The sequence below is a fragment of the Pedobacter sp. WC2501 genome, from assembly GCF_052682415.1.
The window spans coordinates 3861422-3976764 of sequence record NZ_JBQZFI010000001.1; the positions used below are offsets into that span (position 1 = coordinate 3861422).

Consider the following 115343-nt stretch of genomic DNA (forward strand, 5'->3'; position numbering starts at 1 on the left):
CTGCAGAATATAATTGATCTTATTCACCAGGTTTTTCAACTGCTCACGATTAGCAAATTCTACATCCTCTTCTGCAAAATCAAGTTCCAGTTCGATCATTGAAGCAAAATGGATTAATTGTTCGCGTAATCCTTTTAATTCGTTCGCGAAGCCACCGCGCATCTGTTGCATGGCCACATCATGCGAAGCTTTAGAATTAGAGGCAATTAAATCGGCAACAGCTTCTGCCTGACTCAGATCGAAAGCCCCGTTTAAAAAAGCACGTAAGGTAAATTCGCCGGGTTTGGCGGCGCGGGCACCTTTGCTGATTAACAGGTTAATAATTTGTTGAATAATGTAGTTAGAACCATGGCAGGAAATTTCTACCACGTTTTCTTTGGTGTAGGATTTAGGCGCAACAAATAAACCCGCAACCACTTCATCCACAATATGATCGCCATCTTTAACCAGACCGAAATGTAAAGTATGCGAAGCCTGTTTTTCTAAATCTTTTCCTGCAAATACGGCATTGGTAAGGGAGATGGCCTCCGGACCAGATAAACGGATCACGCCAATGGCGCCAGAACCTGAAGGGGTAGATAAAGCAATAATGGTATCTTGATTGTTCATGTGCGGTAATAAAGCTGCAAAAATAAGGCTAATCTGTGGGTATATGGTGTAAGGGAAGTAATTTTTTTGATCAATGGTTAATCGGTTAATGGTTTAAATTGGTTAATTGACGCCAAATACACAACTCAGAACGAACCACCAACGCTTCGACAGGCTACCATTGACAGCCCTAATAGAAAGTCGCCATTGCGAGGAGGAACGACGAAGCAATCTATCATGCTGGTGATCCTTGCTATAAAGATTGCTTCGTCGGCTGAAAAAGCCTTCTCGCAATGACGATAATCTGAGGGGATTTAATCTTTTAAATTCTCATGTCATTTATATTGATTTTTATACACTAAATTATCTCTCAGGATGACTTATTGAGGGGAATCAATTAATTGACTCCGAACGCCAAGCCTCCAACTGGTTAATCAGTTAATTGTTGAATCGGTTAATCGGCTCCCAGCGCCAAACGCCCAACTCTCAACCCCTCAACTAATTATTTAAAACATTTTAACACCGGCTGTGTTTAAATTTCAAATCAGAATAAGCTTTTATGATGAATAATTTACCCCTAACCGTAAAACGATCTATAGAATTATTGGGGCTAATGGCCATTGCAGCCGTGATGGTAATTGGTCGAGATATTATTATGCCGATATTGATGGCTTTTTTCATCAGCATCATGTTGCTTCCACTGTATCGCTTTTTAAAAAGAAAAAAGATACCAGAATCGCTAGCCATTATCTTACCAATTTTATTAGTAGCCCTATTCGTGGCTTTGATTATTTGGTTTTTTTCGAACCAGATTGGCATTTTAGTTAAAGATTTCCCACAGATCAAGGCAAATGTAACACAGCATATCAATTCATTAAGCGATTGGATCAGCCGTATTACCCATTATGATGATAAACAGCAAAAAGCCTTTATACAGACCAAAAGCGACGATTTAATGAATATGGGCACCTCGCTTGCAGGTGGTGCTGCTGTTACTTTAAGTGGCATTTTTGTATTTATCGGGTTGTTGCCTATTTATATTTACCTGATGCTTTTTTATAAAGACATTATATTGCGCTTTATTTTTATGTGGTTTAAAGCAGATGACCACCCGAAAGTGAAAGGAGCGATTTATGAAACCGAATCGATTATTAAAAGTTACCTGATCGGGCTATTAATTCAGATTACCTATATGACCATTTTATTGGGTGGTATATTGATGTTAATCGGTATAAAACATGCCTTATTAATTGGGGTAATTTTTGCCATATTAAACCTGATCCCTTACGTGGGTGCCTTAATTGGTAACTTAATAGGGGTATTGTTAACACTTACATCATCACAAGAGTTATGGCCGGTGCTTACGGTTTTAGGGGTAATTGCATTTGTTCAATTTTTAGATAACAACATCCTTATGCCGCGTATTGTGGGGTCTAAAGTAAAAATTAATGCTTTATTTTCCATCCTCGGGGTATTTATTGGCGGCAGCATAGCGGGTGTTTCGGGGATGTTTCTTGCCCTGCCTATTGTGGCTGTTCTCAAAATTATCTTCGATCGTACAGAATCATTCAAACAATGGGGCGTGTTACTTGGAGATGAACGCCCGGCTAAAAGTCCGATGACTTTCCCCGTTTTTAGAAAGAAAAAAGCAGTAGCAACCAAATCGGGAACAGAAAAGGGATAGGTTTGTGGGGATGGAAAATGGAAGACGGAAGATGTAATGAGTTCTGCGGTAATCAGTGTAATCTGCGGGAAATAGTTTTAGGTGATGGAAAATATAAAATATCATTAGTTCTGCGATAATCAGTGTAATCTGCGGGAAATAATTGGTGAATAGGTTTCCGCAGATCTTAAGAAGATAACAAATGATATTTAATCTTAACTACCAAATTTACGTACCCGGTAAATTAACGATAGCATAAAATACCTGCCCAACCGGTTAACTTGCCTGTCTACAATCACGTTATCGAATACATCTCTTGATATCCCTGAATTCTGATCAAAAAGATCGAATCCTTCCACGCGGATGGCAGCCATATCATTTTTCATAAACTTATATTCCATCGATAAACGAAGTAATGTTGGATTACGCACCGCACCATTGTCAAAACCTGAATTAACCTGTTTGGTGAAATCGTAGCCCAGGGTAAGATCCTTAAAGAAATAATTGCGGCCTTCTATGCCACACTCAAAGCGGTTGGATTGGCGGTCGGTAAAAGTATCATTTGAGTACCTGGTCAGGTTTTGAGAATAAGCGGTTTCTATTTCAAAGTTCACAATATCTTTTAAATCAACCCGAAACTCCAGTTCCTGGCGCCACGATAAATTTTGCGCTTCAATCCGGCTATCATCCGTAAAAGTAATGTTATTGTTTAACTGCCCCGAACCCGAATAGCCAATGGTGAATTTCCGCTCTGCAGAAAGTGGTTTGTTAATGTTATAATCGCCTTGAAGCGTATAATAACCATCTGCATTGAGGTAACTGGTAAGTTGGTTAACCGTTCCCGGCACACGCTGTTTGGTAGTTACAATCCTGTCGTTTGTACGCTCATACTTAAAATTTGCCTGGATCACTTTCCCTGCGTTCCAATCGGCTTGTTTATAATGTGCATTAACACTTTGTATAAATTCGGGCTTAAGGTTCGGGTTTCCTGTAACTACATTCTGCAGGTTCGAATTATCTGATATCGGCTGCAACTGCAAAAAGCCAGGTTGGTTGTTCCGCCCCCAATAATTGATATCGAATGATTCCTGGTTAGAAAATTTATAAGAAAAACGGCCCGAAGGAATGAAATTAAAGGTACGGTTAACCGTTTGGATGTTGTTGCTCAGGTTCTGTCCGCGTAATATGGCTGGTTGTACATTAAGTCCGAGGGTATAGTTGAGTTTCTCACCGATGTAACGGTAATTCAGCCCCACTTTATTAGTAATAAACTGATAGTCGTAGATATTGCTCAGGTTGGGATTAAGTACCTGATTGCCGTCCGCCACATCATAAGCATCACGCGAATTATTTGTCGATGAACGGTTCCAGTTATAGTTTACCTCCAGAAAAGTTTTTTTCCAGATCGGCTCCATGTACGATACACCAGCATTTAATCCGAAATTTCGGTTATCCTGGTTGTTCAACTGGTTCTGTAAAACAGAATCTGCCGTAGTGTTGTGTGTATTGATGTACTGATTAAACACATCCTTATAGTTTTCTCCGTTTGAATAGTTAAAGCTTCCCCATGAAGTAATGTTGCGGCCCTTTTTCTCAAATTTGTGGTTAAAAAAGAAATTGGTACGCGCATTGATATTTTTAGAAGTATTAAAGTTTGTACTCTGCCTGTTGGTCGCTAGCGTATCCAGGGTAATATCCGAGCCTCCCCCATTATTTCCGCTATTGTTGCTATAAGAGAAATTTGGCGAAATTTTCAGGTAGTTCATCGTATCAATTTTGTATTCGAGATTGCCCCCAAACCAGTGGTTGTTATTATTACTTCTGCTATTACTGTTCGCATTTTCGAGCTGGTTTATGGGATTTTGGCCTGCATCCTGTAAAACACTCTGTGTATAGGTAGTGCTAATGGTATTGTTCTTATTATTGTTAAAATTATAAGCCGCATCAGCAGAAAGTTTGGTGCTGAACTCGTTTTTATAATTAATACCCAGGACATTTCTGGTATTGATGCCGTCACCACCGCCACCACGCATATTGGCATTGGCGGATGTTCCGTCAAAAGAAATTTGTCTTTCACCCTTCATGCTGTTTCCCCTAATGTTGGTATTGTAACGGTCTGAATTGCCGACCCCTGCTGATGCACGTGCAAAATATCCCTTCTTTTTATCTTCTTCAATGGTCAGGTTCAGTACCTTTTCCGGTTCTCCGGTTTTAATACCTGTAAGTTTGGCCTGATCGCCATAATCATCAATGAACTGCAGGTTTTTGATAATATCGGCAGGCAGGTTCTTAATCGCTGTAGCTACATCGGTTCCAAAAAAATCTTTTCCGTTAACGCGAATTTTGGTTACAGGCGCTCCCTGACTGGTTACATTACCATCTTTATCTACCTTGATGCCGGGCAGTTTTTTCAGCACTTCATCTATCGCATCACCATCTCTTACTGGAAAAGCTTTCGCGTTAAAACTCACCGTATCTTCGGTTACTTTTACCGGTGGAACCCCCTGAGATTACCACACCATCAAGCGTATTCGAAGAAGGCTTAAGTTTAATGTCGGTAATATTCAGAAGCATGCCTTTTTCGATAAGGTATTGTTTAATAAAAGTATCGTAGCCGATAAAGGCAGCTGATAAAGTAAATTGCCTGGACTTGATTTTACTCAAAATAAATGTCCCATCGGGATTGGCTGAAGTACCAATGCTATCGTTGCCTGATTTAATCCGTACCACCGCACCAGGCAACGGCAGACCAGCTGTATCCAGAACAATTCCCTTTACAGTATAATTTTGTGCGTAAATGTTTGAGAAAATGCCTGCAAAAAACAGGAGTAATAAAAACGTTTTAGCAAAAGCCCTCATTGAATTTATTTGTGTTTGGCATAAAAATACGCCACAGCATGCCAACCCTGTTCAGCGTAATCAACATGTTACTGATTTTCGCTGTTTTAGCTTTCTTTTCCCGGGCTTTAGGCAGAACAGCAGATTTAAGCTTATTCGCAATGGTATTTAAGATGGAGTTTTACTGATTTTAAAGATCACCTTAAATTTAGGCAGATGTTAGGATGTAAAATGCTGGTTATCTTGTCTTATCTCGGCGCAAATTCTATTATCTTGTGAATCAGCTTGCTAATACTAATGCCAAATAGATCATGATCAAAAGATTAATACCATTATTGTTACTGTTGGTTTCTTCTGCCAGCTTTTCGCAGGAAACGACCAAAACCTATCTTTCAGGAAGAGATAAAGACCATACCGTCCAATGGGACTTTTATTGTACCGCTGGTCGTAAAAGTGGAATATGGACTAAAATACCTGTACCATCGAACTGGGAATTACAGGGCTTTGGAAGTTACAACTATGGGCACGATAAGGTTAAAGCCAACGAACAGGGCATGTACCGTTATGAATTTAAGACAGGTAAAATAACCGGGAAAAAAGTATTCCTGGTTTTTGAAGGCGCTATGACTGATACCAAAGTAAGTATTAATGGAAAGCTGGCAGGTGATGTGCACCAGGGCGGTTTTTATCGTTTTAAATATGATATTACAGCGCTGTTAAAACCTGAAACCAAAAATTTACTGGAAGTTATGGTTGATAAAGTATCAGCAAATGCATCGATTAACAAAGCTGAAAGAACGAGTGATTTCTGGATTTTTGGTGGTATTTTCAGACCAGTTTACCTGGAAACGGTTCCCAATAAATTTATAGAAAGAGTGGCCGTTAATGCCAGGGCCGACGGGAGCTTTCAGCTTGATGTTTACGCGCAGAATTTAGGTGCCGGCGATATGCTTGAGGCCCAGGTGAAAAAAACAAATGGCGAAAATGTGGGCAAAGCATTTGCCATAAAGGCGAATGCATCGAACGGTGCACAAACCTTGAAGGCTACATTCTCCAAGCCTTTATTGTGGAGCAGCGAATTCCCTAACTTATATCAAGTGGAGGTACGGATCAAAAACAGCCAGAAGATCGTGCATCAGATAAAACAAAAATTCGGTTTTCGTACCCTTGAAGTCCGTAATGGCGATGGTTTTTATGTTAATGGCTCGAAAATGATTTTAAAAGGTGTTAATCGCCACAGCTTTTGGCCCGAAAGCGGACGTACACTCAGTCGCGAGGTGCATTTAATGGATGTGAAGTTGATGAAAGATATGAACATGAACGCTGTCCGCATGTCGCATTATCCGCCAGACGCAGAATTTTTGGATATTTGCGACTCATTAGGACTGTATGTAATTAATGAATTAACGGGCTGGCAGGCAAAATATGATAATACCGTAGGGCACAGGCTCGTGAAAGAGCTTGTAATTAGGGATGTTAATCATCCATCTATTATTTTTTGGGCCAATGGCAACGAGGGCGGTTTTAATACCGATCTAGACAATGATTACGCTCTATATGATCCGCAGAAACGTACGGTGATACATCCCTGGGAGAAATTTAACGGAACCGATACCAAACATTACCCCGATTACAATTATATGGTGAAGGCTGCAGCTACCGGCCAGGAAGTTTTCTTTCCGACGGAGTTTATGCATGCCCTGTATGATGGTGGTGCCGGTGCAGCTTTAGACGATTTCTGGAACCAGATGCTGATTCACCCGCATGGTGCCGGTGGTTTTATTTGGGCACTGGTGGATGAAAACGTAATCCGGACAGATAAAAATGGCATTTACGATGGTGATGGTAACCATGCACCTGATGGGATTGTTGGTCCACATCGCGAAAAAGAAGGCAGTTTTTATGCCATAAAAGAGATCTGGTCTCCGGTTTTTATCGATCTGACCAAAATTGATGGTAATTTTAAAGGTAAAATCTCTGTAGAAAACCGCTTCAATTTTACCGATCTGGATAAATGTACATTTAAATGGAAACTGGTAAGTTTCCCATCGGCTAGTGCAAAAGGAACAAAAGCCATTATAAATGCCAGCGGCAAAACGGCTACCAAACTTAAGCCTGGTGCAAAAGGTACACTTGATCTGGATTTGCCAACATCGTGGACAAAAAGTGATGCCTTGTATTTAACTGCTTATGGGGCTGACCAGAAAGAAATATTCACCTGGAGCTGGCCGATAAAAACGCCCCGTTTAATGGTATCACAGTTGGATGCGACTGGCTCTGGTTCAGCAGTAAAAGCCGAAGAAAATGATCAGTCGCTCCTGATTAAACAGGACGATGTTACCTGCTATTTTAATAAAAAAACGGGTTATCTGGAAAAAGTGGTTAAAGGCAATACAGTTATTTCTCTATCCAACGGCCCGGTATTGGCTGGTGTAAATACTGAATTGATAAAATTTATCCATAAAGCAGAAGGAGCAAAGTATATCGTAGAATCTGATTACCAGGGAACTGGCAATTTGCATGCAAAGTGGACATTTGAAACCGGAAAGCTGGTTAAACTCGAATACCAATTTACGCAGCAGGGCGATGCTGATTTTATGGGCATTACATTTAATTTCCCAGAAGATAAAATTACCGGAATGAAATACCTTGGCCGCGGACCGTACCGGGTTTGGAAAAACAGGTTAAAAGGGCAACAGTTTGGGGTTTGGCATAAGGATTACAATAATTCAATCACAGGCGAAACCTGGGGTTACCCTGAGTTTAAAGGTTATCATGCGGAAGTGAACTGGGTTAGGCTAGAAAATAAGGAAGCGCCATTTACGGTTTACATACCCGATGAAGATACCTATCTGCAAATGTTAAGGCCAGCCCGTGAAGCTGCGGCGCTAAACAACAACAATGTAGAGCCTGCCTTTCCAGAAGGGAGTATCGGTTTTTTGAAAGGGATAAGTGCCATTGGTACCAAGTTTCAGTCTGCTTTATTAATGGGGCCACAAAGTCAAAAAAACAAAACTGACGGTAAAACTTTTAAAGGAACTTTATTATTTGATTTTGAAAAATAAGTGTTTTGACTCTTAAGTTAAAAGAGTAAGCAAAAAAGCTATTTAATCCGTATTTTTAACGATATGAAGATTGTGTTTTTTTCTGCGAAGCCTTACGACCGTGAATTTTTTGAAAGCTGTAATAAACAGTATGATTTTGAATTAGAATTTTGGGAAACCCATTTGGGTCCTCATATTGCCGACGCGATAAAATTAGGTACGGATGCTGTTTGTGTATTTGTGAACGATAAACTAACGGCTGATGTTATAGCCATACTGGCACAAAAAGGGTTGAGAATTATTGCTTTGCGTTGTGCAGGCTTTAACAATGTGGATCTGAATGCGGCCAAACAATACGGGATCCGTGTTTGTCGCGTGCCGGCTTATTCGCCACAGGCCGTTGCAGAACATGCAGCAGCCATGTTGCTTACCCTAAACCGTAAAACCCATAAGGCCTATAACCGCGTACGCGAACAGAATTTTTCGCTTTCAGGTTTAATGGGTTTCAATCTTTTTGGCAAAACAGTTGGCGTAATCGGCACAGGGAAAATTGGTGCTGCTTTCTGTAAAATTATGCTTGGTTTTGGCTGTACTGTACTGGCTTCTGATCCTTTTGTGAATGAATCTTTACAAAGTGTGGGAGTAAAGTATTTGCCTTTTCACGAAGTGATAAAAGAAGCCGATGTTATTTCGCTGCATTGCCCGCTTACACCCGAAAACCATTATTTGATTGGATCAAGTAGCTTATCGGCGATGAAAAAAGGTGTTACACTAATCAATACAAGCAGAGGCGGATTGATTAATACGCGTGAAGTGATTGAAGCATTAAAAACAGGTCAACTTGCAGCGCTGGGAATTGATGTATATGAGCAGGAAGAACAACTCTTTTTTAAAGACCTTTCCGGGAGTATTATTGGAGATGATGATATTCAGCGACTAATCAGCTTTCCGAATGTTTTGCTTACCGGACATCAGGCTTTTTTTACACAAGAGGCTTTAGCAGAAATTGCAGAGTCTACCCTAAAAACGGTTAAAATATTGTTAGACGATAATGCTGAAGAGATCGTTTCAGATGCAATATTGGTATAACAAGATAGATGGTTACATGGAGTTTTTGAGAAGCTGGTCTCTCCAAAATCTCCATGCATCCACTGTATTGCTATTTAGTAATAAGAAGTATTAAGGTTGCTGTTCTGCTTTTCTGCGGCTTCGATAGGTGCATAATCAGAAAGAATAAGTGCTTCTCCCTTTTTAACACATACATCATGTTCAAAATGAACAGATGGACTTCCATCTGCTGTTCTGATTGTCCAGCCGTCTTCATCCAAAAACACATCTTTTTTGCCCATATTAATCATCGGTTCTATGGCCAATACCAGGTTTTCTCTTAAAAGTAAACCGTTACCTTTTCTTCCATAATTCGGTACCTGTGGATCCTCGTGCATATCTTTACCTAAACCATGGCCTACTAGGTCTCTCACTACGCCGTAACCCTGCTTTTCGTTATGACTTTGGATGGCCGCGCCGATATCTCCGATGCGTTTGCCGACAACAGCTTCTTTAATCCCGAGAAAAAGCGATTCTTTAGTTGTTTTTACCAGGTTTAATACCGCTGGCGATACTTCACCTATTATAAAAGTATAAGCATGATCGCCATGAAAACCGTTTTTTATGGTACCTACATCTACCGAGATAATATCGCCATCTTTCAGTTCATCTTTAGTCGGAAAACCATGTACAACCACATCGTTTACCGAGGTAATAATGTGAAAAGGAAAACCATTATAGTTGTAAAAGGAGGGTACTGCGCCATTATCAAGTATAAATTCGTTGGCTAATTTATCAATTTCGAGGGTGGTAATGCCTGGCTTTAATATTTTAGCTACTTCTGCAAGGGTATTGCTCACCAGTAGGGCACTGATTTGCATCAGTTCTACTTCTTCATTGGTTTTATATAAAATCATTGCCGCAAATTTAGCAAAAGAAGCGGAAATGAAAAAAACGAAGAGTTGAATGATCAGGGAAATTGCTTTTAAAACATGCGCAAAAATTAATTAGCCACGGAAACACAGAAATCACGGAGGAGATTAAAGTTTTCCGTGTTTTTCGTACTTCCGTGGCAAACATAATGCTTAGGCATGCGCAGAAAGAGGAAGAATTATCAGAGAAAAGTTAAAAGCGATTTCCCTGGTTGAATGATAAAATGACTGAGTGTTGAAGGTTCATCGCTAAATTAAGAGCACAACTGGTAATCGGGTGTTAAAACTTTGTTTCTGATTCTACTCATGGTTTCTACACGCACACCCAGGTAACTGGCCAGATAACGCTGCGGTATCCTTTTTATATCCAAACCACTTTCCTGTAGTTTATGGTACCTGCCGGTTGCTTTAGGTATCCGGGCTAGAATAGATCTTTCTGATGCAGCATAATAACGAAGTGACAATAGCTTTCTGCCGATTAGGTTGGCCTCCGGATATTTTGTATACATCAAATCAATTAATGTATATGGAATGCAGATGAGTTTGCAATCTTCCAGGGCCTGAAGATATTCTATAGAAGGACTGGGGTACTGATCGGGGTGGCGTATGGCACCTATTAATTCATTTTCGAAGCCAAACCAGGTGCTGATATCTGTTTTACCATCACGTATAAAGCCACGTACCAGCCCGTTGACCAAAAAATACAGAGAAGCATTACTATCTATTGGAGAGAGAATGTGTTTATTTTTTTTTATACGGGTAAGTTTGCAAGACCTTTCAAGTTCGGCTTTAAAGGCACCAGATAAAGGATGGAATTGTTCAAGATAATCGTAAAGCGGACGTAAAAAATATGTTGTATGTGGCATAGTTAAGGCTTGTTTTGATTTCAAAAAAAGATTAAGCATACTCATTTAACGCAATATGCTTAAAATAATCTGGCCCCAAAGGTATCTGGTATTTTACTGTGCACTTAAAAATACTATAGTTGTAATCTCTAACGATACGATCGTTAGACTAAAAAATGGCTTTATAACAGGTTAATGGCTTAGTTCCTGTGCAAAATAGGCAGTTGGCATTAAGCCTGTTTCTTTTTTAAATGCATTATAAAAAGTAGCCACGCTTTTAAAGCCAGCTTCAGAAGCAATGGCCTCGATGGTGATTTTATCTGATTTTAGGGGATATTGTTTTAAGAAATGATCAACCCGGTAACTGTTTATCCAATCTCTGAAATTTTTGCCGATATGTTTGTTAATTACGAAAGAGCAGTGGTGGATCGGGATGTTGAGTTTTGCTGCCAGATCAATAATCTGAAAATCGTGAAGCAGATAAAGTTGTTCCCGCTCCATTATTTCTTGCATGGCAAGGGCATAGTCAGAGAGTTGTGCATCTACAAGATTAATTTTTTTTACTGCTGTTAGGTTAGGTTTTCGATCTTCTGATACTAGGGGAACTAAAATTACATCAGTTTCTGTTTTCAATACTGCAGGTTTTTTAGTCCAGTCTACCGCCACCAGCAAATAGCCATAAAAAATATAAGGCCTGTGGAGGGCGTATACTAAAATGAATAACAGGACTAAACAATTCGCCACAATGAACGAAGCGTTAACATATGGGATATGTAAGTTTCTTAAAATAATTGGTACCAGGCCAAACAACTGAAAGAAGGTAGCAATCCGAAGAAAAAAGATAATCCACTTTCTGCCTTCGGCTTCGAGCAGCTGTGTTGGTTTGTTTTTTAGGCGCAGTACAACAATCCATGTGGCGCATAAATAAGCAATTACCAGTATAGGCCTGAATAAGTAATGGAAATATGGCGGGAACAGGCCACTTCTTTCTTTTAGTGAAAAGTAACCATTTTCGGCTAGTTGGCTGCCTATCAAATCCCAATTGAGTGTGGGAGAGAAATGCCAGGGAATAACATGGATAATAGCCAGTAAAAAAGGTACGAGATGGAACCATTCTATTTTTTGTAAATTTTTACGATCCTGAAGAAACCCTGTTATGTAGAGATAAAAGCAGGCTGGGGCAGCATAATAGAATGGCGTAAAAGTCTGATGAAAAAATGCTAAGGCATTGGGTTGGCCTGATTTAAAAAATAAAGAAGTTAGTGCTTGCCCGAATCGTGCAAAAAATATAACCGAAAGGAAAATGTTTAATAGTTTATTCCCTTTTTTTGAAAAAAAAAGATGCATGGAGAACAAAAGCAAGAATAAACAACTGGTACTAATGAAGAGGTTAAAAGACTGCATATTTTCAGCCAAGATATAACATAATTGCTGAATTAATTTTCCTAATTGTAAAATTTTTCATGATTAAATGCGCCGTTCGTAAAAGGCTAAAAATGAGGTATGTTTTGTTAAAAAACAGGGTGTGCATTGCTGCCTTTACCCTAGTATTTAATGAATGTTTTATGCTGTTTGCAATAATGATTTGGCATAAACGTTTGTTTAATTTATAAAAAGCAATAGTTTTGCGGCCCGTTTATTGTTAGCGGAAAGGAATATTGTTTAATTAACGGATGTTCACCATCCTTATAAAAGAAAAATTATGGACAAATTTAAAAAAGTGCAAGATCTAATCTCTTCTGTAGAAGCAGACGTAACTAAATTTTATGATGGTGGTAATGCAGCAGCAGGTACACGTGTACGTAAAGCAATGCAAGACCTAAAAGTTTTAGCCCAAGAAATTAGAGCTGAAGTAACTGATAAAAAAAATAGCGCTAAATAATTTATTCGCTTAGAAAGAAAGCCCTTCTAGTTTTAGAAGGGCTTTCTTTTTAGCTGTTGCTTTTAGCTTTTGTGTCATTAAATGGTTATTTGTTCCGTTTACTGGTAATAAGTTTGTCGGTAAAAAAGTCACGGAAATCATTGTAATAAAGATCGCCAACTGTAAAGCTGGTATGATTAGAAAGTGTTATCCTCGTGCCTTCAACATGTAAAATATGATTGATGGAAATAATATAGCCCCTATGCAATTGGATAAAGCCTTTTTCTATATTAAGCTGTTCTTTAACATCCTTCAAACTTAAATAAGCAATAATCACTTTCTCTTTTGTATGGATTTTGATGTAGTTGTGAAAACTCTCAAAAGCTATTATATCTGCATATCGTACCAGAACAGCTTTGTGCTCTTCAGATTTATTTTTGACAAAAAAATAAGCTTCCTGCGCAATATCTTCTGTTTCATCTTCAAACATCCGGTTTACCGTTAAGGCAAATTTAGCATAACCATAAGGTTTAAGTAGATAAGCATCTGCTTCTGCCTCGAATGCTTCAAAGGCATACTCCTCATGGGAAGTAGTAAATATCAGTTTTTTGGTTTTGGAGCGGATTGCCTTAGAAAGTTCAATGCCTGAAATCTGTGGCATTTGAATGTCCATAAATATTACATCTACCTGGTCAATCTTTTTCAGTTCGTTCAAGGCTTTCATGGGATCGGTGTAACTAGCCAAGAGTTCCATATTCGGCGAATCCGCTATATATTTTTCAATACCCGAAATCGAGTTTTGTTGGTCATCAATGGCTATACACTTAATCATTTGTTAATCTTCTCTGTATACATAACGAAATTACACCTTTTTATACCGAAAATAGAACGTTTTACCCTGTTTCGCCTCACATTTTCTTTATAGTGGCTAATTTAATGTAAAAAAGGGGTTTTATAATGTACACTGGAGTAATTAAATGGTATAATCCGGTAAGAGGTTTCGGATTTATTGCACTTGACGGTGCAAAAGAGATGGTTTATGCAGATAATCAGAAATTAGTTGGAAATTACCGTCCTGCTTTACTGGTAGGAACCAAGGTTCGTTTCGATTTGGAACACGGACGGGTAGGATGTCAGGCAATTAATATTATAGTATTGGATACAGAATCTGACTAACATTTAGGCCTATCTGTAATGAAAACGCACCTATCTATGTAATTTGGTTCATAAAAGTTAAATCGAATGCGATCTTCGCTATCAATCAAAACAAAATTTAATTCTTGATAGCAATTTTTAGCTGAACTGCACATCAACAAACATTTACATCTACCTATTAAACATGTAATTTAACGCTTATCCTATCTAATTAGACACGGTCTTTTAGATAGGATTTATTTTTTGCCAGATTACGTTTTGCTTAGCTTCATAATATTACCTGGTATGCAATGCTGAAATGTTAAGCCGCGATACTCAGGGATTAAGGCCTGTTTAAAAATTAAATAAAATTTATTCCGTATGTCAGTTTGAGCGTAGCCGACGACCATTTCAACGCATTAATAAGGCACATCGACTGCGCTATATTGATGACAGACTCCAATAGAATGGTCGTCATCCCGACAGGAGCAACGCGAAGTGGAAAGATCTTTGGACTATTTATTGAAATCAAGTTTAAAGATTTTGCTTCGCAGAGCCTTCGGTTCTCTACTGCGGGCGAAATTACGCCCCCTTGTTTATCTGTCATCAACCCTCCGATGTATTGAAAAATTCTAACTCCTACCATTGACAGATCTTATAAGAAAGGTCGTCATTGCGAGGCACGAAGCAATCTTAAAGCGCACGCTATTAGCGATCGTTGTAAGATTGCTTCGTCGGCTGAAAAAGCCTTCTCGCAAAAACGATTCTTCACGGACTATTAATTCGTTAAAATCCCCGTCATTCATATTGACTTTTATACAATAAGTTATCCCTCAATTTGACAGCAAAGGCCATTTATATTTGTTGTAAAAATTTAAACAGGCTCCAGGTTAAAATGATTTTCTTACAAAACAGCCAGCATTTTCTTTGATCGGGCAAATGATATCGGCCAGGCATCAGTACTGCTGGCTGCAGCTATTGCATAATATTCTTTAGCCTGAGTCTGATTGCCCTGAATAAGTCTGACATAAGCACTTAACTCATAGATGAAATTCTTTAGTTTGAAATCTATTCCTTTTTCAGTGCCTAAATAATCGAATATTTCTGCAGCTGCATTTATACGTTCATCATTAAAATTTTCTATTTTAAAACCGCCGGGCATTGCGAACCAGTATTCCCAAATTCCACCCTGGGCATGCTTATTATATCCGTCTTTAACAAGTTGGATACCCACTTCTAATAACGTACCGTTGATTGTGCTATCCTTTGTCATCTTTTTACCCAGATCGAAATAACGGTTTATGGTACGGCGTAATCCTTTTTGCTTGATCTCATCCAACATCATTTCTTTCCTGTACATAGGTTTATCGCTCATCAAAAACTGTTCGTATGCAAAGCTTGCAGGAAAATGATCGCTTATTTTTTCTAGCCTGTAGCCTTTGGCCAGTTCTTTCTTTAAATCGATTACATAAGGGTGTTCGAAATCGTGAAAATGATATATCGTGATGATTCCGCGTTTAAGATCATAGATGTTGCTATAAATGGTAGATAGTTTTCCTTCTTGTCGGGTACGGTTTAAAATATCGCGAAAAAAGGGAACGTTTATAGTTTTTGCCTCTTTTAGTATCTCTTCTGAGATATCATATCTCCGGCAAGAATAGTTTTTAGTTTTTACCGCACTGATGTCAAAATTTGTATTGATCTGATAATACCCTGATTTGGGTAATTTAGTACCAGCATTAATGATGATTGAATTGCCAAGTGCATCTGCAATTAACACCTGCGAACTGATTGCGTAATCGTATTTTTCCAGATAAACCAAAGCTTCCTTTACGGTTTTACATTTGCCGAGAATTTCAAAAAAAAGATCTCCTTTGTAGATGTTTTTAGGATGGTATTTAGCAGGATCGATATTTTGTGCGGTAAAATCGTAAAACAGGCCATATTCATTCATGGCTGCCTGTGCTTGCAGATCAGGGAGTCCAAAACAAACCGAGCCATACCTTTCTGCAGTTTTAGGGTTAAACCACATCCTTGCAAAGCCCATGTAATCATCTTCATTGGCTGCAGCGAATACTTCGCCTTTTAATGCACATGAAATTACAGTACAGGCTTGACTGGATTTAAATAGTATGGAGATAGCGATAACCGCAAGCGTTATTATTTTCTTCATTTTCAAATTTCCTTTGATGGTGCCAAGTTTGTGCCAATAAGGAAATATTGCTCTTAACCCATTTCTGGCTCTCCTTTTAGAAAATCGAAACAAAACATGTCCGTAATTGAACGGTTTTCGTTCGAAAACGAACAGGACAGAATCAACATCTTCCTCATAAATAATGTAGATTAATTACTCTTATTTAGAATTGATATAAATAATATTGTTATATTTGTTTTTAACATTAACCCAGACCGGAAATGATTGTAAAGGCAAGAATAGAGCATCAGAAAGATTTTCTGTTCATGGAAGAAATTCCAGATAAGTATGTTCCCGATCACAGATTATCCGAAAAATCAATAACCATTAAAGATGCTCCGGTAGGCATTAAAAATTATCAGCTCTCTACCAATGGTCTCTTTTTAGTGCATTCTGAAATGAAATTTGATGGACCTGCCAGGATCCTTACCGAAGTAGAAGGAGAGGCCATTACCTGTCAGTTTATTTTTAGCAATAAAAATGGTTCTGGCGCTGCCGGTAAACAATCGGCTAAATATGGCCGGAGCAGGCATAATATCCGCTATATCCCATCGGCAAAAGAAGCTTATGATGTTAAGCCCGATGTAGAATTTGTATATTTCTTAATTGTACTCTCTAAAGATTACTATTTGCGTTTAGTCGATTTGTACTCTCCATTGCATGAGCAATTTGTGCAGGAGATTGAAAAAGGGATATCGACCTCTTTTGCCGAACACGATCTTTTTATGACACCAGAAATGCGCAGATCAATCGAAGCGATTGTTACCTGCAGGCAGGACGGGGAATTGAAGCGCCTGTTTACCGATGCCCGGATTACCGAACTGATTATGTATCAACTGGAACAATTTAGTCAGCATATACAAGGCGGTAGAGAGTTGCTACTGGATCGCGATATCCCAAAACTCGAAGAAGCCAGGGAGATTCTCGAACGCGATTATATCGATCCGCCAACCCATAAGCAGCTTTCTAAAATGATCTTGCTTAATGAATTTAAATTGAGAACAGGTTTTAAAAAATATTTTGGCAGTACCATTTACGATTTTGTAACCCGTTTAAGAATGGAAGAGGCCAAAAGATTGATTTTAGAAGAAGGCAAAAATATGTATGAGGTAGGCATAAACGTTGGTTTTAAACATCAGGCCAGCTTTACCAACGCTTTTAAAAAATACTACGGTATTTTGCCTAGTGATGTACGGCTCTGATCTTATACAGGATTAGTCTCGATCCTGCACTTTGCGCTTCGGCTATACCTGCTGCTTCCATTAGCTTTAAGTTGGTATATACACAACCGATGCTGATGGGTGTTTTATCTTCCTTAAGCATTAGCCAAAGCGATTCGGGATGAATAAAATCCCTAACCTCCATCAGTTTAAACGCAATCCATAATCTTTTTTCGGAAAAGGCCAGGCGTTTTAATCTACAGTAATCATTTATCGTCTTTAAAAGTGTTTCTTTAAATGCATTGGTACAGGCTGAATTTGGTAACTGGCCAATAGTTTGTGCCGTATTAAGTAGTTTTTGAATGTTTTCCATAGGTAGCTGAGATTTAAATCTTTACAGACTGGAGGTTGATTAATTTATCGGTTTCGATAGTTTTTAACTTATATATGGGTTGTTGTGTCGTTTTGAGATTGCTGTTAAATTTTCCTGCATCGAGTTTAACTTCCTTTGGCACAATAACCGTTTTTAGGCTGCTTTGGTCTGTATAGGCCTGTGCATGGATGCCAAATGCGGTATACAAATGCTGAGGGGTAAGTACCTGTACAGGCGTTCCATCCCACCATTTTCTACCATCTTTTAAAATAACAATGCGGCTAGCATACTGCGCGGCCAGATTAACTTCGTGCAGTACCACTACAATCATGTACCCCTTTTTTGCCATGGCAGCAGCTATAGCCAGGGTTTGGTGCTGAAACTGAAGATCCATATTATTGGTCGGTTCATCCAGGAGCAATACCGAATCTTTATTGTCCCACAATTGGGCCAGTACCCGTGCCAGGTGTACACGTTGCTGTTCACCTCCCGAAAGACTTAACATCGATCGGTCTGCAAGATCAGTTAATCCGCAGATTTCCATCGTTTCGGTAAGGGCTAGCTGATCATTTTTAGCCGATGATAAACTTTTAAAACCATAACGGCCCATCATCACGATTTCTTTCACGCTAAAGGCCATGGTAATAGGGTTGTGCTGTTGCAGATAAGCCCTTTTGGTGGCCAGTATTTTTCGGTTGTAATCTTTAATATCTGCTCCGTATAACATAATCCGCCCGCTATCGGGCTTTCGCTCACCAGAGAGCAAGCGCATTAAGGTAGATTTCCCGGCACCGTTCGACCCTAAAAGTGCAACCATTTCGCCTGGCCTGATACTGAACGAGATATCTTTTAAAATTTGCCGGCTACATTCATGGTGCCAACGCCACGTGCATAAATAAATAAAACCTTCGGGCTTTTGCTGCCCTTTTTTAGCTGACTTAAAGTGGTATTGATGTTACTTTCTGTTTTTTGTGCCAGTTGTTCTCCGCGTGCCTTATCGCCAATGGCAGCAGCAATTTGCCTGATAAATTTTGTTGCACCCTGAACAGAAAATTCCTGACGGATGGTAACCACACGGATACCCAATGATTTAAACTGGTAAAGGTTTTCTTTAGAAAAATCTCCTTCAGGTACCAAAATAAGATCTGGACGGTAAGCGGTAATACTTTCAACAGAAAAAGACCGGTTTCTGCTCACTTTAGGCAATCTGTTTATCTCTTCCGGCGATACACTGGTTACATCGGTAGCCAGAATATTCTTGCCATAACCCAATGCATTCACGGTTTCACTTATGGCGCTGCTTAAGGTAATGATGCGCTTCGCCTGTGCAACAACATATTGCGTAGCACTAAAAAAAGAAACGATAATCAATACAATATAATACTTTTTAATCCTCATGTAGGCGATGGTTATAGGAACAAAAAAAGTGTTTAATTAATCTAAATACAAGTAATTGAGCGAGCAAGATATTTAGCCCGGATGCAATTTTTAAAACCTATTTAGATTTTTTATTCTATTATTTAACTGTTTTTCAGTTGTTTATGATTCATTTTGAAGCAGGTAATCCATAAGACTTAGTTAAAACCGGTGATAAATAATACGCTTTGAACAAAAGAAAATACGGATTGAACAAATTAAAATACGGATTGAACAAACCATTTATGATGGCTAATATGGATGTTTGCAGTATTCTTATTTAGAATGATTAAAAATAATATTTACAATGAAGTATATAAAACATAGCCGACCAGTAAAGAGAAAATCAATTTTAGCTGTTGGTTTTTTATTATTGGTGCTCTCCCTAGGTTCTTGCAAAAAAGATGAGCCCGATCCAAACGAAGTTTTACAGGATGGTAAGAGCATTGTGGTAACCGATCTGGCTGGCGATACACAGGCAGCCATGGGAAATGGAACACCGGGCAAAGAAGTACGTGCATTTTACACTTTTCTTTTTCGCTTTAAAGATCAGAAACAGATCTGGATCCGTAATGCAGCTGATTCGGTACAATGGCTAAAAACAAAAGATTGGGACCTCGCCTTTACCGGTCCCTACAATAGCGAGGTTTATGTAAATGATAAAGATTATCAATTTAACCCTGGTTATGGCGGAACGGCTGAAAGCGCGGTTATAATGCTTGAGCAAAACTACGACACGCTTAATCAGGCCCCTTCTGATCAGGCTTTTAGTGCGAGCGAAGTAACTAAAATCGGCTGGGCATCCTCTGCAACTTCAAACGGATGGTTTTTCTATAGCCTTAGTTCGCACATTATGCAGGCTATACCAAACCGCACCTACGCCATTAGGTTACCTGATGGTAAATATGCCAAACTACAATTAATCAACGCTTATAAAGGCAATCCGCCCAGTGTTACCGATTTAAACTGGCCTGCGCCTTATTATACTTTTAAATATTACGTACAGCAGGATGGAAGTAAAAATTTACAGACCAAATAATTGAAAAATGAAGAATATTACAATAAAAAATAAAGCGCTGTTTAAATGGGCATCAACCTTTTTGGTACTGGTTCTGCTCTTTACGGGATGCAAAAAAGATGAGATTATTTCTCTGGAGCCTGGAAAAGAAATACCGACCAAAACCGAGGGCGGTACAGCATATTATAAATTACAGCGTATCGAAAACCTTGCTGTAGAAACGGATGATGCCAATCCAACCGTACCACCAACAGCTGTGCTGTTCAGCCTGGAAACAAAAGAAATAGTGCCCCTGCTGTATGCAAAAACAAATCGTTGGGATGTTGGCTTTAACGGCCTTTATAATAGTTTTTTAAGTCCTAACAACGGTCAGTCATCAACAAGTTTAGGATCGGGAAGCACAGGTTCAGGCGCTATTGCCATTTTGGAAAAACCATTTGACCAGGTAGTTGATGTGCCTGCAGATGCTGCATTAAGCATCAGCAAATTTATTGGAACCGATAATGAAGGCGATTTTGGGGAAGGCATTGGTTGGTACCTGTACGATTTTGGAGGCACCAAAAGGGGAGACGGCAGTTATGATAAACAACATGTGGCTTATGCCATGCCCGAGAAAAGAACGATTATCATCCGTACAGCCAAGGGCGATTATGCCAAGATTAAAATGATTAGTTGTTATAAAGATGCTTTTACTGCCGATAAATGGTTCAGGACAACACCGCACATGTATTTCACTTTTGAATACGTCATTGTGCCAAAAGGAAGCACCAAATTCGAAATCAAATAAACCTACAAATAAATCAATACAAGTATTAAAATGAAAAATAAATTAACGCAACTGCTTTGCCTTTTAATAACAGTTGCTACACTTGCCGCTTGCAAAAAAACAATTGGTCTGGATCCACTCCCTGCAAATAAAATCACCGAGTTTAAGGTTGCCGTATCGGATGGAAACATTTTCGGTGCCATTGATGAGACTGATAAAACCATTACACTTTACTTACCTTATTATTATGAACTGGATGTAATCGAACCTGCAATCAAACTTTCGGCAGGGGCTAAACTGAGCGAAACACTTGCACCGGTAGAAGTATTAAATACCCAAAAGACCTATACCGTTATAGCTGCTGATCAAAGTACTTCAACCTATAAACTCATTATTAAACTAAATCAGATCTCTCCTTTGCTGTTAAATGAGCTATCAACAGCAACTGCAGCCGCTACGATGGCCATTGGTACTTATGATGTAAGAGTTCAGGGTAATTTTAATATTTCTGACCTTAAAAAAATCAAAGCCTTTTTGGTTGATAAAAGCGATAAGGAATATGAGTTAATACCTAGCCTTTCGCTTGGAACGCCAGGTATATCGGTAGCCATGATCGGTGGTGTTAAGACCTATACTTATGGTTACTTGCAGGTTCCACAAACTTTAGATACGGGAACTTATAAAGTAAGAGTGAAAGTACAGGCCTTAACTTCTGAAATGAAGTATCCGGTAAAAGTAGTTTATGGCAGGCCGGGCATAAACTATGGTCCGGTAACTGTTAAACAGGGTGAAACCTTTAAAATCAATTCCTCGCAAATTATATTCCACGATTTTAAGGAATTCTATATTACGGTAAACGGACAAAAAACACTCTTGCCTATTGTTTCCTATACCCGTACAGAGGCTGTAATCCGCGTGCCTGATACCGTTCCACCAGGAGTATATACACCAACAGCATCTTTTGGTTCCTGGCCATTATCAACCCTAAACTGGTCTGTTACCGTAACTGCAGAATAACAGCCTGTTTACCATTCAATTATGAAAAACGATTCGGGAGATTATTCCCATTTATATAATGAAATCATAAATCTAAAAAAAAATGAAAATGAAATTTTTAAAACTTACGTTCGCAATTGCAACTTTAGCCATATTAGGAACCGCTTGTAAAAAAGAAGCCGTTCAACCAGATAACAAACTTGCTTTACAAAATACAACTGCGTTAATCGCCGTTGGCGCTACTGAAGCGGGTGTGGTAACCAATTCATCAACTTCGCCTACTTCCTGGACTGCCGTTGGTTACGACTTATTGAACAATGTTGTTGCAAGTTCTGGAAACCAGGTTAATTTCGACAGCAACTTTAACGGAAACATTACCATCGCTGGAACAAACAGCCTTGGTTATTACGATTCTGCTTCAGTAACCAATGTTACTGGTATTACTTTAACCGATGTTTCTTCGGTTACATTAGGTGCAATTAGCACTTTAGGTAGCAATAGTTCAACTGTAGTTGGATGGTATAATTACGACCGCGTTAACCGTACCATTGCTCCTGTGGCTCAAAGATATGCTGTTGTAGGTAACGGCTCAACAATTGCCGGTTCAACCAGACTTTATGTAGTTCAGCTTGATGGTGTAACTACATCAGGTACTTACAATACTACTGTAAACTTCCATATTAAGAGATTAAAATAAGGATTAATTCACCAGGGGATTTCCTGAATTAAATTGATTTTAAAAAGGGGCGAAAACACGACTAGCCGCCCCTAAAAATCATAAATAAAACCCAAATAAGGGAATAATCCCGAATCGTTTTAAAAATATTAGCCTTGGGTAAAGACCATATTTGCGGGCTCTAAAAATGCAAATCTAACAATAATTGATTATGAATACAACATATAAACGCTTCTCTGCCAGCTCATACTACCTTTTGCTTTTTTGTTTACTAAGCCTGTTTAGTGCCTGCAAAAAAGAATACGAAGATTTCCCGTATGCCGATATTGTAAGCTTTACAATAAAAGATGCCGACGGAAATCCATTGAAGGCTGTAATCGACGAAAAGAACCTAACCATATACTGGCCATCAGGTCAGGCTGTGCCAGATAATATTGTGCCTACCATCGTGGTATCAGAAAGGGCGAATGTTAGTCCTGCTTCGGGCCAAAGTGTGGCTTTTAAAGAAACAACCAGGTTTGTGGTAACCGCGCAAAATGGTACAACCAAAGAGTACCTGATCAAAAAAGTGATTAATCAGCCGCTGCTTAAGATTAATATCTCTTCGGGGATTTCGGTATATAACACTAAAAATTTTGTAAACAGAGGGAGCAATATTAATGTTACCGGCGATAATATTATTGCCAATAAAGAACAAACCAAAGCTTTTTTGGTAAATACGGCTAATAATACCGAAAAAGAAATTGCCATTGCAACAATAACACCAATTGCACTCAGCGTAACAGTTGATAATACCGTACCGGATGGCACCTATCAATTAAAAATCGTATCAGGACAGAGAAGCGTGGTTTTTGAACGGACATTCGGTGTAACTGATAGCCGCCCAGCCATTACCCCTATAGAATTGAGTGCGATAAAACTCACGTTAAAACCCGGCGAAGAGTTTGTACTTAATGGTACAAACAGGATTGAACTGGTTAATAAATTTTCTATCCGCAATGCTGCCACCAAAGAAACTTACGAACTGATTATCAAGGAAACCAAAACAGGTCAGTTAACATTAAAAGTACCCGATAATTTACCCACTGGTAATTATGATTTCTATAGCTATAACTATCCTGCAGGAGAATATTATGCAGCTGGTATAGCCTTAGGATATTTTGATGATATAATTACTGTTGTTAACTAGTATATCGTGCAACATTCTTTCAAGATATATATCACGCTTCTTACGCTGATTCTAACGGGAACCTCTGCCTGTAAAAAGACACAGGTTTCTGTTAATGATGCGGAAGAAATTGTTTCACCTACAACGGGTACGCGCAGCCAGTTTACGCTGGATTCTATTTTTCTATATGCCAAACAGGTATACTTATGGAACGATGCGCTGCCAAGTTATGCAGAATTTAACCCGAGGCAAAAATATGTAGGTGTCGGTTCTGATATTACCACTTTCAGGAAAGAGTTGTTCGATATTTCGCAGCTTAAAATAAATGTTGCTACCGGTAGTCCTTACGAATTACCTGTTTACTTTGAAAATCCAAAATATTCGAACCTCCAGTTGGGGAAGAGTTTACCGGGTACAAGTGCTGAGGTCTTAAACCCAGGCACAGCTGTATTAGCCAGTAAGCTCATTGCAACTGGTAGTGTGCAGGTTGCGTATATCGCTTTAGGTTCATTCCCTAAGTTAAGTACAACCAAAGCAGCCCTGGATGAAGCATTTGCAGATCTGGCAAGCGCGAATCCAAAAGCCATTGTAATCGATCTAAGAAGCAATGGTGGAGGTTATTTAGAAACTGCTGAATATATTGCCAATTTAATTGTTCCCGGTAGTTTGAACGGAAAGGTGATGTACAGTGAAGTATTTAATTCTGCCATGCAGAATGGTGCCGTACCGATATTAAAACACCAGCCGTATTTAGATGCTAATGGGAAAACTACCATTTATAATGGCCGGAATGCGACCATGGCAGATGTAGATTATTCAGTTGCTGGCAATACCTATAAATTCAGTAAAAAAGGGAATTTGCAAAGTATCCAATCCGTTTATTTTATCGTTTCGGGCAATACCGCCTCGGCCAGTGAAATGCTGATTAGCGCTCTGAAACCTTATTTTGATGTTAAACTCATCGGAGAGAAAACCTATGGCAAACCTGTAGGCTTTTTCGGGATCAATATCGATCAGTATAGTGTTTACCTCAGTAGTTTCTTGATTAAAAATGCCAATGGCTGGTCTGATTATTTTACAGGTATGCAGCCAGACGTAATGATTAAAGGAGTAGATAATCCAGTTTTAGGTGATCCGGATGAGCTGTGCTTAAATGCCGCAATTTCGCTGATTAACGGAACCAGGACACTAACCGCAAGTAAGCTGGCCACAACAGGTAGAATTGCCAACATTAAAGCTGACCTTTTGCAGGTAAATAATGTAGAAAGTGTAATGCTTGAAAACAGGTTACGATTAAGAAAATAAACAGGAAGGGATAAAACCTGGTACTACAACAATAAAAATAAAACATGTTTAAACTATCCGCCATCATATTCTTCCTTGTGTTTTTCCATTTAACGGTTACTGCACAAGATTATGGAAATTTAAAAGGCAAGGTTACTGATAAGCTTGATAAACCTTTACGTGGTGCAACTGTACGGTTGGAGCCTGATGGGCATAGCGCCGAAACCGACGCCAAAGGAAATTTTAGTTTCAACAAGATATTTACCGGTAATTACAACATTACCGTAAGTATGGTCGGCAAAATCAATCATCAAGCCAATATTAAAATCGGTTCTGTGCCTACAGATAACTTAATAATTAAACTATCAGACGATGCACGAGAACTTAGCGAGGTTGCCGTATCCGAAAACCGTGCTGCTCCAGATCACTTGTTAAAGTTAGAACGCAGTGCAATGCCTGTGACGGTAATTAGCCGACGAACCATCGAATTAATGGGCAGTAGGAGGTTAGATGAGGTATTGAAAGAACAGACCGGAATTGCCATAGTAAACAACATTGGTGGTGGCGCAAGGTCGGTTGGTGTACAGATGCAAGGTTTTAGCAGTGAATACATTATGATATTGATCGATGGTCAGCCAATGGTTGGCCGCAACAGTGGAAATTTTGATCTGTCCAGGATCAGTGTTTCCAATATCGAAAGGATTGAAATTATTAAAGGTGCATCCTCCTGTCTCTTTGGAAGCGAAGCGCTCGGCGGGGCGATTAATATCGTAACCCGCTATGGCGCTTTACAGCCACAGGCATCGGTTGCCGCAAATTACGGAAGTTTGAATATTGCTGATATTACCCTTGAAGGAGAAACGCCATTTGCCTCACAAAGAGGATCGGCCAATGTATCTGCAAATTATTACCGGACAGATGGTTTTAATACCAATCCTAAATACATTCAACAGGGTACCACTGCACCGCCTTATGATAATTATGCTTTGCAGGGGAGAGTCCGTTACCGCCTAACGCCAAAAAGTACGATTGGTTTTAGTGGTCGCTACGGACTACGGAAATCATTTATGTCGAAAGATTTTGGTTTGGGCATTATTTCAGGCGACAGTCAGGATGAGCAGGATTTAAACCTTTCTGCAACATTTGACCATAACTTTAGTTCGGGTTTGCGTAGCATGAGCCGTTATTATTATACTAATTTCCGGTCAGACCAAAGTGTAGATTGGCAACAGACCAATAGCTCCATTACAAAAGATATTTTCGCACAGAACTTACACCGTTTCGAACAGCAGTTTGCCTATGGTGTAAATGATGAACTTAAATTCACCGGCGGTTTAGGCGGTAGTATCGAAAGTATGAATGATGTTTCGCTAACCAATCCAGCTTCAGTAAGTTCAGGTTTTGCTTTTCTTCAAGGCGATTGGCAGCTCACTAAACAATTGGGGATGGTTGCAGGGCTGCGTTACGATTTAACCAATACCTACGGGAGTAAACTTAACCCCAGTTTAGGCCTGCAGTATAAAATTATCCCAACTTTAACCTTTAAGGCCGGTGCAGGTACAGGATTTAAAGCACCTGACTTTAAATCGAGGTACCTTGTTTTTTATAATCCGGCAGCAAATTACCTGGTTATTGGAAATGAAGTGCTGAGGCAAACGCTAAATCAGCTGCAGGCTCAGGGACAGATTAGTGAAATCAGGCAATATCTGTTAAACCAAATGGATCAAAATTTACAGGCAGAAAGAAGCACTTCGTTAAATTTAAGTCTGGAGTGGAAACCGAAAGAAAACATAAAAGTAGAGGCAGGAATTTTTCACCACGCCTTACGCAACCAGATCAACAGCATCCAGGTAGCTACGGGCAGCGGAAACCGGAATATTTATACCTATCAAAACCTTCCTGAGGCCGTAAATAAAGGCATAGATCTCTCTTTTTCCATTAGTCCGGTTAAAAATTTAGAATTGAGCGCAGGTTATCAATACCTCATTGCGAAAGATTTAAGCGTAATTGATAGCATTAAAACCGGGCATTATCCTTATAACCAGAATATCCATGATCCCGCAACCGGAAACTCCTACGCACCAAAACCTTCTGATTATTGGGGGATAGAGAACCGATCGCGTCACATGGCCAATTTTAAAGCATTTTATAATTACCGTCCCTGGGATGCCAGCCTAAACATACGCGTAAATTACAGGGGTAAATATCCTTTTGGCGACCGTAATGGAAACCAGTTTATCGATCGTTACGACACCTTTGTTGATGGCTTTTTTATGTTTAATGCCGCTTTTGAAAAGAAATTAATGAAACAGCATTTGAGTATCAGACTTACGGCAGATAATATTTTGAACTATACCGACCGGTTAATGCCAGGACAGCCGGGGCGCGTACTGCTGGCTGGTTTAACCTACCGATTATATAAAGATTAAATTTCAAATACTATAAATTACAAAACATGTTAAGTACAAATATTAAAGAGGCTACAAAAGCCGAGCACCAGAATTTAGAGAAACAGGTTGTTTTAAAGCTGAAAGCAATCAGAAGCAATGAGGACTATGCAGATTTATTGAAACATTTTTTTGCGTACTTCAGCCATATTGAAGAAACGATTAAGCCTTTTATCACGGCATCGGTTCTGCCGGATTATGCCCAGCGTAGAAATTCGGCCTATATTAAAGCTGATATTTTAGAACTCGGTGCAGATATCTCTGAACTTCCATTTACAACTGTACCAAAAATTGAAAATGCCGTACAGGCTTTAGGTGCATTATACGTATTGGAAGGTTCGATTATGGGTGGAAGCATTATTGTTAAAATGCTCGAAAAAGGAGGGGTAACGAAGGGTGTTTCTTTCTTTTCGGGTTATGGAGAAGCTACTGGCATGATGTGGGGCAATTTTATAGCTGTTTTAAATGCACAGGCAAAAACTGAGCAGGAAGAACAGGAGGCCATTGTTGCAGCAAACGATACCTTTAAACATTTTGCTTATGTTTTCGAAAAAGAACGGGTAGGTACGGTTTAATACAACGTGATTAAGTTAAGTCCTTCAGGCACGAGTAGAAATAATTTAACCACAGATAAAAAAGATGGACACAGCTATCAAATCCGTGTTGATCTGTGTGCATCTGTGGTTAAAAACTTTTAATCCATCGGCCGAAACCCAATATTCGACTTCATCTATTGGTTTTTGAGTTGAAAGATAAGCCTGGATTGCACATGCTGTTTTTTGCAGCGGGCATCAGGTTTATCTGTTTTATGTTTAACCACAGATAAAAAGGATGGACAGCTATCAAATCTGTGTTGATCTGTGTGCATCTGTGGTTAAAAACTTTTATTCCATCTTTCGATATCTCACAAACCGGACCTCAATATTCACCTTCATCTATCTATTTTATGGCTGTTTTTGTTTACGAAACCTTCCAAAATTGCTAAATTCCTTTTTTTGCAGTTAAAAACCGCTATTTCCATGCAAAAAGTTACAACTTTCAAGAGATAAGTAAGATATACGCTTATACAAGCCAATGAAACCGATTGTATTTGTATTATCTTTGTTTATCTCTATGCGTGTTTACCGTTCATATTCTGATAGCGAACTGGCATACCTGTTAACTCAGGGTGATGAGCTTGCCTTTACTGAAATTTACAACCGCTTTTATGGCCTGCTCTTCATTCACGCCAGCAAACGCTTAAATGATGATGAAGAAGCAAAGGATGTATTACACCAGTTGTTCGAATCACTTTGGGTTAAACGTTTACAGATAGCACCTGACGGTAATTTATCCGCATATTTATATACAGCAGTGCGCAACCGTGTACTGGATGTGTTTGCGCATCAAAAAGTAGAAAGTAAATACGTTGATTCTTTGCAGGATTATATAGATCAGGATCATGTGGCTACTGATTATATGGTGCGTGAAAAGCAAATGGCATTACTAATCGAGCAAGAAATTGATGCTTTGCCGTCAAAAATGCGCGAAATATTTATTTTAAGTCGCAAAGAAAACAAATCACATAAAGAAATTGCGCTCGAATTAGGGCTTTCTGAGTTAACAGTCAAAACACAGGTTAAAAGAGCACTACGAATTCTTAAATCGAGGTTAGGAGTAGTTATTTATGTTGCTTTCCTTTTAAAAAGCTATAGGTAATCTGCCATAAAAGGCCTAAATGCAGACTTTTCTCTTTAAATTAAGCTGTATTGAAAATATTTTTGAAAAAAAAATAATTTTCGATACCCCCAAGGCTATAGCTTCGCCGTATATATATTAACCAACCAAACTAGATTTCTTTGTAATGGAGAAAAATGCAAAAAAGCTTTTAGATAAATACCGTTCAGGCCATTGTACGCCAGAAGAAATCGCTGTTGTAGAAGCATGGTACCTTCAGTTACCTTTCGAAAAAGAGGCTCCTGATCATTTACTGATCGAAACCAGTAAAGAAGAAGTATGGAATCGGTTAAAACCAGGAAGACAATCTGTAAAATTGGTTACGGTTAAGCGCATTGCGATAGCGGCCAGTATTATTTTATGCTTTAGCATAGGGCTCTATTTTATAACAGGTCATAATACTTTGCCAGTAACAGCTAAAACAGAATTAAAAGATATTCTTCCGGGTGGAAATAAAGCGATGTTAACACTGGCAGATGGAACTGTGGTAAATCTGGATGATGCTAAAAACGGTCAGATTGCGCGCCAGAGTGGTATCATCATCCACAAGACTAAAAACGGACAACTCGAATACATCATTAAAGAAATTCCGAATGCCCCGGTTACAGGCTCAAACACCATTAGCACGCCCCGTGGCGGACAATACCAGGTAAGCCTGCCCGATGGAACAAAAGTTTGGCTTAATGCGGCCACAACCTTAAAGTATCCTTATGCCTTTGCAAAAAACGAAAGGGTAGTCGAACTTAATGGCGAAGCTTATTTTGAGGTGTCAAAAGACCATACCCGTCCTTTTAAGGTAAAAACAGATGCACAAACCGTTGAAGTTTTAGGTACGCATTTCAATATTAACGCCTACAGGGATGAAGCTCTTGTTAAAACCACGCTTTTGGAAGGTGCAGTAAAAGTGAGCAATGCCTCTGCTACTATAAACCTTCACCCGGGCGAACAATCGAAGCTAAATATAAACACAGCTAAATTAACGCTTGATCATGAGGTTGATATTGACAAAGAAATGGCCTGGAAGAATAATATTTTTTCATTTGATGATGATGATCTGCAAAGTATTATGCGGCAGATTTCGCGTTGGTATGATGTAGATGTAGTTTATCAGGGCAAAATTTCAACAGAAAAATATATAGGCGAAATTCCTAGAAGTAGTAACTTGGCAGAGGTATTTAAAATATTAGAATTTAACCACGTTCATATTGATATAAAAGGCAAAGTGCTTACCGTAACAGGAAATTAAACAAGAATGGCTTTCTTTAAACAGCCGGAAAAATCAACCAACCAATTCACAAACTAACTAAACTTTATGATGAAAAAACTACCTGAAATTTAGCATCCTACCTTAAAAAAAAACCGAAAGCGCGACAACGCTTCCGGTAGAAATTTGGACAAGCAGCTTGCTTCGAAACCCAGCTGCTATTTTTTAACCTCATTCATTACAAAGGTATGAAATTAACTACCCTTTACAACCCCGTGTGCGACATGCGGAGGGTAAAGATTAAATTTTTATTGGTCATGAAATTGACTACGATTTTACTACTGGTTGGCGCCTTACATGTTTCGGCAGCCACCTTCTCGCAAACCGTAACGCTCTCTCGAAGAAAAACCTCACTTAAACAAGTTTTTAAGGAGATTAAAAAGCAGACAGGCTATTTTTTCTTTTACAAAGGACAATTGCTACAGGATAAGCCAGACGTAATGGTCGAGTTCAATAACACATCATTGGTAGATGCTTTGAAGGCTTCTTTAAAAGATCAAAACCTGAGCTATAACATTGTTAACAAAACCATCGTGATCAGCCGCAAAGAGAATTTGCCAGTTGTTACAGCAAGTTTAGCGGTAAAAATTGAGGTTAAAGGTGTTGTTGCTGATAAAGCTACGGGTGAAACCCTTCCGGGGGTTAACGTTTCCGTTAAAAATGGTGCAAGCGTAGGTATCACCAATGATAAGGGCGAATTCAAAGTCAATGTTGACGAAGGAAGCATTTTGGTTTTTAGTTATGTAGGCTACGACTTGTTTGAAACCAAGGTTACAGGCACTAAAACGTTAAACGTTAAGCTCACTTCGAAGATGACCCAGATGAACGATGTGGTGGTAACGGGTTATCAAACGATTAAAAAAGATAACTATACCGGTAACGCAGTTACGATATCCGGAGATCAGCTGAGAAGGGTAAATCCACAAAATTTGCTTCAAAGTATCGGAACTTTTGATCCTTCATTTAAACTGATCGATAATAACCTGGCAGGCTCCAACCCTAACAGGATTCCTTCTATCAATGTTAGGGGAGCTTCTGCGCTGCCAAGCGGCGATGGGCAGGTGTTAAGAAGGGATGATATTCAAGGTAACGCAAACAGACCTGTTTTTATGCTGGACGGGTATGAAGTGAGCGTTGAGAAAGTATTTGATTTGGATGTGAACAGAATTGCATCGGTTACCTCATTAAAAGATGCGGCTGCAACGGCAATATACGGTTCGCGTGCGGCCAATGGTGTAATTGTGATTACCACTAAAATGCCTTTAGAAGGGAAATTACGCGTGGAATACAACTACGAGTTAAACCTTACCGCTGCAGATTTAAGTGATTATCAGGTTTTAGATGCTGCTGAAAAACTGGATTATGAAGTTTTGGCAGGATTATATAGTTCTTCTAAACAGCAAGTTTCTCAAGATCAGCTCGATGAAATCTATTACCACAAAAAAGCCAATGTTGTTGGTGGTGTGAACAGCTACTGGTTATCACAACCGCTACGCAATACCTTCGGGCAAAAACATGCTATAAACTTGGATGGAGGATCGCAGGCATTCCGGTATAATGTAAATCTTCGTTACCAAACCAGGCCGGGAGCAATGAAAGGCTCTGAAAGGGATCAATATTCAGGTGGAATGAGCTTTCAATACAATGTGAAGAAACTCCAGTTCAGAAATGAATTGTCTGTAACACAGGTAGGTGCTGCTGAATCCCCCTATGGTGATTTTTCGAATTATGTAAGAATGAATCCCTATTATCCATTGAAAGATGCCAATGGCATGGCGATGAGGATTTCGGATGTATATGAAAAACAAGATGGATCTAGAGAATATGTTTTTAATCCATTATTTGACGCCAGTTTAAGCAGCTTCAATAAATATAAGTATACCGAAATTATTGATAACCTTTCTGCCGATTTGGAAGTGGCAAAAGACCTGAGGTTAAGGGCTCAAATGAGTGTAACCACAAAATCAAACTCTGATGATGTTTTTACCTCTCCACTGGCAAATAAATTTTACCTGTACAAAACAGATAAAATAGATGAAAAGGGAGAATATATGAACAGGGAGATGAAAGAAACCTATTGGGATAGTAATATCAGGTTAACCTGGTTAAAGCAGATTGGTGGCAATTATTTTAACGCTTTGGTAGGTGTAAATGCCCGTACAGAGCTGCGCGACCAAAAAGAATTTACCGCTATTGGATTTGCTAACGATCGTTTTACCAGCATAGGATTTGCCAAGGGCTATGCCGAAGATGGAAAACCGCAAAGCAGGCTCGAAAAAGCTCGTTTGTTTGGTTCGTTTTTTTCGATGAACTACTCCTATAAAAACCGGTATCTTATGGATGGAACCGTGCGTATTGATGGCTCTTCAAAATTCGGCGTAAACAATAAACTGGCTCCTTTTTGGTCGTTTGGATTAGGATGGAATGTACACCAGGAGGAATTTCTGAAGGGTAATCCTGTAATTAGCCAACTCAGGATAAAAGCCTCTACGGGTCTCACCGGTTCAGTAGAGTTCGATCCTTATTTATCAAAAACCATTTATAAGTACAATACAGGAAACTGGTATTCATCTGGTATTGGTGCCGGTGTAAACAGTTATGGAAATGAAAACCTTGGATGGCAAAAAACAAGGATGACGGATATTGGTATCGATATCGGGTTGTTTAAAGATCGGGTAATGATTACGCCTAGAATATATAAGAAGTTTACCAAAGATATTCTGGCTGATATTACATTGCCGCCATCAACAGGGTTTCTATCTTATAAAGAAAACCTTGGCGACATGGAAAACAAAGGCGCTGAGTTGGGGCTAACCATAGATGCGGTAAGAAGCAAAGACTGGTCGGTAAACCTGAATGCCAATATGGTTTCCAACAGAAATAAGGTAGTAAGGATTTCAAACGCTTTAAAGAAATACAATGACAGGGCAGACGAACTGCAGTCTTTAAAGCCAGGCGACGGTGGCTACAGGGGCATTCCTTTGCTTAGGTTTAGCGAAGGACAACCTTTCAATGCCATTTATGGTGTACGTTCGTTAGGCATAGATCCGGAAAACGGACGTGAATTATACCTCAAAAGAGATGGTACACTTACTTACGACTACGATAAAAGAGATTATGTTGTAATCGGCGATCCTAATCCTAAAGTGAGCGGCTACTTTGGCGGAACGGTTAATTACAAAAGGTTTAGCCTGTATGTGCAGTTTCAGACTTTTTTCGGTGGGGATAAATACAACCTAACCCTGGTAGAACGTGTTGAAAATGCCGACCCAAGATATAACGTTGATAAACGTGTATTTGAAGAAAAGTGGAAGCAGCCAGGCGACCTGTCTTTTTATAAAAACATAGCAGATAATGGCGAAACGGATGTAAGCTCGCGGTTTATCCAGCCTGATAATCTGATCAACCTACAATCAGTCAACTTTTCTTATGATATGAATAAAAAAATCGCATCAAAATTATCAATGTCGAGTCTCATGTTTCAGGTAACGGCAAATGACGTGGTGCGTTGGTCATCAGTAAAAGAAGAAAGAGGAATTAATTATCCATTTACCAGGAGTTTAACCTTTTCTGTTAGAGCAGCTTTCTAAGCTATATTAATTAACAAATTTAAAATATAAAAACATGAAGATTAGATTGTTAATCTGCCTCATCTTAATAACAGGATTGTTTAGTTCCTGCAAAAAATGGCTGGAAGTTGAGCCGGAATCAGAAATAGCTGCTCCAATTTTATTCAGTACAGAAAATGGCTTTATGGAAGCCATAAATGGTGTGTATAACCGCAGCACAGAATCAGATCTGTATGGTAAAGAGCTTACGTTTGGTACAACAGAAGTATTGGCGCAAAATTTTTCGATGCGTGAAGACGGACAGAACTACAGGCAAACCTCATTGTATAATTACAAACATGGCGAGTTTATCAAACGGAAGGATAAAATATGGGCTGGTTTATATAATGCAATTGTTAACTGCAACCTGATCCTGGAAAATGTAGATGCAAAAAAGAACATTTTTAGCGGTAGTAATTATGCTATTGTTAAAGGAGAAGCGCTTGCCTTAAGAGCCTATTTGCATTTCGATGTGTTGCGTCTTTTTGCTCCTTCTTATTTGAGAAATCCTTCTGCAAAAGGAATTCCTTATGCTAACAAATACACGAAAGAGATTACGCCGGTTTCTAGTGTATCAGAAACCATTAATCTGATCATCAAAGATTTGGAAGAGTCGAAACAATTATTAATCGCTGATCCGATTCGGAGTGCCGGTTATATTGTAAATTATCCCTTAGTTACTGATACGCTGAAAAATACAGAAGAGAAGAGCTCAAGTCTTTTCTTGCAAAATAGAAGGCACCGTTTAAATTATTATGCAGTATGCGGAACGCTTGCCAGGGTTTACCTTTATAAAAACGATAAAGTTAAAGCCTTGCAAAATGCTAAAGAGGTAATCGACTCAAAAAAAATCCCTTGGACAGCAAAAAGTGATTTTGAGGCATTCGAAGATTCAAAGAAAGATCGTATTCTTTACAAGGAACTTGTTTTTGGATGGTATATACCAGGCGCTGCAAAAGAGATAAAAGACAATTGGTTTCAAAGTGGTACCAATGGATTTTATTTGATTGAGGATGCCGCAGATTATATCTATGAAAAGGCAACAGCCGGAGCAAGTGATTCCCGTTATAAATACTGGTTGTCTGCAACATCCAGTCAATCGTCAAGATCTTACGATATCGTTAAATACCGCAGAAATCCCTTAAGTACCGAGGCTGGTGCAAATTTACATTACCTGATGGCTCCTGCAATCAGGCTTAGTGAGATGTATTACATCGCTGCCGAATGTTCCTATGCAAATAACCCCACGGTCGCAGTTAATTACCTTACGCAGGTTCGCGAAGCGAGGCAAATAGGTGATCCTTTGACCATAAACAACGAAGAAGATTTATTAAAAGAACTGCTTAAAGATGCCCGTAAAGAATGGTTAGCAGAAGGCCAGTTGTTCTATATGTATAAAAGGCTCAATAGGGGTATTGTAGGACAAACTGGTGCAATTATCCCGGCTTCCGATAACATTTTCGTACTTCCTCTTCCTAACGACGAGGTTGTTTATGGTGGCAGATAAAACAATTTGAAATTTTATTAATAGCAAATTATGAAAATATACATATTAATATTCGCGATCATTTGCCTTGTTTCTTGCAAGAAAGCAGAAGAGATGCGTTTTGATCACAGTGCTAATGTTTATTTCGACATTTATAATGGAGATAAAGACAGCATCGTAAAAACCTTTGCCTATAATCCTACAAGGGCTCAGGATACCGTGTGGCTACCGGTACGTTTATCCGGAATCAGAACAAACGCAGAGCGGAAATTTAGTGCGCGGGTAGATACTGATTCTTCTACGGCCACTCCGGGAGTTCATTACGAAGCTTTGAAAGCTCAATATTCAATCCTTCCTAACAATGGATTAGGATACATTCCTTTGGTGATTTATAACAAGGATAAGGAACTTGAAAACAGATCGGTTTCGATACTCATCAAATTAACCGGTACGCCAGATCTAGGCATCGAAAACCCTTATCTGATCAGGGCAAAAGTTGTATTCTCCTCCAAATTGGAAAAACCAAGCTGGTGGGATAGCTGGCCGCTTCCTCCTTATTCGAGAACCAAACATGAGTTATTTATTCTGGTAACCGGGCAAACCTCCCTCACTACCGACGGACTTGATGCACCGAAAAACCTGTATTATATAGGCTTATTAACCACGATGTTAAATAATCCATTTAATTGGGTAGCCAAAAATGCAGCAAAAGGTTATGTCATCGAAGAAGTAACTGCAGGCAATACCAATAGCTATTATTTCTATAACAAGAGTAATCCGTCTAAAAAAACGCTGTTGAGGAAAAACATGCAGAATGGTAAATATTATTTTATAGATGAAAATGGCAATGAGGTTATTTAATTCGAAGAACATGAATATTAAAAAATTAATTTTATTAATAGTTGGCGTGGTTTCTTTAGCCGCATGTCATAAGGACTTAGGTAATTATGATATTGATATGCCTGTTGAGCCTAAACTGGTTAATCTGGATTCTGTTTACACCGCAAGTGTTGGGGATAGTTTGATCATCAAACCAAAAATAGAAGGTGCGGATGCTGCCAATGTAGAACTTCAATGGAAAATTAGTGTAATGGAAGGGAATGATGTTTTATATAACGGCCCTGCATTAAGGATCATTTTTGGATTGCAGGCCAAAAGATATTCTGCACGCCTTACTGTATTTAATAAGGCGAATGGAATGAAGTATTTCCATAATTTTTTTATCGATGGCGGAACCGAATTTGCCAGTGGTACAACGGTATTGAGTGTCGAAAATGGGATCACACAGTTTTCATTTGTAAAGCCAGATGGTAGCGTGCAGGCACGTTTGTACAGGGCAATGCAGGGAAAAGATTTGCCTGCAAACCCCACAAATTTATTTCTGCTTAGGAATGCGTTTACGGGCGGTACATTATTAGGCTATTGGATCATTACAAAAAATGGTGGAATCAGGTTGGAACCGAATACCATGCAGGAAGATCCGAAATATCCTAACACCCTTAAAGATAATTTTTTTACATCGCCAGATGATTTGGAGGTGGGGTCATTTATTTCGCATCCTCAAGGGGTAATGATGGGCGTTGTAAATGGTAAATTTTACGGTGGAACAACAAGCACCTGGGACCAGGCAGCTACTTATGGAATGTTCGGCTTACCTGCTGATGGTGATTATGAGCTGGCTCCTTCCTTTGTGATGAGTTTTACGCAATCGGCGACTTATTTTATTGGCTTCGACAAAAACAGAAAGCAATTTGTGCGGATCAATCTTTATGGAGCACCTGTTTATTTTGGTACCCAATACTCCGTTACCACAACAACTGCCTTCGATCCTTTAAATGTGGGGATGGATCTTGTTCATTTGGAGCAACTTAATAACGCAGATTGTTTTGCCTATTGTAAAGGAACAGATGGAAAGATTTACGAATTAAAGTTCAATGTTCAGTTTAATGGGCCATTTACCTTTACGCCTCAACATAAACGTCTTTTTGTACGCCAGGAGTTAATTAATGAAAATACAAAATGGAGTGGCGCTAAAAACGGGGTAATTTATATTGCAAATGGCAGCAAGGTTTATCGGTATAATCCTGTAAATGAAGAACTAAGAGAGCTGGCTACCAGCTTTAGCGGCAAAACGATTACGATGCTAAAACTTAGCGAAGACGAGGAAACCTTGATGGTAGGAACAGAAGAAAGCGTTTCTTTCTTAAGTATTGCTACAGGAATGAACGGCGTATTCCTCAAAAAGATTGAGGGTATTCCAGGAGCTCCAGTAGATATCGCAATCAGAAAATAATTCTGTTCCACGCTTGGGCTTAAATCTGAGCGTGGAACTTATTTAACCATAGAAAGACATACAAATGAAAATGATAAAATTAGCAGTATTGGCCTTTTTGTTACCAGTTTTAAGCTGGGCACAGGCGCCAAATTTTAGTTTGACAGGTAAAATAGGTTCGCTGGGTGCACCAGCAATGGCTTATATTGATTACATGGATAACGGTATAAGTCACGAAGATTCGGTAGCACTTGTTAACGGAAGTTTCAGGTTTACCGGAAATATTTCTGGCAATGCCTATGCGCGTATGGCCTTGGATCATACTGGTGGGGGTAAAGGTAAGGCCGTTTATACCGGAGATGTAATTTATTTTTATTTCGGTAAGGAACAGGTAACGATCACTTCAAAAGATTCTCTGGAAAATGCTGTTTTTGCTGGCTCGAAAGTTTATCAGGAATACGATGCCTATAACAAAGCCATCGGTGGTACCATTATGGCACTTACCAAAGCCGTTAATATCGATTTTAACCGTGGCACACCAGAGCAGCAAAAAGATACCGCTTACATGAAAGCAGTAGATCTGCGTTTCAGAAAGAATATCCAGAACAGAACAGAGAAACAGTTTCAATTTGCAAAAGAACACCCAACGTCATATTTCTCTTTGGTGGCACTTTCAGAAGCTGCGGGGAGTAAGGTTGATGTAGCCAAGGTTGAACCACTTTTTAATGCCTTGAACAAAGCCTATCGCGAAACCGACATGGGTAAAGAACTCGCACAGCGTATTGCTGCAAGCGGCATTACCGCTGTTGGAAATGTAGCGCCGCTTTTTACACAGAACAATGTAGTAGGCAAGCCAGTTTCATTAGCCAGTTTAAAAGGAAAAGTGGTTCTGGTTGAGTTTTGGGCAAGCTGGTGTGGTCCGTGTAGGGCCGAAAATCCTAACCTGGTCAAACAATATCAAACCTATAAAGATAAAGGCTTTGAAATTATTTCAGTTTCATTGGATAACGTAAAAGAGCGCTGGTTAGAAGCGATAGAAAAAGATGGTTTAGACTGGATTCACGTTTCTGACCTGAAAGGCTGGAACAACGAAGTGGGCCGTTTATATGGCGTACGCGCAGTACCTGCAAGTTTTCTGGTAGATGCGCAGGGCAAAATTATCGGCAATGGCTTGCGTGGCGAACCATTAAACAAAAAGCTTGCTGAAATATTCAATTAGTTATTGGCTGATAAATATAGATAATGAAAAAGATGCTAACGGCATGCCTGATGCTGGTTTCGCTGCTCACTTTTGGGACGGCGAAATATAGGGAGAAAATTGCATTAAAGGTTTTGTATGTGGGCTATAATCCCGATAAGCCGATGCCAAAAAATGTAGTTTATTATTCAACTACCCCAGCTGTTGTCGAAAAAATATACAAAACCAGAATGGCTGATTTTAAAACCTTTTTGGAACAGCGTTTTACTGAGGTTAAGGTAGTAGATGTGGCTGATTACAAAGTAGAAATGTCTGATGGCGTGGATGTAACGCTGATGGATGCCGGCCTGGTTAACTTACCTGCAGACTTTAGCCGCCCGATGATTTTAATGCACGCCATGGCACCCAATGTGGGTTTACCTTTAGGTTTAAAGTTCGATTGGTACTGCCAGTGCCTGGATGATGAAGCCCTGAACATCAAAACGAATCATCCCATTTTTAATACGCCAAATGCTGTAAAACTAACCATGATGAAAAAGCCGACTCCAGGTTCTTTTTTTAATGGCCACCAAGGCGTTGGTACACCAAAAGAAATGAATATGTGGCAGGTGGTAAAGCAAGGCTTTTCTTCAAAAGAACCTTACCTGATCGGTATGGTTTCGCATGGAGAAGGATTTAATGATTCGCCTGACGCTGAGTCTATTTCAGGTGGTGTTTGCCTTAAAAATGCCGAAGCAGTGGCATTAGGTCGTCAGGGGAATTACTTTATGTGGGGTTTTGCAGGCTCTCCTGATTATATGACAGATGAGGCCAAAGATGTTTTTGTAAACACCATCTGTTATATCAAAAAATTCGACGGTCTTCCGGCCATTGTTAAAAAAGTACAGATCGAAACCCGGAGCGGCATAGATGAACTGATCTATCGGTTAAACAAAGATCTTTATAACCAGGCCATTGTTTCGCGACGGGAAGGTAACCTTCGTATGCTGAAAATGCAGCAGGAATTAAAGGACAAAAAAGCAAAGGGCGAAGATATTGGCCATGGCAACGAAATGTTCTTAAAAATGCCCATAACCAATGATACCCAGTCATTTGAGGATTATGTAAAAGGTTATGCCGGCGATGGTTTGTTTGCCATTTATGGCACGAATATTAACCTATATCACAAATACTACCGCCAAAATTATGAATATTTCTATCCTTCAGGTGTGTATACCCTTCAGTTAGATCGGGATGCACAAAAACTGGGTATTTCTAACCGTAAAGTAGCGCTTTTAGATAAATGCGTAAGTTTATTGGAGGCCAAGAAAGATGTAGCGATGGCACAACGCTTGCTCGAACGTTACACCACTGAAAAATTCAACGAAGCAGCTGAATGGAGAAATTGGCTCAATCTAAACCGTAATAATCTATTTTACACCGAATCTGGTGGTTTTAAATTCATGGTCAATACTTATGGAAAAAATCTTCCTATTAGCCAGCAACAAAGCTACCAATTGCCAAAAGCGATTATAAGTGATGAACCGACCACAGCTGATCCTGTTGCGGTTTCGGCAAGGTTTATTCCAGGCAATGGCAATAAAAAAGACAGTTTACTTATCGAAGCCAAAATTTTAAAAGGCTGGCATATTTATGCTTATGTATCCAAAGATAATCCATTCGTGGTAACCGAAACCCGCCTCGAACTTCCTGAAGGTGCAATAGCTGATCAGGAATGGAAAACTACAGCAGCTATTCCATATCCAGGCAATGAGGGCATGTTTATTTTTGAAGGAAAGGCAAATTTCAGGATAATGGTCGATTACAGCAAGGCAAAAGCAGGTACTAAAATAAGATGTGGCCTTTACTATCAGGTATGTGACGAAACCAAATGTTATCCACCGAAAGAAAAGATATTGGAGATACTCATTTAAGCTATCTATGCGCTCGGCATGGCCGGTAAAATGGCCTTGCCTTTTTTTTAAAACCTTTAACTTAAAATATGAAATCTTTTTTGAGGCTTTGCCTCCTGGCTTTTTCGTGCCTGTTTGCATGTATTTCTGTATCGGCGCAAACTGCTATAAACAAAGCTGATTCCCTGCATAATAAGCTGTTATCAGAGATGATTGCTTTGCCTGCACCCAATTTTACCTTAAAAGATCTTGATGGAAATGTGGTATCGTTAAAAGACCTGAAAGGAAAAGTAATTGTACTCGATTTCTGGTCGACATGGTGTGTGCCCTGCAAAAAATCTTTTCCTGCAATGCAGTTAGCCGTTAATGCCTATAAAAATGATCCTGGTGTGAAGTTCTTATTTATCCATACCTGGGAAACCACCAAAACACCTGTTGAAGACGCGAAGAACTACATCGCAAAATCGGACTTTAATTTTCAGGTGCTGATGGATCTGAAAAATGAAGCAGGGCGTAACGCTGCGGTAGAAGATTATGGCGTAAGTGCCATCCCAGCAAAATTCGTTATCGATAAAGCAGGCAAAATTATATTTAAACTCACCGGTTTCACCGGAAATGATGCCGATGCACTCGAGGAAATTTCTGAACGGATTACATTGGCAAAAAATCATAACTAATCATGAATAATTATATCAAAGTAATTTTGATAACGGTGGTGATGCTATCCGGATTAAATGCTGCAGCACAGAAAAAGCAGGTTGCCAAATTCCAGGAAACCATAACCGAAGCCGTTAAAAAAGCATATCCCGCAAGTGTAAGGATGTGGGGTTTCGATGTGCAGCAAAACCAAAGAACCAGTGCGCAGTTTAGCGGTGTGGTAGTGAGTGCCGATGGCTATATCTTAACGGCAGCACATACTATTTTACCTGGTAAAAATTATAAGGTCTTTTTTCCTGACGGACGCGAATGTATCGCCTTGGCTTTAGGGAAAATAGACAATAAGGAAACGCCAGGCATTCCAGATGTGGGCATGATGAAAATTACCGATAAAGGCATCTATCCATTTGCTGAGATGGGTTATTCTGCAAGTCTGGTTAAAAATGAACCTTGTATCAGTATTTCATACCCCGAAACCTTAAATCAAACGCTGCCAACATTAAGATTAGGAAATATTGCAGAAGTGAAAAATGAATATGGCTTTATCCGCTCAACCTGCAAAATGGAACCAGGTGATTCTGGCGGACCTTTATTTGACTATTATGGCCGAGTTATCGGGTTACACAGTGCCATTGATGTTTCGGAAGAAATGAATTTCGAAATTCCCGTTGACCTTTATCGTCGCTATTGGACGGCTTTAAACAGCGAAAGACTTTATACGGCTTTCCCGGAAAAGAAGGATAGTGTGAAAACAGATCCCTTATCTTCGCTATTGCAGAAAGAAAGTAAACAAAAGACTTTACATCCTGATTTTGCTACACCAATTGTAAAAAATAGCTGTTTTTTAATTAACAGTATGGTAAAAGGTAAAAATCAGGAAATTGAGGCTATATTATTGAATGTTAAAACAGCAAATGGGACTAAAAAACAGTTACTATTGAGTAAAAACACCATGGTTGGTGAAGCAGCGCACTATGATGTTAATGGAATTGCCGTGCCAATCAAGTTAATTGGAAAAGATCAGGAAAATGACCTGGTTTTATTCGAACTTGAACAGCGGATAAACGGTGGGATTGATTTAAATATTTCTGATAGCAATAGTGTTAAAATAGAGATGGGTAAACTTCTTTATAGTATTGATCCCTCTGGCAAGGTGATGCACAGTGTTTTGGGGAGTACACTATTTAATTTGCCAAAAATTAACAGTCAGCCTTATTTGGGCGCAATGGTTGTTTATAATTCGAGTCCGGTTCAGTTTTCGTTAATTAAAGAAGGCAGTCCGGCAGAAAAAGCGGGTATAAAAGTTGGCGACGAACTAATCAGCATTAACGGAAAACTCATCAAAAAGGCAAGTGAATTTGCACCCGAAATATTAAAATATTGGGCAGGTGATGAGCTTACTTTTGAATGGGGAAATGGTTCGGGTAAGATGAGTAAAACATTAAAACTAGAGGGAAGGGGGCAGTCGGTATTTAATCATCCGGCAGAGAAATTTGAAGGCGGGAAATCAGAACGAAGAGATGGGTTTAATGCTATTTTTACACACGATACCGCTATTAAAGCAAACGCCTGTGGTTCGCCCGTTTTTGATTGGCAGGGTCATTTTTATGGGATCAATATCGCCAGGTATAGCCGGACAACCACCGTTGTGGTACCGAAGAAAACAATCGTTGAGTTCGTTTTGAAGAGTATTCAATAGCTTAGTTTTCGCCACGGAAATACAGAAGTCACAGAGTTTCTGTGGTCGGTGTCACACCGACTACTGCTTAGGATTTATTGCCTAACATATTTCGGTCGGTGAGACACCGACCGATAAGGAATGAATATAATTACAGTATTATTTAAAGAAAATCTCTTCAGATTATCGTCATTGCTGACGACCTTTCTTTTGAAATCTGTCATTGATAACTCGTCGAAGGACCTTACATTTAACATTTCCTTCATCTATTTGTTGTTGCACAGCCTCAGGTTAAATAAACCTTATTGCAGCGGCTATACTTTTTGCTGTAGAACGCATCAATTGTGCAATTAATATCACAAAAAGATAGAAGCGGAAAGAAGGACTGCCCAAACCGAAGATCGCTATATCTGCTTTTCTAAAAACGAAACGTTATATGTTTTTTGGAGCGTATTGCCTGTGCAACTATTAAAATTTTCCCCCATACACACTACACTTATTTTATTGCCAAGTGTCTTACCGACCAATAAGGCAAAGATTCTTCACTGCGTTCAGAATGACAGCTAAGGAATGAAACTATGATAACTATTTCTTCAATAGCGTATCAATCTCTGTATTAAACTCTTTCACAAATTCATCATAAAATTTACCGGTTGCCGGGTCGTTAAAACCTGTATGGATCTGCGCTACATTTCCCTGTTTATCAATGATAATGGTAGTTGGGAAAGATAAAAATGAATCGAGTGCCGGTAAAGATTCAGATACCACCTGTTTGTCTGCTGTACCTGCCAATACCTGGTCGTATTCGATACCAAAACGTTCTCTGAAACGGGTCATTACTTTCTTTGCATATTCAGGTTCAGTTGAACGCTCGTAATGCAAAGCAATAATTTCTACACCACGTTTCTTGTTTTCTTTATACCAGGGTGCTATAAAAGTAGCTTCGTCAACACAATTTGGGCACCAGCTACCAGTGATGGTTAAAATCACCACTTTGTTTTTATACTTTTCATCTTGTAGCGAAATCTTTTTGCCATTTATGTCAGGAAAGCTAAAATCAAGCGTTTTGTACCCTTTTTTCAGGTAGGTAAGTTTGTAAGGATCGGGCAAGGCAGCATTTTTATTTTTGGTTCCGGTAAAAGGCTGGCTTCCCCTTGCACCTAAAATTTCACCAGTTAATGAGCCATCTGTCTGAAAAGTTCCTTTGTAATAAGCAGGAGAGGAGCCAATAAAACTCGAAAGCTGAAATTCATTTCCTTCTACAACACCTTCCAGATAACGCGAATCGCCGGTTACGCGAAGAAAAGTCCCCGTAAGTCTGTTTCCTGATTGTTTAAATAAACCTACTGTTTTTTCTTCTTTACCATTTGGCGATGTAAAAACCACATCGTAACTACCAGAATAGTCTGCTGCGGCAGGTTTATCTGTTTTAAAACGGTAATTTTTTCGTTCGGCAGTAATCACCAAAGGTTTACCTGCTTTATCCTGTTTTCTTAATGTACCCGTTAATTGATCACCAACTATCGCAAATGCAAGTTCGTTATCAAACTGATCCAGTTTGACAAAAAGCGAGTCGGCAGTTTGTTTTACAGGGCCACCTTCGAAACGCTCTTCAGCATTGCGGAAATATAATTTCTGTTGACCGTTTTTTTCGTTGATTTCAAAATTGAAAGGGATTTCTAATCCTTCCTTTACTTTAGCTATTCCACGCCAGTTACCGAGGGCAACAAATGCTTTTTGCTTTTTCTCCAGAAGCTTTGCTGTCTGATTTTTTACCAGGGCCGTTTGTTCCTGAGCGTAAGTGAAGGTTAGTGATATGGCCAATACGGCTGTTAAAATGGTTTTAAGTTTCATTGGGACTGTGTTTGTCGACTAAATTACTAGACAAAGATATGGATGTAATTGTCAAAGAAAAAATATTTCAATAAAAATCTATAAAAACTATAGGATAAATGGAATTAATTATACCTTTGCCCAAGTTATTTTAAAATACTTATCAAGAAAGGCGGAGGGAATGGCCCTGTGAAACCTTAGCAACCAGCTAATTTTTAGAAATGGTGCTAATTCCATCCCAGATGAATCTGGGGTAGTTAAGTCAGTTGATTGCGTTATCCTTATATAAAATATATGGAGCACTTCTGATTTAAGAGGTGCTTTTTTTTTAGCCCTGAATGCCTTCTTGAAATTAAATTATGCCATTAAATAAAATCATTCAAATGAGAAAAACAGACAAGCTAAAATCGCCTTATGTAAATCCTTGTGTAGACTCCCGAATGCGCTGGTCCTGTTAGAATTGCTCCGTTTTAACAGGCACTTTTGATCTAAACATCCCATTTATTTTTTTAGCAAAACACGGTTATTAACCGTTAGGGAGTCGCTTTGCCCAAAATTTATCTTCTAACTAATTTTTAAAACACACACATGATCAAAATTTTTAAATCAATAGCGTTTATCCTGTTGCTCTTTATTACGCAGCAGCTATTCGCTCAAAATGCCACTATTACCGGAACGGTGAAGTCGGCAGATGGCGAAACACTTCCTGGTGTTTCCATCTTAATAAAAGAAACCAAACAAACTACGATTAGTGATGGGAAAGGTGCTTTCAGCATTAACGCACCAGAAAAGGGTACATTGGTATTTTCTTATATCGGTTTTAAAACACAGGAAATACAAATCAATAAAAATGCCGGGTCCATTTCAGTCATTCTTCAATCAAGTGATAATGCGTTGGATGAAGTAGTGGTTACCGCCTTGGGAATTTCGAGGCAGAAAAAATCGCTCGGTTATGCTGTTCAGGAATTAAAAGGACAAGATCTGGCCGAAGCTAAAGAATCTAACCTGGTAAATGCACTGGCTGGAAAAATAGCCGGAGTTAGGGTAACGAACAGTCAGGGGAGCATGGGTTCCTCACGTGTGGTCATCAGGGGAGAAACATCTATTGCAGGAAATAATCAGCCATTATTTGTGGTTGATGGGATTCCGGTAGATAATTCGCAGTTAAATTCTGCAGGGGCAAGAGATTATGCGAATGCCATTTCAGATATCAATCCAGAGGATATAGAATCAATTAGTGTGCTAAAAGGACCAAATGCAGCTGCATTATATGGCTCGAGGGCTGCCGCAGGGGTAATCCTGATTAAAACGAAAACAGGTAAATCGAAAAAAGGATTGGGTATTGATATTAACTCCAATGCCGTGTTGGAAACATTGCTTACCCTGCCGGTTTATCAAAATGCTTTTGGTCAGGGATCAGAAGGCAAGTTCAGTTATGTGGATGGCGCAGGTAAAGGTATTAATGATGGGGTAGATGAGAGCTGGGGGCCAAAACTCGATGGAAGGTTAATTCCACAGTTTTATTCGAAAGGGATAGCTGTTCCGTTTATTGCCCATCCGGATAACATACGAGATTTCTTTCAAACGGGATATTCCTTAAATAATGGTGTATCTGTTGCAGATGCTGGCGAAAAATATGATTACCGCATCTCCTACAATAACCTTAAACAAGTAGGCATTGTGCCGAATTCCGGACAGGGCAAAAACTCATTTGTATTAAATACGTCACTGAAGATAACACCAAAACTGACCTTAACGGCTAATGCGAATTATAGCAAACTTAATTCAGATAATTTGCCTGGCACAGGAGGTTCACGTTCTACAAGTACCATGTTACAGTTTACCTGGTTTGGCCGTCAGGTTGATATTAACCAGTTAAAAAACTATTTGGATGAAAATGGAAAAACGTTTAACTGGAATAACAGCTATTATAGCAATCCATATTGGGTAGCTTACGAAAATACAGTTTCGCAGAACCGCAGTCGCATTATCGGTAGTTTAGCCCTTAATTATAAAATTATTGACGGACTTGATTTCAATTTCAGATCAGGAACCGATTATTACAACGACAGGCGTAAAGTTAGGATTGCCTATGGCACGAACGGAACACCTTTTGGCTCTTACACTGAAAGTGCCTTTACGGTAAGTGAAAATAACACTGATGCGACATTAAACTTTAACAAAAAGTTAAATGATGATTTTAGTCTCGAATTATTAGGCGGTGGTAACATCCGCAGGCAATATATAGAGCAGAATGATCAAAGCGCACCTAAATTGGCCATTGCAGGACTGTATACACTTAAAAATTCCCGCGATCCATTGGTTTCATCAAATAATTTATCGCGTTTAAAATCTTACAGTATCTATGCCTCCGGGCAAATTGGTTTCAGGAACTATCTTTTTGCCAACATTACTGCCCGTAACGATTGGTCGTCTACTTTGCCAGCACAGAACAGGTCGTATTTTTACCCATCATTTAACGGAAGCTTTGTGGCTACTGAAGCTTTTGATATTAAAAGTGAAGCCCTTAATTATTTGAAAATACGTGGAGGCTGGTCTAAAGTGGGTAAAGATGCCGATCCTTACCGTTTGATCAATACTTATGTGTTCAGTGCGCCGTTTAACGCAAACCCTCAACTTACCACAAGTAATATAGACCTTAATCCTAACCTTAAACCAGAAACGACCACTTCAACAGAACTGGGCGTTGAGGCTGTTTTCTTTAACAAAAGGTTGCGTTTCGATTTAAGTGCATACAATACCAATAGTTACAATCAGATTTTGGCTGCCGATGTAAGTCAAAGCACCGGATTTAGCTCAAAACTACTTAATGCCGGAAAAATAAACAACAAGGGTATAGAAGCACAATTGGGCATCACCCCAATCAAAAAAACTTTTACATGGGATATTGATTTCAATTTCGCTGCAAACAGAAGTAGGGTAATTGAACTCGATGCGGAGAAATTATTAACGAATTACATTGTAGCTACCAACTCAGCGCAGGTGATTGCTACCGTTGGACAACCTTATGGATCACTTTTCGGAACAGCCTTTTTAAGAGATGGTAATGGTAACATTGTTGTAAATGCAACGGGAGCACCTGCAACAAACCCTACTAAGCAGGTATTGGGAAAATATACACCAGATTGGATTGGCGGGGTGTACAATACCTTTACGTATAAAGGTATAAGTTTAGGTGTATTGGTTGATGCGAGTATTGGTGGTTCTATTTACAACGGTACTTATGCAACAGGTACTTATACTGGAGTTTTAGCTTCTACGCTTCCGGGAAGGGCAGCGGAATATGGCGGAATCTCATATTATTATCCTGGTAACGATAAAGCTAACGGAACAGTACGGGTAAACGGAACAGCTCCGACAGGCGTTACAGTGTATGATGACGGAATTGTTTTTGATGGCGTAACGGCCGATGGTAAACGCAATGAAAAAGTATTACCTGCCCAACAATATTATAAATCGTTCAGGAATATTGATGAAGCAAATATTTTCGATGCCTCTTACGTTAAGCTTCGTGAAGTTAAGCTTAGCTACAATTTGCCGGCCAAATGGATCCGTCCGCTAAGTTTGCAAGGCGTTTCAGTATCACTTGTGGGGCGTAACCTTTGGATTATTCACCGCAATACAGTAGATATTGATCCCGAAGTAGCTTTTAATACTGGCAACGGACAGGGGTTGGAAAGTCTTTCTAACCCGAGCACACGCAGCTATGGTATCAACCTAAATGTTAAATTTTAAGCATTCCCATCATGAAAAATAAAAAACTATATATACTGGCCATTCTGGCAATTGCATTTTCATCTTGTAATAAAGAGCTAGATGAGGTGAATATTAATCCGAATGCTCCAGAAATTCCACAACCCGACTATTTACTTACGGGAACCGCTAAAACTACAGCTGATACATATTGGGGGGTAACCAATAATATGAACTCGAGCTTGCTTTTTGTACAACATTGGGCTAAAGTTCAGTATACGGAAGAAGATCGGTTTATCTTTTCGAACAGTGGCTTTACCTCTTTATGGTCTACTGGCTACGCACAAAGTATTGCTGGCTTTAATAAAATTATCGAATTGGGCGATGCACAGGGCAATCCAAACTATAAAGGAGTTGCACTTGTATTAAGGTCGTGGGTATTTTTGTTACTTACCGACGCTTACGGGGATATACCATATTCACAAGCTGGAAAAATTAAACAGTTTGTTACGCCAGTTTACGATAAACAAAAAGATGTTTATTATGGTATTCTTAATGATTTAAAGACTGCCCAGGCAGCTTTGGATCCAGCTTCGGGAAAAGTTATAAGCGGAGATGTGATTTATAGCGGCAATATTGCTTTATGGAAAAAGTTTGCCAATTCTTTACGTCTTCGCATCGCTTTACGCATTGCGGATAAAGAGCCAGCTAAATCTAAGCAGGTAATTGATGAAATACTTGCAGAAGGTGGCACTTATATTAATAGCAAATCGGAGAATGCAGAACTGTTCTACAGTGATTCGCCGCTGCAAAATCCGGTAGCAGCATCATTCGAAACCAGGAATGATTACCGGATCAGTAAAACCATCGTAGATAAACTTTTTGCACTAAATGATCCAAGACTACCAGTTTATGCAAGCAAAACTGATAATGCAACACCTCAAACGTACGTAGGTATTCCGAATGGCTCAACAAATTCAGAAGCCAGTGCAATAGGTCTGGCAAATTCTTCAAGACCAGGAACGTATTTTTTAGCACCAAAAGCACCTGCTGTGATTTTTAGCTATGCCGAATTACTTTTTGATAGGGCTGAAGCAGCAGCGCGTGGCTTTACTACAGAAAATGCAGCTGATCTGTATAAACAGGCTATCAGGGCATCATTTGATCAATACAGTATAGGTGGAAGTGCTGTTGATGATTATATTAATCAGGCTTCAGTACAATATGATGCTGGTAATTATAAAAAATCTATTGGTGAGCAAAAATGGATTGCTTTGTTTGGTCAAGGATTGGAAGCCTGGGCCGAGCAAAGAAGATTAGATTATCCGCAATTAACTGCTTCTGTTAATACCGTTTTGAGTGGTAAAATTCCGGTGCGTTTTATTTATCCGGGTACAGAACAATCGTTAAACGGACAAAATTATAAAAATGCGGTAAGCAGTCAGGGTGCTGATTTATTAACCACCAAACTTTGGTTTGATGCTTTTTAATGCCGTGATACAATGTTATTAAGTTAAGAATTTTTAACCACAGATGCCCACAGATAAATACGGATTATATCTGTGGGCATCCTTTTTATCTGAGGTTAAATTATAACTATAAACAAAAAACGTCCCGGTTTTAAATCGGGACGTTTTGTTGTTCAGAGAAATAGATATTTAGCCTCTTCAGGCTCTTTATTTCTACAAGCTATTCATCTTGATAAATCTTCTGCGGCATTACTTACCCTTGTTTTCAGGTCTTCTGTATAACCCTTTGCTTTATCGGCCCATTGTGGTGCACGATCAAATAATTCATCAACGATCGATTGTCCGGTAATTGGATCTTTCTTCGTGATATATTTTACGCCTGCATATACTGCAGCGCCAATAATTGCTGTTTTTAAAATTCCCATATTCTTTTCCTTTTTAAAATAAACATTCTGATACCGCTAAAAGTTTTAGACGATTCTAAATAACTGTTGTTACAAATCTGCTTATTGGCATCGCACTAAACGTTCTCTTTTATTGCCACCAAAAATTGGTTTAAAAGGAAAAATGGCTGTATGCAAAAAAAAGAAAGCGGATGAACATCTTACGATCTGTTCATCCGCTTATCCTTTTATAAACTATTTATGTCTATTTTTTCAATAGCCTCATTTACGCTACAAGGCTTTCATATTTGAAAAAATTAATTACTTGTCTTTTTTATTGCCGCCACCAAATACAGAGAAGTGTACATAACGCTTAGGGTTAGCTTTCAAATCGATCATTAATTCATCTAGATTTTTTGAAGCATTATTTAAATTCTGGTACATTTTATCGTCGTTTAGTAATAATCCTAAACTGCCTTTTCCATCTTTAATTCCAGAAATTACGCTTTGTAAATCAGCAATAGCATTGTTTGCATTATCTAAAGTCTGTTTAAAGTTAGCAGCAGCAAACTTATCGGTAACAGTATTAATATTGGTTAAAATATCACTGATTTTTTGGTTGTTGTTATTTAAGTTAGCAGTAATGCCTTCAACATTTTTAAAGATGGCTTCAATACGGGCGCTTTCAGATCCTACTAGACCGTCAACTTTTTTCGAGGTTGTTTCTAACGAGGCTAACGTCCCTGCGATGCTATTAAAGCTTTTATCAACGTTTTTCTGAAAGCTAGGGTTCAAGATAGAATTCACACTACTTAAAATGGAGTCCATCTTACCGATGATTAATTCCGCTTTCTTTTGAACGGGCTGTACCTGCTCCATTAAACCTTTTTCTACATTAGCATTTAAGGTAAAACCATCTTCTGCCATTTTTTTAGAGTTACCTAAAGACATTACAATGGCCTTGCTACCCAAAAGATCTGTACCTTCTAAGCGCGCAATACTGTTTTCGGGAATTTCATACTTGCTGTTTACGCTTAACGTAGCAATAATGCTGCCGTCTCCCTGGAGCTCCAATTTGGCCACGCGGCCAATCTGATAACCATTGATCAGGATAGGTTTTGATACAGTTAAACCGTCAACCCTGGTATATTTTGCATATAATGTAGTTTCACTTGAGAAAATAGAATTTCCTTTTAAAAAATTATATCCAATTATTAATAAAGCAATGGCAAATGCAGCTAAAATACCTACTTTGGTTTCGTTCTTAATCTTCATGAGTGTTTTATTTAATGGCTACAAGTACTGAAGTTTGTTTTCTTCACTTGTTAGAGCGTCATATTTTTTTTATTGTGCTAAACCCTGTAAATACATAAAGGCTGCACTATTTGTTTGGTATCTGATTTATATTTTTTTCAAAGTTAAAATAACTATCATTTATAATGACACTTATTTAACCTCAATATTTTTTTTGTATGTTTTTATTGCTTCTAAAATAGAATTGGCGATCTCGTTCTGTCCTTTTTGCGAGTTAATATATTTTTCTTCCTCGGTATTCGAGATAAAACCTACTTCTGTTAAAACTGCAGGCATACCACAGCGTTGCAAAACCAAAACGCCCTGTTCTTTAACACCACGGCTAAATCTTTCATCTCGTTTGACATAACTGTTCTGTACTAATTTGGCAAATTTAATGCTTTTGTCTCGAAAGGTGTTTTTTAAAAGTGATAAAAGAATAAAACTACTTGGGTTACCTGGATCGTAACCATCATACTTACTTTTGTAGTTCTTTTCCAGTTTAATATCGGCATTCTCACGTATGGCTGCATCTTGTTCCTTTAAACGGTGCGATCCTGCAACCAATGTTTCTACGCCTTTAATATGTTTGTTGCCTGGAGGCATTGAATTACAATGTACGGATATAAAAAGATCTGCTTTAGCTTCGTTCGCTATTTCGGCCCGTCTGTATAAATCAACATCTATATCTGTTTTACGCGTGAAAATTATCTTAATTTCAGGCATTTCCTCATGTAATAATGCACCTAGTTTCAATGCAACCTTTAATGAAATATCTTTTTCTTTCGAAAAACTACCAGAGGCTCCAGGTTTTCTTCCACCATGACCAGGATCGATAACAATTGTTTTGATCTTATAACTTTGAGCGGGTACTTTTTCAATAACCAGTAACGAAAATAAAAGTATTGTAACCAGAAGTTTAATCTTCATGCATGCGGGATATTAAAATGATGTTTCGGCTATACGTTTATAATTTTTAATTGCTTTAATAATGCCACTCACAATTTCATTTTGTCCTTCAGTAGAGTTCATATAGTCCTCTTCTTCCGGATTACTCACAAAACCTATTTCCGTTAATACGGCAGGCATCGCTGCACGGGCCAAAACGGCAAGGCTCTTCTCTTGTACGCCCCGGTTGATACGGCCGGCACTAACATATTCCTGCTGAAGCATTGAAGCAAATTTTAAACTTCTATCTCTATTGGTTTGTTTCATTAAGGATAACATAATGTCACTTTCAGGAGTATTCGCAATAAAACCCTCATAATTTTTCTGATAATTCTCTTCCAGAAACATGGATGCATTTTCCCTTTTGATCACTTCATCCTGCTCACCCAAACGGCGTGTTCCAGATACGAAGGTTTCTGTTCCTCTTGTTGAGGTGCTCTTAGAGGTAACCGTTCTGTAAACCGGTACTTTTCTACCCCGTACTTTCTTATAATAATCTACCACTCTCGATACCCTAACCGGCATATCATTTAAGTGAATGGAAATAAATAAATCGGCCTTTGCATTATTTGCAATATTGATACGCTCATATAAAGGAATAAATACATCCGACTCACGGGTATAAATAACTTTTATGTCTTTCAAACTGTCTTGAAGCGCACGGCCAAGGTTTAATGCAGTTTTAAGTGCTACATCTTTTTCCTTCGAATACACACCGTGGGTTGCACCATCTTTACCACCGTGACCGGCATCGATCACAATTGTTTTAATTTTATATTCCTGTGCAAATGCCTGATTATCAAACGAATTTGATAACACTAAATAAATAATAATTGTTAAAATGGATTTAAGATACATCAATGGTATATTTTTCACTAATTTTGAACGTTTTTGATTAAACATCGGTGCAAAAATAACATTCAAACACGAATTTGAAACTCCTTAAGAGCTCTATTTTATTAATATCTGTCATTTTATTAACACTTGTTGTTGGTAAAGCTAACGCATTTTCTCATTTTTCATTGCAACAAATCATAAAGCAAGACACAACCAAAAAGGATACGACTAAAAAGACAGGTAAAAATAATAGTAGTATCGACCAGAAAGTAGAATACAAAGCAGAGGATTCGGTAAAAATGAGTGCCGATAAAAGTATTGTCTATTTATATGGAAACGCAAGGGTGGTATATGGTGATTTTGAGCTAGATGCGGCTTATATCAAGTATGATAAAAAGCAAAATTCTATTTTCGCCCGTGGTGTTAAAGATCCAAAAACTGGTAGATATACCGGAAAACCAATCTTTAAATCAGGTGCCGAGGGGACTGCCATAGCCGATTCTATTTTTTACAATTCAGAAACAACCCGAGCTAAAGTATATGGTGTTTTTTCTGAGCAGGAAGGTGGTTTCTTCTCTGGCGGGCAGAGTAAAAAGCAAATAGATGATGAGCTGCACATTAAAAATGTAATGTACAGTACCTGTAATCTTCCACATCCGCATTTTGGATTAATGATTTCTAAAGGGGTAGTAACGGAGAAACAGATTATTACCGGGCCAGTTTACATGATTATTGAAGACATTCCCACTTTCCTGGGGCTGCCATTTGCATTTTTTCCTAAACCAAACAAACGAACATCAGGCGTAATCCTTCCTACACCAGGTGAAGATGCGACAAGGGGGTTTTTCTTACAGAATGGTGGTTATTATCTCGGATTAAACGATTATTGGGATGCTAAGCTTTTAGGTTCTATTTATACCAACGGCTCTTATGAAGCAAGCGTACTGAGTAATTATACCAAAAGATATAAATACAACGGTAATATCAACTTAGCTTACTCTAGTTTTAAAGATGGTTTAGAAGGTACAGAGGCTTTTAAAAACCCAACCAAAAACTTTAGCATTAACTGGAGCCATAGCCAAAATGCCAATGCCAATCCTGGTACTACATTTAGTGCCAGTGTAAGATTAGTATCTTCAGGAAAAAAAGGATATTATAAAAATACAGCAGCTGGTGCCAGCTATGATCTTAGCACGATTGCAACCAATTCTACAAGTAGTAGTATAAGTTATGCTAAATCCTACGCTAATGGAATGAACTTCTCTTTAGCAGCGAGAAGTGATCAGACCTTAAGTACAAGAGCAATAGCACTTAGATTGCCGGAATTGGCATTTAACGTTCCTACATTTAATCCATTCAAAACAAAGGATGCGGTAGGTGAGGAGAAATGGTATCAAAAAATAACGGTGGGCTACAGTTTACAAGGAACCAATAGTATTGATACTTTCGATAGTTTACTGTTCGATAATAATGGATTAAAACGATTAAGAAGTGGGATTGCGCATAGCATTCCTATAAATATGTCGTTCACAGCTTTGAAATATCTTAACTTTAGCCTGGGCGGTACCTATAACGAAGTTTGGAATTTCCAGAGTGTAAATAGAAGATATACCAGTTATGCCGATAATACTTTTTCATTTAGAGAAGATACTCTTAGTGGCTTTAAAAGAGCAGGTAGTTACAGTTTGTCAACAAGTATGTCGACTAAAATTTACGGAAGAAGAGATTTTAATCCGGCTGGTAAAATACAGGCATTGAGGCATGTAATGACACCAAATGTATCTTTCTCTTACTCTCCAGATTTTACCAAATCTGGTGCGGGGCCATTTAGACCCGCAATAGATCAGAATGGGAATCAAATTTATACCAGTGGGCAACCTTTAAAATATTCTATTTTTGATGGTATGGCACAGCAAGGCTCTTTTGGCGGGCCTAATGCATCTATTGGTTTTGGTTTGGATAATACCGTCGAACTAAAGGTGAGGAATAAGAACGATACAACCGGAACGGGCTCCAAGAAGATTCCAATCATCCAGGGTTTGAGTTTTAGCGGTTCATATAATTTCCTGGCCCCATCTTATAAATTATCTACCATTGGTTTTAGTGGCCGATCGCAGTTTACCGATAAATTAGGGATAAACTACAACGGAGCATTAGATCCATATGCTTTAAAAGATACAACAGTTAATGGCCAAACCCTTAAAATAAGAGAAGACCGCTTATTTTTCCAAAAGAACAAATTTCTGCCACGTTTAGCCAATTTTGGTTTCTCGTTCGATTATAGTTTAAACCCAGAGGCGTTAAAACGTAAAAATGAGGCTAACGACAAATTGGGGGATGCAGCCAACAAAAAAGGATTGACCGATATACAGTCTGAGCAATTAGCAGCTATAAGCCGTGATCCGAATGCATTTGTTGATTTTAACATTCCATGGAATTTCTCGTTCTCATATAGTTTTCAATATTCAAATGATGGAAACAACAATACAATTTCGAATACATTAAATTTTAATGGTGATGTTAATTTAACGCCAAAATGGAAGGTTACTTTTAACTCCGGCTATGATTTTAAGAATAATGGCTTAACCCCAATGAATTTAGCGATTTACCGCGATTTACATTGCTGGGATATGAGTGTAAACTGGGTTCCATACGGTGCTTACAAGAGTTATTCTGTTACCATAAAAGTTAAGGCATCGATATTGCAGGATTTAAAATTGAGCAAAAGACAGGGTTTTTACAGCACATACCGATAAATTTATGCTAGCCGAAATAATTACCATTGGTGATGAGATACTCATTGGCCAAATCGTTGATACCAATTCTGCCTGGATGGCAAAACAGTTAAATTTAATTGGCGTTTCCGTTAAGCAGATTACTTCAGTTTCTGATGATGAGCAACATATTTTAGAAGCACTCGAACTTGCCGAAAAACGAGCAGATCTAGTTTTAATTACCGGCGGACTGGGTCCGACTAAAGATGATATTACCAAAAATACTTTGGCAAAGTATTTTAATATGGGCTTTCGTAATGATCCTGGTGCATTGGAAATGGTTCGTCAGATTTTTGAAAAATACAAACGTCCGTTATTGGATATCAATATTCAGCAAGCCGATGTTCCTGATGGTTGTGAGGTTATTGTAAATAAAAATGGTACTGCGCCCTGCATGTGGTTTGAACAAAACGACACCATTTTTGTATCCATGCCTGGTGTGCCTTACGAGATGATGTACCTGATGGATGACGAAATTTTACCCAGAATTACAAGCAGATTTAAGTTACCGTTTATTGTTCATAAAACCATTCTTACTGCCAATATAGGCGAATCATTTCTGGCCAAAGAGATTGAGGAAATCGAAGATAGCTTGCCAGCGCATATCAAATTGGCTTATCTGCCAAAATTAGGACAAGTACGTTTACGTTTGTCAGCCAAAGGCGATAATGAAACAGAATTGAACAAAGAGGTTGAGCTTTACGCTAGACAGATTATTTCAAAAGTAAACAAGTTTGTCGTAACCGATGAAGATATTCCACTCGAAAAAGCGATTCTGAACCTGATGAAAAGTAAAGGCCTGACTTTATCGACAGCAGAAAGCTGTACCGGGGGGTACATTGCACATTTAATTACGCAACATCCAGGCTGTTCTTCGGTTTATTGGGGCGGGGCAGTAGCTTATGCCTATGAGTTGAAAGAATCTATCCTTGGTGTAAAAGAACAAACTTTAAGCACTTTTGGTGCAGTTAGTGAACAAACTGTAACCGAAATGGCCGAAGGCGCAATAAAACATTTTAAAACCGATTACGCCATTGCCGTTAGTGGCATAGCTGGTCCGGATGGTGGAACAGAAGATAAACCGGTTGGTACGGTATGGATTGCAATTTCTTCAAAAAACAAAACTGTAGCTAAGGTGTTTAATTTCAGTAACAAACGGATTCAAAACATTGAACGTTCTGCTGCATCGGCATTGGCCATGTTATTAAATCTCCTTAAAGAAACAGTTTAGAAAGAATAAAAACTGTATTTTTGTAGCGTTACCAATATAAAATACTGTAATTTAATATGGCTCAATACGAACTATTGTTACCAAAAATGGGTGAGAGTGTTGCGGAAGCAACGGTGATTAAATGGGTAAAACAACCAGGTGATTCTATTGATTTAGATGATACCATTCTGGAAATCGCTACTGATAAGGTAGATTCTGAAGTTCCGTCTCCGGTTGCCGGTAAATTGGTAAAACAGTTATTTGCTGCAGATGAAGTTGCCCAGGTGGGTGATGTAATTGCCATTATTGAAACCGAAAGCGGAGAGGACGCCACAACTAAAGCTCCGGTTGCAGAAAAACCAATAGCTGAAGAAAAAATTGAAACTATTCCCGGTATTGAACAACTACCCTCAGAAAATAATACTATATCAACTGATTTCAGTTCATCTGATCGCTTTTATTCCCCGCTGGTTAAAAGTATTGCTGCCCAGGAAAATATTCCATTAGCTGAGTTAGATGCAATTAAAGGCTCTGGTGCTGACGGACGGTTAACTAAAGATGACTTGTTAGTATATATCACTGATAAAAACAATGGAGAATCCATTTCAAAAACTAAAACAGTTGTTTTAACGCCACCTGCTCCACCAACAAGCCAAATAGTAGAAAATAAAGTAAGTTCAGCACCAGTTGTAAATAAAACCTCAACAACCAGTGTAAGTGGTGGCGACGAAATTATTGAGATGGACAGGATGCGCAAGCTGATTGCCGATCATATGGTAATGAGTAAAACCACTTCTCCGCATGTTACTTCTTTTGTTGAAGCCGATGTAACCAATATGGTTTTATGGCGCAATAAAGTAAAAAACAGTTTCGAGAAACGTGAAAATGAAAAAATAACCTTTACACCAATATTTGTAGAGGCTGTTGCAAAAGCAATAAAAGATTTCCCGATGATCAATGTTTCTGTTAATGGAACACAGATCATCAAAAAAGGTAATATCAATATTGGTATGGCCGCTGCTTTACCAAGCGGAAACCTGATCGTTCCGGTGATCAGAAATGCTGATCAGTTAAATTTAGTGGGTTTAACCAAAGCAGTTAACGATTTAGCTGGCAGGGCCAGAAACTCTAAATTAAAACCTGATGAAACGCAAGGTGGAACTTTTACATTAACCAATGTGGGTAGTTTCGGAAATGTAATGGGCACGCCAATTATTAACCAGCCACAGGTGGCTATTTTAGCTGTTGGCGCTATTAAAAAGAAACCTGCAGTGCTGGAAACTGAACATGGTGATGTGATTGCGATCAGACACATGATGTTTTTGTCATTATCGTATGACCACAGGGTTGTAGATGGTTCTTTAGGAGGGATGTTTGTGCGTAGAGTTGCAGATTATTTAGAAAGCTGGGACCTGAACAGAGAAATTTAGTCAGTTTGCAATTAACGGTTTTCAGTTGGCACATGCCAATAATTAATCAATTTACTAGTTTAACAATCAAGAATGTTAGCGTCAAATTTAAAATCGATAGTATCAGATAACGTATTGCATGCCAAATGGTTAAATACATTGTCTTATATGGAAAATGCAGGTGCAAAGAAGATTTCAGCTTCGGAGCATAAAGAAAATGTAAACCTGATTATTCTTAAACACGCTGCAGAAGAACATCGCCATGCTTATTATTTAAAAAAGCAGATCTCGAAGATTGACGAGGCACTTTGTAAAACTTATACGAATGCCGAGTTGTTATCTCCAAATCATACAAAATACTATTTACATGCTTTAGATATTGCGGTTTGCCGTTATTTAAAAGCCGTATTTAATCTTTCCGGTTATGACTTAAAATTCGCGGCGTATTTATTTGTGACTTACGCCATCGAAGTGCGTGCAGATGAACTGTATCCAATTTATCAGGCCGTTTTAGATGAAGCTAAAAGCAAGGTGAACGTAAAATCGATTATTTTGGAAGAAGAAGGGCACCTTGAAGAAATGATGAATCAATTGGTTAATTTTTCTGACGATTGGGAAAATCATGCAGCTGAAGTAATCAAAATCGAAAAAGCTTTATTTGAAGGTTGGGTTGCTGCATTAGCTGCAGAATTGCCAATAAGCGCTTAAATAATTGCTGATTGTAAGAGCGAAAATACATTAAGAAGTCAAGTTTTTAAAACTTGACTTCTTTGGTTAAAAACCAATCCAATTATTTGTTGTTTCTAAATAAAGATAAATATCATGTCTAAGTTTTCAGATTTAATTAACGGTGATAAACCTGTATTGGTAGATTTTTTTGCTGAGTGGTGCGGTCCCTGTAAAATGATGAAACCGATCTTGGAACAATTAAAATCGCAGTTGGGAGATTCAGTATCGATTATTAAAGTAGATATCGATAAAAATCAACCAGCCGCTTCATCGTTCAATGTTCAAAGTGTTCCTACTTTAATTCTGTTCAAAAAAGGAAAGCAGGTATGGAGGCAAAGTGGTGTTTTACAGGCTTCGCAATTGAAGCAGGTGATTGATACACATGCTTAGCCGCTAAACTTCTACAACACTTTTAGGCGTTACCGCAAAAATACGTTCGTTTGCTTTCGGATAGATAGTATAAAGCCCTGTAAACAAGCTAAAAGCAGGTAAAACAGCATAATCCCTGCCGAAATAAAAACAAGGAAATTTTAATCTTTGTTTCGCTTTACCCACTATAGTTACACCTGGGTGGATATGGCCACTGATAGGATACAATTCTTCATCGGTACAATTGGGTGCATCATGGATAAAACAGAAAGGCCCTAAACAATAATTTGATTCATGTATTTCGATATTCATCGCAGCATAATTGGCACCCGAAAGCCTGTCGTGATTCCCCTTTACCAATAGAAGATTAAGTTCCTGATATTGTTTTCTCCATGCTAAAAATTCATCAATATCGGTATTCAAACCATGATGAAACATATCACCATTAATCAGCAGTGTTTTTGGGTTATACTGTTTGATCAATAAACTTAAACGTTGAAGATCTGTTTGGGCAATGGTAGCAGGTACTTGCAAGCCGGCCTGACGGAAGTGTGCAGATTTACCTAAATGCAAATCACTTATAGCTAAAAGCTGGTGTTTGGGTAAAAATAAAGCTCTTTCCTTATCTAAAATCAGTTCTTCACCCTGGCTTGTAATGGTCATTTATTTTATGCTATTGTCATCCTGAGCTTGTCGAAGGATCTTTTAATTTTCGACAGGTCGCAAGAAGATGTATTTATTTAATTTTCTCAGATTCGGCCTTCATTCTGGCAATCCGTTGCTCTAACTCTTCCGAACTCATATTTTCGCGCAAACTGTCTACTTTAATAGGAAAGGACAGCGGTGTAAAACTTTTCGGATTGGTAATAATAATCGCTCCATTCTGAATCCTTTCTAAAGCAGCTGCTAACCTGGGCTCTTCCAGTTGCTGGTAAAAAACCTCATCATAAGCCTGTCGCAAAAGTAAATTATGTTTGTCGTAATCGCTAAAAACATTAAAAAACAGACCAGCAGATGACTGGAGGTGTTTGTTCGCCACGTATTTTCCCGGATAACCTTGAAAAACAAGTCCCGAAATGCAGGCAATATCCCTAAATTTCCTTCTTGCCATTTCAGTTGAATTGATGCTCAGCGTAATGTCTTCAGTTAAGTTTTTAGGTGAAAAAACCTCGTATGCAATCGATTCATCCATCGGGATTTCTGTCTCACTTAAAAGTTCAAAACCATAATCATTCATGGCAATTGAAAAACTGATGGGCAGTAGTTTGCTTAATCGATAAGCAACTAATGCCGCCAAAACCTCATGCACCAAACGCCCTTCAAATGGATAGGCAAAGAGATGAAAACCTTCTTTATTATTAATTAACTCGATTAGTAATTCATCATTTCTAGGTACATGAGAACGTTTTTCTTGGAGTAAGAATAACGGATAGACAGAATCCAATTCCTCATCCTGATGGGTTTTATCCAATGCCTCATTATATTTTTTTCTCAAAACTGACCCTAAATTAGATGATAAGGGTAAGCGGCCACCATTCCAGCTTGGTGAAATGGCGTTTTTTTGCTTGCTCACTCTTACTACAACCGTCATGTCTTTTACCTGGATAAATTCCAAAACCCTGCCCGCCAAACGAAAATTATCTCCTGCTTTTAAACGGGTAACAAAATATTCTTCTACCATGCCAATGTAACCACCTGAAATGAATTTAACTTTCAGCATCGCATCACTTACAATTGTTCCGATATGTAACCTGTGCCGCATAGCCAATTGCCTGCTCTTCACTTTCCAAAGCCCATCTTCATCCTTAACTACCTTTTTAAATTCGGTATAGGCACTTAAACTATCTCCTCCAGAGGTGATAAATTGCATAACCCAGGTCCATTCTTCAGGAAGGATAAGTTTAAAAGCATGAGTATTTTTAATTTCTTCATAAATAACTTTATCATCAAATCCGTCGCCTATGGCCAGCGTAACTAAATACTGAACTAAGGTATCAAATACCATAATAAAGGGTTCACGGCTTTCTATATTGTTTGTTTTGGCTGCTTCTTTAATCGCCGCTGCTTCCACCAGTTCTAATGCATGGGTAGGTAAAAAATATATTTTAGAGATTTCATGAGGAGAGTGGCCAGAGCGACCCGCTCTTTGCAAAAAACGGGCAACACCTTTTGGCGATCCTACCTGAACAACGGTATCAACAGGTTTAAAATCTACCCCCAAATCCAGTGAGGAAGTAGCAATAACGGCTTTAAGCTGTCCGGTATGTAAGGCGTCTTCAATCCAGTTACGCAACTCAAAATCTATCGATCCATGGTGTATGGCAATCCGACCTGCCAGTTCTGGTTCGATATTCAATAAATGCTGATACCACATTTCCGATTGCCCCCGGGTATTGATAAAAATTAAAGTGGTTTTACTTTTCTCGATAATGGGTAAAAGCTTATAGGCCAGTTTTAAGCCTAAATGTCCGGCCCAGGGCAATGTTTCAATATCGTCGGGTATAATGGATTTAATTACGATCTTCTTTTCCAGATCGGCCTTAACAATGATTCTTTTGGCTTCTAAGTTTGGCTCTAATACATCCAAAGCTTCCTCAATATTTCCAATGGTTGCTGATATTCCCCAAATCCTCAAAAACTGGTTTTTTTCAAGCTTTTGTAAGCCTTTAATGCGAGAAACGGCTAATTCAACCAACACCCCACGTTTACTACCCAAAAGTTCATGCCATTCATCCGCCACAATGCATTTAAGATTTCGGAACAGGGTAGAAGAACCCTTTTGTGCCAGTAACAGGTGCAGGCTTTCCGGGGTAATCAATAAAATTTCGGGCATCGATTTTTTCTGCTGCAATTTTTCTGCCTGAGAGGTATCACCATTGCGGACGCCCACATGCCAATCTAATTCCAACTCCAATAAAGTTTCGCGCATAGCCCTTGCAATATCTTTGGCCAAAGAGCGGAGTGGGGTAATCCATATTAACTGCAAACGATCTTTAGCTTTTTTGTTATTCGCTTCTGAGGCGTTTAAGGCTTCAATCACTACCGCTAGAAATAAAGAAAAAGTTTTTCCAAATCCCGTTGGCGCATTTACCAAACCGCTGTAACCATTCAGATAATACTGCCAGGCATCTTCCTGAAACTGAAATGGTTTACGTTTATTGGTCTTTAACCAGGATTTTATCTTTTTATAACCTTTGGTTTTGGTTTGGTCCATGATTAAATACTGTTTATTTGATAGTTATATTCCTCGGTCTGTGTCCTCACAGACCGAAAATTCTGAATTATAAATAATAGTCTGTGCAAACACAAAGCATAGCTTAATTTTTTTTGAAAAGCAATAATAGTAGTCCTTTGGTTACAGCAGCCCCGCCATACGCTTTACCTTTTTTGCAATTACCCTTAAATATTAATTTATCAATAACAAAAAAGGTAAAGCGTATGGCGGGTTTAAAATCGCCAGGCATACCTAAGTAAGCTAAACCTGACAGTAGCGAGCATCCCGATTTTTTCTATCGGGATAAAGCGAATGGCAGGACTTTCGGTTCAGATGCACACAGAAACCTGCTTTTCTAATAACAATTCTATTAAATCTCCCTCGGTCTGTGAAGATACAGACCATGGAATCGCATTACAAAGTTGATTGCAGCAACTGCCTTAAATCTTCCAGCGTATTAATTTCATCTGCTTTTTTATCTTTTCGCCAACGCAATATACGTGGAAAACGTAAAGCTAAACCTGCTTTATGCCGTTTACTTTCCGCAATTCCTTCAAAAGCAATTTCAAAAACCAGTTCGGGTTTTACCGTACGTACCGGTCCAAATTTTTCAATTGCATTACGGGTTACGAACGAATTTACTTCTTTAATTTCCTTATCTGTTAAGCCCGAATAGGCTTTTGCAATCGTGACTAAGTTTTCACCATCACGAACCGCAAAGGTATAATCGGTAAAAAAGTTAGCCCTTCTGCCACTTCCTTTTTGCGCATAAATCATTACCGCATCAACTGTGTAGGGATTGATTTTCCATTTCCACCAATCGCCCCGTTTTCTTCCGCTGTGATAATGAGAGGTTAACTTTTTGAGCATGATGCCTTCACTGTTAATTGAGCGCGAAGTTTGTCTTAAACTTGCTAACTCCTCCCAAGAGCTGCAATTGATTACAGGAGATATCATCACAGGACTTTCATCTAAATCACCAATTAGCTGTTCCAATATCTTTCTTCTTACGCTTAATGGTTCCTCTCTGAAATCTTTGGCTTCATATTCTAAAATATCATAAACAAAAAAGCCGATGGGAGCATCTTCCAACTGTTTTTTATTAATTGTTTTACGGTTTAAGCGTTGTTGTAATGTACTGAATGATAAAACCTGTTTATCCTGCACAGCCAGTATTTCGCCATCCAAAACCACGCCATCAGGCAAAACATCGATCATAAAATGCAATTCAGGAAACTGTTCTGTAACCAGTTCTTCTCCACGGCTCCAGATAAAGAGTTCTCCATTCCGTTTTACAATCTGCCCACGGATACCATCCCATTTCCATTCGGCCTGCCATTCAGAAATGTCTCCCAGTTTTTCAGGTTCCTGCTCTAAAGCATAAGCCAGGCAAAAGGGGTAAGGCCAGGAATTATCGGTATTCACATGGATACCATTGATCAGTTCGTGAAAGGTAATTTCATAAGGATTCCATTTACCCATGATGCTGTGCATAATCTGCGCACTATCTAAACTACTCTGTTTAGCCAGTGCATTCACCAGCATTTTATTGGAAACACCAATCCTGAAATTTCCAGAGATTAGTTTGTTAAAAATAAAACGTTCCTGTGTGTCTAGTTTATTCCAGGCATTTAAAATAAATTCTTTTTTCGTTTCATCATCTTTACCTTCCAAATCGTGCAACTCTTCTATCCAGGTATGCAATTGTAAATTTGATGTGTTTTCGGCAGGGGGTAATAATAAAGCAATGGTTTCGCTTAAATCGCCAACATTGGCATAACTTTCGGCAAATAACCATTCTGGCGTTTCGGTAATGTCTATCGCCCAGTATTTAAGCAAGGCCGATTTAATTGGTCTTTTAGGCTTTTTACCTGTAAATAACGCAATAACCCATACCTTATCTTTATCATCGGCATAGTTAAAATAATTAACCAATGCCGAAATTTTATCATTGGTTTTATTGCTCAGTTCGAGCTCTTGGATCAATTGAGCAAAACGTTTCATCCTTATTTAATTTTCGTTCTGATCAACCAAATCAACTTTATTTTCCTCATCATCTTCTTGCCCGAACTTAGTTAACACTTCAGCAGCTTCTATACCTTCGTCATTTAAAAAGCGGCTAAAAGCAGCTGTAAAACCATGTGTAACATATACTTTTTCTGCGCCTGTTGCGGTAATGGCTTCCATTAAACCTGGCCAATCGGCGTGATCGCTGAGTGCAAAACCAGCATCGGCACTTTGCCAGCGGCGGTGTGCCCGTACCTGCATCCAGCCAGAACATATACCAGTAACCGGATGAGATAAATTTTTGATCCAACGGCTATCCCGCATGGCAGGCGGTACAATTACAATTCCTTTCTGTAATTCATCTTTAGTGGTTTCGGGGGTAATCCTGATGGTTTTTGGAAGGTTTACACCGGCTTCTATAATCACTTCATTTAGGTTGGCAATACTGTTATGTACATAAATAGGGGTATCGCCGGCCAGGTTTTTAATTAAACGTTGTGCTTTGCCCAAACTATAGGCAATTAATACACTTGTTTTTTGCTGTGTAATATTATCACTTATCCAACTCCTGATGCCATTAAAAACAATTTCCTGCTTTTGCCATTTGTAAACAGGTAAACCAAAAGTGCTTTCAGAAACAAAAGAATGGCACTTTACAGGCTCGAAAGGTGTGGTAATGCCATCATCTTCAATTTTATAATCACCAGAGATGACACAAATTTCATCTTTATATTCCAGGCGTACCTGTGCCGAACCAATAATGTGCCCGGCAGGAAAAAATGAAATATTCACTCCATTGCGGGTAATGCTTTCTCCATATTCCAATGTTTCTACGTTTAAATCTTCGCTGATCCTGCGTTTGATGATGGGTTTGGTTAAAGTATGGCAGAGGTAATATTTGTTTCCGAACCGGACGTGATCGCTATGCCCATGTGTGGTTACGGCATAATCCACTGGCCACCATGGGTCTACATAAAAATCGCCCTGCTTACAGTAAATTCCTCTTTTGGTAAATTCTATTAATGCCATAACTAACTAAACAATAAATTTATTGATTAGTTTTAAATCAATATCGGGTAAATACCCGATAATTTAAAATATCGGCTAATTACCCGATAAATCGAAATATCGGCTAATTAGCCGATATTAGTTTTGTAATATGAATAATAAGTTCGATATTGTAATATGATTTGTATTGTAACAGGTGATATTGTAGGTTCGAGAAAGATTAAAGATAGCTGGTTGTTGAGCTTAAAAACAGCGTTAAAAGTAACTTCAGGCCAGCATGGAAAATGGGAAATCTTTCGTGGGGATAGTTTTCAGGTTGAGGTTGAGCCGGAAAATGCAATTAAAGTTGCAGCTTATTTAAAAGCTTGTATAAGGGTAAACAAACCTGCCGACGTAAGGATGGGCATAGGTATTGGCGGGATAAAAAACAAGCGTAAAAAGCTTTCTGAATCAAGTGGAGATGCCTTTATTAACTCGGGGGCAGCCTTTGATAGTTTAAAGCAGGCCAAAACCAATTTAGCCATTAAAACAGATTATCCTGATTTTGACGAGGAAATTAATGTGGTAATTAAACTGTCGTTAATTGCCATGGATAGCTGGGGGGTAGTAGCCGCAGAAATGGTAAAACTTGCACTCGAAAATGAAAACCTGTTACAAAGCGAACTTGCAGCCATTTCAGGCAGAACGCAATCTTCGGTAAGCGAAGCGCTAAAACGCGCACATTATACCGAAATAATGGAAATGGACAGACTTTACCGTAAAAAATTGAAACAAACGATTTTGAAATAATGGATATCTATTTAATCAAACTTATTATTGCCCACTTAATCGGTGATTTCTTTTTGCAGCCAAATGCCTGGGTAAAAGATAAGGAAAGAAAAAAATTAAAATCAACCAAGCTCTATTTGCATGTAATGATACATGTGGCTCTGATATTTGTTATTTTTTTAAGGTTTGATGTTTGGAAAACAGCATTAACAATAGGTATGATCCATTTGATCATTGATGCGTTAAAATCCATCTTTCAGACCCATAAAAATGCCCGTATACTCTTTTTTGCTGATCAGGTTTTGCACTTTAGCTCGATTGTGGTGGTATGGCATCTTTTCTATAAAGGAAGTTTGGATATTGGTTTTTTAAATGATCCAAATACCTGGGTGTTAATTTCAGGTGCTTTGTTTTTAACTATGCCTACATCGATTGTAATGAAGGTGATCATTGCTAAATGGATCCCGGATAATCAGCCTGATAGTCCAAAATCGCTTGAGAATGCAGGTAAATACATCGGGATATTGGAAAGGACGTTGATTTTTCTGTTTATACTTACCAATCATTTTGAGGCCGTTGGTTTTTTACTTGCCGCAAAATCGATATTCAGGTTTGGCGATCTAAAAGAAAAACATGATCTGAAACTGACCGAATATGTACTGATCGGAACTTTGTTAAGTTTCGGGATAGCTATTGTAACTGCTATGCTTACCCAAAGTTTTATCGCATAAAAAAAGCAGCCCGAAAGCTGCTTTTAAAAAATTTCTATCTTGCTCCCGGAGGGCAGTTTTCTTTTAAAAACTTGGTGTAGGTTAACGATAAATGCTCGCTTGTTCCTTCACCTTCTGAGATACTGTGTGTACGGTTAGGATAGCTCATCAGTTGAAAAACCTTTCTGTTTTTAATCAGTTCATTGATCAACATTTCGGCATTCTGATAATGTACATTATCATCGCCGGTGCCATGGATGTACAATAAATTTCCCTTTAAGTTTTTGGCATAAGTAATAGGAGAGCCCTTTACATAAGCTTCTTTACTTGGAAAAGGTGTACCCATATAACGTTCCTGATAAATATTATCGTAAGTTAACTGGTTGCCAACCGCTGCAATAGCAATACCTGTTTTGTAAATTTCAGGATATTGGAACATCAGGTTTAAGGTAGACGAACCGCCACCGCTCCAGCCCCAAACGGCTACACGGTCTTTATCCATAAAAGCATTGGTAGCCAATAGTTTTTTAGCTGCCATGGCCTGGTCGCGAATATTGAGTACTCCTATGTTTTTATAAATGCTTTTACGCCAAGTGCTTCCCTTTGGTACAGGGGCACCTCTATTATCCATTGAAATATAGATATAACCATCTTTGGACATGTCGCCAGCATATAAGAAGTTTCTTCCGGCGCCATACGTATCTGCTGCTGTAGGCGAAGCAGGTTCACCATAAACATAAAATACAACTGGGTATTTTTTAGCAGGATTAAAATTATCAGGTTTTTTCATCCAGCCATCCATTTCAATGCCATCTTCGGTGGTTACTTTAAAAAACTCAACTTTGTTTTTAGCCGCTTCCTGTTTTGATAATTGGGTAGTAATGCTTCCATCCATCGTAAATGGATTCCCGGTAGTAAAATTCATCCACTCGGTAATTGGTCTTACGATTGAACTGTTATAGGTATGACGGGCAAAAGCTGCATTTGGGGAAATATCATAATTATGCGTTCCAGGTAGGATAGAAGGTGTAACCTGTTCTAATTTTCCTTTGCCATCTAACTTGGTTTTAAAAAGATATTTCTGAGTGGCATTTGTTGGTGAAGCAAGGAAATAAACTGTATTGTTTTTTACATCAATCAATTTCACATCAATTACATCATAGTTACCTTTTGTAACCAATGTTTCTTTTTTTCCATCAATACTGATTCTGTACAAATGGTTCCAACCGTCTTTGTCTGATACGATGGTAAATTCTTTATTGTCGTTTAACCATTTCCATTCATCCTGTGCATCAATCCAGGCTTTTGCCTTTTCAGTATAAACCGCTTTTGCATCTCCGGTACTGGCATTGCAGATAAACACTTTACTTTCGTTCTGCTCACGGTTAAGCTGTTGTAAAATAATGTTGTTACTGTTTGGTACCCACTGCATCCGTGGAATGTAATGCTGGATATTATCGCCCGGAACGTTTAACCAGTTTGTTTTCGCAGTAGCGATATCAACTATGCCAACTTTACAAACCGAGGGATTTTCGCCCACTTTTGGATACTCAACCGGAATGGTATAAGGATAAATCGAATCAGTATTGTTGATCATCAAAAAGTTTTTGATCTTGGTCGCATCAATCTGCCAATAAGCAATAGATTTCCCGTCAGGGCTCCACCTAAAACCATCACGGCAATCAAATTCCTCTTCATAAACCCAATCAAAAGTACCATTGATCATTCGGTCTGTGCCATCAGTGGTTAAGGCTTTAGCACCAGTTCCGTCAATATTTTCTACATATAAATTGTGTTTGCTTACATAAGCTACTTTACTTCCATCGGGCGATAATTTTGCAAACATTAAAGATGATACAGGTTTATCTTTTCCAATCTGGGTAATCTTGTTAGCGGTTAAATCTGCCAACCAATAATCGCCACGGGTATCATAACGCCAAACTTTTTTACTGTTGGTGTAAATTAATGCTTTTGTACCATCATCCGACAATTGGAAACTTCTTACCGCAATGGCATTATCTTTTCCTGCCGGCGTTAATAACGTTCTGGAAATAATTGTTTTTTTGTCGCTTTTAGGGAGGGTAACCGAAATAATTTCTCCGCTTGCAATCTGGTAGTAGGAGTTACCATCTTTTGCCCAGTTGATACTTTGGGCTTTTGCATCAATTAGCGTACATATTGCGATGCAGGCAATTGATAATCTGAGTAATAAGTTTTTAATCATATATAATTTGGGGGCATAAAAAAAGCTTTTTAACTTTTCGGCTAATTTAAATAAAAAGCCGGCAGTTAAAAAGCCGTAAATTATCTGGAATTGGTTAATTATTCACCACCACCTTGCATGGCTTTCAATTCTTCCATGGTTACTACTTCGTAACCGGCAGGAATTTCAGTGCTAATGGCACCAACTTTGGCTTCAGAAAGAGATTTTAGTACCAGATCTGAATTCACGCCATTAATTACTGCAGAATATTTCACAGGAAGTGCACCTAAGCCTTTAAAGAAACCACCATTGGTAATTGAAGCAATATCAACATCTTTTGTTGCCCATAATTCATGCGCTCCACCCTTATCGTCTTTGTAGGTATATTTTTCAGCACTTAATCCAGCAATTGTTTGTTTTTCACCAGTTGCTTTATAATCAGAATATTTTGGCAATAAAGCTTCCTGTGCTTCTGTTTCTGCTTTGCTCACCTTTACTGCAAACTGTTTTTGAGCTACCGGAACGTCAATTAATAATAATCCGGTTTTTTCTGCAGTATTTGAAATAATGTTAACCATGGCGGGGCCATTTTCAATTTCTATTTTGGTTAAGCTGCCATTAAATTTAGTTTTAATGTCGGTTGTTGCACCATTAGCTGTTACAGCAAATACCAAAGTACCTTCAGCAATTTTCTTTTGTGCATGGGCAATTATAGCAGTACTTACTAAGATTAAAGCTACAACACTAGTTTTGATTGATTTAAACATGTTTTTATTTTAGTTTTAGGTTATTTACCAGTTAATTTTTTCTTTTTTCAAAAATGAAGAAATCCCTTTTTTAAAATCTTCACTCTCTCTTACACGGGCATTGATCTGTACCGCAGTTTCCAAGCATTTTTCCAATAGGGGATTGGTTGTTTGCGTAATCAATTGTTTCGTAATCATTAACGAATTACCAGAGCTCCCGTTGCACAAACTTAATGCAAATTCTCTTACCATTTGATGAATATCGAATGAATTTGTTACAAAATTTATCAAATTATATTTCAATGCCTGCTCTGCAGAGAAAGTTTTTCCAGTTAGTAAAATTTCCTTAACGATGGATTCGCTCACCTTTTGTTTTAAAAAACAAGAAACTATAGCGGGCACAAAACCAATTTTCACTTCAGTATAACCAAAATTACTTTCAGGGGTAGCAAAAACGATATCACATATCGTTGCCAAGCCACAACCACCAGCAATGGCATGGCCTTCTACCTGTGCAATAACCACCTTGGGCAAGTAATAAATAGTTGTAAAGAGTTTTTTTAGACGATCAGAATCAGCTACATTTTCTTCAAATGTATTGTGCTGTAATTGCTGAAGATATGCTAAGTCGGCACCAGCACTAAATGCACCACCATTTGCATTTAATATGACCACTTTTACCTGGTCATCTTCAGATGCCCTTATAAATGCGGTAGTTAATTCAGCGATAAGTTGAGGGTTTAACGCATTTCTCTTTTCGGGTCTGTTGATCGTTATCGTTGCTATTCTTTCAGCAACCTGATATAAAACCAAATTTTCCATGTTATTGGGTTAGTTGCACCAAATATGCTTTATTTTTCTTTAAAACATGTACATCTTTATCATTATTCTCCATGCCATTCTTTAAGATCTGAATTTTATAATCTTTATTAGTGGCATCTATTATTGCCGTTTTATATTTTATACCAGTATCTATTTTGCCTAAATTAAATTTAGTATTTCCACTTAACCAGATACTCGAAAACGTAGCATTTCCATTTATCTTTTTATTGTTCAGTTTTTCATCAACCAAAAGTATCCTATATTGAAAAAAGGCAATCTGGTTTTTCCTTAATGCAAACTGGCCTAAAACAGTATCTTTCTTAATATTGGTAAAATATATCTTGTCTAACTGTAATTGTGTTAATGCCGGTTCAACAGAAAATTTATAGTTTTTATCTTCAGTACTTAAATCTGAAACCAGAACAGCTTCTTTTCCATTAATAAAAGCAGCCGCATAATTTTTTCTCAGGGAAAAGAAAATGATTTTTCTTTGGTGAAAAACCTTTAGATCATCACGCACAATCAAAAGTTGATAACAAACAAATAGAAATAAAGAAGTGAACAAAACTTGTTTGTTGAATTTTGCTAATGCATAAATAAACAATCCTAGCGAAAGGCTCAACAAGGCAAATTCAGACAGATTAATCCATATTGATGAAAAGCTGGCATATGGCAAACTGGCAATCCATTTTAATACAGTATTCGTAAAATTTATGATCCATTCAAAAATCGGCGCCAGAAACCCGAATGATGGGATTAATACCACAATCCCTAAATACATAATTAATATTAATGGGATGGTGATGAAAAGATTAGCAAAGAGAAAGTAAAATGGGAATTGATGAAAATAGTAAATACTTAATGGAAACGTGACTATTTGTGCCGCTAAAGACATGGATGTGAAACTCCATAATTTATCTATCCAATTATGTTCAGTATAAAGAAGATTGTAGATTTTGGGCTGAAGATAAATTAGTCCAAATACGGCCAGGTAGGAGAGTTGAAATCCAACATCCCAGATTAAAAATGGATTGTAAATGAGTTGACAAAATGCGGAAAAGGCTAAAACATTATAACTATTGGTTTTCTTAGATAAAACTTTAGCCGTTATTAAAATACTGATCATTATAGCTGAGCGAACAACAGAAGGCGATAATCCGGTTAACAAAGCATACCCCCATATCAAAGTACAGAGGAGTAATAGTTTCAATATTCTTAATGCCCTATTCTTATTCAAAAAAAATAAGAACATAAAATCTAAAACAACATAGATGATAGCTACATGCGCTCCTGATACCGATAAAGCATGAATGGTTCCTGTTTTGGAATAGGCCGATAAAGTTTCTTTACTTAAATCGGCACGGTAACCTAAAATAAGGGTAGAGGCCACAGCAAAAGCTTCGTCACTTTTAATTAATTTTCTGTATTTTGCTAATTGCTTTTCTCTTAAGTTTAAGGCCATCTTTATAATAGGATTACCAGCATTATTTTTGGTGCTAACAATATGGTTCTGATCTATAAATGCCTGATGATTAATATTCTGACTGCCTAGCCAGGCTTTAAAGTCAAATTCTGCAGGATTATATGGCGGTTCCACTTCGGTATAGCTAATCGAAATCATCATTTCGTCTCCATACTTTAGTTGGATAGGTTTAAGGCTGTCTAATTTTACGGTAAGCAGCATTTGTCCCGATAAGATGATCTGTTTATCTTTTAGATATCCAGATCTTACCTTTGCTTTAAAGCGCACAATATTGCCATTTTGCTGAGGCTCATTGTTAACCCATACTTTTAAATAATTGCAATTGGTTTTTGCAAAGTAATTTTGGTTTAAACTTTCGTTATTGAGCAGGCAAAACAAACCGCCAAGGTTGAAAAAAAGTATGTAAATCAAAATACCAACTGCACCTTTGTAACGATAGATATTGAATCTTTTATAAGTAACGTTTAAAAATGAAATGCTCAGTAAAACAACAACTAGCGTTAAGGTCAACCATTTAATATACGCTATGGCCGGGAAAAAATAAAAAATAGAGATGCCCAAAATAAAAGGAAACAAGATCCTAACAAAAATATACTCAGTCTTAAACATTGTTTAAAATTGATAGCGTACTTGAATTTTAACTTCCGATTTTTTATTACCCTTAATTTCGTCCAGATAAGTACCTACTGTTTCTACGTCCTTATATACAAATAACCCATATCGGATCCATACATTTAGTTTTTTAACTACATTGTATTTCAGGTTGAGGTAGGTTCTGAAACCTCTTCCATTGTACATTCCAAAAGCAAAACTGTATAAAACATCATCTTCGTAGGCGTAAATTCTACTGTTGTAACTCGGCGTATTGAAATAGGCAAACCTAACATTGCCGGTTAGCTTAGCGAACATTGGCGAATAATCAATATCCTGATAAATGAGATATCCAAATTCCCTGTTTGCACTTCCTTTCTTATATTGAGAAACTTCTATCCGGTTTTGAAAATGCCAATTCTTATTCAGTTGCCAATTTGCCTCTGTCCGGTAACCTTCTCTTTTTACAGGATCTAAAAAATTTACAGGAACATCCAGATCGGTATTTTGTTGTTTATTTTCTGATTTAAATCGAACTAAAATTTTAAAGGTTTTGCTTGGTGTATAAATTGCCTGGGCTAAAACTTCGTAACCCTTTGAAGGCTCATCAACACGGTATTTTAACCAGGGGAACCGAAATAAATCACCATAGAAAGAAAAAGCCCAATGTTTATTCGGGTTAACATTTAAGCCGGCATACAATCCCTTTTCATTTACGGCTTCGCTGGATTCGGATACTCCCTGATTAAAGAAACTGTGGTAATCTTTAGCATAATTGCGATAAGTTAAGGCTGCAGAAACCGATGAAGACAAACTAATGAGTACACCGTTAATATAGGCAAAGCCACCACCTAAACCTTTTGCTCCTTCACCATAGAGGTACATGTTTTTATAGGTATAATTATAAAATAAACCCAAATTAGTTAACGATTTTCCTGTGAAACTATACCGATCGTAAGCTGCAGTTTGCGTAATAAAACGATTCTTATAATTGGTATGATAAGCAATTGCACCAACAACAAGTTCGTTTTTGGTATATTGAATCGTTGTACCAAATACGCGCTGTGCCAAAACACCTTTATTCTTAATCTCAGTAGGCGTTCTATGCAAGCCAGTTTGATTAATCGTAGACTGAACTAAATTTCCTTCAGCATCTAGCTTTTGACTCGCATCAAGATTGCGGAATGAAATAAAAGGAGTAATATCTACATTCTTAAATAAATTAATCGTTGCGGCGGCGCCTCTAAAAAAGGAATATTCGTTGGTAGAATTATAAGGCCTTAAACCCAAATCTTTTTTAGCAACACTGGTTACATCAGGTCCTTTACCAAAAGAAAAACCCGACCATAAGGTTAAGCCCTGGCCAAATTGCTGTGTATAATCGCCAACTACCAATTTTTTCAATTTACCTAATTTGAATAGTGCGATATTTCCTGAATAAAAATCAAACGGCTTGCCGGTAAATTTTTCTCCGGCATCTTTATCTAAAGTTATGGCCGCCGATAGAATTGAACTGTATTGATACCGGTATCGCATCTGGAATCGCTCTGGCGAACCTAAATACCTGTTGCCTGGTAAATCAGTATAACCTTTTTGTTTTTGTAAAGTTTGTGCGAAACGCATCATCAGGTCATTTTCACCAGCATGCACAAGGTTCCTAAAACTGAGTTGCTGATATTCGGTGATATTGGTTAGTGTTACGAATGGGAGCAGCATTTGAATCGTTTTAATATCAAAGCCAGCAATGCTTTGTAATTCCAGCACATCGGCAAGCGGACCATTTTCCTTTAAATGGGTAAAGAAATTGCCAATCTGTAATGGAGACAGGAATACCAAAGTATTTAATTCTTCTACCGAAGTGCGATTCAGGTTAATTGGGTGTTTACGATATTTCTCCAACACATCAACCAACTCGGTCATATCGTAATCCTCGGGAAGGTTTTCAGCCATGCTTTCCAAAATATCACGTATAGCTGTTTCCTGTGTGTTGGTTTGGGCATTTGCCATAAATCCAATCATTATAAAGGCAACAGTTAATAACTTAAATGCATAACCACTTCCAGTTATAAATTTATCATAAAGGTCAGTTAGCCATGAGATGATCAGATCCCGGCTACGGAACAGGGTATCTCTAAAGGGGTTTGCTTGCAGCAGCCAATTACGAACTAATGCAGATAAGCCAACACCCAAATGCTTTTTGGGAACTAAAGAATGGGAAAAAGGGACAGGCAACAATACATACCATATTTTCATAAGCAGAGTTTAAACTGGTTAATAAAAAATAGGGTGATTTTGTATTGGTAATCCTAATATAGGGAAATAATTAAAAAACTACAAAAGATGTATTTTTTTAATTACTTAAATAAATGTAAAGAGGTTTATACTATAAAAGTAAAGCGTGCCTAAAGTTCTTCTGCCAGATTTACTAAAAAACTTTTCAGTTTTTCTAATGAATCAATAATCTTTTGATTCTCTCTAACACCTGTTTTGTTGTTCTTCAAATAATCTTTGGCACCTTTTAATGTAAAACCTTTTTCATCAACCAGGTTGAAAATAATTTTTAGGTTTTCAATGTCTTCTGGTGTGAAAAGACGGTTACCTTTCTTGTTTTTTTTGGGTTGGAGGATATCGAATTCTTTCTCGTAAAAACGAATCTGCGATGCGTTGACATTAAACATTTCAGTCACCTCGCCCATGGTATAATACATTTTATTAATGTCTCTTTCTTTATACGGCATATTTTGTAGTTGATTATGAGTGTTTTATATCGTTTAATTAAAGTATTCAAATGTAGCTCGATTTTTCCTTATTAACGCAATAAAATTTTAATTTTGTTCCCTCCAATAATATTGAAATGACAGCAAAAGAGATTAGACAGGCATTCCTTAGTTTTTTTGAATCGAAACAACATCATGTTGTTCCTTCAGCACCGATTGTGGTTAAAAACGACCCAACTTTAATGTTTACCAATGCGGGTATGAACCAATTTAAAGATCTGTTTTTGGGGGAGGCCGCCATAAAATATTCTCGTGTTGCTGATACTCAGCGCTGTTTACGTGTTTCGGGCAAACATAACGACCTGGAAGAGGTGGGGATTGATACTTATCACCATACCATGTTCGAAATGCTGGGTAATTGGAGTTTCGGCGATTATTTCAAAAAAGAAGCCATTGCATGGAGTTGGGAATTATTGACAGAAGTTTACAAAATCCCGAAAGAAAAATTATATGTTACCTATTTCGAAGGCGATGAGAAAGAAGGTTTGGAAAAAGACCAGGAAGCTTACGACCTTTGGAAACAATATGTGGATGAAAGCCATATTTTACCTGGAAATAAAAAAGACAATTTTTGGGAAATGGGTGATACCGGACCATGTGGGCCATGTTCTGAAATCCATGTAGATTGCCGTACAGATGAAGAAAAAGCATTAGTTGATGGCGCTACCCTGGTAAATGCTGATCATCCTCAAGTAATCGAAATCTGGAATAATGTATTTATGCAGTTTAACCGTTTGAAAAATGGTTCATTGCAAAGCTTACCCTCCAAACATGTTGATACCGGAATGGGTTTTGAACGTTTGGTGCGTGTTTTACAGGAAAAAACTTCTAACTACGATACCGATGTTTTCCAACCGATGATTCAGTTTATTGCAGAAAAATCGGGTATTAAATATGGTGCTGACGAGAAAACAGATATCGCTATGCGTGTTATGGCCGATCACATTCGTGCTATTTCTTTTGTTATTGCCGATGGTCAGTTACCTTCTAATAATAAAGCTGGTTATGTTATCCGCAGGATTTTGCGCCGTGCCGTACGTTATGCTTATACATTTTTAAACTTTAAAGAGCCATTTTTGAATCAGTTGGTTCCATTATTGTCTGAACAATTTAAAGGTGTATTTGATGAACTTATTTCGCAACAGGATTTCGTTCAGAAAGTTGTTTTGGAAGAGGAAGTTTCATTTTTGAGGACTTTGGGTAATGGTATTGAGTTGCTAGATGAATATTTAGAATATTTAGAAGATGTTCAAAGTTTCCTGAAAAATTCTCCAGAGAAAGGTTGGCCAAATATTTCAATGGAAGAAATCGTAACTTATGATACTCATCAAATTAATAAGTTGTTATACAACTATTCTAAGCATATAGAAAGTGGAATAGCAATGCCATTAAGTGGAGGTTTTAGATTCATTGAGTTTGAGGGCTTTTTAGATGGACAAATTAATTATAATAATGCACTTAATTTGCTTATTGAGTATACAAAATTTTTACCTGCATTTATAGGTTTTAAATTATATGATACTTTTGGATTTCCAAAAGATTTAACTGAATTAATTTTAAGAGAAAATGGTTATAATTTTCATGAGAACGGTTTTAATGTTTATATGAATATTCAAAAAAACCGTTCCCGTGCCGCTACTGCCATTGATACTGGCGATTGGATTACAGTAAATACAGAAGATCAAAGCGAATTTGTTGGTTATGATGATTTAGAAATCGAAACTGAAATTTTAAAATACCGTAAAGTTAAAGCTAAAGGGAAAGAACAATATCAGATCGTTTTGCGCCAAACGCCTTTTTATGCAGAGAGCGGTGGTCAGGTTGGCGATACAGGCCGTTTAGAAGACCATAGTCGACAGTTTTGGGTAGATATAACTGATACTAAAAAAGAAAACGGGCTAACCGTTCATTTTACCGATATATTACCCGATAATCTGGAAGGGAAATTCTGGGCAGTTGTAGATGAAGATAAACGTATTTTAACTGAAGATAATCACTCTGCCACACACTTATTGCATGCAGCTCTTAAACAGGTTTTAGGTAAACAAGTTAACCAGAAAGGTTCATTGGTTAATGCAGATTACCTGCGTTTCGACTTTTCTCACTTTGCTAAAGTTACTGACGAGGAATTAGCACAAATTGAAGTAATTGTGAATCAGAAAATCCGCCAGAACATTAAGTTAAAAGAACAACGTAACGTTCCTTATCAGGATGCCATTGAAAGTGGTGTAACGGCTCTGTTTGGTGAAAAATATGGCGATTTTGTTCGTATGATTACTTTTGACGATCATTTTTCGAAAGAGCTTTGTGGTGGTACGCATGTAAAAGCAACCGGACAAATCGGTTCATTCAAGATTACTTCTGAGAGTGCCGTTGCCGCAGGTGTTCGCCGTATTGAAGCCATTACCGCGGATAAAGCAGAACAGTTTTTCTTAGATCAAAGAAAAGAATTAGGACAGTTAAAAGCTTTATTAAACGGAAGTAAAGATTTATCAGCTTCTGTTCAGGCTTTATTGGATGAGAATTCAAAACTGAAAAAGGAAATAGAAAAATCGACAATAGAGCGCGTAAATACTTTAAAACATGAAATTGTTCACCATGTAAGAGGAATTAATGGCGTTAACCTGATTGCAAAACACATCGATCTTCAAAGTGCCGAAGCAATTAAAAACCTGGCTTTTTCTTTGAAAGATATGGTTGATAACCTGTTTCTGGTTTTCACAACAGAAATTGATGGTAAACCGGGAATAACGGTAATGCTTTCTGATTACCTTGTGACGAAAGGATTAAATGCTTCAAATATTGTTCGGGAATTGGGTAAAGAAATCCAAGGCGGTGGCGGTGGGCAGCCGTTTTATGCTACAGCAGGCGGTAAAAATCCAGCGGGATTAAAAGTTGTTTTGGAAAAAGCTGAGAGTTTTATACCAAGTAACTAACAAATTAAAATACACCCTGGATCAACTAAGGGTAATAATGCTGTTAAACTAAAAAAGAGGCTAAAAGCCTCTTTTTTAGTTTAATGTCTACCGTGACCATGACCATGTTTTTCTCGGTGTCCTCTTAAGGATAAACCCGGATTTACCCTTCTATCATGATGTCTGTGATCTACATGCTGAGGTTCGTAATGATTTTTTGGACCGCGAAATCTGGTCTTATCACCACCGCCGTATGATGAACGGTAATAGTTGTTGCGGCTAACATAGGTTACTCTATGTGTGTTATAATTGCGATATGGATTGTTTCCGTGCATTACAATTTTACGCCCGTGATGTAGATCGTAACCTCTATACCTGGCTGGTAAATATCTCGATCTTACCCATCGGTTGCCACTTAAATAAACAAACTGCCTTTGAGGGACATAATAATAAGATTGTACCTCTGGGAGATAGTAATAATCAACGTTCTGATAACCCGCGGGAACCCATGCAGGCTGCGCGCCAATATTTACGTTGATACTTACCTGAGCGTTAGATTGATTAGATGTTAAAGCCACGATACCTAAAATCGCGGAAATGATGAATAGCTTTTTCATAATAATCTATTTATTTGTGTGTACTTCAATAATTCAAATGCTGTGCCAAAACTTCTATTGTAACAGACATATAAAAAAGGAGCCTCTTTCGAAACTCCTTTAATCACAACTAAATATTAATTTTAATGGCGTTCATTATCACGGCCTTTTCTGTTATCTCTTTCCGGGCGATTATCGTGACCATTGTTAAATTCAGGACGGCGATTATCTTTTTTAGCAGGTCTTATTACGTTTTTTTGCACTACACGATTAGGGCGCTTATTGATAACAGTAACATTTCTTGCAGGCCTTTGGTTATAATTAGGATGTCCTTTTACAACATAGTACTTAGTATCTCTACTATCCCTGATAATGGTTTGACGGCCGCCATAGTTTTTGTATTTACTATATCTGGTTACGTATATATTATTTCTCAAATAAGGTTTAGGTTCGTTGATTACCACTTTATAAGCACGGTATAAATCAAGGTTCCCATATTGGGCAGGTAAATTGTTTGTCCAAATCCAACGTCCACCATTCGAATAAATATATTGGCCTGAAGGAACATAATAATAAGCATCTATATCAGGGAAATAATAATAGTCTACGTGGTCGTAACCTGTTGGTCCCCAAACTGGCTGAGAACCAATATTGATATTTAAGCTAACCTGTGCTTTTGCATTGTTGATGCCGAATAATGAAACCATCAGTACTGCGGCAAATAAAACTAACTTTTTCATAATTTTTTATTTAAAGGTTTCTTTTGTGTTTGGTTAGATAGACTGCGGCATTTGGTTGTAGTTTAATTACAGCATCCACTTTAACATTTTTTTAACTATTAATATATAACTGAGTAATTTTACTCAACATATTGAGTAAATTGTTAAAATGATTGTAACTTGTTTATATTTAGTGTTTTATGTGATAATTTTACTTCATAAATTTGATGATATCTCCTATTAAATCTTAATTATCAGAATTAAAAATAAGTAACACTTGCAATTACTTAGCGCATTGAGTAAATTTACTCAGTTTATTGAGTAAATTGTTTAAAATGTTCCAAAGGCTTTATTTACAGAACCTTGTAAAGGTTATGAATGAACCAAAAAGGTTTATTCAAGTGCTTGTGGGTCCCAGGCAAATAGGCAAAACAACCTTGATCAGTCAATTGATCAAAGAAATTGATACACCTTGTATATTCGAATCTGCAGATGCTGTTGCTGCTTCAGATAGAACTTGGATAGAGTTGATTTGGTTTAATACCAGAGAACTACTAAAAGAACCTGGAGTTAATGAATATCTTCTTGTTATTGATGAAATTCAGAAGATAGACAACTGGAGTGAAATTGTGAAGCGCTTATGGGATGAAGACATGCGAAATGGAGTAAACTTAAAAGTAATTTTATTGGGATCTTCCAGACTGCTCATTCAACAAGGACTAACTGAATCATTAGCTGGAAGATTCGAATTAACTTATTTAGGGCATTGGAGTTTTGCTGAAATGGAAAGTGCTTTTGGTTTTACTGCCGAACAATATGTATGGTTTGGTGGTTACCCAGGTTCTGCGGGCTTAATTAACGATGAAGAGCGGTGGAAAAACTATGTCTCTAATGCATTGATAGAAACCAGTATTTCGAAAGATATTTTAATGCTAACCCGTGTAGACAAACCTGCTTTAATGAAACGTTTGTTTGAATTGGGGTGTCTGTATTCCAGTCAGATCCTGTCCTTCACCAAAATATTAGGGCAACTTTCTGATGCAGGTAATACCACAACATTGTCGCATTATTTACAATTATTAGATACCGCTGGTTTGCTGGGTGGTATTGAAAAATTTGCTGCCGATGTAATCCGTAAACGTTCATCCAGTCCAAAATTCCAGGTGCATAATAATGCTTTGGTAAGCGCTCAAAGAAATGAATTCTTCGAAGAGATCAGAAAACAGCCGGCAGAATGGGGGAGAATGGTCGAATCATCAATAGGTGCACATCTGTTAAATTCTTCTTTTGTGGAAGGTTATAAAGTATTTTATTGGAGACATAGAAACGATGAAGTTGATTTCATTTTAGAAAAACGTGGGAAAGTAATTGGCATAGAAGTTAAAAGTACAGGATTGGTTACAGGCACTTCTGGAATGGATGCCTTTAGCAAAATGTATAAGCCAGATAAAATACTTTTAGTTGGAGCAGGAGGATTGCCATGGCAAGAGTTTTTAAAAATTTCTCCATCAAGCCTTTTTTAACGAAAGACTAAATAATAACTATATTTGACACATTAATACTTAGCCATAGATTAAATCTGTATTGAACTGTACCTTTGGTTAATAAAACTTATAACAATAAGAAGCTTTAAATGCCTTTACAAGAAACAAGCCCCCAAACTGTTTTCGAACTCGTTTCAGGATTAGAGATCCACGTTCAGTTAAATACAAATACGAAAATATTTTCTGCTGATAGTGCATCTTTTGGGGCTTTACCTAATCAAAATATATCTACGGTTTCACTAGCATTGCCTGGAGCATTACCTAAGTTAAACAAAGAAGTAGTAGCCAAAGCTATCCGTATTGGTTTAGCTTTAAATTGTACCATTAACCAGATCAATCATTTCGACCGGAAAAACTATTTCTACGCCGACTTGCCAAAAGGTTATCAGATTACTCAAGATAATCAACCAATCTGTGTAAATGGCTTTTTAGAACTTCAATTGGCAGATGGTTCTAAGAAGAAAGTCGGAATTAACCGCATCCACCTCGAAGAAGACGCTGGAAAAAGCATTCATGACCAGGATGATAACTATTCGCTGATTGATTTGAACCGCGCAGGTGTGCCATTAATCGAGATTGTAACCGAACCCGATATCCGCAGTTCGGAAGAAGCTTCTGTTTTATTAAGTGAAATCAGAAAACTGGTAAGGCATTTAAATGTAAGTGACGGTAATATGGAAGAAGGCAGTTTACGTTGCGATGCCAATATTTCTATACGTCCGCAGGGCACTACCGAATTTGGAACCCGCTGCGAAGTAAAAAACCTAAACTCGATGCGTAACGTACGTAGGGCAATGGATTTTGAATTTGGCCGCCAGGTAGAAGTGATTAGCAATGGTGGAAGGATTATTCAGAGTACCTTGAATTTTGATGCTGATAAAGGGACTACTTCTCCAATGCGTACCAAGGAAGAAGCCAATGATTATCGTTATTTTTCTGATCCTGATTTACAACCCATTCATATTTCAGATAATTGGTTGGCAGAGATCAAATCATTGATGCCCGCTTTGCCAAATGAAATTTCGGAGCAAATGATTGCTGATTTTGGAATCAGCAAGGCAGATGCAGCATTATTTGCAGAGGATTTAGATCTTCTGGTTTATTTTAATACAGCCAAATCGGTTGTAAACAATAAAAAAAGCCTGATCAATTGGCTAATCGGCCCAATAAGGGCTGTTTTAAATGAAAAAGGAATTAGCATTACCGACTTTAAAGTAAAACCTGAACAGTTGGCTGAGGCAATTAATTTGGTTGATGATAAAAAAATTAGCCAACAGATTGCCATTCAACAATTGTTGCCAGCTATTGAATCAAAGGAAAATGCAAACGTTATCCATTTAGCGCAATCATTAAACTTACTTATTTCTGAAAATGGAGACGAATTAAGTAGTTTTATTGATGAAGTGTTAAATAAATACCCTCAACAGGTAGAAGCGTACAAGAAAGGTAAAAAGGGCGTTTTAGGTTTGTTTGTTGGTGAGGTAATGAAACTAGCCAAAGGAAAAGCCGATGCTAAAAAATTAAATGAATTAATACTTGAAAAACTGAAATAATGAGACTAAAACAATTGAGCCTGATCATGCTGATCGCGATTGCCTTTACTGCATGCAAACCCAAAGATAGCTTTACGATTGACGGAACTTTCCAGAATCTGGGTAAGGAGAAGAAAGTGTTTTTATACGGCATGCAAAATAGCAATATGGTTGCAATCGATTCAACTAATTTATCAGAAAAAGGTGAATTTAAATTCATCCGTAAAACTCCATCGGTTGATTTCTTTAGGGTATCGGTAGGTAACCATGAGTTTATGTTAATTGCAAAAAATGGCGACGAAATTAAATTAGAGGCTGATTTGGCTGATAAAACCATGGCGTATAAAATTTCAGGAGCAAATGAGGTAGAAAAATTATCAGAACTGAATGCCATTAGGAATAATTTCTCGAAACAGGTTGAAAAATTGCAGGCAGATTTTGAAGCAAAAGTGGCAACACAACCTCAAAATAGGGCCGCTGTGTTAGAATCGATGAAACCTCAGTACGAATCTTATATCAACCAACTGAATACACAGATTATAAAATTTGCTAAAGACAATAAAGGTACGTTAGCCAGTTTCTATGCCATGAATACTTTAAGTCCACAAGAATTTGAAGGAGAACTGGTGAAATTTGCAGATGAAGTTAAAGAAGAAATTAAAGGTAATGCTACGGTTGATGCTTTTGTAAAACAGATGGCGCTTTTAAAAGCGGTTCAGGTGGGGCAGGTTGCTCCGGCATTTACCATTAATACAGCAGACAATAAACCGGTAAGTTTATCAGATTATAAAGGGAAATACGTACTGATCGATTTTTGGGCATCATGGTGCCAGCCTTGCCGCCAGGAGAATCCGAACGTAGTTAAAGTTTACAATAAATATAAAAATAAGAACTTTGATATTATTGGTATTTCATTAGATACTGATAAGGCTGCATGGTTAGGAGCAGTAAAAGCAGATGGATTAACCTGGACACATGTATCAGAATTAAAAGACTTTAACGGCGAAACGGTAAAAAAATACCAGGTACAAGCTATTCCAACTTCTTACCTAGTTGATCCTGCTGGAAAAATAGTAGCTAAAAACTTGCGTGGCGACGAACTGGAAGGGTTTTTAGCTAAAACGTTACGTTAAAACAAATTCCATGTTAAACTAATTTAAGTAATTAACAATTTCTTAACTTAGACTTAACTAAATATTGCATCATAGACACTACTTTCGTAACAAATATTTAACTATGAACAACGCAGGTCAGAAAATATTAATTGTTGATGATGAACCAGATATTCTGGAGCTTATTGAATATAATCTTAAAAAAGAAGGTTATCAGGTTTTCACAGCTACCAATGGCCAGGAAGGAATTACTGTTGCGAAAAAGGTACATCCGGATTTGATTATCCTGGATATTATGATGCCTAAAATGGATGGTATTGAGGCTTGCCGTTTAATGCGCGCAATACCCGAGTTTAAGAATACATTTATGGTTTTCTTAACTGCCAGAAGTGAAGAGTATTCAGAAATTGCAGGTTTTAATGTAGGTGCTGATGATTATATCGCAAAACCAATTAAACCACGTGCTTTAGTTAGCCGTATAAATGCTATTTTAAGAAGAAATACTGGTACGGAAGAAGTATCTGAAAACAAATTGGAAATTGGCGATTTAGTAATCGACCGTGAAGCTTATTTGGTTTTTCAAGGCGGCAACAAAGTGGTATTAGCCAAAAAAGAATTTGAGCTTTTGTACTTACTGGCTTCAAAACCAGGAAAAGTTTATACACGCGAATCGATCCTTAAAAATATCTGGGAAGACTCGGTAGTAGTAACCAATAGAACTATTGATGTTCACATCCGTAAACTGAGAGAAAAATTAGGTGAAACTTATGTATCAACCGTAAAAGGAGTAGGTTATAAGTTTGAACTTTCTTAAATCATAAAAGCTAAAGGTATTAAGCCGTTCTGATCAAACATCGGAGCGGCTTTTTTTTGTTTTTCATTTAGACTGCTGTAGAAAAATTTGATGATTGAGATTTCTCCATTTCGCTGCGCTTCAGTCGAAAGGACGATTACCTGTGCTGGCAAGATGAATAAATTAAGGGCACCGACGACTGTAAAGAAAAAATAAAATCGTACTTTTGCGCTTCATTAATTACAGCACAGTTTGAAATTTCCAAATTTTAAAGACCTTATTCTTTTCGAAGACAACGATTTTATTGTGATCAATAAACCTCCATTTTTAGCCTCACTCGATGAACGAGGAGGATCTGGAGAGACCAATGTGTTACGTCTGGCTAAACAATACAGCGATGATGCACAGGTTTGTCACCGTTTGGATAAAGAAACTTCCGGTGCTTTAATTATTGCTAAAAACCCTGAAGCTTACCGCCATGCTTCCATGCAATTTGAAAGAAGAAAAGTGAATAAAACCTATCATGCGGTAGTAGATGGACATGTCATTTTCGATCAGTTAACAGTTGATCTGCCGATCTTGAACGATGGCAATAAAAATGTAACCATTGATAGGGCAGAAGGCAAAAGAGCAGAGACTATTTTCGACTCGTTAAAATATTATAAACACTATACTTTGGTGGAATGTAAGCCAATAACAGGCCGCATGCACCAAATCCGCATTCACCTGGCTACGCAAAGGGCGGCTATTGTGGGTGATGATATGTATAAAGGTAAACCGGTTTTTCTTTCTTCAATTAAAAGAGGTTATAAATTAACCAAGGGTGAAGAGGAGCAACCAATCATGAAACGTTTTGCTTTACATGCCCGCCATTTGGTTTTTAAAGGACTTAACGATCAGGATATTGTGATCGATGCGCCATACCCTAAAGATTTTGCAACATTAATTAAATTATTGGATAAATTTGATGTATAAAAGAAGCCTTTAAATTGGCTTCTCCCTTTGTTTTTGTTACTTTTGGGCATCGCCCTCTATTTAAAAAAACAATAGAATGTACATCAGATTTGTAAATTACCTTGATAAGATTAACCAGTACCGGAAATCTAAAATATCAAACCGTAATTTCTTAGTTATCCTTGCCGTAATTGTCGGGATTTTGGCCGGATTGGCTGCCGCTGCTTTAAAAAGTTTAACCCACCACATCGAAGAATTTCTTCAGTCTGATTGGCATTGGAAATACAAATACTACCTGTATTTTATTTTTCCGATGATTGGTATTTTCTTAACGGTATTGTACATCAAATACTTTATCCGCAAAACGAAGTTCGAAACGGGTTTAACCCCTTTACTTTATGCTATTTCAAAAAAATCGAGTAAGGTAGAAGCACACAATATTTATTCGCAGATTATAACCGCAGCAGTCACGGTAGGTTTTGGTGGCTCGACAGGATTGGAAGCGCCTATTGTAACCAGTGGATCAGCCATTGGATCCAATCTTGGCCGTGTATTGGGTTTATCGTACCGCGAAATTACCATGCTGGTAGCTTGTGGTGCAGCAGCTGGTATAGCAGGGGCATTTAATAGCCCGGTAGCGGGGATTGTTTTTGCCATCGAAATTCTATTGCCTGAATTTACCATTCCTGCATTTATTCCGCTTTTGTTGTCAGCTGCAACGGCAGCCGTAGTTGCAAGATTATTCTATACCCAGCAGCTTTTCTTTTTAGTTACAGAAGGCTGGAAAGTTAATGCTTTGTTTTACTATGTCATCCTGGCTTGTTTTATTGGTTTGTTCTCCATCTATTTTACCAAAGCCAATTATGCTGTAAAAGGATTATTCTATAAAATAAAACATCCTTATACCAAAGTGATTGTAGGTGGTTTGATGTTGGGAGTTTTGGTGTTTCTATTTCCAACACTATATGGTGAAGGATACATTACCATAAAAGGGTTATTAAAAGGTGATTATAACACCGTAATTAACAACAGTATTTTTGCCGATTATAATACCATTCCGGCTATAGTAGTATTGTTTACTCTGGTAACCATTTTTATGAAGTCCATAGCGACTTTGGTTACTTTAGGTGCTGGTGGTAATGGAGGCACATTTGCACCCAGTTTAATTATGGGTGGTTTAATCGGGTTTATATTTGCTTATGTGGTGAACCTGTCAGGAATAGCACAGCTGAACGTTTCTAATTTTATTGTGGCTGGTATGGCTGCTGCCCTGGGCTCCATTATGCATGCGCCTTTAACAGGTATTTTTCTGATTGCTGAAATTACGGGAGGGTATATTTTAATGGTGCCTTTGATGATTACCACTGCAATTTCTTACGCCATTAATCGCAGCTCGCAAAAACATTCTATTTATACCAAAGCACTGGCCGATAAGGGAGAATTATTATCTCACGAGGATAAGGATACCACTGTTTTAAACCAGATGAAACTGAAATACCTGATCGAGAAAAGTTATCCTCAGTTACAGATGAATGACCTGATTTCCGTTAAAATGAATGAAATTTTGCAATCGCATAAAAATATCTGTGCGGTTACCGATGAACTGGGTGATTTTAAAGGTATTATTTATATTGAAGAGTTATTTAATGAGATGATCAACCATCCTGATAAGGGAAATTTAATGGCTTCTCATTTGGTTCAGTCTGCACCGAATACCATTAAAGAAAATGATGAACTTAAAATGGTACTGGAGAAAATGGAACAGGATAATGTATGGATTTTACCGGTGCTAACCGCACAGAATCAATATTTAGGTTTTGTTTCTAAAGCAGCTATCTTTAATAAATACAGGGCGTTGCTAATGAGGCAAAATGATTATATGGGATAACAACTGGATTTTGTGACATCTTCATTTTGACGGTAGCAGAGAAATCTTTCAATTTTGTTGTCAGTCTGAGGAATAATTATCTCATAAAATCAATATTATAGACAGATCTTTTTGGCAAATGGTAGGCTGCGCGAGATCGTCATTCCCAACTGGATTGGGAATCGTAATGCAAGTACTTTAAGATTCCCGCCTGCGCGGGAATGACGGACGCGATAGTGAATTCTGTCTATGATAGCTTGTCGAAGACTTTATAATAGAAAACAAAAAATATTTTTCCTTCGACAGGCTCAGGATGACAATATTTTTTGTTTTCTTACTAAACTAATTATAATTTACTCCGCTCTTTTTAAACCAAACTTTTCAATTTTACTATATAGGTGACTTCTTTGGATATCTATTTCATCAGCTGTTTTTGATACATTCCAGTTGTTTTTTTCCAACTTGAATTTGATGAATTCGCGCTCCGCATAATCTTTGTAATCCTGGAAATTATTAAACGAATCGAAAGAAGAAGCCAGGTTAGATCCGCCAGCACCTGCAATCTGTGTACTGGTTGCGGCGCCAATGTTAGTACCACCACCTGGATTAGCGAATGCACGTACATCATTTTCTGTAATAACCTTATCGCTTAAAATAATCAAACGCTCAATCATATTGTGTAACTCACGTACGTTACCTGTCCATGGTAAAGCCTGTAAAGCCGCCATGCCACCTTCATTTATTTTCTTAACCGGCATTCCATAATCGCTGCAGATATTTTCTAAAAAGTTCTGGGCGATAACAGGGATGTCATCAGTACGCTCTGTTAAATGTGGAACATGGATATTGATTACATTTAAGCGGTGGTACAAGTCCATACGGAAATTACCATCTTCAATTTCTTTTAATAAATCTTTATTTGTTGCTGCTAAAACACGAACGTTTACTTCAATTTCCTTTTCACCACCCACACGCGAAATTTTATGCTCTTGCAAAGCACGTAAAACTTTTGCCTGGGCAGAGAGGCTCATATCGCCAATCTCATCCAAAAATAAAGTTCCGCCATTAGCCAGTTCAAATTTACCGATACGTTGTTTAACAGCAGAGGTAAAAGAACCTTTTTCGTGACCAAACAATTCACTTTCAATTAGTTCTGATGGAATAGCTGCACAGTTTACCTCGATTAAAGGACTGTCGGCACGGTTCGATTTCTCGTGTAACCAACGCGCTACCAATTCTTTACCGCTACCATTTGCACCGGTAATTAATACACGGGCTTCAGTAGGGGCAACACGCTCAATGGTTTCCTTAATTTTAGAAATACTTTCCGATTCGCCTAAAATCTCGCGGGTTTTACTTGCTTTACGCTTTAAAACCTTGGTTTCCGTAACTAAATTTCCACGGTCTAAACCATTACGTACAGTAATCAGTAAACGGTTTAAATCAGGTGGTTTCGAAATAAAATCGAAAGCTCCTTTTTTGCTGGCTTCGATGGCCGTTTCAACAGTTCCATGTCCAGATATCATAATAAAAGGAAGGTCGGGCTTGATAAGCTGTGCCTGTTCGAGCACTTCCATACCATCCATCTTATTCATCTTGATATCGCAAAGTACCAGATCGAAATTTCCTTTTTTGATCATTTCGAGGCCGTCGATACCGTTGTCGATATCTTCAACATCATAATTCTCATACTCCAGAATTTCGCGTAAGGTACTCCTTATCGCACGCTCATCGTCAATTATTAATAATTTAGCCATTAGAGATGTATTCTTTAATTTTTGAAATGCGAATATATTATTTTTTAATTAATGTATAGTTTTTTATACAATTTATACGCCATAAACTTGATAAAGGTTAAATATTTAATCTCAGTAGGAATAATCGAGTTTAAATTTGCTCAGATCTGGTTGATGCATTTTCTTGCGGTTTAATTCCACTTCATAAATGCTTTTGCCCAGATTTTTCATAAAGGGGAAACAAACGGTATCGTATTCATATTTGTTATCGTTAAAAATTCCATCTTCGTTACTTTGAACAACCGCAGTTAGAAAATATTCAATTCCGTTTTTAAAGTCAACAAAATAAGAGTTGTCGATAATGTAGCCATAGCTATCGCCGTATTTATTAAAGATTCTGATGTTTGGATCTGGTGTTACCTGCGCTCTTCCATAATACAGCATTTTAGCATAAGTAGGCCAGAATTCTTTAGGATTGTATTTAGGATAATCACTCTCTGTTGGATATTTGCTCATATAAGTATAGATCAGCTTATAGTCTTCAGGAGTAAGTTTAAATCTCTCTTTAGCAGGAAATGCTTCAGGAAAGATCAGTTTCTGCATGATTTTTTGCTGATCGTTGATGGCAAATGCATTTTTTCCTGCTAAACTAAATGGTTTATTCACCAGTTTATCGGCACTGTCTAAATAGCCTTTACCCATTACCAGATTGGTCAATTTCAATTCATATTCTTTTGGATCGTACTGTGCAGGTTGATGATACACTAATTTATCGCCATTATAAAACTCAATGGGATTGCTGTGCCTGGCCGATTCTCCTGTATCGCCAATGGCCAATCGGTTTAAAATACGACTATTATTTAACCCATTAGCTTTTAGTTTTTTATTAATTTCTGCTCTTCCAATAAATTCAAATAAGCGGTTAAAGGCATCATTATCGCTGGTAAGCAATATCTTCTTGACATAATGCTCAATAGAAGGCAGGCTGTTTTTAGCGCTGGTATCTTTTAAAACCTTGGTCTGCCCTTTAAATAAACTATCTGTAATCATCGTGCTCTTTGCTGTTAAACCTTTACTTTTTAGGCGATTTACTTTCTCTAATGCAAAAATGACTGCAGCAAGCTTAACTGTGCTGGCTGGGTAAAAGTAATGTTGAGGATCTAAATTATAACTAAAGGTTTTAAAAGAGGGTTTATTCTTCGAATCGCGGTTAACCTGGGTATAAAGAATCTGAATCTGGTTTTTACCTGGATGGTTAAGTACAGCTGAAAAAAGTGCAGGCTTACTTTCCATTAGCTTTTTTAGAAAAAGAGTATCGGTTTTTTGTGCCATAACAGATAAGCTGATCAATGAAAATGCAATAATTAAAATCCTTTTCATGGGTGGAAATTTGATTCCTAATTTAGCTTTTTCTGTTAGAAAGACTGTCTTCCATTCATGCATTTTACATATTGGTTAATTTTGTTACTTTTGCAGCGCTTTTGGTTTCCGGTTTTACACCCGGAATTAAAAGGGAATACAGTGTAAATCTGTAACTGTCCCGCAGCTGTAAGCTCCTTAACGGATTTCCAATCAATTTGCCACTGTCCCGACACGTCGGGATGGGAAGGCCGGAAAGCCGGGAGTAAGTCAGAAGACCTGCCTTAGCATTATATTTCATAGCTTTCGTGGATTGAAGCTAGGGGTGAGGTACTTACGTTTTTCGTATTTTCATTTCTTTTCTATCTGTCGGCTGTGGGTTAAACTCACAATCAAATGATTAAAATTACAGGTGTTTTATTAAGCATCAGGTTTTATTTTGCTTTTGTATCCATGTTGGGTATGGGTGTTTTTTTGCCCGGTATTTCTGTAGCACAGATAGATACTGCAAAAGCCAATCAACTGCAGGAAGTTAAAATAACTGAATATAAAAATTCACAGGTTAACTTATCGCCAACTCCGGTACAAATTCTCATCGGATCGGAATTAAAACGCTTAAACAGCCTGTCGGTTGCCGATGCCATACGTTATTTTGCAGGTGTACAATTAAAAGATTACGGAGGTGTTGGTGGTTTAAAAACCATTAACGTAAGGAGCATGGGCAGTAACCATACGGCTGTATTTTACGATGGTATTCAGTTGGGTAACGCCCAAAACGGTCAGGTAGATTTGGGCAGATTTTCGTTAGATAATTTGGAAGAGATTGCCGTTTATGTTGGTCAGAAGGCCGATTTGCTGATGCCTGCCAAAAGTTTTGCGGCAGCAAGTGCACTTTATCTCAAAACTGCGCAACCTATTTTTAGTTCCGGGAAAAATTATGGTTTTGGCGCTAGTTTTAAAACTGGTTCGTTTGGATTAATTAATCCCAATCTCAGTTATAAACAAAAAATCAGCAATAAAATCTCCTTCCTTATTGATGTCAGCTATTTAGAATCGAATGGGAAATATAGGTTCAGATATAAGGAACTGGCTTACGATACGACTATTATCCGGAACAATAGCGATGTCAAATCGGCAAGGGTAGAAGCTACTTTGTTTGGATTATTACCCGATAGCAGTAAATGGAACATTAAATTATATAACTACAATTCTGCCCGTGGATTGCCCGGAGCTATTGTTTCGAACAGGTTCACCTTTACGCAACGCCAATGGGATGATAATAGTTTTGTTCAGGCTTCATACCAAAATAAAAAAAGTGCACGCTATAATTTTATGTTCAACACGAAGTATGCGTACAGCTTTATGCGTTACCTCGATCCGGAATTTAAAATACAAAATGGCTTTTTGGACAACCGCTATACCGAAACCGAATGGTACATTTCTGCAGCCAATCTATATAAGATATCGAAAATTTGGGAGATTTCCCTCGCCACCGATTATACTTTGCAAAGGCTGGATGCCAATTTATACGATTTTGCTTACCCAAGCCGCAATACTGGTTTAGTGGTGTTGGCTAGTGCCTTAAATTTAAGCAGATTAAATGTACAAGGCAATATTTTGGCAACGCTGATTGCAGAGCAAGTTAAAAATGGCGATCAATCTGCCAACAGGCAAGAATATACACCAAGTTTAATGGCCTCGTGGCAACCTTTCCAAAGCAAAGATTTCCGCATTCGGAGTTTTTACAAATCTATTTTCCGCATGCCAACTTTTAACGATTTGTATTATACATTTATTGGCAATACCAAACTCAAACCCGAATATACCAAGCAGTACGATTTGGGTTTTACTTACGGACATACATCAAATGGTAAGCGTTTGCCTTATTTGTCCATTCAGGCTGATGCCTATTATAATCTGGTAAAAGATAAAATTGTAGCCATTCCGGGTAATAATTTAGGCCGATGGACAATGGTTAACCTCGATCGCGTGCAGATTAAAGGTTTCGAAACGAATATTCAAACTGTTTGGGATTTAGCTGCCCAGCTAAAGTTAAAAGTAAGTGCCAATTATACCCTCGAAAAGGCAATAGATATTAGTGCAACTGCATTTCGGTATGGCGACCAGATCCCTTACATCCCTGTTCACAGTGGATCTGCAAGGTTTGGTGTTGATTATAAAAACCTGGTATTTAATTATAGCTACATCTACACTGGCGAAAGGTATAGCCAAAAAGCCAATATAACCGCTAACTATGTTAAACCCTGGTATACGCACGACTTAGCTATTGGTGCAAATTTCGCTTGCCAACAAATCAGGTTCTTTTTCAATGCCGAAATCAATAATGTTTTTAACCAGTATTACGATGTGGTACTAAATTATCCGATGCCTGGCCGAAACTACCGTTTTACTTTATCCACTAATTTTTAAACCAATTTAATATCACAATATGAAACACCAATTACAACATTTTTTTAAACTTACAGGCTTTTTGCTTTTAACTGCCCTTGCATTTGCCTGTAGAAAGGACAATCCGTTCGATGAAGATTCGGAACAGGGAGCCAAAACCCCATCATTAACAGTAAAAGGCTTATATGTTTTAAATGAAGGAAACTGGGGTTCTAACAAATCATCGTTAGATTATTATAGCTATGATGATGGTAAATACACCAGGAATATATTTGGTACTGTTAACCCAGCTGTTACTTTAGGGCTTGGTGATGTAGGTAACGACATTAAGATTTATGGTGCCAAAATGTATGTGGTGGTTAACGGAAGCAATAAAGTTGAAATCTTGAACGCCAGTAATGCCAGGCAGGTAGCCAAATTGGAAATCAATAACCCGCGATATGTAACCTTTTATAAGAACTTTGCTTACATCACCTCTTATGATGGCTATGTGGCCATGGTTGATACTACTGCTTTAAGCACCATTAAAACCAAAATCATGGTAGGTAACCAACCTGAAGAAATGGCGGTTGTAGGCAATAAACTGTATGTGGCCAACTCTGGCGGTTATAACTATCCAAATTATGACCGCACTGTTTCTGTAATTGATTTAACAAACAATACAGAAATTAAAAAAATAGATGTGGCTATTAACCTAGATCGTTTACGTGCAGATCAATATGGCGACATATATGTTTCTTCGAGAGGTCAAATGGACCAAAGCGGTGAGTATATCATTAATCCAAGTTTGTTTGTTATTGATACAAAAACAGATCTGATAAAAAAAGATTTTAAAATTCCAGTTAGTAATTTTTCCATAAATGGTGATGATGCTTATTTATATTCTTACAGCTATGCGACACAAAAAAGCACATACGTTAAACTGAATGTAAAAGATGAAACCATTGTCAGCAATAATTTTATTACGGATGGAACAGAAACTTTGATAGCTACTCCATATGGAATTGAAGTAGATCCTTCATCCGGAGATATTTTTGTAACCGACGCCAAAGATTATGTTACACCTGGCACCATTTACTGTTTTGATAAAGCAGGTAAAAAGAAGTTTTCGTTTACCACAGGTGATATTCCGGCACACATTACATTCTTATTTAAATAACATACAAAACACACACAATGAAAAAATCAATAAGCTACGCCTTGCTTTTCTGCCTGTTCCTATTCAGTTGCAAAAAAGATAAACAAATGGCTCCAGATGTAAATCTGCTGATTAAGGCAGATGCTTTGCAGGCTAAAGTAGCAGCAACAACTACTTTTAGTGCGGGTACAAATAACGGACAAGCTTTTCAGCACGAGTGGAAATTAGATGGTAAAGTAGTAAGCACTGTATATAACTTTAACTTTACGGCCACAAAAGCTGGTACCTATATTTTAGCATATAAAGGTTACAACGAAGCTGGCGAATTTACACATACCTATACCATTACTGTTCCGGTTCCTGTGGTAGATATTACAGCCAACAGCAGTAAATACATCAGTCGTATTTTTGAATATTTACCAGCTCCCGGTCAGTTTGTAAATGAAACACTAGGTAAACCAGAACAAGCACAGAAATTAATTGGAAGCACCACGAACCTGATCTCTTTAGGTGGTTTTGGTGGTTACATTATTTTTGGCTTCGATCACTCAGTAGTGAATAACACTGGTAATGATCTGGCCATTTATGGAAATCCATCAGGTGCGCCTTATCATTTTTCAGAGCCTGGTATCGTAATGGTTAGTCAGGATAGTAATGGTAATGGCCTTGCCGACGATGAATGGTATGAGCTGGCTGGAAGCGAGTATGCCAAAACGAGCACCATTAAAAATTACGAGATTACCTATACCAACCCTAAAGCATTTGCCAATGTAAGCTGGAAAGATAACCAGGGAAATAGTGGCGAAGTAAAGGTTAACAATTTTCATAAACACAATTTTTATCCTGAGTTTGCTGCAAATCAGGAAAATATAACCTTTAAAGGAACTTTGTTACCACCGTCAACGGGTAAAGTAGGCAGCATCATTATCAGTTCTCCTTTTGACTGGGGTTATACCGATAGCTACTCTACAATTGATGATTACAAAACCAACTTATATAACAGCTTCGACTTATCGTGGGCGGTTGATAAAAATGGAAGTAAAGTGGATCTGAAAACAATTGATTTCGTGAAAATTTATACTGGCCAAAGTGCAGATGCAGGTAGTTTGGGCGAAATTTCTACTGAAGTTAAAGGTGCGGTTGATTTAGGGATTAAATAAATTGTAACTATCTACCTATAAACAACAGCTCAATTATGAAGGTCTGCCTGGTGCAGGCCTTTTTCATTTGCATGTTTTTTAACAGGTTATGAAAAACTAAATTCATCAACATTCGTATTTTACTATTGTTGTGCTCTTTTTACTACCTTTGCGGCGCTTTTGGTTTCCGGCATTACACCCGGAATTAAAAGGGAATACAGTGTAAATCTGTAACTGTCCCGCAGCTATAAGCTCTGTAACGTTTTTCAATTCTTAAGTCACTGCCCAATTAACTACTGAGCGGGAAGACGGAAAAAACGGGAGTAAGTCAGAAGACCTGCCTTTAGCGTTTAATTTCATAGCTTTCGGGGATTGAAGCTAGGATTGAGATATTAACGTTGTTCGTATTTTCATTTCCTTTTCTAATCTGTTGGCTGTGGGCAAATCCACAATCAAATGAACAAAAAAAGAATGCTAACTGTAGCCAGTTTAGGGCTAGCGCAGTTAATGATTGGCCAGGTGGCTAATGCTCAAACTCAAGACAGTTTGCAGCTAAAAGATGTTGTAATTTCTGCAACAAAAAACGATCAGAAACAATCCCAGACCGGAAAAGTGGTCACTATTATCAGTCGCGAAATATTGGATCGCAGTAACGGCAAATCTTTACCCGATTTATTAAATGAACAGGCTGGTATCATCATCAGCGGAGGAAACAGCAACCAGGGAAAAGATAAAAGTATCTTTTTCAGGGGATCGGGCAGTGGTTACACCCTGGTATTAATAGATGGTATTGTACAGAATGATCCTTCAAGTGTTAGCGGAACCTTCGATCTACGTCTGTTCTCCATTGACCAGATTGATCATATCGAGATTTTAAGAGGCGGTCAGTCTACCATTTACGGATCTGATGCCGTTGCAGGCGTAATCAATATCATAACTAAAAAGGGTGGACCTAAAGGAAATACCATTTATGGTGTAGCCAGTGCAGGCAGCTTCGAAACTTACAAAGGAACTATCGGTTTAAATGGTGGTGTAGAAGGTTTTTCTTACAATATTAACTACACGCATTTCAAAACTGATGGTATTTCGGAAGCCGTTGCGCCAGTTGGAAGTGCAGCCATGTTTGATAAAGACGGTTTTAAAACTGATGGTTTAAATGCCAATTTCGGAATTAAACTCGACAAACATTTCTCCGTTAATCCTTTTCTACGTTATTTCTATGGCAATTATAAAATAGATGAAGATGCGTTTACCGATGGCTTGCCAACTAATAACTCTATTTTAAAGCAGTTTAGTGCAGGCTTTAACTCTGAATATAAATTCAATACCGGTAAAATAACACTAAATTATAGCCACGAGAGCAATTCGAATGATGTAAAGTCTAGTTATGCAGGCTTTCCAAGTAATTTTTTAAACTTCGGAAGGCTTAATGTAGTTGATTTATTCTATAACCAGAAACTGGGTAGTAAATTAGATTTATTGGTAGGTATCGACAACAGAAAAATGAAATTGGTTACTGATACCAAAAACCCAACAACCAATATCTTCGCTGCTTATGGATCATTGTTCTTACATGATTTAAGCATTTTTAACCTGGAAGTAGGCGGACGTTACAATAAACATGACCAATATGGCGAAAACTACACCTACTCAGTTACCCCAAGTATCAATATTATTAAAGAAGTAAAATTATTTGGAACAGTATCTACTGCATTCAAAGTACCTACACTGAATATGTTGTTTGGTCAATATGGTGCCAATCTTGATCTGAAACCAGAAAAATCTCAAAATTATGAGGCTGGTGTAAACTTAAATATCGATGAAGAGGCATTTACTTTACGCATTACAGGTTTTAAACGCGATTTAACTGATGCCATCGTTTACACCACAGGATATATTAATCAGGGCAACCAAAAGTATAAAGGTTTTGAAGTTGAGCCAGCGGCAAAATTCAGTGTTTTAAATATCAATGGTTACTATGCATTTGTAGAAGGAAATACAGGAACAACCAATTTTTTAATCCGCAGACCAAAACACACTTTCGGCATTAATGCAGGTGCACAGGCAACCAGCAACCTCTATGCAAGTGTCAACTTCCGTTATTTTGGCAAACGTTTCGATACCAATTTTATATCTTATTTAAATGAAGAGATGCCATCATATAGCCTGTTAAATGCATATATAGAATATGCCCTGGCTAAAAAACGCGTGAAAGTATTTTTTGATGCCAAAAACATCCTGAACAAAAAATATACTGAAATTATTGGATACAATACACCTGGCTTTAACTTTAATACAGGTGTAAGTTTTAATATCCGCTAATAAAAATTTAACTTTGCAGGATACGTATTAACCAAAATAAAATGTCTCATTTAAAATTTAATCCACGCACATTAATTTTGCTGTTGATGATATTGGCCATAACGGCATTCCGTTTATTGGTAACATTCAATTCTGATGAATTAAAGTTCGCCAATTTCTCATCAATAGGGGCAGTAGCTTTATTTGGAGGAGCCTATTTTAAAGATCATCTCAAAGCATTTGCTTTTCCGTTATTGAGTTTATTTTTAAGTGATCTGGTGCTTTATACAACCATTTATAAACAGTATGTAGATATATTGTTAGTTCAGGAACTTTGGACATACCTTGCAATTGCATTAATGGTTTTAGCCGGTCGTTTTTTATTAAAAAAAGTAAATATTGCCAGCTTATTACTATCTACAATCGTAATCGTATTCATCCATTGGATTATAAGCGATATTGGATCTTGGTATAAGAACCCACTCTTTACTCAAAACTTAAATGGTTTTATAGATTGTTTAATTAAAGCCATTCCTTTCGAAATCAGATTCTTAGAAGGAACCGTAATTTACGGCGCATTACTTTTTGGAGCTTTCGAAATCTTGAAAGCAAAATACCCGGTATTAAAGCTGCAAACGCAAAAGTTATAATTAACTGATTGGTGGCTCACCAAACAAAAAAATAGAAATCCTCTTTTGATTCGATTCAAAAGAGGATTTTTTTTAACTTCGAACATCAATTCCATTTTACCTATTACATCTTACATCCAAATGAAAGTTGTTTCTTTTTTACCTGCCGCTACCAAAATGATTTACGATATGGGCCTGCAAGAATACCTGCATGGCGTAACATTCGAATGTCCTAAAGAGGCAGCAGATCAACCAAAAGTTGTCCGCTGTATCCTCGAAGGTAAAAATTATTCAAGCATCGAAATCGATCGCATATTTTCAGCTTCAAAAGCGCAGGGTAAAAGTTTATATTGGGTAGATGATGAGCTGTTACAAAGTATTTCACCGGATGTGGTTTTTACACAGGATATATGTGAAGTTTGCAACATCGATACCGTTTGTACCGAAACTGCAGTAATGAAGCTAAGCAAAACACCTACGCTGGTTCCTTTATCGCCAAATAACTTACAGGATGTATTCGAATGCGCTATTACTATTGCAAAAGCTTTGGGTAAGGAAGAAGTGGCTTTAAATTACCTTGCAGCACTGCAAAAGAAAACAGATTATATTTTAGATCAGCTTAGGGCTAACCGGGCACCATTAAAAAGGATCATGTTGATGGAATGGATCGAACCGATCTATAATTGCGGACATTGGATTCCTTTTCAGATTGCTGCAGCTGGTGGTGTTGATATGCTTTCCAACCCTGCGGGTGATTCGATTGTTACCCCATGGGAAAAGATTCTGAAGTATAATCCCGAGGTTTTAGTGATTGCCCCATGTGGCTTTGATCAAAAAAGAAGCCTGGAAGAAATGGCGCTGTTAACCTCGAAACCAGGATGGGATAATTTAGAAGCGGTAAAAAATAATCAGGTTTACATTGCCGACTTTGATATGTTTACCCAGCCAAGCATTGGTACTTTGGTAGAAGGTATTGAAGCTTTAGCCTGCATGTTCCATCCCGATATTTTTAAAGCTGATGAAAATATTGAGAAGAAGTTTATCAATTACGCTCAATCACTACAATCAGTATAATATTATATGAAATTAGTTGTGTTAACAGGGGCAGGGATTAGTGCCGAAAGTGGGTTAAAAACATTTAGGGATGCTGATGGTTTGTGGGAAGGTTACAATATATATGATGTAGCTACGCCCGAAGCCTGGGAAAGAAATCCGGAATTGGTACAAGAGTTTTATAACGAAAGAAGAAGGCAAGTTTTAGCAGCAAAGCCTAACCAGGCACACCAGTTGCTCGCCGAGTTTGAAAAGGATTTTGACGTTGAGATCATCACTCAAAATATCGACGATCTGCACGAGAGGGCGGGTTCTACTAAAGTTACCCATCTCCATGGTGTAATTACCAGATCTCAATCAGATAGAAAAGCAAATTTAACCTATCCCATCATAGGTTCAGAAATCAAAATGGGCGAACGCTGCGAACTCGGTTCTCAGCTCAGACCCCACGTAGTTTGGTTTGGCGAAGCTGTTCCGATGATAGAAGTAGCGGCTAAACTTTGCAAACAGGCCGACGTATTTGCAATTATTGGTACATCATTAGCCGTTTATCCGGCAGCAGGCCTAATAGACTTTGTGCCATCTGTTATTGATAAATATATTATTGATCCTAAGACACCAGATGTAAAACGTTATAAAAACGTAATCAATATCGAGAAAAATGCAGTCGAAGGTGTTGCAGAACTAAAAGAACTGTTGTCGAATGCCAGATAAGAAGATTTGTGTTTTTAACTGGAGTGGAGGTAAAGACAGTACTTTGGCACTCCACTATGCCTTACTAGATCCAACGATAGAAATCCGTTACCTCATTACCACGGTCACAGAAAAGTACAATAGGGTATCCATGCATGGTGTCAGGGAAGCCCTGCTGATTAAACAGGCTGAAAGCATTGGTATTCCATTGTATCAGATCCGTTTAGGAGAGATGCCTGATATGGAAACTTACGACCGTACAATGAAACAACACTTAACTAAGTTTAAAGAAGAAGGCATTACCCATTCAATCTTTGGTGATATCTTTCTGGAAGATTTACGGAAATACCGCGAAAACAAATTAGCAGAAATAGGGATTACTGCAATCTTCCCATTGTGGCAGAAAGATACGAAAGAATTAATTGAAGAATTCTTAAACCTGAGCTATAAAACCATCATTGTTTGCACACAAGAAAATCTCGAAAAATTTTGTGGAAAAGTAATCAGTATGGATTTAATTAATCAATTACCTGCAGAAATTGACCCTTGCGGAGAAAACGGAGAGTTTCATACTTTCGCCTTTGAGGGACCAATATTTAGGAATAAAATCACTTTTACCATAGGTGAGAAGGTATTCAGAACTTATAATGCACCAATGAAAACGGATAAAAATGAAGATTCACCATGCTCAACCTCAGCACTTTCCGGCTTCTGGTATTCCGACTTAGTGGAATAATTTTCCATTTTCAAAACATTTTGGCATCATTTTTTCTTTAGTACTGGTAATTAACTAAATCACACATCCATTGAAACCTGTTTAGCGAGGTTAGGTAGCTGAACAAGTGTCATTTAAAAAATTAAAAGTTATGAAAAAGATATTGGTAGTAATCGCATTAAGTTCTTCAGTTTTATTTGCTTGTAACAATAAAGCAAAAGAAGAAGCTGCATTAAAACAACAACAAGCTGAAAAGGAATTAGCAATTAAAGCAGTGAAAGACAGTTTAAGGTTAGATAGCTTTAATAAAGCTGCTGCTGCAAAAGTGGAGCAGGAAAAAGAAGCTAAACACCAGGCAGAATTAATAGCAGCCAGAAAGGCAGGAGCAGCGTCGTCAAGATCATCAAGATCGTATGCAAGTTCTGGTGGTAGTTCAAGTGCTGCTTATGGTGGTACGCAACCAACTGCTAAGAAAAAAGGCTGGAGCGATGCCGCTAAAGGCGCAGTAATCGGTGGCGTTGGTGGTGCCGTTGGTGGTGCTTTAATCGATAAGAAAAAAGGTAGAGGTGCTATCATTGGTGGATTAGTTGGAGCTGGTGGCGGTTATTTAATCGGTAGAGGTGAAGACAGAAAATCTGGTCGCGTACAGCCTAAAAACTAATCTTTTTTTAAAAAGATATGAAAGTCTTGGTTTACATCAGGACTTTTTTTTATGTCTAATAAAAAATGATTAATATATTTAAAGAAAAAAGAACCCATGACAGAAATCCCTACCGCTGATAAAGGACAGATTCAACACTTCGTAATGTTTTGGTTAAAACCTCAACTGACTAAAACCGAAATCGCAGATTTCGCCAACTTCTTCGAAAGTTTAAAACCAATAAAATATATCAAGACATTAAGTTATGGACTAGCAGCTAATACGCCCGTTCGCCCTGTAACTGATAACTCTTTTACCTATTCTTTAACCATTACATTTGCCAACATTGCAGATCATAACGCGTACCAGGAAGATAAAACGCATTTAGATGCGGTAGAAAAATTCTCTCAAAACTGGTACAGGGTAGTAGTACACGATACAGTAGTTTCTGTTTAAAACCCATTTTGTTATTTCGTTTCAAACTGATAAATCTACATTTTAACCACGGATGCACACGGATAAACACAGATTTTATTTAATTGCAGCTTTATCTTGCCTAATGCCTAGAGATTTGTGTTTGATAAACAAAGGAGTTGTGGGGTAGGAACTGGTGATCGTCATTTCGACTGAAGCGCAGCGAATGGGGAAATCTTTAAACTAAGGTAAAAGATTTCTCCACTGCGGTCGAAATGAAGACTTTGGCATAGAATTTTTATGAAAGATGTTTTTTATAAAGTAATTCTTGTTCCATCCTAAAATCATTAAACCTCCCATTTATTTGGCTAAATCAAGCGTCAAAATTATATTTTGTATAATAACTCAAAAACCAATATATCAACAACTTACATTACTTTACCTTAATTAAAACTATCAATACGGACTTTATTTAATGGCAAAATGCCCTTAAATTCAGAATATAATTTCGAATTACATATTAATATACTGAAAATCAGATAATTGATATAATTATTTCTAATATTGATACCTGTTATATGCCGCTGTAAAGTCGGTGCGCATAATCTTAAATTTAGCGATAACAGTCTGGATAAATTCTTCATCCAAAATTTCGAATACATCATTTACCCCGCCTCCACTCAGGTCAAGCTCTGCCAATTTATAACTTTGCTCAAAAGTACCTTGCTCAAATTTCATGATGAATTTCTGGTTCATCGAAAAAATGGTAATCTTACATTCGGGATGTGGAAGTTCTGCTACTACTCTCATTTATTTTATATTTTATTTACGATTCAACACATACACCATTAAGCGTACCCCAACTATCTATAATAGCGAAACGGGCAAACAACTCTTCATTATACCATTTACGCTCCCTGGTGAGTTTAATAACGTCTGAATGATCGTGTGATTGATAGGCGTAAGCCTTCATGCTTTCAGCGCTTTCCCATATCGAAAAAGTAGCCTGATCAAAAAAGGGATTTTCACCAACTCCGGCAGAAAGAACAAACCCAGGAGCATTTCTCATGGCATTCGCTGCCCGTTTTATATTCTGCCTAAACTCTTTTAATTTATTAAATTTAATAGCTGCGCGGGTTATCACTGCTATTTTACCCTGGTGCTGACTCTTTGTTTTTGAAATTTTAAAAGGCTCTATTCCTGACCATAAGCCATGGCTGGATAAAGGGTTTAGTAAGATGGTAAAACTTTCAATTCCAAAAAAACTAAACCATTTCATCACAAAAGAATCATGATAGAAACTATCACAATCTATACGGTTATCCCAGGCTGTAAGTACCGCCCAGTGTTTATAATCTGGTGCAAGATCTACCTGAGCATCTTTTCCACTTCCCATTAATTTCCAAAACCTGCACTTTTTATTTAACCATAAAGGAAGCCTTAAAACCGCCATTCCAATAAAGGCAAAAGGGATGGTAAAGCCACGGAATTTGGTAATGGTTAATGCTACAATCATAAATTGGTGGTTGATTTGCCAAAACTAAGGAATTTAAAGATAGCTTATCGTTCAAATTTTCGTCATTAAAACCAAAGTTTATGTACATCTCACAAATCATGATTAACTTTGAATTACACAAAATAGAAAATGGCAGAAGATTTAGTTATTACCAGAGATACTTCAAAAGAAGAACAATATCAATCCATCATCCCTCAAATTGAAGCATTATTGCATGGCGAAACAGATTTTATCGCCAACCTGGCAAACGTTGCTGCAGCACTTAAAGAGCAGTTTGGTTGGTTTTGGGTAGGGTTTTATTTGGTAAAGCAGGATGAACTGGTACTTGGGCCTTTCCAGGGTCCTGTGGCTTGTACGAGGATTAAAAAAGGAAAAGGTGTTTGTGGATCTTCCTGGGCAGAAGCCAAAACCATCATTGTACCAGATGTGGAGGAATTCCCCGGACACATTGCCTGTGCGTCAGCTTCAAAGTCAGAAATCGTTCTGCCATTAATCGTTAACAGTGAGGTGATTGGCGTGCTTGATGTAGATAGCGAAGTGTTGAATAAATTTAATGAAACGGATCAACTTTATTTAGAGCAGGTTATCGCTATTTTGTTAAATAGATAATTTACATCTGATATTGAAATTAAAGCCAGAATATTACCTAAATGAGGATGTTGTAGGTCTTGCCAAAGATTTACTCGGTAAGGTTTTGTACACTAAAATTGGCGATGAAATTACTGCGGGAATCATCGTAGAAACAGAAGCCTATTTTGGAATAAAAGACAAGGCGTCTCATGCTTATGGCGGTCGCCGTACCAACCGCACCGAAACCATGTATGGTGCAGGTGGCATTGCCTACGTGTATCTTTGTTATGGTATGCATCATCTTTTTAATGTGGTTACCTCGATTGAAAATGATCCTCATGCCGTTTTGATCAGAGGTGTAGAGCCTTTGGTTGGTATAGAAATCATTGAAGAACGCAGGAATATGCCTTATACAAAGGGCGCTATTTCAGCGGGGCCAGGTTCTGCGGCAAAAGCATTGGGGATAGATAAAAGCTTTAACGCAAAAAATCTTTCTGGTGATGATATCTGGATCGAGAATCATGGTATCCGGTATAATGAAGAAGAAATCGCCGCCACTCCACGCGTAGGCATTGCTTATGCCAAAGAACATGCTTTACTTCCGTGGCGGTTTTTTGTAAAAGGTAATAAATATGTAAGTAAACCAAATAAGGTTTAATTCCCAGAAACATTTTACCGCACTTCCTGTTGTCTTTATAAAACAAAATAAAGATGAAAAACGAGAAAAACATAGCAATCCTTAAAGAAATGGCCGAAAGTGTGAGAACGTGTATGTTTACCACATTTTCCTCATCGGATGAATTTGGAAGCAGACCAATGGGCACTGCGAAAATAGAAGACGATGGTAGTTTATGGTTTTACACAAACGAATATTCGCTGAAATCAAAAGAAATTTCAAAAGAAAATAATGTGCTGTTAGCCTATAGCGATCCATCCAATAATACATACCTTACTGTTAAGGGCAAAGCTGAACTTGTGGATGATAAAGTTCGTAAAGAAGCGTATTTCTCACCATTCGTGAAAGCATGGTTTCCAGACGGAGTCGAAGACCCAAGATTAATCCTGATTAAAGTTACTCCGCAAGAGGCCGAATACTGGGATGCTTCATCATCTAAAATTGTTGTATTATTCAGCATGTTAAAAGCAGTTGTTACTGGTGATACGCCAGACTTAGGTAAGCACGATACAATTAAATTTTAAAAGCATTAAATAAATCGAAAAGCAGGATTGGGAACAATGCCTGCTTTTTTTGTAGTTTTGAGCCAATGAATTTCGAAAATAACTTATCATTCGCACAAACACTTGATGAAGCTGATCAGCTCCGTCGTTTCAGGTCTCAGTTCTTATTTCCAAACCACAACGGAAAAGATTTTATTTATCTGTGTGGCAATTCATTAGGACTTCAACCTAAAGTTGCATCTGAAGTTTTGAAAGGCCAGCTCGATAACTGGGCCAACTATGCTGTGGAGGGATGGTTTGATGGAAGCGAGCCCTGGATGTTCTATCATAAGGAGTTAAAAAAGTTAATGGCGCCAATTGTAGGTGCATTACCAGCTGAAGTTTGCCCGATGAATACTTTGACTGTAAATCTCCATTTGTTAATGGTTAGCTTTTATCAGCCCAAAGGCAAACGCTTCAAAATCATTATGGAAGGCGGAGCATTCCCATCCGATCAATATGCTATAGAAAGTCAGGTTAGGTTTCATGGTTTTGACCCAAAAGAAGCGATTATCGAAGTTTTTCCAAAAGAAGGTGAGGAAACACTCCGCACCGAAGATATCATAGCTAAAATCAAAGAAAATGCAGATGAAATCGCTTTGGTACTGTTCGGCGGTATTAATTACTATACCGGACAATGGTACGACATGGAAACCATTACCAAAGCAGGACATGAGATCGGGGCAATTGTAGGCTGGGATCTGGCGCATGCCGCAGGTAATGTTCCTGTAAAATTGCACGATTGGGATGTTGATTTTGCCTGCTGGTGCTCATACAAATATCAAAACTCAGGTCCGGGAGGAATAAGCGGAATCTTTGTTCACGAAAAACATTTCAGCAATAGCCAATTGAACCGTTTTGCAGGGTGGTGGGGCTACCAGGAAAGCAAGCGTTTTAAAATGGAAAAAGGTTTTGTTCCTGAAGCAGGGGCTGATGGCTGGCAGGTGAGCTGTACGCAGGTAATGCCAATGGCCTTATATCATGCTTCGCTACAGATTTTCGAAAAAGCAGGTTTCATAACACCATTAAGAGAGAAAAGTATTACTTTAACTGCTTATCTTGAATTTATTATAAATGAAGTGAATAAGGGTTTAGGATTTGATCAATATAAAATCATTACACCAAATAATCCTAAAGATAGAGGAGCACAGTTATCCATCATTGCCCAGCGTAGCGGTAAGCAAATTTTTGATGGTTTAATGGATAATCATGTACTCGGCGATTGGCGCGAACCCGATGTAATCCGTTTAAGTGCCGTGCCGCTTTATAACTCTTATGAAGATATTTACTTAGCCGGACAGGCGCTACTAAAAGTGAGTAAAGATATTTTAACGTAGAAAAGAATAAAAAATGATTAACTACAACCCTAAAGACTGGAGTACCTTCATTTTTCATATTGATAAAAGCGACACCTTTAGAAAGCTTTGGCCTTTAATGCTTGGGGTAGCTATATTTTCGGGACTTGTTGCTTATGCTGAATTGAATTACTTTCAGCTTTCTAAAACGAGTAATGTAACCAATATTGGTATGATGCATAGCTTATTGGGCTTTGTTTTGTCGCTTTTACTGGTTTTCAGAACAAATACGGCTTATGATAGGTGGTGGGAAGGCAGGAAACTGCTTGGATCATTAACCAATGTAAGCCGTAACCTCGCTTTAAAGATTAAGGCACTTAAACTAACTGATGAGGATGTTCGCTTTTTTGAATACGGTATTCCTAAATATGCTTTTGCGCTAAAAGAACATTTAAGAGAAAAAATGTATTTTGGGAAGAACAGTTTGTTGATAGAAGTTGAAGAAGGCAAACATGTTCCAAACCAGATAGCAGGTAGTTTAACCAACAGATTCTACGGGTTGTTAGAAAAAGGTTCGATTTCGCAGGAACAGTTTATTGTTCTTTCCAGTGACTTTAATCAGTTTACCGATATCTGTGGCGCCTGTGAAAGGATTAAAAACACGCCAATCCCGTTTTCTTACAGCGCATTTATTAAAAAATTTATTTTTGTTTATGTGATCACTTTACCATTTGGTTGGGTGTTCAGTTTAGGTTATTTTGTGGTGCCAATTGTTCCCTTTATTCTCTATGTATTAGCGAGTTTGGAGCTGATAGCTGAAGAAATAGAGAACCCGTTTGGCTATGATGCGAATGATCTTCCGGTAGATCAGATCTGCACCAATATCGAAAAACACATAGGAGAGATTTTAGGCTAATGATCAAGATTGCCTGGCATCCGCTTTACGCACACCCTTTACCTGAAGGGCATCGCTTTCCGATGTTGAAATATGAATTGATACCTGAACAGCTTTTGCACGAGGGAACTATAACATCGCATAATTTATTTAGCCCGGAGCCAGTTTCCGAAGATATTATACTCCTGTCTCACGAAAAAGCATATTGGGAACAGCTCAGGGATTTGACACTTTCAGCTAAAGACCAAAGACGGATAGGTTTTCCTTTAAATGCACAACTCTTAGAACGTGAACTGAGGATTACCCAAGGAACAATTGATGCTGCTCATTTTGCAATAAGTAACGGCATTGCCTTTAATGTTGCAGGAGGTACACATCATGCCGGCAGTAACTGGGGCGAAGGTTTTTGTTTATTAAACGATCAGGCTATTGCTGCTAATTACTTGTTAGCTAAAAAATTAGCCAATCGTATCTTAATTATTGATTTAGATGTGCATCAGGGAAATGGAACAGCAGAAATCTTTCGAAATGATCCAAGGGTGTTTACTTTTTCAATGCATGGCGATAAAAATTTCCCTTTTAGAAAAGAAATTTCAAGTTTGGATGTTCCTTTAGATGATGGCGTACAGGATGAAGCATATCTGTCGGCTTTAAATGTCAATTTGAAAAAAGCTTTCGAAAGAGCCAAACCTGATTTTGTATTTTATTTATCTGGGGTTGATGTGCTTTCTACAGATAAGTTGGGTAAACTCTCACTCAGCAAAGCGGCATGTAAGGAACGCGACAGGATGGTGCTGCAGGCCTGTCAAGATAAAAACCTGCCTTTACAGGTTAGTATGGGCGGGGGATATTCAGCAGATATTAAGGAAATCGTTGATGCGCATTGCAATACCTACCGCCTGGCTTTTGATTTATTTGCGTAAGCCATCCCACAAAAACCATAATATCCTTATCTTCGCGGCAATATGTTAGAGATCATTTATCAGGACGAAAATCTAATTGCAATTAATAAACCCCACGGATTGTTGGTGCATCAATCATCAATTGCCAGAGATGCGACAGAATTCGCACTTCAGTTACTCAGAGATCAGGTGGGGAAACATGTTAGTCCGGTTCATCGTTTAGATAGAAAGACGAGTGGAATCCTATTGTTTGCTTTTGATAAGGCGTCTGAAATCGCTATGCATCAGCAGTTTATGAAGGCAGAAACTGATAAGAAATATCTGGCTATCCTGCGTGGTTTCACGCCTGATGCTATGGATATCGACTATCCATTAGCTAAAGAAAACGGAACCATGCAAGATGCTTTTACCTCATTCATTACCCTTCAAAAAGCAGAGGTAGCAGTAGCTTTTGGTAAACATCCAACCTCACGATATTCACTGGTAGAGGCTACGCCTAAAACCGGTCGAATGCATCAATTAAGAAGACACTTTAGCCATATCTTACATCCAATTATTGGCGACAGGACTCATGGATGCAATAAACAAAACAAATTTTTTAAAGATCAGTGGGAGATGACCACCATGTTATTACATGCATCTGAACTAAAATTTGCACATCCAATCACTAAAGAAAGAATCCATTTAAAAGCTGGTTTGCACGACGAATTTAAGCGGGTAATGGATTTCATGAAAATGGATTACTAACACAATTTTTACCCTCAAAATCTGTTTATATAACATCTATGATTAAATACCTACGTTTTACACTCCCTGTTTTAGTGCTTTTCGCAGCCAGTTGTTCTTCAGTTTATATGCCAAACGTTCCAAATACGCCTATGTTAAGTAAACAGGGTGAATTTAGTGGCGGTGCGCACATTTCTTTAAAAGGTAATGCCAGTATTAATGGTGCTTATGCAGTTTCGGATCATATTGGTTTATTGTTTAGTGGTTCAAGAATGAACAGTGAAAGAAAAACCAAAGATTTTGGACATAAATTAATTGAGATCGGCGGTGGTTACTTTGATACCTTTGGTCCGGATAACAACCGTATTATTGAGGTTTATGCTGGCGTAGGTAAGGGTTGGAGTGACATTACCTACCGCGATTTTCAAAATGATATTCTCATCAGCAGTGAATTGCAAGAAGTAGATTACAGAAAAACGTTTTTACAGGTAAATTACAGTTCAAAAAAGAAAAACAACCTGCGTTTGTTTGGAACCGACTTCCCGATTAATTATGGTACTGCACTCAGAATTAGTCATATTAAAATGGACCGTTTCTTTTTAAATGGAGTTGTTCAACCAAAAGAAGACAATATTTTCTTTGAGCCGGTTTTCTTTACCCGCATGGCGCTGAGCAAAACGTTTCAGTTACAATATACCACGAGCAGTAATATTGGCCTAAAGAACCGTAAATACATGTCAGCTGGTAATTCTATTTTCACCATTGGTGTTGTGGTGAATGTTGGAGGGAAATAGCACCTGCTGTCATTCTGAGCACAGCGAAGAATCTGTTTGACTCAGCAGTGTACATTAACTTCAGCCTTCTGTTGAGCTTGAGAGAAGTCACAGAATCCACTATTCTTGGTTAAGGGATTCTTAGCTGCGCTACCATTTGACAGAATCTATCAGTACGGCCGTCATCCGATAGCTATAAGATGGAGCGAAGCGAAATAGAGAAATCTATCCATAAGAAATTCTGTTTGATAGATTTCTCCACTGCGGTCGAAATGACGAATTTATCTAAGGATGCATCTGCTCCACCTTCAAACTTCTCGTTTTATTTTGAAACCTTAAAAACAATAGGATAGAGGCTGTTAACAATCCTAATGTCAATCCATACCAAATGCCATTAACGCCTAAGTTAAAATGAAAACCCAATACATAACCAATAGGAATTCCAACTACCCAATAGGCTAAAAAAGTAATAAAGGTTGGAATGTTGACATCGCCTATGCCACGTAAAACACCTAATCCCACTACCTGGGTACCGTCAAACAATTGAAAAAAGCCTGCTATAATTAATAATTGCGCTGCAATTGGAATAACCGCAGCATCTTCCGTATAAATAAACGGCATCATGTTATTTGCCAGTACAAAAATTACCGCTGTACAACACATAAACAATAAAATAACATGATAACTCGCTATAGCAGATTTACGTAAATCGTCAAAATTTTTCTTTCCAAAGTTATTTCCGGTTTTAATGGTCGCTGCAGAAGCTACACCACTGGCAATCATATAAGTCATTGCGGCTAAACTAATGGCAATTTGATGTGCAGCCTGTTCTGTTGCACCAATGGTACCAATAAGCACTGCTGCTCCACTAAAAGCACTAATCTCAAAAGAATATTGCATCGCGACAGGCATTCCTATCTTTGCAATTTTAATTGCCCTTAATTTATCAAAAAACGTGACTTTGAAACTGGTCAGGTATTTTTTAAAATGCCGTGAGCGCAACACATAAAAACACATTACTGTAGCCATTAAAACCCGATCGATTAATGTGCTTAAACCTACACCGCTAACGCCCATTGATTTAATGCCAAACATACCTTTAACGAAAATAATTCCCAAGATGATATTGAGTGCATTTCCCCAGATCGAAACGAACATCGCCTGCTTGGTAAAGCCCAAACCCTCAGCAAACTGTTTAAAGGTCTGAAAAATCAATAATGGAATAATTGAAATTGATAAAAGGTTTAGATAGGGTTTTGCATACCGTACCACTTCAGGGGTTTGTTCAAGGCGATCAATAACATAAAATATTCCCAATTGAACGAGTATATATAAAAGTATGCCTATACAGATATTAATGATTAAACTATTTGATAGAAGCTTTCCGCATTCATCGTAATTCTGCCGACCGTTTTCTTGTGCGATAAGTGGCGTCAAACCATAAGAAATACCCAAGCCTATTACTAAAATAAGCATGAATATGCTATTAACCAGCGAAACAGCAGCCAATTGAATAGTATCCGTAAAATGACCTACAATAATACTATCAGCCATGTGTACCAAAGTATGACCAACCTGAGAACCTACAATTGGCAGTGCCAAGTGAAGATTTTCTTTATAATAAGGTTTATACCTGGTGTAAATTTTAGAAAACATAGTTTGCAAAGGTCGCGTTTTTAAAGCTCAAAAAGTAGGGATGTAGAAAAGTTAATCTCAAACGGTCGTCCTTTCGACTGAAGCAAAGCGGAATGGAGAAATCTAAAAAGATAGATTTTTCTTCCGAATTTCTGGGGCTGTGCTTCAGTAGAGATAGGGTAGCGCGAGGAATCGTCATTCCCAACTCGATAGCTATCTGGTCGATTGGGAATCTTAATGCCATAAGCCTAAAGATTAAGATTCCCACCTGCGCGGGAATGACGATTTTTCTAATTAAATTCTATTATAATTATATTCAACTACCTAACAGCTGTAAAATACTCTTCCTTTTCTGAAGTATGCGACTTAATTACATTGGTCAGGATTAAATTCACCAATACTTTTTGGGCTTTGCGGTACGAACTGCGTAATAGTTTGCTAAACTCTTTCAGTGTTATTTTTTCATTCTGTTCCAGGTATTCGAGCAGTTTTTTCTCGTTCTCCGAGTAAGAGATTAACACGCCGTCATTTTTATATTCCTGTTTAAGTACTTCAACAATAATCCGACTGGCTAAAACGCTTTTATCATCAATGCGGATATAAGCCCACCATTTTTTTTGATCATCAAGTGCATAATGCGGTTTGGTATCACTTTCAGGAATATTAACTACCAGCACTAATTTATCATCAACATAAATTTCCTCAAAGTAAGGTTCAATCGCAGGCTTACAAAACTGATGCGCAGAAGTTAAGATCATATATTTCTCTTCTTCTTCTGATTTTACACCTTTAATAGATCCATCATCGGCCACACCAATTAATAACTTCCCGCCTTTATTATTTGCAAAAGCAACCAAACTTTTGGCAATTTTCTCGGTATTGGTAATGGTTTTCTTAAAATCGAGCATAACGCCCTCACCCTGCAAAATTAAACTCTTAATACTCGGCATAATCTAAAAATTAGTAAGCAACTCTGGGCGTTTCGCCCTGATGCAGGTTTCGGATATATACTTCATTCATTACGGTCGCACACAGTTCACCATTCTTATTGGTTATTTCCATGGGGTAAGCCTTTACAAACTTTCCAATGGTTTTTAAGGCATGTTCTGCTTCAGCAAGCATGTCGTCAGTTACTGTTATAGTAAAATATAATGTAGAACGACCAGGTTTTAAATATTGTATAGAGGCGCTCTTTAACCACACACGTACTTTAAATCCCCGACGTTGCATCAACTGATCAAATAATAAGGCATAAAATGGGTCAGTAGCTGCATAAATAGTACCTCCAAAAATAGAACCGTTATAATTTTTATTCAGAAAACTCTTGCTAAGCTTAACTGTACAGCTTCTAAATTCATTTTCAAATCTCTGTACCCAAATGCGTTGAAAAAATAGGGGTGGGTAAAAACGCATTACCCATTTAAGGGTATTTTGAGAAATAATCATACTTACTAATATCAGAAAGTTTTATCATCTTTTAAAGTTTGTAAATCTTGTTTAAGTAATATTTTCTTTAATTATTAAAATATGTATGTTAATAATTTTGTATGTAATAACAACAGATTTGAGTAATCGTGACATAATTAATTTTAATTTAAAAATATATCTCAGGGCTCCTGAATAAATTAAAACCACGGATAAAAGTTAAATGTTTGCCCAGATAATCACTTAATAATCAATACTATATTATGAAAAATGTATTTTTCAAGAAAAAAAATAAAACCAAATTATTAAAAGGTTGTTAGGATGATAGATAACATTAAAAACTATGAAAAAAATAATCTTAAGTCTTGCTTTTGCGGGTTCTCTTATGATAGCCACATCAGCATGCAATTCGTCAAAAAATATGGCTGGTTCTTCAGACAGCACTAAAACGGATTCGACAACAACGGCACCAATGGATACAACATCTAAAAAAATGCCAGACACGACTACAAAAATGCCAACTGACACTGCAAAAAAGAACCCTACTATGTAGGATCTTAAAAGCCACTCTAACGCAGAGTGGCTTTTATTTTTAAAAATCTATTTTAAATATTTGTGTTATTGCGTACTTTCAGCGTTTAAACCAAATAATTAAATGGATTCTCAAGCAAAAACCGACAGCCGCAATGTAATTTTCTTAGTTATTGTAGCTGCTCTGGGCTATTTCGTCGATATTTACGATCTTGTTCTATTTTCTGTTGTAAGGGTAAAAAGTTTTACCGATATCGGTGTTTCTGCAGCACAAATGCGTACCGAAGGAGAGTATGTAATCAATATGCAGATGTTCGGCTTATTGCTTGGTGGCTTGCTTTGGGGGATCATCGGCGACAAATTCGGCAGAATCAAAGTATTATTTGGATCAATTTTAATGTATTCGTTAGCAAATTTAGCCAATGGTTTTGCTACGGATGTACATACTTATGCCATTATCAGACTTATAGCAGGTATTGGTTTGGCAGGGGAGTTAGGCGCAGGCATTACCCTTGTTACTGAAACCATGGACAAAGAAAAGCGTGGCTATGGCACTATGGTGGTGGCTGGTATCGGTTTATTAGGAGCAGCAGCAGCAGCCACAATCGGCAAACATTTTACCTGGCAAACCTCTTATTTTGTAGGTGGCGGCATGGGACTATTACTGCTACTTTTACGCGTTGGCACTTTCGAATCTGGAATGTTCAAACATGCTGAGCAAAGTTCAGAAGTTTCGAAAGGCAACTTTTTTATGCTTTTTTCTAACCGGAAGCGGTTTTTAAAATATCTAGCTTGTATCTGTTTAGGGCTTCCTCTTTGGTTTATTGTAGGGATTTTAGTTACTCAATCGCCAGAGATCGGAAAAGCACTTGGTGCAAAAGAACTGCTTAATGCCGGTACAGGCATTATGTACACTTACTTCGGTATCGCCATCGGCGACGTAGTATGTGGCTTCTTGGCGCAGGTATTAAAGTCCCGCAGAAAAACAGTCCTTATTTTTCAAAGTCTGTCGGTAATTACAGTAATTGTTTATTTAACCAGTACAGGTTTAACCGAAAGTAGTTTTATCCTGATCTGCCTG

General features: G+C 37.9%; 94 protein-coding genes, 1 pseudogene and 3 riboswitches (2 of these 98 running past the window's edge). Of the genes and pseudogenes, 60 read left to right on the plus strand and 35 right to left on the minus strand.

Annotated elements, in window-relative coordinates:
• A protein-coding gene (gene mnmE / locus ACUN24_RS16380; protein ID WP_445563468.1) for a tRNA uridine-5-carboxymethylaminomethyl(34) synthesis GTPase MnmE crosses the window boundary here: on the minus strand, window positions 1–609 show its 5' portion. Its footprint begins 750 nt before the window's first position; only the first 609 of its 1359 coding nucleotides appear in the window; the start codon lies at window positions 607–609; its stop codon lies off the left edge, out of view.
• Between the two features lie 538 nt (window positions 610–1147).
• Between mnmE and ACUN24_RS16385 the strand changes: the two genes are divergently transcribed.
• Entirely contained in the window at window positions 1148–2272 is a 1125-nt protein-coding gene (locus ACUN24_RS16385) for an AI-2E family transporter (protein WP_445563469.1), read from the plus strand.
• A 194-nt stretch (window positions 2273–2466) separates the two neighbouring features.
• On the opposite strand, the gene ACUN24_RS16390 is transcribed toward ACUN24_RS16385, so the two are convergent.
• Window positions 2467–4722: an outer membrane beta-barrel protein gene (locus tag ACUN24_RS16390; protein ID WP_445563470.1), complete on the minus strand. Its 2256-nt coding sequence runs from the start codon at window positions 4720–4722 to the stop codon at window positions 2467–2469.
• A complete protein-coding gene (locus ACUN24_RS16395; RefSeq protein WP_445563471.1) occupies window positions 4712–5110 on the minus strand; it encodes a carboxypeptidase-like regulatory domain-containing protein in 399 nt (132 codons plus the stop codon). The genes ACUN24_RS16390 and ACUN24_RS16395 overlap by 11 nt, the downstream gene beginning before the upstream one ends.
• A gap of 290 nt (window positions 5111–5400) precedes the next feature.
• Between ACUN24_RS16395 and ACUN24_RS16400 the strand changes: the two genes are divergently transcribed.
• Entirely contained in the window at window positions 5401–8154 is a 2754-nt protein-coding gene (locus ACUN24_RS16400; RefSeq protein ID WP_445563472.1) for a glycoside hydrolase family 2 TIM barrel-domain containing protein, read from the plus strand.
• Window positions 8155–8217: 63 nt separating this feature from the next.
• Window positions 8218–9222 carry a 2-hydroxyacid dehydrogenase gene (locus tag ACUN24_RS16405; protein WP_445563473.1) on the plus strand — a complete coding sequence of 335 codons (1005 nt, stop codon included), beginning with the start codon at window positions 8218–8220 and terminating at the stop codon, window positions 9220–9222.
• A gap of 74 nt (window positions 9223–9296) precedes the next feature.
• Here ACUN24_RS16405 and map read toward each other — a convergent pair whose 3' ends face one another.
• From map to ACUN24_RS16420, 3 genes are all read right to left on the minus strand, one after another.
• Window positions 9297–10097 carry a type I methionyl aminopeptidase gene (map, locus tag ACUN24_RS16410; RefSeq protein WP_445563474.1) on the minus strand — a complete coding sequence of 267 codons (801 nt, stop codon included), beginning with the start codon at window positions 10095–10097 and terminating at the stop codon, window positions 9297–9299.
• Window positions 10098–10366: 269 nt separating this feature from the next.
• Entirely contained in the window at window positions 10367–10978 is a 612-nt protein-coding gene (locus ACUN24_RS16415) for a Crp/Fnr family transcriptional regulator (RefSeq protein ID WP_445563475.1), read from the minus strand.
• Between the two features lie 171 nt (window positions 10979–11149).
• Window positions 11150–12304 (minus strand): helix-turn-helix domain-containing protein, encoded by a 1155-nt coding sequence (locus ACUN24_RS16420; RefSeq protein ID WP_445563476.1) that lies wholly within the window; start codon window positions 12302–12304, stop codon window positions 11150–11152.
• 355 nt (window positions 12305–12659) lie between these two features.
• Between ACUN24_RS16420 and ACUN24_RS16425 the strand changes: the two genes are divergently transcribed.
• A complete protein-coding gene (locus ACUN24_RS16425) occupies window positions 12660–12839 on the plus strand; it encodes a histone H1 (RefSeq protein ID WP_057933955.1) in 180 nt (59 codons plus the stop codon).
• An 85-nt stretch (window positions 12840–12924) separates the two neighbouring features.
• On the opposite strand, the gene ACUN24_RS16430 is transcribed toward ACUN24_RS16425, so the two are convergent.
• On the minus strand, window positions 12925–13650 hold the full coding sequence (locus ACUN24_RS16430; protein ID WP_445563477.1) for a LytR/AlgR family response regulator transcription factor: 726 nt from the start codon (window positions 13648–13650) through the stop codon (window positions 12925–12927).
• 125 nt (window positions 13651–13775) lie between these two features.
• Between ACUN24_RS16430 and ACUN24_RS16435 the strand changes: the two genes are divergently transcribed.
• Window positions 13776–13994, plus strand: a complete 219-nt coding sequence (locus ACUN24_RS16435) for a cold-shock protein (protein ID WP_445563478.1) — start codon at window positions 13776–13778, stop codon at window positions 13992–13994.
• Between the two features lie 862 nt (window positions 13995–14856).
• Here ACUN24_RS16435 and ACUN24_RS16440 read toward each other — a convergent pair.
• Entirely contained in the window at window positions 14857–16125 is a 1269-nt protein-coding gene (locus ACUN24_RS16440) for a hypothetical protein (protein ID WP_445563479.1), read from the minus strand.
• A 242-nt stretch (window positions 16126–16367) separates the two neighbouring features.
• Here ACUN24_RS16440 and ACUN24_RS16445 point away from each other — a divergent pair, with 242 nt between their 5' ends.
• Window positions 16368–17348: a helix-turn-helix transcriptional regulator gene (locus tag ACUN24_RS16445; RefSeq protein WP_445563480.1), complete on the plus strand. Its 981-nt coding sequence runs from the start codon at window positions 16368–16370 to the stop codon at window positions 17346–17348.
• On the opposite strand, the gene ACUN24_RS16450 is transcribed toward ACUN24_RS16445, so the two are convergent.
• From ACUN24_RS16450 to ACUN24_RS16460, 3 genes and pseudogenes are all read right to left on the minus strand, one after another.
• A complete protein-coding gene (locus ACUN24_RS16450; RefSeq protein ID WP_445563481.1) occupies window positions 17329–17679 on the minus strand; it encodes a transcriptional repressor in 351 nt (116 codons plus the stop codon). The genes ACUN24_RS16445 and ACUN24_RS16450 overlap by 20 nt on opposite strands.
• Before the next feature lie 13 nt (window positions 17680–17692).
• Window positions 17693–18520, minus strand: a pseudogene (locus tag ACUN24_RS16455) (heme ABC transporter ATP-binding protein); the annotation flags it as partial.
• An 8-nt stretch (window positions 18521–18528) separates the two neighbouring features.
• Window positions 18529–19077: a heme/hemin ABC transporter substrate-binding protein gene (locus ACUN24_RS16460; RefSeq protein WP_445563482.1), complete on the minus strand. Its 549-nt coding sequence runs from the start codon at window positions 19075–19077 to the stop codon at window positions 18529–18531.
• A gap of 325 nt (window positions 19078–19402) precedes the next feature.
• Here ACUN24_RS16460 and ACUN24_RS16465 point away from each other — a divergent pair, with 325 nt between their 5' ends.
• From ACUN24_RS16465 to ACUN24_RS16550, 18 genes are all read left to right on the plus strand, one after another.
• A complete protein-coding gene (locus ACUN24_RS16465) occupies window positions 19403–20134 on the plus strand; it encodes an HmuY family protein (protein ID WP_445563483.1) in 732 nt (243 codons plus the stop codon).
• Between the two features lie 7 nt (window positions 20135–20141).
• Window positions 20142–20900: an HmuY family protein gene (locus ACUN24_RS16470; protein ID WP_445563484.1), complete on the plus strand. Its 759-nt coding sequence runs from the start codon at window positions 20142–20144 to the stop codon at window positions 20898–20900.
• Between the two features lie 30 nt (window positions 20901–20930).
• A complete protein-coding gene (locus ACUN24_RS16475; RefSeq protein WP_445563485.1) occupies window positions 20931–21896 on the plus strand; it encodes a hypothetical protein in 966 nt (321 codons plus the stop codon).
• Between the two features lie 88 nt (window positions 21897–21984).
• The gene (locus ACUN24_RS16480; RefSeq protein WP_445563486.1) at window positions 21985–22572 is read left to right on the plus strand and encodes a hypothetical protein; all 588 of its coding nucleotides are present in this window, start codon (window positions 21985–21987) and stop codon (window positions 22570–22572) included.
• Between the two features lie 190 nt (window positions 22573–22762).
• Window positions 22763–23740, plus strand: a complete 978-nt coding sequence (locus ACUN24_RS16485; protein WP_445563487.1) for a hypothetical protein — start codon at window positions 22763–22765, stop codon at window positions 23738–23740.
• Between the two features lie 6 nt (window positions 23741–23746).
• Window positions 23747–25024: a S41 family peptidase gene (locus ACUN24_RS16490; protein ID WP_445563488.1), complete on the plus strand. Its 1278-nt coding sequence runs from the start codon at window positions 23747–23749 to the stop codon at window positions 25022–25024.
• Between the two features lie 44 nt (window positions 25025–25068).
• Window positions 25069–27432, plus strand: a complete 2364-nt coding sequence (locus tag ACUN24_RS16495; protein ID WP_445563489.1) for a TonB-dependent receptor — start codon at window positions 25069–25071, stop codon at window positions 27430–27432.
• A 26-nt stretch (window positions 27433–27458) separates the two neighbouring features.
• Window positions 27459–28025: a biliverdin-producing heme oxygenase gene (locus ACUN24_RS16500; RefSeq protein WP_445563490.1), complete on the plus strand. Its 567-nt coding sequence runs from the start codon at window positions 27459–27461 to the stop codon at window positions 28023–28025.
• 499 nt (window positions 28026–28524) lie between these two features.
• Window positions 28525–29148, plus strand: coding sequence for an RNA polymerase sigma factor (locus tag ACUN24_RS16505; RefSeq protein ID WP_445563491.1), 624 nt, complete (start codon window positions 28525–28527; stop codon window positions 29146–29148).
• Between the two features lie 145 nt (window positions 29149–29293).
• Window positions 29294–30412: a FecR family protein gene (locus tag ACUN24_RS16510; RefSeq protein ID WP_445563492.1), complete on the plus strand. Its 1119-nt coding sequence runs from the start codon at window positions 29294–29296 to the stop codon at window positions 30410–30412.
• A gap of 275 nt (window positions 30413–30687) precedes the next feature.
• Window positions 30688–34020, plus strand: coding sequence for a SusC/RagA family TonB-linked outer membrane protein (locus ACUN24_RS16515; protein ID WP_445563493.1), 3333 nt, complete (start codon window positions 30688–30690; stop codon window positions 34018–34020).
• Between the two features lie 34 nt (window positions 34021–34054).
• Window positions 34055–35545, plus strand: a complete 1491-nt coding sequence (locus ACUN24_RS16520) for a RagB/SusD family nutrient uptake outer membrane protein (protein ID WP_445563494.1) — start codon at window positions 34055–34057, stop codon at window positions 35543–35545.
• A 30-nt stretch (window positions 35546–35575) separates the two neighbouring features.
• Window positions 35576–36385: a DUF4843 domain-containing protein gene (locus ACUN24_RS16525; RefSeq protein ID WP_445563495.1), complete on the plus strand. Its 810-nt coding sequence runs from the start codon at window positions 35576–35578 to the stop codon at window positions 36383–36385.
• A 10-nt stretch (window positions 36386–36395) separates the two neighbouring features.
• Window positions 36396–37817 (plus strand): PKD-like family lipoprotein, encoded by a 1422-nt coding sequence (locus ACUN24_RS16530; RefSeq protein WP_445563496.1) that lies wholly within the window; start codon window positions 36396–36398, stop codon window positions 37815–37817.
• Between the two features lie 70 nt (window positions 37818–37887).
• Window positions 37888–39015: a redoxin domain-containing protein gene (locus ACUN24_RS16535; protein WP_445563497.1), complete on the plus strand. Its 1128-nt coding sequence runs from the start codon at window positions 37888–37890 to the stop codon at window positions 39013–39015.
• Window positions 39016–39038: 23 nt separating this feature from the next.
• Window positions 39039–40907 carry a protein-disulfide reductase DsbD domain-containing protein gene (locus tag ACUN24_RS16540; protein WP_445563498.1) on the plus strand — a complete coding sequence of 623 codons (1869 nt, stop codon included), beginning with the start codon at window positions 39039–39041 and terminating at the stop codon, window positions 40905–40907.
• 68 nt (window positions 40908–40975) lie between these two features.
• On the plus strand, window positions 40976–41563 hold the full coding sequence (locus ACUN24_RS16545; protein WP_445563499.1) for a TlpA family protein disulfide reductase: 588 nt from the start codon (window positions 40976–40978) through the stop codon (window positions 41561–41563).
• 2 nt (window positions 41564–41565) lie between these two features.
• Window positions 41566–43242 (plus strand): trypsin-like peptidase domain-containing protein, encoded by a 1677-nt coding sequence (locus tag ACUN24_RS16550; protein WP_445563500.1) that lies wholly within the window; start codon window positions 41566–41568, stop codon window positions 43240–43242.
• Between the two features lie 564 nt (window positions 43243–43806).
• Here ACUN24_RS16550 and ACUN24_RS16555 read toward each other — a convergent pair.
• Window positions 43807–45075: a peroxiredoxin family protein gene (locus ACUN24_RS16555; protein WP_445563501.1), complete on the minus strand. Its 1269-nt coding sequence runs from the start codon at window positions 45073–45075 to the stop codon at window positions 43807–43809.
• Between the two features lie 136 nt (window positions 45076–45211).
• Window positions 45212–45318: riboswitch (SAM riboswitch) on the plus strand.
• Between the two features lie 324 nt (window positions 45319–45642).
• On the opposite strand from ACUN24_RS16555, the gene ACUN24_RS16560 reads away from it, so the two are divergent.
• Window positions 45643–48810 (plus strand): SusC/RagA family TonB-linked outer membrane protein, encoded by a 3168-nt coding sequence (locus ACUN24_RS16560; RefSeq protein ID WP_445563502.1) that lies wholly within the window; start codon window positions 45643–45645, stop codon window positions 48808–48810.
• 11 nt (window positions 48811–48821) lie between these two features.
• Window positions 48822–50258, plus strand: coding sequence for a SusD/RagB family nutrient-binding outer membrane lipoprotein (locus tag ACUN24_RS16565; protein WP_445563503.1), 1437 nt, complete (start codon window positions 48822–48824; stop codon window positions 50256–50258).
• Between the two features lie 203 nt (window positions 50259–50461).
• On the opposite strand, the gene ACUN24_RS16570 is transcribed toward ACUN24_RS16565, so the two are convergent.
• The 4 genes from ACUN24_RS16570 to ACUN24_RS16585 form a co-directional block, all read right to left on the minus strand.
• Window positions 50462–50662 (minus strand): YtxH domain-containing protein, encoded by a 201-nt coding sequence (locus tag ACUN24_RS16570; protein WP_445563504.1) that lies wholly within the window; start codon window positions 50660–50662, stop codon window positions 50462–50464.
• Window positions 50663–50941: 279 nt separating this feature from the next.
• Complete coding sequence (locus ACUN24_RS16575; protein WP_445563505.1) at window positions 50942–51895, minus strand: MlaD family protein; 954 nt, start codon at window positions 51893–51895, stop codon at window positions 50942–50944.
• A gap of 171 nt (window positions 51896–52066) precedes the next feature.
• Window positions 52067–52843, minus strand: coding sequence for an N-acetylmuramoyl-L-alanine amidase family protein (locus tag ACUN24_RS16580; RefSeq protein ID WP_445563506.1), 777 nt, complete (start codon window positions 52841–52843; stop codon window positions 52067–52069).
• 12 nt (window positions 52844–52855) lie between these two features.
• Complete coding sequence (locus tag ACUN24_RS16585) at window positions 52856–53719, minus strand: N-acetylmuramoyl-L-alanine amidase family protein (RefSeq protein ID WP_445565144.1); 864 nt, start codon at window positions 53717–53719, stop codon at window positions 52856–52858.
• A 74-nt stretch (window positions 53720–53793) separates the two neighbouring features.
• Here ACUN24_RS16585 and ACUN24_RS16590 point away from each other — a divergent pair, with 74 nt between their 5' ends.
• The 5 genes from ACUN24_RS16590 (at window position 53794) to trxA (ending at window position 60210) form a co-directional block, all read left to right on the plus strand.
• Entirely contained in the window at window positions 53794–56454 is a 2661-nt protein-coding gene (locus tag ACUN24_RS16590) for a putative LPS assembly protein LptD (RefSeq protein WP_445563507.1), read from the plus strand.
• A 4-nt stretch (window positions 56455–56458) separates the two neighbouring features.
• Complete coding sequence (locus tag ACUN24_RS16595; protein ID WP_445563508.1) at window positions 56459–57703, plus strand: competence/damage-inducible protein A; 1245 nt, start codon at window positions 56459–56461, stop codon at window positions 57701–57703.
• A 56-nt stretch (window positions 57704–57759) separates the two neighbouring features.
• Window positions 57760–59112 carry a dihydrolipoamide acetyltransferase family protein gene (locus tag ACUN24_RS16600; RefSeq protein ID WP_445563509.1) on the plus strand — a complete coding sequence of 451 codons (1353 nt, stop codon included), beginning with the start codon at window positions 57760–57762 and terminating at the stop codon, window positions 59110–59112.
• A gap of 72 nt (window positions 59113–59184) precedes the next feature.
• Window positions 59185–59799, plus strand: coding sequence for a hypothetical protein (locus ACUN24_RS16605; RefSeq protein WP_445563510.1), 615 nt, complete (start codon window positions 59185–59187; stop codon window positions 59797–59799).
• Between the two features lie 114 nt (window positions 59800–59913).
• Window positions 59914–60210 (plus strand): thioredoxin, encoded by a 297-nt coding sequence (gene trxA, locus ACUN24_RS16610; RefSeq protein ID WP_121284788.1) that lies wholly within the window; start codon window positions 59914–59916, stop codon window positions 60208–60210.
• Between the two features lie 3 nt (window positions 60211–60213).
• Here trxA and pdeM read toward each other — a convergent pair whose 3' ends face one another.
• The 4 genes from pdeM to ACUN24_RS16630 form a co-directional block, all read right to left on the minus strand.
• Window positions 60214–60852, minus strand: a complete 639-nt coding sequence (gene pdeM, locus ACUN24_RS16615; RefSeq protein WP_445563511.1) for a ligase-associated DNA damage response endonuclease PdeM — start codon at window positions 60850–60852, stop codon at window positions 60214–60216.
• A 73-nt stretch (window positions 60853–60925) separates the two neighbouring features.
• A complete protein-coding gene (locus tag ACUN24_RS16620) occupies window positions 60926–63403 on the minus strand; it encodes a ligase-associated DNA damage response DEXH box helicase (protein ID WP_445563512.1) in 2478 nt (825 codons plus the stop codon).
• Between the two features lie 414 nt (window positions 63404–63817).
• Window positions 63818–65407: an ATP-dependent DNA ligase gene (locus ACUN24_RS16625; RefSeq protein ID WP_445563513.1), complete on the minus strand. Its 1590-nt coding sequence runs from the start codon at window positions 65405–65407 to the stop codon at window positions 63818–63820.
• Between the two features lie 6 nt (window positions 65408–65413).
• Window positions 65414–66439, minus strand: a complete 1026-nt coding sequence (locus ACUN24_RS16630; protein ID WP_445563514.1) for a ligase-associated DNA damage response exonuclease — start codon at window positions 66437–66439, stop codon at window positions 65414–65416.
• Window positions 66440–66595: 156 nt separating this feature from the next.
• On the opposite strand from ACUN24_RS16630, the gene ACUN24_RS16635 reads away from it, so the two are divergent.
• Complete coding sequence (locus ACUN24_RS16635; RefSeq protein ID WP_445563515.1) at window positions 66596–67207, plus strand: SatD family protein; 612 nt, start codon at window positions 66596–66598, stop codon at window positions 67205–67207.
• Window positions 67207–67917: a DUF3307 domain-containing protein gene (locus tag ACUN24_RS16640; RefSeq protein ID WP_445563516.1), complete on the plus strand. Its 711-nt coding sequence runs from the start codon at window positions 67207–67209 to the stop codon at window positions 67915–67917. Before ACUN24_RS16635 ends, ACUN24_RS16640 begins: the two co-directional genes overlap by 1 nt.
• Before the next feature lie 34 nt (window positions 67918–67951).
• On the opposite strand, the gene ACUN24_RS16645 is transcribed toward ACUN24_RS16640, so the two are convergent.
• From ACUN24_RS16645 to ACUN24_RS16670, 6 genes are all read right to left on the minus strand, one after another.
• The gene (locus tag ACUN24_RS16645; RefSeq protein ID WP_445563517.1) at window positions 67952–70120 is read right to left on the minus strand and encodes a S9 family peptidase; all 2169 of its coding nucleotides are present in this window, start codon (window positions 70118–70120) and stop codon (window positions 67952–67954) included.
• Between the two features lie 98 nt (window positions 70121–70218).
• Window positions 70219–70866, minus strand: coding sequence for a hypothetical protein (locus ACUN24_RS16650; protein ID WP_445563518.1), 648 nt, complete (start codon window positions 70864–70866; stop codon window positions 70219–70221).
• A gap of 24 nt (window positions 70867–70890) precedes the next feature.
• Window positions 70891–71667 (minus strand): enoyl-CoA hydratase/isomerase family protein, encoded by a 777-nt coding sequence (locus ACUN24_RS16655; RefSeq protein WP_445563519.1) that lies wholly within the window; start codon window positions 71665–71667, stop codon window positions 70891–70893.
• A 1-nt stretch (window position 71668) separates the two neighbouring features.
• Window positions 71669–73759: a ComEC/Rec2 family competence protein gene (locus tag ACUN24_RS16660; RefSeq protein ID WP_445563520.1), complete on the minus strand. Its 2091-nt coding sequence runs from the start codon at window positions 73757–73759 to the stop codon at window positions 71669–71671.
• Between the two features lie 3 nt (window positions 73760–73762).
• Window positions 73763–75994, minus strand: coding sequence for a helix-hairpin-helix domain-containing protein (locus ACUN24_RS16665; protein ID WP_445563521.1), 2232 nt, complete (start codon window positions 75992–75994; stop codon window positions 73763–73765).
• Between the two features lie 149 nt (window positions 75995–76143).
• Window positions 76144–76479 (minus strand): MerR family transcriptional regulator, encoded by a 336-nt coding sequence (locus ACUN24_RS16670; protein WP_121284799.1) that lies wholly within the window; start codon window positions 76477–76479, stop codon window positions 76144–76146.
• Window positions 76480–76595: 116 nt separating this feature from the next.
• Here ACUN24_RS16670 and alaS point away from each other — a divergent pair, with 116 nt between their 5' ends.
• Window positions 76596–79454, plus strand: coding sequence for an alanine--tRNA ligase (alaS, locus tag ACUN24_RS16675; protein WP_445563522.1), 2859 nt, complete (start codon window positions 76596–76598; stop codon window positions 79452–79454).
• 80 nt (window positions 79455–79534) lie between these two features.
• Here the strand turns inward: alaS and ACUN24_RS16680 are convergent, their stop codons facing one another.
• Both ACUN24_RS16680 and ACUN24_RS16685 read right to left on the minus strand, forming a co-directional pair.
• Window positions 79535–80050 (minus strand): hypothetical protein, encoded by a 516-nt coding sequence (locus tag ACUN24_RS16680; protein ID WP_445563523.1) that lies wholly within the window; start codon window positions 80048–80050, stop codon window positions 79535–79537.
• Window positions 80051–80172: 122 nt separating this feature from the next.
• The gene (locus ACUN24_RS16685; RefSeq protein WP_445563524.1) at window positions 80173–80769 is read right to left on the minus strand and encodes a hypothetical protein; all 597 of its coding nucleotides are present in this window, start codon (window positions 80767–80769) and stop codon (window positions 80173–80175) included.
• Between the two features lie 353 nt (window positions 80770–81122).
• Between ACUN24_RS16685 and ACUN24_RS16690 the strand changes: the two genes are divergently transcribed.
• The 6 genes from ACUN24_RS16690 to ACUN24_RS16715 all read left to right on the plus strand — a co-directional run bounded on the left by ACUN24_RS16690 (window position 81123) and on the right by ACUN24_RS16715 (window position 88571).
• Entirely contained in the window at window positions 81123–82271 is a 1149-nt protein-coding gene (locus ACUN24_RS16690) for an ATP-binding protein (protein ID WP_445563525.1), read from the plus strand.
• 110 nt (window positions 82272–82381) lie between these two features.
• Window positions 82382–83845: an Asp-tRNA(Asn)/Glu-tRNA(Gln) amidotransferase subunit GatB gene (gatB, locus tag ACUN24_RS16695; protein ID WP_445563526.1), complete on the plus strand. Its 1464-nt coding sequence runs from the start codon at window positions 82382–82384 to the stop codon at window positions 83843–83845.
• Complete coding sequence (locus ACUN24_RS16700) at window positions 83845–84957, plus strand: redoxin domain-containing protein (protein ID WP_445563527.1); 1113 nt, start codon at window positions 83845–83847, stop codon at window positions 84955–84957. Before gatB ends, ACUN24_RS16700 begins: the two co-directional genes overlap by 1 nt.
• A 103-nt stretch (window positions 84958–85060) precedes the next feature.
• Complete coding sequence (locus tag ACUN24_RS16705; RefSeq protein ID WP_029274338.1) at window positions 85061–85750, plus strand: response regulator transcription factor; 690 nt, start codon at window positions 85061–85063, stop codon at window positions 85748–85750.
• Window positions 85751–85981: 231 nt separating this feature from the next.
• Complete coding sequence (locus ACUN24_RS16710; protein ID WP_132397652.1) at window positions 85982–86704, plus strand: RluA family pseudouridine synthase; 723 nt, start codon at window positions 85982–85984, stop codon at window positions 86702–86704.
• A gap of 76 nt (window positions 86705–86780) precedes the next feature.
• Window positions 86781–88571 (plus strand): chloride channel protein, encoded by a 1791-nt coding sequence (locus tag ACUN24_RS16715; RefSeq protein ID WP_445563528.1) that lies wholly within the window; start codon window positions 86781–86783, stop codon window positions 88569–88571.
• A gap of 332 nt (window positions 88572–88903) precedes the next feature.
• On the opposite strand, the gene ACUN24_RS16720 is transcribed toward ACUN24_RS16715, so the two are convergent.
• Both ACUN24_RS16720 and ACUN24_RS16725 read right to left on the minus strand, forming a co-directional pair.
• A complete protein-coding gene (locus ACUN24_RS16720; RefSeq protein WP_445563529.1) occupies window positions 88904–90307 on the minus strand; it encodes a sigma-54-dependent transcriptional regulator in 1404 nt (467 codons plus the stop codon).
• Between the two features lie 111 nt (window positions 90308–90418).
• The gene (locus tag ACUN24_RS16725; protein ID WP_445563530.1) at window positions 90419–91666 is read right to left on the minus strand and encodes a serine hydrolase; all 1248 of its coding nucleotides are present in this window, start codon (window positions 91664–91666) and stop codon (window positions 90419–90421) included.
• Window positions 91667–91750: 84 nt separating this feature from the next.
• Window positions 91751–91946: riboswitch (cobalamin riboswitch) on the plus strand.
• Window positions 91947–92041: 95 nt separating this feature from the next.
• Here ACUN24_RS16725 and ACUN24_RS16730 point away from each other — a divergent pair.
• The 10 genes from ACUN24_RS16730 to ACUN24_RS16775 all read left to right on the plus strand — a co-directional run bounded on the left by ACUN24_RS16730 (window position 92042) and on the right by ACUN24_RS16775 (window position 102818).
• Window positions 92042–94075, plus strand: a complete 2034-nt coding sequence (locus ACUN24_RS16730) for a TonB-dependent receptor plug domain-containing protein (RefSeq protein ID WP_445563531.1) — start codon at window positions 92042–92044, stop codon at window positions 94073–94075.
• A gap of 19 nt (window positions 94076–94094) precedes the next feature.
• On the plus strand, window positions 94095–95213 hold the full coding sequence (locus ACUN24_RS16735) for a DUF5074 domain-containing protein (RefSeq protein WP_445563532.1): 1119 nt from the start codon (window positions 94095–94097) through the stop codon (window positions 95211–95213).
• 17 nt (window positions 95214–95230) lie between these two features.
• Window positions 95231–96352: a PKD domain-containing protein gene (locus tag ACUN24_RS16740; protein WP_445563533.1), complete on the plus strand. Its 1122-nt coding sequence runs from the start codon at window positions 95231–95233 to the stop codon at window positions 96350–96352.
• A gap of 143 nt (window positions 96353–96495) precedes the next feature.
• Window positions 96496–96690: riboswitch (cobalamin riboswitch) on the plus strand.
• 97 nt (window positions 96691–96787) lie between these two features.
• Complete coding sequence (locus tag ACUN24_RS16745; RefSeq protein ID WP_445563534.1) at window positions 96788–98653, plus strand: TonB-dependent receptor plug domain-containing protein; 1866 nt, start codon at window positions 96788–96790, stop codon at window positions 98651–98653.
• 41 nt (window positions 98654–98694) lie between these two features.
• Window positions 98695–99282: a DUF6580 family putative transport protein gene (locus tag ACUN24_RS16750; protein ID WP_445563535.1), complete on the plus strand. Its 588-nt coding sequence runs from the start codon at window positions 98695–98697 to the stop codon at window positions 99280–99282.
• Between the two features lie 120 nt (window positions 99283–99402).
• Window positions 99403–100335, plus strand: a complete 933-nt coding sequence (locus ACUN24_RS16755) for an ABC transporter substrate-binding protein (RefSeq protein ID WP_445563536.1) — start codon at window positions 99403–99405, stop codon at window positions 100333–100335.
• Between the two features lie 6 nt (window positions 100336–100341).
• Entirely contained in the window at window positions 100342–101028 is a 687-nt protein-coding gene (locus ACUN24_RS16760; protein ID WP_445563537.1) for an SIR2 family NAD-dependent protein deacylase, read from the plus strand.
• A complete protein-coding gene (locus tag ACUN24_RS16765; protein ID WP_445563538.1) occupies window positions 101018–101743 on the plus strand; it encodes a Dph6-related ATP pyrophosphatase in 726 nt (241 codons plus the stop codon). The genes ACUN24_RS16760 and ACUN24_RS16765 overlap by 11 nt, the downstream gene beginning before the upstream one ends.
• Window positions 101744–101873: 130 nt before the next feature.
• Complete coding sequence (locus tag ACUN24_RS16770) at window positions 101874–102383, plus strand: YMGG-like glycine zipper-containing protein (RefSeq protein ID WP_193420701.1); 510 nt, start codon at window positions 101874–101876, stop codon at window positions 102381–102383.
• 96 nt (window positions 102384–102479) lie between these two features.
• Complete coding sequence (locus ACUN24_RS16775) at window positions 102480–102818, plus strand: Dabb family protein (RefSeq protein ID WP_193420702.1); 339 nt, start codon at window positions 102480–102482, stop codon at window positions 102816–102818.
• A gap of 516 nt (window positions 102819–103334) precedes the next feature.
• On the opposite strand, the gene ACUN24_RS16780 is transcribed toward ACUN24_RS16775, so the two are convergent.
• Both ACUN24_RS16780 and ACUN24_RS16785 read right to left on the minus strand, forming a co-directional pair.
• On the minus strand, window positions 103335–103586 hold the full coding sequence (locus tag ACUN24_RS16780; RefSeq protein ID WP_445563539.1) for a hypothetical protein: 252 nt from the start codon (window positions 103584–103586) through the stop codon (window positions 103335–103337).
• Between the two features lie 16 nt (window positions 103587–103602).
• Window positions 103603–104292, minus strand: coding sequence for a DUF3291 domain-containing protein (locus ACUN24_RS16785; protein ID WP_445563540.1), 690 nt, complete (start codon window positions 104290–104292; stop codon window positions 103603–103605).
• A gap of 129 nt (window positions 104293–104421) precedes the next feature.
• Between ACUN24_RS16785 and ACUN24_RS16790 the strand changes: the two genes are divergently transcribed.
• The 8 genes from ACUN24_RS16790 (at window position 104422) to ACUN24_RS16825 (ending at window position 110692) form a co-directional block, all read left to right on the plus strand.
• Window positions 104422–104901, plus strand: coding sequence for a GAF domain-containing protein (locus ACUN24_RS16790; RefSeq protein ID WP_193420704.1), 480 nt, complete (start codon window positions 104422–104424; stop codon window positions 104899–104901).
• 13 nt (window positions 104902–104914) lie between these two features.
• Window positions 104915–105520, plus strand: a complete 606-nt coding sequence (locus ACUN24_RS16795) for a DNA-3-methyladenine glycosylase (RefSeq protein WP_445563541.1) — start codon at window positions 104915–104917, stop codon at window positions 105518–105520.
• 53 nt (window positions 105521–105573) lie between these two features.
• Window positions 105574–106062 carry a pyridoxamine 5'-phosphate oxidase family protein gene (locus ACUN24_RS16800; RefSeq protein WP_445563542.1) on the plus strand — a complete coding sequence of 163 codons (489 nt, stop codon included), beginning with the start codon at window positions 105574–105576 and terminating at the stop codon, window positions 106060–106062.
• Between the two features lie 65 nt (window positions 106063–106127).
• The gene (gene kynU / locus ACUN24_RS16805; RefSeq protein ID WP_445563543.1) at window positions 106128–107417 is read left to right on the plus strand and encodes a kynureninase; all 1290 of its coding nucleotides are present in this window, start codon (window positions 106128–106130) and stop codon (window positions 107415–107417) included.
• A 13-nt stretch (window positions 107418–107430) separates the two neighbouring features.
• Complete coding sequence (locus ACUN24_RS16810; protein ID WP_445563544.1) at window positions 107431–108291, plus strand: bestrophin family protein; 861 nt, start codon at window positions 107431–107433, stop codon at window positions 108289–108291.
• Window positions 108291–109193 (plus strand): histone deacetylase family protein, encoded by a 903-nt coding sequence (locus ACUN24_RS16815; RefSeq protein WP_445563545.1) that lies wholly within the window; start codon window positions 108291–108293, stop codon window positions 109191–109193. Before ACUN24_RS16810 ends, ACUN24_RS16815 begins: the two co-directional genes overlap by 1 nt.
• Before the next feature lie 42 nt (window positions 109194–109235).
• Window positions 109236–109919, plus strand: a complete 684-nt coding sequence (locus tag ACUN24_RS16820; protein WP_445563546.1) for a pseudouridine synthase — start codon at window positions 109236–109238, stop codon at window positions 109917–109919.
• Window positions 109920–109957: 38 nt separating this feature from the next.
• The gene (locus ACUN24_RS16825) at window positions 109958–110692 is read left to right on the plus strand and encodes a hypothetical protein (RefSeq protein ID WP_445563547.1); all 735 of its coding nucleotides are present in this window, start codon (window positions 109958–109960) and stop codon (window positions 110690–110692) included.
• A 264-nt stretch (window positions 110693–110956) separates the two neighbouring features.
• Here the strand turns inward: ACUN24_RS16825 and ACUN24_RS16830 are convergent, their stop codons facing one another.
• The 3 genes from ACUN24_RS16830 to ACUN24_RS16840 all read right to left on the minus strand — a co-directional run bounded on the left by ACUN24_RS16830 (window position 110957) and on the right by ACUN24_RS16840 (window position 113752).
• Window positions 110957–112327: an MATE family efflux transporter gene (locus ACUN24_RS16830; protein ID WP_445563548.1), complete on the minus strand. Its 1371-nt coding sequence runs from the start codon at window positions 112325–112327 to the stop codon at window positions 110957–110959.
• A 299-nt stretch (window positions 112328–112626) separates the two neighbouring features.
• Window positions 112627–113256: an AlbA family DNA-binding domain-containing protein gene (locus ACUN24_RS16835; protein WP_121284830.1), complete on the minus strand. Its 630-nt coding sequence runs from the start codon at window positions 113254–113256 to the stop codon at window positions 112627–112629.
• Window positions 113257–113266: 10 nt separating this feature from the next.
• On the minus strand, window positions 113267–113752 hold the full coding sequence (locus tag ACUN24_RS16840; protein ID WP_121284831.1) for a PaaI family thioesterase: 486 nt from the start codon (window positions 113750–113752) through the stop codon (window positions 113267–113269).
• Between the two features lie 322 nt (window positions 113753–114074).
• Here ACUN24_RS16840 and ACUN24_RS16845 point away from each other — a divergent pair, with 322 nt between their 5' ends.
• Both ACUN24_RS16845 and ACUN24_RS16850 read left to right on the plus strand, forming a co-directional pair.
• Window positions 114075–114284 carry a coproporphyrinogen III oxidase gene (locus ACUN24_RS16845; protein ID WP_132397708.1) on the plus strand — a complete coding sequence of 70 codons (210 nt, stop codon included), beginning with the start codon at window positions 114075–114077 and terminating at the stop codon, window positions 114282–114284.
• A 102-nt stretch (window positions 114285–114386) separates the two neighbouring features.
• Window positions 114387–115343, plus strand: the 5' portion of a protein-coding gene (locus tag ACUN24_RS16850; RefSeq protein WP_445563549.1) for an MFS transporter. 276 nt of this gene lie beyond the right edge of the window; only the first 957 of its 1233 coding nucleotides appear in the window; its start codon is at window positions 114387–114389; the stop codon falls past the right edge of the window.

Excerpts from the sequence above, each read along its gene's own strand:
- ACUN24_RS16815 (WP_445563545.1), top strand. The coding sequence starts at position 108,291 with ATGATCAAGATTGCCTGGCATCCGCTTTACGCACACCCTTTACCTGAA.
- ACUN24_RS16745 (WP_445563534.1), top strand. The coding sequence starts at position 96,788 with ATGAACAAAAAAAGAATGCTAACTGTAGCCAGTTTAGGGCTAGCGCAG.
- ACUN24_RS16770 (WP_193420701.1), top strand. The coding sequence starts at position 101,874 with ATGAAAAAGATATTGGTAGTAATCGCATTAAGTTCTTCAGTTTTATTT.
- ACUN24_RS16715 (WP_445563528.1), top strand. The coding sequence starts at position 86,781 with ATGTACATCAGATTTGTAAATTACCTTGATAAGATTAACCAGTACCGG.
- ACUN24_RS16430 (WP_445563477.1), bottom strand. The coding sequence starts at position 13,650 with ATGATTAAGTGTATAGCCATTGATGACCAACAAAACTCGATTTCGGGT.
- ACUN24_RS16725 (WP_445563530.1), bottom strand. The coding sequence starts at position 91,666 with ATGAAAAGGATTTTAATTATTGCATTTTCATTGATCAGCTTATCTGTT.
- ACUN24_RS16690 (WP_445563525.1), top strand. The coding sequence starts at position 81,123 with ATGAATGAACCAAAAAGGTTTATTCAAGTGCTTGTGGGTCCCAGGCAA.
- kynU (WP_445563543.1), top strand. The coding sequence starts at position 106,128 with ATGAATTTCGAAAATAACTTATCATTCGCACAAACACTTGATGAAGCT.
- ACUN24_RS16810 (WP_445563544.1), top strand. The coding sequence starts at position 107,431 with ATGATTAACTACAACCCTAAAGACTGGAGTACCTTCATTTTTCATATT.
- ACUN24_RS16560 (WP_445563502.1), top strand. The coding sequence starts at position 45,643 with ATGATCAAAATTTTTAAATCAATAGCGTTTATCCTGTTGCTCTTTATT.
- ACUN24_RS16395 (WP_445563471.1), bottom strand. The coding sequence starts at position 5,110 with ATGAGGGCTTTTGCTAAAACGTTTTTATTACTCCTGTTTTTTGCAGGC.
- ACUN24_RS16580 (WP_445563506.1), bottom strand. The coding sequence starts at position 52,843 with ATGAAGATTAAACTTCTGGTTACAATACTTTTATTTTCGTTACTGGTT.
- ACUN24_RS16545 (WP_445563499.1), top strand. The coding sequence starts at position 40,976 with ATGAAATCTTTTTTGAGGCTTTGCCTCCTGGCTTTTTCGTGCCTGTTT.
- ACUN24_RS16835 (WP_121284830.1), bottom strand. The coding sequence starts at position 113,256 with ATGCCGAGTATTAAGAGTTTAATTTTGCAGGGTGAGGGCGTTATGCTC.
- ACUN24_RS16450 (WP_445563481.1), bottom strand. The coding sequence starts at position 17,679 with ATGGAAAACATTCAAAAACTACTTAATACGGCACAAACTATTGGCCAG.
- ACUN24_RS16500 (WP_445563490.1), top strand. The coding sequence starts at position 27,459 with ATGTTAAGTACAAATATTAAAGAGGCTACAAAAGCCGAGCACCAGAAT.
- ACUN24_RS16550 (WP_445563500.1), top strand. The coding sequence starts at position 41,566 with ATGAATAATTATATCAAAGTAATTTTGATAACGGTGGTGATGCTATCC.
- ACUN24_RS16705 (WP_029274338.1), top strand. The coding sequence starts at position 85,061 with ATGAACAACGCAGGTCAGAAAATATTAATTGTTGATGATGAACCAGAT.
- ACUN24_RS16780 (WP_445563539.1), bottom strand. The coding sequence starts at position 103,586 with ATGAGAGTAGTAGCAGAACTTCCACATCCCGAATGTAAGATTACCATT.
- ACUN24_RS16680 (WP_445563523.1), bottom strand. The coding sequence starts at position 80,050 with ATGAAAAAGCTATTCATCATTTCCGCGATTTTAGGTATCGTGGCTTTA.
- ACUN24_RS16515 (WP_445563493.1), top strand. The coding sequence starts at position 30,688 with ATGAAATTGACTACGATTTTACTACTGGTTGGCGCCTTACATGTTTCG.
- ACUN24_RS16420 (WP_445563476.1), bottom strand. The coding sequence starts at position 12,304 with ATGCATCTTTTTTTTTCAAAAAAAGGGAATAAACTATTAAACATTTTC.
- ACUN24_RS16495 (WP_445563489.1), top strand. The coding sequence starts at position 25,069 with ATGTTTAAACTATCCGCCATCATATTCTTCCTTGTGTTTTTCCATTTA.
- ACUN24_RS16400 (WP_445563472.1), top strand. The coding sequence starts at position 5,401 with ATGATCAAAAGATTAATACCATTATTGTTACTGTTGGTTTCTTCTGCC.
- ACUN24_RS16540 (WP_445563498.1), top strand. The coding sequence starts at position 39,039 with ATGAAAAAGATGCTAACGGCATGCCTGATGCTGGTTTCGCTGCTCACT.
- alaS (WP_445563522.1), top strand. The coding sequence starts at position 76,596 with ATGACAGCAAAAGAGATTAGACAGGCATTCCTTAGTTTTTTTGAATCG.
- ACUN24_RS16665 (WP_445563521.1), bottom strand. The coding sequence starts at position 75,994 with ATGAAAATATGGTATGTATTGTTGCCTGTCCCTTTTTCCCATTCTTTA.
- ACUN24_RS16440 (WP_445563479.1), bottom strand. The coding sequence starts at position 16,125 with ATGAAGAAAATAATAACGCTTGCGGTTATCGCTATCTCCATACTATTT.
- ACUN24_RS16630 (WP_445563514.1), bottom strand. The coding sequence starts at position 66,439 with ATGGCATTAATAGAATTTACCAAAAGAGGAATTTACTGTAAGCAGGGC.
- ACUN24_RS16635 (WP_445563515.1), top strand. The coding sequence starts at position 66,596 with ATGATTTGTATTGTAACAGGTGATATTGTAGGTTCGAGAAAGATTAAA.
- ACUN24_RS16800 (WP_445563542.1), top strand. The coding sequence starts at position 105,574 with ATGAAAAACGAGAAAAACATAGCAATCCTTAAAGAAATGGCCGAAAGT.
- trxA (WP_121284788.1), top strand. The coding sequence starts at position 59,914 with ATGTCTAAGTTTTCAGATTTAATTAACGGTGATAAACCTGTATTGGTA.
- pdeM (WP_445563511.1), bottom strand. The coding sequence starts at position 60,852 with ATGACCATTACAAGCCAGGGTGAAGAACTGATTTTAGATAAGGAAAGA.
- ACUN24_RS16510 (WP_445563492.1), top strand. The coding sequence starts at position 29,294 with ATGGAGAAAAATGCAAAAAAGCTTTTAGATAAATACCGTTCAGGCCAT.
- ACUN24_RS16485 (WP_445563487.1), top strand. The coding sequence starts at position 22,763 with ATGAATACAACATATAAACGCTTCTCTGCCAGCTCATACTACCTTTTG.
- ACUN24_RS16670 (WP_121284799.1), bottom strand. The coding sequence starts at position 76,479 with ATGCCGTATAAAGAAAGAGACATTAATAAAATGTATTATACCATGGGC.
- ACUN24_RS16840 (WP_121284831.1), bottom strand. The coding sequence starts at position 113,752 with ATGATTATTTCTCAAAATACCCTTAAATGGGTAATGCGTTTTTACCCA.
- ACUN24_RS16435 (WP_445563478.1), top strand. The coding sequence starts at position 13,776 with ATGTACACTGGAGTAATTAAATGGTATAATCCGGTAAGAGGTTTCGGA.
- ACUN24_RS16785 (WP_445563540.1), bottom strand. The coding sequence starts at position 104,292 with ATGATTGTAGCATTAACCATTACCAAATTCCGTGGCTTTACCATCCCT.
- ACUN24_RS16605 (WP_445563510.1), top strand. The coding sequence starts at position 59,185 with ATGTTAGCGTCAAATTTAAAATCGATAGTATCAGATAACGTATTGCAT.
- ACUN24_RS16445 (WP_445563480.1), top strand. The coding sequence starts at position 16,368 with ATGATTGTAAAGGCAAGAATAGAGCATCAGAAAGATTTTCTGTTCATG.
- map (WP_445563474.1), bottom strand. The coding sequence starts at position 10,097 with ATGATTTTATATAAAACCAATGAAGAAGTAGAACTGATGCAAATCAGT.
- ACUN24_RS16505 (WP_445563491.1), top strand. The coding sequence starts at position 28,525 with ATGAAACCGATTGTATTTGTATTATCTTTGTTTATCTCTATGCGTGTT.
- ACUN24_RS16760 (WP_445563537.1), top strand. The coding sequence starts at position 100,342 with ATGAAATTAGTTGTGTTAACAGGGGCAGGGATTAGTGCCGAAAGTGGG.
- ACUN24_RS16790 (WP_193420704.1), top strand. The coding sequence starts at position 104,422 with ATGGCAGAAGATTTAGTTATTACCAGAGATACTTCAAAAGAAGAACAA.
- ACUN24_RS16525 (WP_445563495.1), top strand. The coding sequence starts at position 35,576 with ATGAAAATATACATATTAATATTCGCGATCATTTGCCTTGTTTCTTGC.
- ACUN24_RS16425 (WP_057933955.1), top strand. The coding sequence starts at position 12,660 with ATGGACAAATTTAAAAAAGTGCAAGATCTAATCTCTTCTGTAGAAGCA.
- ACUN24_RS16570 (WP_445563504.1), bottom strand. The coding sequence starts at position 50,662 with ATGGGAATTTTAAAAACAGCAATTATTGGCGCTGCAGTATATGCAGGC.
- ACUN24_RS16535 (WP_445563497.1), top strand. The coding sequence starts at position 37,888 with ATGATAAAATTAGCAGTATTGGCCTTTTTGTTACCAGTTTTAAGCTGG.
- ACUN24_RS16460 (WP_445563482.1), bottom strand. The coding sequence starts at position 19,077 with ATGAGGATTAAAAAGTATTATATTGTATTGATTATCGTTTCTTTTTTT.
- ACUN24_RS16520 (WP_445563494.1), top strand. The coding sequence starts at position 34,055 with ATGAAGATTAGATTGTTAATCTGCCTCATCTTAATAACAGGATTGTTT.
- ACUN24_RS16845 (WP_132397708.1), top strand. The coding sequence starts at position 114,075 with ATGAAAAAAATAATCTTAAGTCTTGCTTTTGCGGGTTCTCTTATGATA.
- ACUN24_RS16830 (WP_445563548.1), bottom strand. The coding sequence starts at position 112,327 with ATGTTTTCTAAAATTTACACCAGGTATAAACCTTATTATAAAGAAAAT.
- ACUN24_RS16735 (WP_445563532.1), top strand. The coding sequence starts at position 94,095 with ATGAAACACCAATTACAACATTTTTTTAAACTTACAGGCTTTTTGCTT.
- ACUN24_RS16820 (WP_445563546.1), top strand. The coding sequence starts at position 109,236 with ATGTTAGAGATCATTTATCAGGACGAAAATCTAATTGCAATTAATAAA.
- ACUN24_RS16755 (WP_445563536.1), top strand. The coding sequence starts at position 99,403 with ATGAAAGTTGTTTCTTTTTTACCTGCCGCTACCAAAATGATTTACGAT.
- ACUN24_RS16775 (WP_193420702.1), top strand. The coding sequence starts at position 102,480 with ATGACAGAAATCCCTACCGCTGATAAAGGACAGATTCAACACTTCGTA.
- ACUN24_RS16720 (WP_445563529.1), bottom strand. The coding sequence starts at position 90,307 with ATGGCTAAATTATTAATAATTGACGATGAGCGTGCGATAAGGAGTACC.
- ACUN24_RS16600 (WP_445563509.1), top strand. The coding sequence starts at position 57,760 with ATGGCTCAATACGAACTATTGTTACCAAAAATGGGTGAGAGTGTTGCG.
- ACUN24_RS16685 (WP_445563524.1), bottom strand. The coding sequence starts at position 80,769 with ATGAAAAAGTTAGTTTTATTTGCCGCAGTACTGATGGTTTCATTATTC.
- ACUN24_RS16640 (WP_445563516.1), top strand. The coding sequence starts at position 67,207 with ATGGATATCTATTTAATCAAACTTATTATTGCCCACTTAATCGGTGAT.
- ACUN24_RS16645 (WP_445563517.1), bottom strand. The coding sequence starts at position 70,120 with ATGATTAAAAACTTATTACTCAGATTATCAATTGCCTGCATCGCAATA.
- ACUN24_RS16480 (WP_445563486.1), top strand. The coding sequence starts at position 21,985 with ATGAAATTTTTAAAACTTACGTTCGCAATTGCAACTTTAGCCATATTA.
- ACUN24_RS16530 (WP_445563496.1), top strand. The coding sequence starts at position 36,396 with ATGAATATTAAAAAATTAATTTTATTAATAGTTGGCGTGGTTTCTTTA.
- ACUN24_RS16660 (WP_445563520.1), bottom strand. The coding sequence starts at position 73,759 with ATGTTTAAGACTGAGTATATTTTTGTTAGGATCTTGTTTCCTTTTATT.
- ACUN24_RS16465 (WP_445563483.1), top strand. The coding sequence starts at position 19,403 with ATGAAGTATATAAAACATAGCCGACCAGTAAAGAGAAAATCAATTTTA.
- ACUN24_RS16650 (WP_445563518.1), bottom strand. The coding sequence starts at position 70,866 with ATGTTTAAATCAATCAAAACTAGTGTTGTAGCTTTAATCTTAGTAAGT.
- ACUN24_RS16765 (WP_445563538.1), top strand. The coding sequence starts at position 101,018 with ATGCCAGATAAGAAGATTTGTGTTTTTAACTGGAGTGGAGGTAAAGAC.
- ACUN24_RS16585 (WP_445565144.1), bottom strand. The coding sequence starts at position 53,719 with ATGTATCTTAAATCCATTTTAACAATTATTATTTATTTAGTGTTATCA.
- ACUN24_RS16655 (WP_445563519.1), bottom strand. The coding sequence starts at position 71,667 with ATGGAAAATTTGGTTTTATATCAGGTTGCTGAAAGAATAGCAACGATA.
- ACUN24_RS16730 (WP_445563531.1), top strand. The coding sequence starts at position 92,042 with ATGATTAAAATTACAGGTGTTTTATTAAGCATCAGGTTTTATTTTGCT.
- ACUN24_RS16415 (WP_445563475.1), bottom strand. The coding sequence starts at position 10,978 with ATGCCACATACAACATATTTTTTACGTCCGCTTTACGATTATCTTGAA.
- ACUN24_RS16620 (WP_445563512.1), bottom strand. The coding sequence starts at position 63,403 with ATGGACCAAACCAAAACCAAAGGTTATAAAAAGATAAAATCCTGGTTA.
- ACUN24_RS16625 (WP_445563513.1), bottom strand. The coding sequence starts at position 65,407 with ATGAAACGTTTTGCTCAATTGATCCAAGAGCTCGAACTGAGCAATAAA.
- ACUN24_RS16575 (WP_445563505.1), bottom strand. The coding sequence starts at position 51,895 with ATGAAGATTAAGAACGAAACCAAAGTAGGTATTTTAGCTGCATTTGCC.
- gatB (WP_445563526.1), top strand. The coding sequence starts at position 82,382 with ATGCCTTTACAAGAAACAAGCCCCCAAACTGTTTTCGAACTCGTTTCA.
- ACUN24_RS16700 (WP_445563527.1), top strand. The coding sequence starts at position 83,845 with ATGAGACTAAAACAATTGAGCCTGATCATGCTGATCGCGATTGCCTTT.
- ACUN24_RS16470 (WP_445563484.1), top strand. The coding sequence starts at position 20,142 with ATGAAGAATATTACAATAAAAAATAAAGCGCTGTTTAAATGGGCATCA.
- ACUN24_RS16595 (WP_445563508.1), top strand. The coding sequence starts at position 56,459 with ATGCTAGCCGAAATAATTACCATTGGTGATGAGATACTCATTGGCCAA.
- ACUN24_RS16385 (WP_445563469.1), top strand. The coding sequence starts at position 1,148 with ATGATGAATAATTTACCCCTAACCGTAAAACGATCTATAGAATTATTG.
- ACUN24_RS16565 (WP_445563503.1), top strand. The coding sequence starts at position 48,822 with ATGAAAAATAAAAAACTATATATACTGGCCATTCTGGCAATTGCATTT.
- ACUN24_RS16405 (WP_445563473.1), top strand. The coding sequence starts at position 8,218 with ATGAAGATTGTGTTTTTTTCTGCGAAGCCTTACGACCGTGAATTTTTT.
- ACUN24_RS16475 (WP_445563485.1), top strand. The coding sequence starts at position 20,931 with ATGAAAAATAAATTAACGCAACTGCTTTGCCTTTTAATAACAGTTGCT.
- ACUN24_RS16825 (WP_445563547.1), top strand. The coding sequence starts at position 109,958 with ATGATTAAATACCTACGTTTTACACTCCCTGTTTTAGTGCTTTTCGCA.
- ACUN24_RS16740 (WP_445563533.1), top strand. The coding sequence starts at position 95,231 with ATGAAAAAATCAATAAGCTACGCCTTGCTTTTCTGCCTGTTCCTATTC.
- ACUN24_RS16555 (WP_445563501.1), bottom strand. The coding sequence starts at position 45,075 with ATGAAACTTAAAACCATTTTAACAGCCGTATTGGCCATATCACTAACC.
- ACUN24_RS16750 (WP_445563535.1), top strand. The coding sequence starts at position 98,695 with ATGTCTCATTTAAAATTTAATCCACGCACATTAATTTTGCTGTTGATG.